The following is a 113,829-nucleotide window of genomic DNA, read 5'->3' on the forward strand; positions in this document are numbered from 1 at the left end:
GCGCCGATCTGGCAGACGATCCGGCGCGCGACCAGCCCGGCGATCTGCACCACGGCCACCTCGTGACCGTCCGGAGTGGACAGTAGGACGGAGTTGCGTTCGTTGTCCTCGCTGGCCTTGTCCAGGTCGGCGGACAGGAACTTGCCCGGCTTGTACTCCACCCGCTCCACCACACCGGACACCGGCAGGCGCTGCACGTGGACGTCGAACACGGACAGGAACACGCTGATCCGCAGCATCTCCCGGTCGCCGAGGCCCAGCTCGGCCGGCGGGGCGGCGAGCACCACGTGCGACACGGTGCCGTCCGCGGCGGCGACCGCGAGGCCGGGCCGGGACGGCGTGACCCGCTTGGGCTCACGGAAGAACCAGGCGATCGCCGCGGTCAACACGGTGCCGACCAGCCCGAGGCGGCGGGAGAGCCGGCGGAGGAGGAACGTGCCGGCGGCGGCGCCCGCGACGAACGGGCGACCAGCCGGGTGCATCGGCGGCACGATGCTGCGGGTCAGGGCGACGAGCCGGGTCAGCGCGCCCGACTCAGGAGGCTCTGTGTGGTCGGTCGTGGGTTCGTTCATCGATGCGGAGATCCCTCGCACGGTGCCTGGTTTGGGTGGATCCGGATACGCACCACGCTACGCCCACTGCGGAAAGTGACGCCCTCACCCTCGCCGCCGCGCTCCGGCCGGCCGTGCATCCCCCGACGACATGCACGTGCCGGCCGGTCGACCGGTACCGCACGGGCAGTGTACGACCGCGCACGGCAGGTGAACAAGGGCGAACCGTGTGTGACCGGATTCAGTGCAGCAGCACCACGTCGACCTGCTCGCCCGCCGGCACCACCGTGACCCCCTCCGGCACCTCGATCAGGCAGTCCGACGCGGCGAACGACGCCAGCAGGTGCGAGCCCGGCCCACCGACCGGCCGGACCGTGTCGCCGTCCAGGTGCCCGCGCCGGTACTGCCGCTTCCCGGCCGGCGACCGCAGCTCCTCGGTGGTCCGCGCGACGGCCCTCGGCCGCCCGGCCTCCCGGTGCCCCATCGCGGCCAGCAGCGCGGGCCGCACGAACAGCTCGAACGACAGCGCCGTGGACACCGGGTTGCCGGGCAGCGTCACCACCGGCAGCGCACCGAACCGGCCGCAGCCCTGCGGCCCGCCCGGCTGGATCGCGACCCGCAGGAACTCCACGCCCTGCCCGGCCAGCGCGTCCTTGACCACCTCGTACGCGCCCGCGCTCACCCCGCCGGAGGTCACCAGCAGATCCGCGTCGGCGGCGTGCGCGGCGACCGCGTCGTGGAACGCGGCCACGTCGTCCGGCACGAACCGCAGCAGCGTCGGCACGGCGCCCAGCTCCCGCGTCGCCGCCGCCAGCAGCGTGCCGTTGGACTCGTAGATCTGCCCGTGCCGCAACGGGTTCCCCGGCGCCACCAGCTCGGTGCCGGTGGACAGCACCAGCACCCGCGCCGGCCGGTGCACCGGCAGCTCCGCACGGCCGACCGCCGCGGCCAGCCCGATCCGCGCCGGCCCGAGCACGCTGCCGGCGGTGAGCACCGTCGCGCCGCCCGCCACGTCCTCGCCAGCGCGCCGGATGTGCGTGCCCGCCGCCACCGCGGCCGACACCACCACCCGCTGCTCGCCCCCGTCGGTGTCCTCGACCTTCACCACCGAGTCCGCGCCGGGGGGCACCGGCGCGCCGGTCATGATCCGGTGCGCGGTGCCGGGCGCCAGTGGCACCACGTCGGTGCGCCCGGCCGGGATGTCCTCGGGCACCGGCAGCGTGACCGGCGTGTCCGGCCCGGCGCCGGCCACGTCCTCGGCGCGCACCGCGTAGCCGTCCATGGCGGAGTTGTCGAACGGGGGCAGCGCGACCGGCGAGACCACGTCCCGCGCGAGCACGAGGCCGAGGCAGTCGGCGAGCGGCAGTTCGACGACCGGGGTCGGCGGCACCAGGGCGGCGACGCGGGCGCGGTAGGCGTCCACGCTGAGCGGGGTCTGTGGCACGTTCCGCATCCTGCCTCCTCGGCCGCCGCGTACGGTAGGCGAGGCGGAGGCGTGACATCACGGAGGTGCAGGTGCAGGTCCGCACTCGGCACACCCCGTCGTCCGGGGTGGCCCGGTTGCTGCTGGCACCCGGTGAGGCGGTGCTGGCCGACTACGCCGCGATGCTCGCCACCAGCTACGGCGTGTCCGTCACCCCGGCGCAGGGCGGGTCCCGGGGCAAGGCGCGGCGCGCGGTGTTCACCGCGCCGGCCGAGGGCGGCTGGGTCGACGTGGCGCCCGCGCTGCCCGGCGACGTCTACACCCTGCAGCTGGACGGCACGGACGGCTGGTGCGTGCAGCGGGGGAGCAGGCTCGCGGTACCGGCGACGGTGCGCACCGACGCGCAGTGGCCGGGGTTCCGGGCACTGTTCGGCGCCGACGTCGGGTTCCTGGAGCACGTCTCCGGCGACGGCGCGGTGGTGCTGGCCTCGTGCGGGTCGCTGGACGTGGTGACGCTGGAGGCGGGTGAGCTGATCACCGTCGAGCCGACGTCGCTGCTGGCCTACGGGGAGAAGACGCAGTGCCGGCTGCGTGCGGTGAGCCCGTCGCTGCCGCAGTCGCTGCGCACCGGGGAGGGGCTGCTGCTGGACTTCGCCGGTCCGGGTCAGCTGCTCGTCCAGACCCGCAACCCGTACGCGATGGCGGCCTGGCTGAACGCCGCGAACGGGGCGCGTTGACACTTGTGCACAACCGGCCGCGCGGCCCGTGCGGCGAACGTTAGGCTCGCTGGCGTCGGGGTGCACGGAATGAATGGATGAGCAGTGGCGGAGGACCTCACCGGGCGTCGCCTGGGGCACTACCGGATCGACGGTGTGCTCGGTAAGGGCGGTATGTCCGTGATGTACCGCGCGACCGACATCCGGCTGGGCAGAAAGGTCGCCCTCAAGGTCATCGCCGAGCACCTGACCGAGGACCCGGAGTTCCGCGAGCGGTTCGTCGACGAGGCCCGCAACACCTCCGCGATCGACCACGCGAACGTGGTGCCGCTGTACGACTTCGGTGAGGTCGACGGCCTGCTCTACATCGCCATGCGGCTGGTCGACGGCTCGGACCTGGCGTCGCTGATCAAGGACGGCCCGCTCAAGCCGGAGCGCGCGCTCGCGCTGCTCGGCCAGGTCGCCGAGGCGCTGGACAACCTGCACGAGCGCGGCCTGGTGCACCTGGACGTCAAGCCGGCCAACGTGCTGGTCACTAGCCGCGAGTCGACCGCCGAGCACATCTACGTCGCCGACTTCGGCCTGACCCGTCGCGGCGCCACCGGCCACCGCACCCGAGGCGGCGACTTCCTCGGCTCACCGACCTACGCCGCGCCCGAGCACCTGCGCGGCGAGCCGGTCGACGCGCGCACCGACGCGTACTCGCTGGCCTGCGTGCTGTTCGCCTGCCTGACCGGCCGCCCGCCGTTCCAGGGGCCGGTGCCCGAGGTGATCCAGGGCCACCTCAACCGGGACGTGCCGGCGCTGACCGAGCACGTGTCGCTGCCGCCCGCGATCGACGAGGTGATCCGGCGCGGCATGGCCAAGAGCCCCACGTCGCGCTACGGGAACTGCCGCGAGCTGATGGCCGCGGCCCGCCAGGCGCTGGCCGGTGTCGGGCAGCAGGCCGGGCAGCAGGCCAGGCGCCCGTCCGCGGTCCCGGTCGGCCCCCGGCCCGCCGGCCCAGCGCAGAACCGACCGCCCGGCCCCGGCGCCTACCCGTCCCGACCGCCCGCCGGTCGTCCGCCGCAGGGCACGCCGCCCGGTGGGTACCAGCGGCCGCAGGTGCCGGCCGGCACCCACTCGTCGTCGGCCGACCCGGTGCGGCTGCGCCCGCCCGTGCCGGCCGGGCCGAGCACCGCGTTCACCTCGGACTCCGGCGGCTCGTCGCGCTGGCTGGTGCCGGTGATCGTCGGTCTGGTGGCGATCGGGCTGATCGTGGGCGCGATCCTCCTGTTCACCTCCGGTGGCGACGACGGTGGCGGCGGGGACCAGCGGGAGCAGGAGCAGAGCTCGAACGCGACGCCGCCATCGATCAAGGTCGGCGACTAGCCCGAAACGGGTGGCTCTGACCTGCGGTTCTTGCACTCTCGTGGTCCGAGTGCTAAACACGGTTCTGGCAGTCGGTAGTTCCGAGTGCCAGAGTTGAGGTCGGGACGGTGAGGCCGGCGGTGCCGGTCGTCCGTCGCGGGCACCGAGCCTGGCCACGCATCGTGAACGTCCAAAACGGAGGACCTACACCGCAATGGCCAAGTTGATCGCGTTCGACGAGGACGCGCGCCGCGGTCTCGAGCGGGGCCTGAACACCCTCGCTGACGCCGTCAAGGTGACGCTCGGCCCCCGTGGCCGCAACGTCGTGCTCGAGAAGAAGTGGGGCGCGCCCACCATCACCAACGATGGTGTCTCCATCGCCAAGGAGATCGAGCTCGAGGACCCGTGGGAGAAGATCGGGGCCGAGCTCGTCAAGGAGGTCGCCAAGAAGACCGACGATGTCGCGGGTGACGGCACCACCACCGCGACCGTGCTCGCCCAGGCGCTCGTGCGCGAGGGCCTGCGCAACGTCGCCGCCGGCGCCGACCCGCTGTCGCTCAAGCGCGGCATCGAGCAGGCCGTCGAGGCGGTGACCGAGCAGCTGCACAAGGCCTCCAAGGAGGTCGAGACCAAGGAGCAGATCGCCGCGACCGCGTCGATCTCCGCCGCTGACACCACGATCGGCGAGCTGATCGCCGAGGCGCTGGACAAGGTCGGCAAGGAAGGCGTCGTCACCGTCGAGGAGAGCAACGCGCTCGGCATGGAGCTGGAGCTCACCGAGGGCATGCGCTTCGACAAGGGCTACCTGGCCGGTTACTTCGTGACCGACCCGGAGCGCCAGGAGGCCGTCCTCGACGACCCGTACATCCTGCTGTTCGGCTCGAAGATCTCGGCCGTCAAGGACATGCTCCCGGTCCTCGAGAAGGTCATGCAGGCCAGCAAGCCGCTGCTGATCATCGCCGAGGACGTCGAGGGCGAGGCCCTGGCGACCCTGGTGGTCAACAAGATCCGCGGCACCTTCAAGTCGGTCGCCGTCAAGGCGCCCGGCTTCGGTGACCGCCGCAAGGCGATCCTGCAGGACATCGCGATCCTCACCGGTGGCCAGGTCATCAGCGAGGACGTGGGTCTCAAGCTGGAGAACGCCGACATCTCGCTGCTGGGCCAGGCCCGCAAGGTCGTCGTCACCAAGGACGAGACGACCATCGTCGAGGGTGCCGGTGACGCCGAGCAGATCCAGGGCCGGGTCAACCAGATCCGCGCCGAGATCGACAAGAGCGACTCCGACTACGACCGCGAGAAGCTGCAGGAGCGGCTGGCCAAGCTGGCCGGCGGCGTCGCGGTGATCAAGGCCGGTGCCGCCACCGAGGTCGAGCTCAAGGAGCGCAAGCACCGCATCGAGGACGCGGTGCGCAACGCCAAGGCCGCCGTCGAGGAGGGCATCGTCGCCGGTGGTGGCGTCGCGCTCCTGCAGGCCGCCGAGCAGGCCTTCGCCGGCCTCAAGCTGACCGGCGACGAGGCCACCGGTGCCAACATCGTCAAGGTGGCGGTCGAGGCTCCGCTCAAGCAGATCGCCGTGAACGCCGGCCACGAGGGCGGCGTCGTGGTGGAGAAGGTCAAGGGCCTCCCGCAGGGCCACGGCCTGAACGCCGCGACCGGTGACTACGAGGACCTGCTCGCCGCCGGCGTGCCGGACCCGACCAAGGTCACCCGCTCCGCGCTGCAGAACGCCGCGTCGATCGCCGCGCTGTTCCTCACCACGGAGGCCGTCGTCGCCGACAAGCCGGAGAAGGCCGCCGCGGCCCCGGCCGGTGGCGACCCGACCGGCGGCATGGACTTCTGATCCACGCCAGCTAGTCAGGCCGTGTGGCCCGGACGCATCCCGCGTCCGGGCCACACGTCTTTCGCCGGGCGGAACCGTGCTCTGGCGAATATGCTCTGCGGGAATCTGCGGAGTATTGGGGAGATGTCATGCCGGGCAGCCACGACGGCATCAGCGAGGACCGGGTCCTGTTCGCCGAGGAGCTGCGCGCGCTGCGCAAGCTGAAGGGCTGGACCGTCGAGGAGTGCGGCGCTGCGATCAACTTCAGCGCGTCCACCATCAAGAGCATCGAGAGCTGCTACCGGGCGCCGACCGCCGAGCAGGCCAGGAAGCTCGACGAGGCGTTCGGCACTCCCGGCACGCTGGCTCGGTGTCAACGCCGGATCCGTGGCATCCCGCTGTCGGCGAACTTCCGCCCGTTCGCCCCGTACGAGGCCGAGGCCACGGTGTTGCGCACGTTCCAGCATGTGCTCGTCCCCGGTTTGTTCCAGACCGCCGATTACGCGCGCGTGCTCATCGCGAGCTACCCGGGCAACTGCCCCGACGAGGTGGCCGAGATCGTCGCGGCGCGGATGGAGCGCCAGGCCATCCTGGACCGCAAGGACCCACCATGGCTGTGGGTCGTGCTCGACGAGCAGGTGCTCCGCCGTGACGTCGGTGGCCCGGAGGTCATGCACGCCCAGCTGACCAGGCTGGTGGAGCTGACCGACCGGCCCAGGATCACCATCCAGCTCATCCCGGCCGACCTGCCGCACCCAGGGCTCGACGGTGCCTTCACCATCGCGGAGACCAAGCAGCCGCCCGCGATCGTGTACCTGGTGGGTCCGGAGGGACAGACCGTGGAGGACGCGGACACCGCCGCGAGGATGACGGTACTGTTCGACACGCTCCGTGCGGTCGCGTTGCCCACCGCCGCGTCCCGCGCGCTCATCGAGGAGGAGGCGCAGCGATGGAAGGAACTGGTCACTACGTGATCACTTGGCGCAAGTCCAGCTTCAGCGAGTCCCACGGCGGTGACTGCGTCGAGGTCGGTGTGGCCTGGCGCAAGTCCAGCTTCAGCGAGCCCAACGGCGGCAACTGCGTCGAGGTCGGCCCGACCGCCGACGCGATCCTGGTGCGCGACACCAAGAACCGCTCCGCCGGAACCCTCACCTTCGCCGCCACCGCGTGGCAGGCCCTCACCGCCACCCTCGCGGACCAGCCCCGCTAGGCGTCGAGCGGGAGGCAGACGCGGCAGAAGTCCTCGCCGAACGGGGTCAGGTGGAGGCTGCGGCGGACGACGCGGGGGGTGCGGCCGGCCTTGGTCATGGCGGCCTGGACGTCGGGTTGGACCTCGATGACCTGGTAGCGGTCTGGGTCCACCTCCTCGGGGGAGAACCAGACCAGGCCGAGGCGGAACAGGTTGTTCAGGTGCGCCTTCGTCCGGTCGAGGCGGCGGACACCGGCCTGGCGGCCCACCATCGACAGGCCGGCCTCGATCAGCTCGGAGCCGATGCCCAGCGGCCGGTTCGTGCGCACGTCGACCATCGGCTGCGGGCCCTCCACGGCGAGGAACCGCAGGATCCTGGCCTCGTCGGGCACCAGGTCGTCGAGGATGCGGGAGTACGCCGGGTGCATGTCCTCGACGTGGTGCACGTCCGCCGACTTGCGCAGCAGCTCGGCGCCCCGCGCCCGCAGGTCCGCCGGTGCGGGCGGGGGCGACGGCTCCGGTGCTGGCATGCCGAGCGCGTCCCTGGCCGCCGCGCGCAGCTCGGCACCCAGCTCGGTCACGATCTTCACCGGCGGCTCACCGGTGGCGAGGTCGCGGACCACCTTCTGTCCGGTGTGGACACCGGCGTTGACCAGCCACTGCGCCGTGCTCAGCCCGGTGTTCGCCGCGATGCGCAGCAGGCCGGTGGCCTCGCGGAACGTTGAAGACATCTCATACTCCGAAGATCGCCAGGTGCACCAAACCGGCACCGATACCGAGCACACCACCGTGCACGAACAGCAGCCACTCGTCCTGCTTGATCGCCGACCGCAGCAGCTCGTTGAACTCGTCCGAGCGCAGCTGGCGCATCTGCCTGGCCACGAACGCCCGGATCTTCGCCGACTGCTTCCGGCCGAACTCCGAGTCGCCGAACGCCGTCGCGAACTCCACCGCCTCGCTCGCCACCGCGTTCCGGATGCGGTCGTACCGCTCGGTGCCCATCCCGACCCGCACGGCCGTCCGGGCGAACCCCACCGCGTTGTCGACGGCCGGCCGCAGCGAGTCCTCCAGCAGCCGCCGCGTCCGGTCCGATCGCGGGCCGAACAGCAGCTCGTCGCCGACGTTGCGCATGTTGATCACGTCGTCGGCGATGATCGCGGCCATCACGTCGCTCACCTCCGGTTGCCGGCGCAGGAACAACCCGTGGAAGGTGAACGGGCCGACCCGCCGGGGGAACACCGGCTCGAAGATCAGCTTGATGCCGATCCAGTTCACCACCCAGCCGATCACCGCCCCACCCAGCGGCAGCACCCACCAGTACGGGAACGCCTCCAGCAGGAACACCAGCCCGATCCCCATCGGGAAGCCGAAGTAGAAGCCGAAGTTCTGCATGAACCGCAGCTCCTTGCGGCCCACCTCGCGGAGCATGTCGTTCATCAGCTCCGGGTGTTGCTCGAAGTGCCGGATCACCAGCAGCTTCGCGTCGATCAGCGCCTCGATGTGCTCGCCGAGCTGGTCGGTCAGCCCGCGGATGATCACCGGCAGCCGTTGCTGGATCCGCGCGTGCACGGCCTCCTTCACCACCGGCGGCAGGTCCTGCCACAGCCGGGGGTGCTCCCGCTCCATGATCCGCTCGACCACCCCGCGGACCTCCCCGCGCGCGGTGGCGGCGATGTGGTCGGCGATCGCGTCCGGTTCGAACTCGCGGTAGAAGTCGCCGATGCTGCCGACCTTCAGCAGCGCCTTGTCCACCGAGATGCTCGCCATCTTGGCCACCCGCGACGGGATGATGCCCTGCCAGCCGAACCGCCCGTCGTGCGTGATCGCCGGGATGACCTGCACCCGCCTCGGCAGGTACGGGTACAGGAACCGCAGGCCGGGCACCCGCACCCCGTGGAACCGCATCGGCTGGAACAGCATGATCACGCCGGTCCAGTTGGTGATGTAGCCGATCACGCCGGTGAACAGCGGCACCGAGATCAGGTGCGTCAGGAAGCGCGGATCACCCCACTCCAGCGCGACGTGCATCCCGACCCCGTTCCTCGACCTGCCCCATGGTCGACCCGGGGACGATCTTTGCGCAAACGGCCCCTAGCCGGCGCCGAGGAGGATGAAGGGGCGGCGCAGGGGATCCGCGGCGGTCGCCTCGGCCAACGCGCGGGCGGGCTGGGTGCCGGAGGCGAGCCGGCGGTGGTAGTCGGTCATGGTCTCGGCCAGGTCCTGGGCGTTGGGGCTGACCAGCCGGCGGTGGTAGTCGGTCATGGTGAGCGCGGCCGAGCGGTGGCCGACCTGGTTCACCGCCGCCACCACGGTCCGCGAGCCGCTCGCCAGCATCGCGCCGGCGAACCCGAGCGGCTCGTCACCGGGCCGGATGTGCGACAGCGCCAGCTCGCACGCGGCCAGCACGATGTGCTCCGGCGGCCGGTGCAGCCGCGCCACCTCGTGCGCCAGCAGCCCGCCGTCCACCAGCTCCAGCCGGGAGAACATCGCGTTCGCCGGCTCGTGCGTGCCGTGCGCGGCGATGTGCACCAGCTTCGCGCCGTCCATCGCGGCCAGTACCGCGCTGGTGGTGGCCCGCTCGCCGTCCAGGACGACCGCGTCCGGGTACACCGTGCGCAGGTGCGTCAGCTCGGACACCGACTCCGGCAGGTCCGGGCCGCTGACCAGCACGACCTTCCCGTCGGTGGCCGGCGCCTCCGCCGCGCTGACCCACGCCGTGGCCGACGGCGCCACCGACACCGCGCGGCCCCGCAGCGTCGGCAGCGACTCCCACGGTACCGAGTACAGCCCGCCGAACGGCACCACGACCAGCTCGCGGCCGTCGATCAGCTCCATCGGGATCCCGTTGTCGCCGAACAGGTACTCGTTCAGCGTCGCGATCCGGTGCAGCGCCGACTGGGACACGGCGCTGACCAGCGGCTCGATCAGGTCGTCCGGGGCGAGGGCGTCCAGGTCGGCGTGCAGCTGCCTGGCCACCTCCAGCGCCTGCTCCCGGCGCCCGAGCCGCACCAGCCGGGTCCGGCCGCCGCTGACCACGACGGCCGCCAGGTCCTCGCCAGGGCCGGCGAAGCTGATCATCGCGCGGTCGCCGAGGTGCTCGATGATCTCCTCCGGGGAGCACACCGGCCGGGGCTTGCCCCAGTGGCTGGTGTGCCAGCCGAGCCGGTTGACCTCGCGCTGCAACGCCGTCGACCGTCGCTCCAGGGGCGCGGTCGGCCTGCGCTCCAGCCTGGCCTGCTGGATCATCCGCAGTACCCCGCGCAGCTCGGTGACGGCCTCGGCCAGGGCCGGGTCGTCGATCGCGGGCTGCGGCTCGTACCGGTACACCTGCGCGCGGGTCTTCTCCTGCCAGGCCAGCACCCGGCGCGCGTCGGCGTCGGTGCTGGCGTCGGAGAGCACCAGGTTCAGCGCGAGCCTGGCCAGCTCCAGGCCGTGCACGGCGGTCCCGCACACCAGGTCCAGCCCGCCCATCCGGTCGCGGGCGGCGCCGAGCTCGTCGAGCCCGGCCCTGGCCTGGGCGAGCGCGCGCCGGGTCTGCCCCCGGGCCAGCGCCACCTCGGCCCGGCACAGCCGCAGCAGCATCCGGTGGTCGATCGGGGACAGCTTGCGCGGCGACGGCACCCGCTCGAGGACGTCCTCCGCGGTGTCGACATCTCCCCGGGCGAGCGCGAGCCGGACGGCGAGCATGCGGGCCATCGCCGACTCGTCGGGCAGGCCGACCTCGGCGAGGCGCTCGGCGAGCCGTTCCGCCTTGGCCGGCGACGACTTGGCCGGCCGGCTGACCAGCGCCGGGTCGGCCTCGGCGCGCATCCGGGTGAGCGCGGCCACCTCGGCCCACGGCTCGTTGCCCCGGCGCAGGAACCGGCGGTGCGCGGTGCCGGCGAGGTGGCGGGCGAGCGCCCGGTCGTCCTGGAGCAGCGCGACGGCGGCCCGGGCGACCTCCGCCTCGGCGAGGTCCTGGGTGCTGCGGTGCTCACGCAGGACGGGCAGCGCCTCGTCGAGGTGGCGGGCGGCGTCGTCGAGCACCCCGGCGGACAGCAGCGCGCGGGCCTCGTCGATCTGGGTGCGGGCCAGCAGCGCGGGCGCGGTGTCGCGGAACGCCGCCTCGGCCTGCTCGTGGTAGGCGAGCGCGCCGGGAACGTCGCCGACGAGTTGGGCGATCTCCCCCAGGTTGCCCAGCGCCTTGCCCTTGATCTGCGGCAGGTCGTGCTCGACGGCGAGTTCCAGGCAGCGCCGCTGGTTCTCCTCGGCGGGTCCGGGGCGGCCGAGCTCGATGTAGGTGAAGCCGCGGTTCATGTAGGCGGTGGCGAGCAGTTCGGGGTTGGCCGCCGGGGTCGACTCCGCGGCCTCCAGGGCGGGGATCGCCAGGTCGAACAGCTCGAGGGCCTCGGCGTTGCGCCTGGCCCGGATGAGGATGACGCCGTGCTGGTGGTTGACCAGCCCGCGCGCCGCCGAGCGCAGCGGACCCTCGGGCAGGCCGTTCACCAGGTCGCTCGCGGTGCCGAGGTGGACCAGGCCGTCGGCGACGGACCCGGTCTCGGCCTCGGCGAACGCGAGCGTCGCCAGCACCTTGGCGCGGATCGTGGTGACCTCGTGGTTGCCGGTGGTCACCGGAAGCGCGCGCAGCGCCTTGCGCAGGAGCTTGACCGCCTCGGCCGGCCGGGCCGCCTGCGCCTCGGCGACCGCCCGCGTACGCAGCTCGACGGCCTGTTCGACAGCCTCTGCGACGGCCATGTCAACGGACGCGTCGACGTCCGGGGCGTCGTCGGACGGTTCCGGACTCACGGTGGACGAGCGGCGCGGACGGGGCACGTACCAATGTCAGCACATCGGACCGCCCGCGCCCTACCCGCCTCGGACTATCAGTTCTTCCGGGCGGGGTCGTCCGCCGCCGCCTGCGGGATGCTGCCGGTGCCGATGTGGCCCTGGGGCGAGCTGCCCGTGCCGATGTGGCCCTCGGGGTTCGGGTTGTCCGGATCGTCCGGGTCCGGCACCACCGGGTCGTCGTTCTCCTTCTTCGGCGTGGTGATCGAGTCGGTCATGACTACTACTCCCCTCAGCAGATCTTCCGGCCACTCACCACTACAAGAGGTGGGTCGGCACGGTGAGATACAGAGGATATCTGCCGAATGGGGGAGATAGGGCTGATCGGGCTACAAGTCGACAGTTGGTGTCAACACGGTGCGTGACTGCTCGGCGTGCATTCGGACCAACAGCTGCGTGGTGCCGCGGGGGACCTCGGTGAGCACGAACCGGCCGCCCTCGTCGGCGGTCGTGGCGGTCGTGGGATGGTCGACGACCCGGACCTCGACGCCGTGCGCGCCGGCCGGCACGAGCCAGCCGTCGATGCGCTGCCGCTCCCCGGTCCGGGTCACGTTGATCATCACGGTCAGGTCGTCCACGAAGAACTTGAGCATGCCCGGGCCGCCGCCGCGCACGCCGGCGAGCGTGCGCTCGGCCCAGCGGGCCACCTCGAACTCGACGTCGTCGAGGTCGCGCAGACCGGTGTCGATGGCCACCGCGAACAGGGCCCGGCCGACCAGCCCCGGCGGGGGTGGATCGAGCTCGTCGACCAGCCGGGCCACCTCGGACATCAACTCGTCGTCAGACTGGTGCGTTCTCATGATCCACTGTCCCCGTGGTACAGGGCGCGCAGCGCGTTGATGCAGCGCCCTCTGGTCGGTCCGATGCTGCCGTGTGGCATGTGAAGCGCCTCGGCGACCGCACGGTACTCCGCGCGGCCGGCGAGGACGGTGAGGCGCAGCAACTCCTGGCAGCGCCGCGTCAGTTGGTGGAAGGCGGCCCACAGCTGCGTGTCCCGCTCGCCGCGCAGCACCTCGTGCTCCGGTGACGGGTCGGTGGTCGGCAGCTGCTCGGCGATCTCGTTGGACAGCTCCACCTGGCCGGAGCCGCGCTGTTGCACGCGGTTGGCCTCGCGGCGGGTGGTGACGATGAGCCAGCCGGCGAGCGCTCTCGGCTCGGTCAGCCGGTTGACGTGCCGCAGCAGCGCCAGCCACACCGTCTGCACCACGTCCTCCGCGCTGGTCCGGTCGAGCCCGTTGCCTCTCGCGACGTGCCAGACCAGCGGTGAGAGCTCGGCGACGAGGACGTCGAACGCCGAACGGTCGCCCGCCTGCACGGCGACCAGGCACGCCGCGTGCCGGTCACGGCCGTCCAGGCCCTCCCACGGCTTGGTCATGCTCGCGGTCTGCAGTTCGGTCACCGCTTCCCACCCCGCTTCGTGGGTTGAGTTCATGATGGCACCAGGTCCATCGGGCCAACCCCCGGAGTCTGCTTTCTTTCCGTGATCGTCTCTACCCCTTCAAGAGCCCCAGCCCATGGTTCAGATACCGGCCATTCGGGTGGTTACCAGCGGGTATCAGGCGATTCTCGAGATCAACAGCAGCAAAGTCGTGATCCCGACGAGGATACCCGCCAGTAGCGTTCCGCACCCGTTGAATACCACGGACCCCACGGTGCGGCCGCGGGCGGCGAGCACGCTCCCGACGACCGCGAAGCCGATCACGACCACGACGAAGCCGACCGCGGCGAGCACGATCGGCCAGGACAGCCCCGGCTGGTCGAGGAGCGCCGGACCGGCCACGAGCGTCCCGACGCAGACCAGCACGGCGGCGCCGACGGCGAGCACGGCGCCGAGCAGTACGAGGGCGCGCGCCGTCCCCACCCGCGAGACCCTGCCCGGTCGTTGCTCCACGGCCGGTCAGGGTAGTCGGCGTCAGTCCCGGGGCATCACGATCCAGCAGATGAGGTAGAGCACGGCGCCCGTGCCGAAGCCGAGCAGCGTGGCGGCGACGAGCGCGATGCGGACGATGGCGGCGTCGATCCCGAAGGTCTTGGCGAGGCCCCCGCAGACCCCGGCGACCATCCGGTCGGTTCGGCTGCGGCGGAGCTTGGTGACGGGTTTGGTGTCGGTGTTCATGACTCCAGCATTCCGCCGGGGCGGCCCGGCGGCATCGGGGATCGTCCCTGGTCGGACCCGGATGCCGGTCCCTGGGTCTAGTCTCGGGGTCGTGGTGGACGTGTCGTGGTCGCCGGTGGAGTCGCCCGACGAGCTGGCCGACTCGCTGGACCGGGTCGGGTACCTGGCCGACGAGGGGGTCGCGACGGCGGCGTTCCTGGCGCTGCGGCTCGGCCGGCCGCTGTTCTGCGAGGGCGAGCCGGGGACGGGCAAGACGTCGCTGGCGGTGGCGCTGGCGGCGGCCCTGGACGTGCCGATGATCAGGTTGCAGTGCCACGAGGGCATCGACTTCACCCAGGCCCTGTACGACTGGGACTTCCCGCGTCAGCTGCTGCACCTGCGCGCGCTGGAGGCGGCGTCGGACATGCTGGACGCGGAGGCCGCGGAGCGCTCGCTGTACTCGCGGCGGTTCCTGCTGGCCCGGCCGCTGCTGCGGGCACTGGAGGAGGCGCCGTGCGTGCTGCTGGTCGACGAGGTGGACCGGGCGGACGACGAGTTCGAGGCGTTCCTGCTGGAGGTACTGGGCGAGAACGCGGTGACGGTGCCGGAGCTTGGCGAGGTGCGGGCCGAGGTGCCGCCGCTGGTGGTGCTGACGTCGAACCGGACACGTGAGGTGCACGACGCGCTGAAGCGCCGGTGCCTGTACCACTGGCTGGAGCACCCGGCGCTGGCGCGCGAGGTGGCGATCCTGCGGCGTCGGTTGCCGGGGTTGTCGGCGGGCCTGGCGGAGCAGGTGGCCTCGGCGGTGCGGAAGCTGCGAACGGTGGAGTTGCTCAAGCCGCCCGGCGTGGCGGAGTCGATCGACTGGGCGTCCGCGCTGCGCGCGTTGGGCCGGTCGGAGCTGGACGCCGAGTCGGCCGCCGCGACCCTGGGCGCGGTCCTGAAGTACCGCGAGGACGCCCAGCGCGTCGTCACCGCCGGCCTGGACACGATCCTGGCCGGCTGACCCAGGCAGGCACGGGGTGGTTGCGTTCGCGAACCCCGCAGGCCGAGCCCATGCGCAAGCCGCCTGGGGGACCCCTCTTTTGATCTTACCCGGCGGCACCGACAGTTCCGGGGGCGGAAATTCGGTCGCCTTCGACGCACGGCGTCGCGCATAGTGGTGCCCGGCGCGCCGAACCGAGGAGGACACCGTGAGCACCGCGATCAGGGGGATCTGGCGGTAGTCCGGTGTCACCGGATGGCGCCGTCGCGGTGGTCGGGCCGGTCGCGGTGCCCCCCGTCGCGGCGGCGACCATCCGGTTCTTCCCGAAGTCCGTTTTCCGGCATCCCGCGCCCGGCTCCGCTACCTGGCCACGGTCGCGGCGGGAAGCCCTGCCTGGCGCCGGCCGCGATCCGGCCGGCGCCAGGATGTGCCCCCGAAAATCGGCCGCTGTGTGTCAGATGACGCAAAGCCCTTCGCCGCCACGTGCCAACCTCGGTGACGTGGAGAAGAGCCGGGAGAGAGGGGGAAGGGAGATGCAGGCCTACTGTCCGGTTTCCTTCGCGCTCAAGCTCGCCGTGTTCTGCCTGGTCCTGGGGGTGGTCGTCGGCGCGTGGCTCAGCGCGGAACTCATGGGGCAGGCGGACTCGCCGCCCTCACTACAACCAACAAACCAGCTCGTCGGACACCAGGAGTGAGTCTCAACCTGGGCAACCGTCACCTCAGGGGAACGTGACGCAAGCCGGCCACAAGTACGTGACCATGCCGAACTCGCCTTCCCAACGGGACCAACTGGGATAAGTCCGGGGAGGCGGACCGTGCCACTGGGGGTGAGGTGGGCCGGCCGGGAAGCCATCCCGGCCGGCCTTCCTCGCGGCGAGTAACAATGACAACGTGCAGACCCTCGACCCGCTGCCCGGCCTGGTCGGGTTCGCCGCCGCCCTCCGCGCGGCCGGGCTGCCGTGCGACGCGCAGCGGGTGGGGGCCTACCTCGGGGCCGTGCGCGAGCTCGACCTCGCCGACCCGACCCAGCTCTACTGGGCCGGCCGGCTGACCCTGTGCGCCGACCCGGACGACCTGCCCCGCTACGACGACGCCTTCGCCGCCTGGTTCTCCTTCTCCGCCCCGCCCCGCCGCCGGCCCACCACGCCGCGACCCCGGCACGCGCCGATGGCCGCGCTCACCACCGACGACGGCACCGGCGACGGCACCGGCGACGGCACCGACGACCTCAAGGTCGCCGCCTCCGACGTCGAGGTGTTGCGGCACCGCGACGTCTCCGCGCTCACCCCCGCCGAACGCGAGCACCTGCGCACCCTGATCGCCACCCTGCGCCTCGACCCGCCGCTGCGCCGCGCCATGCGACACCGCCCGCACCGCACCGGCCGGCTCGACGCCGCGCGCATCCTCCGCGCCATGCGCGCCACCGGTGGCGAACCGGTCCGGCTCGCCAGGAAGGCCAGGCGCACCCGCCCGCGCCGGCTCGTGCTGCTCGTCGACGTCTCCGGCTCGATGACCCCCTACGCCGACGCGCTGCTGCGGTTCGCGCACGCGGTCACCAGGGCCGCACCGGCCAGCACCGAGGTGTTCACCGTCGGCACCCGGCTCACCCGGCTGACCCGCCAGCTCCGCGCCCGCGACCCGGACGAGGCGCTGGCCGCCGCCGCCCGCGCGGTCCCCGACTTCGCCGGCGGCACCCGGCTCGGCGAGACGCTGCGCGCGTTCCTCGACCGGTGGGGCCAGCGCGGGCTCGCCCGGCGCGCGGTCGTCGTGCTGTTCTCCGACGGGTGGGAGCGCGGGGACGCCTCCCTGCTCGGCACCGAGACCGCGCGGCTGCGGCGGCTCGCGCACGCCGTGCTGTGGGTGAACCCGCACGCCGGCCGGGACGGGTACGCGCCGGTGCAGGCCGGGATCGCGGCCGCGCTCCCGCACGTCGACCGGCTGCTCGCCGGGCACAGTCTGGCCACGCTCGAGGAACTGTTGAGGGAGGTGCGCCGTGCGTGACGTGCTGGACGAGCTGACGCGCCGGTACGCGGCGGGAGAGCGGATCGCGCTCGGCACGGTGGTGGCGACGTTCTCGTCGGCGCCGCGCGCGCCGGGAGCCGCGATGCTGGTGGCGGCTGACGGAACCGTGTCGGGCAGCGTGTCCGGCGGGTGCGTCGAGGGCGCGGTGTACGAGCAGGGGCAGGAGGTGCTCGGCTCCGGGACGCCGGTGCTGGCCCGCTACGGCGTCAGCGACGACGACGCGTTCGCGGTCGGCCTGACCTGCGGCGGGATCATCGACATCTACACCGAGCGGGTGTCGGCAGAGGACTTCCCGGAGTTCGGCGACCTGGCGAAGTCGATCCAGGACGAGGAACCGGTGGCGCTGGCGACCGTCGTCGCGCACCCCACGCTGCTCGGCCGGCGGATGGTGGTGTGGCCGGACCGCACGGTCGGCGACCTCGGCACGTCGCGGATCAACGACGCGGTCGCCGACGACGCCCGCGGCATGCTCGCCACCGGCCGCACCGGCACCCTGCACTACGGCGAGTCCGGTGAACGCCGGGGCGAGGGCCTGTCGGTGTTCGTCAGCTCGTTCGAGCCGCCGCCGAGGCTGCTGGTGTTCGGCGCCATCGACTTCGCCGCCGCGATGGCCAGGCTCGGGTCGTTCCTCGGCTACCGCGTCACGGTCTGCGACGCCCGCCCGGTGTTCGCGACGGCGACCAGGTTCCCGGAGGCCGACGAGGTGGTGGTCGACTGGCCGCACCGGTACCTGGCCGCCGAGGTGTCGGCGGGCCGCGTCGACCGCAGAACGGTGGTCGCGGTCCTCACCCACGACCCGAAGTTCGACGTGCCCGTGCTGGAGGTCGCCCTGCGCGCCGACGTCGGCTACGTCGGGGCGATGGGCTCCCGCCGCACCCACGACGACCGGATGGCCAGGCTCCGCGAAGCCGGCCTGACCGAAGCCGAACTCGCCCGCCTGGCCTCCCCGATCGGCCTAGACCTCGGCGCCCGCACCCCGGAGGAGACCGCGATCTCGATCGCCGCGGAGATCATCAGCCTCCGCTGGGGCGGCGAGGGCACCCGCCTCACCGACACCATCGGCCGAATCCACCGCGAGCCGTAGCATCGGAAAGTGATGCTATGATCCGATGCATGGCCAAGCGCACCACTGTGACGTTATCCGACCAGGACGAGCAGACGGTCCGGACTTTCGCGGACCCGGAGCGTCCGGAAGCGGCGGTGCTGGCCGAGGCCGCGGAGAAGTTGGGTATTTCGATCACCCCGGGAGCGTCGGAGGCGACCGTGATTCGTGCCTTGATCGCAGCCGGTGCCGCTACCTTGCGTGAACAGGCCTTGGAGCGGGGGTACCAACAGGTTGCCGACATGTACGACGAGGTGCACGACGCCGATGAGGCGGCCGAGCGGCGGCGCCGCTATGCGGAGCGGGTCGACAGGGTGATGCCTGGATGAGTGTCACCCCCGTGCGGGGGCAGATCTACTGGGCGGATCTCGGCTTCGGTCCCAAACCGTGGCTCATCGTGTCCAACAACCTCCGTAACCGTAAATTGCGCGACGTGCTCGCGGTCCGGATCACCACTACGGACAAGCACGCGGACCTGCCCACGTGGGTCCGGCTCGAGCCGGGCGATCCGCTGGTCGGTCACGTGAACACCGACGACCTTCAGCAGCTTGGCCGGGAGGAACTGGGCGAGTTGGCCGGTTGCCTGAGACCGGCCACCTTGTTGCGCATCAACGAGGCGCTCCGGATCGTGCTCGGACTGCCCTAGGCGGGAGGCGATGGTTCCAGGGCGCGTGGCGTCCTGGAACGGCGCGTGCCGTCGATGGTCAGGATGATCAGGCCCAGCCAGACGATCGCGAAGCCGAGCCAGCGTTCCGGTGGCATCTGCTCGTGGAACACCAGCACGCCGAACGCGAACTGGAGCACCGGCGCCAGGTACTGCAGCAGCCCGATCATCGACAGCGGGATCCGCACCGCCGCCCCCGCGAACGCCAGCAGTGGCACCGTCGTCACCAGCCCGCCGCCGATCAGCAGCAGGGTGTGCCCCACCCCCAGCGAGAAGAACGTTCCGTCCCCGGACACCTCCAGCACGCAGACGAACGTCACCGCCGGCACGAAACTCAGCCCGGCCTCCACCGCCACCGACTCCACCGCCGGCGCGTCGGCCAGCTTCTTCACCAGGCCGTACAGGGAGAAGCTGAACGCGAGCACCAGCGCCACCCACGGCACCTGCCCGTACCCGACCGCCAGCACCGCGACCGCCACCACGCCGAGCCCGACCGCGATCCACTGCGCCACCCGCAGCCGCTCGCCCAGCAGCAGCACCCCGATCAGCACCGACACCAGCGGCCCGGTGAAGTACCCGAGCGCGGTCTCCACCACCCGCCCGTTCGTCACGCCCCAGATGAAGCCGCCCCAGTTGCACCCGATCAGCACCGTCGCCAGCGCGAGCAGCCCGAGCCGGCGGCGGTCGGACACCAGCGCGCGGATCGTCGCGAACCCGGTGCCCCGCCGCCGGCCGAGGAACCACAGCACCACGCCGACCGCGACCAGCGACCACAGCATCCGGTGCGCGAGCGTCTCCAGCGTCCCGGCCTCGTCGAGCAGCGCCCAGTACAGCGGGAACACGCCCCACAGCCCGTACGCGGCGGCCCCGAGCAGCACCCCGCGGCGATGCTCGGGGAACTGTTCGGCGACCGGGGCAACAGCGGGGGAGACCACGTCACCGATCGTATGCTTGCCTAACGATCCTCACGACCTGGTGTAGCGCAGGATCACATGCCCGGTGTCCAACGTCGTCACGTCCGCGCGCTCGAATGCGGTCACGTCGAACTCGCCGGCGATCATCGGCACCCCTCGGCCCAGCATCACCGGGTACAGCTTGAGGATCACCTCGTCGATCTCCCCGTACAGGGCACCGGCGAGCTTCGCGCCGCCGGCCAGGTAGATCCCGAGACCGTCCTCGGCCTTCAGCTCCTTCACCAGGGTCACCGGGTCGGTCACCACGGTCACCGCCGGGTCCGGCGAGGTCGTCGTGGTCGACACCACGTACTGGCGCAGGTGCGCGTACGGGCTGGTCACGCCGAGGTCGAGCCCGGGCTGGTAGGTCCCCCGACCCATCACGACCGTGTCGAACCGACGGTTCGGCGCGTCCGCGATGCCCAGGTGTGGGCGCACGTGCGACGGCATCGTCTCCGGGTACTCGGCGGCCAGGTGGGCCACGTAGGCGTCCGGGGTGGGGTAGACGTCGACCTCGTCGCCCGGCCCGGCGATGTAGCCGTCCATGGACACGGCGACGAAGTAGGTCAGTGTGCGCAACGCTCGTCCTCTCGGTTTTCTCGCTCCGGTCCACTTTCCCACGACAGGACTTGTCCTCTTCGGCCACCGGAGGCAGGCTCAATGGCTGTGAGCCCGCTCACGCGCGTTCCCTTGGAGGCCCCATGCGCATCACCGTCACCGTCGACGGAACCACGTACACCGACGAGGTCGAACCCCGCCAGCTGCTCGTGCACTACCTCCGCGAACGGCTCGGCAAGGTGGGCACCGTCGTGGGCTGCGACACCAGCAACTGCGGCGCCTGCACCGTGCACCTCGACGGGCACAGTGTGAAGTCCTGTTCCGTGCTCGCCGTCCAGGCCGACGGCGGCGAGGTCACCACGATCGAGGGGCTGGCCCGGGACGGCACCCTCCATCCGGTGCAGCAGGCCTTCCACGACAACCACGCCCTGCAGTGCGGCTTCTGCACCCCCGGAATGATCATGCAGTCCATCGACCTCCTCGCCGACAACCCGGACCCGGACGAGCGGGCCGTGCGCGAGGGCCTGGAGGGCAACCTCTGCCGCTGCACCGGCTACCAGAACATCGTCCGCGCGGTCCGCGACGCCGCCGGCCACATGCGCGGCGGCGCCGGGCCGGAGGCCGAGCAGGTGCGTGAGACCAGGAACGTGGTGGGGGGCGGGAACTGATGACCTCGACCATCGAACCGGAGATCGGCCGGGCCAGGCTGCGCAAGGAGGACGCGCGGCTCATCGCCGGACGCACCCGGTGGACCGACAACCTCGCACTCCCCGGCCTGCTGCACATGGCCGTCGCCCGCAGCCCGATGGCGCACGCGCGGATCACCAACATCGACGTCGACGCGGCCCGCCGGATGCCCGGCGTGCTCGCCGTGTTCACCGGCGCCGACCTCGCCGGCGAGCAGGGCAGCCTGCCGTGCGCGTGGCCGATCACCGAGGACATGAAGTCGCCGGACGCGCCGTCGATCGCGGTGGAGGAGGTCAACTTCGCCGGCGAGGCGGTGGCCGTCGTGGTCGCCCGCAGCGCCTACGAGGCGGCCGACGCGCTGGAGGCCGTCGACGTCGACTACGACGAGCTGCCCGTGGTGCTGGACCTGGAGGGCGCGGTCGCCGACGGCGCCGACCTGGTGCACCCCGACCTCGGCACCAACGCCAGCGCCACCTGGGTGTTCGACTCGGCCGAGGCCGGCACCGGCACCGACGTGGAACGGGCCATCGCCGACGCCGAGGTGCTGATCGAGCGCACCTACCGCCAGCAGCGGCTCATCCCGGCGTTCATGGAGCCGCGCTCGGTGGTCGTCGACCCCACCGGTGAGCAGCTCACCATGTGGTCGGCCACCCAGATCCCGCACATCCTGCGGGTGATGCTGGCGATGACGCTGTCCGTGCCGGAGCACAAGGTGCGGGTGATCGCGCCGGACGTCGGCGGCGGGTTCGGCGGCAAGCTCCAGGTCACCCCCGAGGAGATCCTGACGTTCCTGGTCGCCCGCCGGCTCGGCAAGCCGGTGAAGTGGACCGAGACCCGCAGCGAGAGCCTGCTGTCCGCCCACCACGGCCGCGACCAGGTGCAGAAGCTCACCCTCGCCGCCCGCCGGGACGGCACGGTCACCGGGCTCAAGGTCGAGCTGCTCGCCGACATGGGCGCCTACCTGCGGCTGGTCACCCCGGGCGTGCCGATCCTGGGCGCGTTCATGTTCAACGCGATCTACAAGTTCCCGGCCTACCGGTTCGCGTGCACGAACGTGTTCACCAACAAGACCCCCACCGACGCCTACCGCGGCGCCGGCCGCCCGGAGGCCACCTACGCCATCGAACGGCTGATGGACGAGCTGGCCGCCGAGCTGGGTGTCGACCCGATCGAGATCCGCGAGCGGAACTGGATCCGGCACGAGGAGTTCCCGTTCGACACGGTCGCCGGTCTGACCTACGACTCCGGCAACTACGAGGCCGCCACCGCGAAGGCCAAGGAGCTGTTCGGCTACGACGCGCTGCGCGCCGAGCAGCGCGAACGCCGGGAGCGCGGGGACACCGTGCAGCTGGGCATCGGCACGTCGACGTTCACCGAGATGTGCGGGCTCGCGCCGTCGCGGGTGCTCGGCGCCCTGTCCTACGCGGCGGGCGGCTGGGAGCACGCGGCGGTCCGGATGCTGCCGACCGGCAAGGTCGAGGTGGTCACCGGCTCGTCGCCGCACGGCCAGGGGCACGAGACGGCGTGGAGCCAGATCGTCGCCGACCAGCTGGGCGTGCCGTTCGAGGACGTCGAGGTGCTGCACGGCGACACCCAGTCCTCGCACCGCGGCATGGACACCTACGGCTCGCGGTCGCTGACCGTCGGCGCGATGGCCGTGGTGCGGGCCGCGGACAAGGTGAAGGCCAAGGCCGCGAAGGTCGCCGCGCACATGCTGGAGGCCGCCGAGGACGACGTCGAGTTCGCAGGCGGCGCGTTCGGGGTCCGGGGCGCGGGGGCGGAGGCCAAGTCGGTGTCGATCCAGGACGTCGCGCTGGCCGTGTTCGCCGCGCACGACCTGCCGGACGGGGTGGAGCCGAGCCTGGACTCGGAGGCCACGTTCGACCCGGAGAACTTCTCCTTCCCGCACGGCACGCACCTGTGCGCGGCCGAGGTGGACACCGAGACGGGCCGGGTGACGATCCGCTCCTACGTCGCCGTGGACGACGTCGGCAAGGTCGTCAACCCGCTGATCGTCGAGGGCCAGGTGCACGGCGGGCTGGCGCAGGGCATCGCGCAGGCCCTGTACGAGGAGGCCGTGCACGACGAGTCCGGCACGCTCACCACCGGCACCCTGGCCGACTACCTGGTGCCATCGGCGGTGGACCTGCCGGAGTTCACCACCGACCGGACCGAGACGGCGGCGACGTCGAACGCGCTGGGCGTCAAGGGCGTCGGCGAGGCCGGCACGATCGCCTCCACGCCAGCGGTGGTCAACGCCGTGGTGGACGCGGTGCGCCACCTCGGCGTGTCCGACGTCCAGATGCCGTGCACGCCGATGCGGGTGTGGCAGGCGATCCGCACCGGCCGGACCGACGCCGGCGGACTCGGCGGCGAGGCCGGCGGCGGTCTCGGCTCGATCAACCCCGAAGGAGGTGCCCGGTGATCCCGGCAGCGTTCGACTACGTCGCACCGACCACCGTGGACGACGCGGTGCGGGCGCTCGCCGAGGCGGGCGAGGACGCCAAGGTCATCGCCGGCGGGCAGAGCCTGCTGCCGGTGCTGCGGATGCGCCTCGCGGCGCCGTCCATGCTGGTCGACCTCGGGAAGGTGGCCGAGCTGCGCGGCGTGCGCGAGGACGGCGACACGCTCGTCGTCGGCGCCATGACCACGCACTACGACGTGCAGCGCGACCCGCTGGTGCGCGAGCACGCCCGGCTGCTGGCGCTGGCCACGAACGTGGTCGCCGACCCGCAGGTGCGCCACCGAGGCACGTTCGGCGGTTCGCTCGCGCACGCCGACCCGGCCGGCGACCTGCTCGCCCCGGCGCTCGCGCTGGACGCGGAACTGGTGGTGGCCGGCATGGACGGCAGGCGGACGATCCCGGCCGCCGAGTTCTTCGCCGACTTCTTCACCACCTCGATGCGCTCCGGCGAGATCCTGTGCGAGGTGCGGGTGCCGAAGAAGACCGGGTGGAGCGCGCACTACGAGAAGTTCAACCGGGTCGCGCAGGCGTGGTCGATCGTCGCGGTCGCCGCGGCCGTGCTGGTCGACGACGGCACGATCACCGAGGCCAGGGTTGGCCTGACGAACATGGCCGCCACGCCCGTCCGCGCCACCGCCGTCGAGTCCGCCCTGGTCGGCCAACCGGCGACGGCCGAGGCGATCACCGCCGCCGCCCAGCACGCGGCGGAGGGCACCAGCCCGGCGGCCGACGGCAACGCCGACGCCGAGTTCCGCCAACACCTCGCTCGGGTCCTCACCTCACGCGCGGTGTCCGCGGCCGTGGGCGCATAAGATGCCCTGAAGGTGACCTTCGAGGCGCTGAGCGTCCCGAAGGTCACCTTCAGGGCTTTCGAGGGAGGCAGCGTGAAGCTCGAGCACTCGTTCTCGGTGCCGGCCGACGTGGAGACCGTGTGGGCGGCGGTGCTCGACCCGGAGCGGGTGGCGCCGTGCATGCCGGGTGCCACCCTGAGCGAGGTCGACGGGGACACCTTCAAGGGCGCGGTGAAGGTCAAGGTCGGCCCGATCTCGTTGCAGTACAAGGGCTCCGGCGAGTTCCTGGAGAAGGACGACGCGGCGAGGCGGCTGGTGATCAAGGCGTCCGGCAAGGACACCCGCGGCAACGGCACCGCCTCGGCCACGGTCACCGTGACACTGCGCCCCGACGGCGGCGGCACAGCGGGCACGGTCGACACGGACCTCTCGATCACCGGGAAGCCGGCCCAGTTCGGCCGAGGGCTGATCGCCGAGGTCGGCGGCAAGATCCTGGACTCGTTCGCCACCTGCCTGGCGACCAAGCTCGCCCCCGCGGGCGAACCACCGAAGCTGGCCGCCGTCCCCGACACCGTCGTGGACCCCGCCGACCGCGCCGAAGCCGTCGCGACCGGCGCGAAGGCAGGCGCCGCCACGGCGAAGGCCGACCCGACCACCGAGCCCCGACCGCGCCTGGCCGCCGTGACCACCCCACCGGACAAACCGGAGTCCGAGCCGATCGACCTGCTCTCCTACGCCGGCCCGTCGGTGCTCAAGAGGGTGGTGCCGCTGGTCGCCGCCGCGCTCGCCGTCGTGGCCGTCGTGGCCCGGCGCCGCCGCAAGGGTTGAAACCTCGCCCGGGCGACCGCCAGGATGTCGCGGGTGCGCCGGACCAAGGCCGCCCTGTGCGGAGTCGCCCTGCTCGTCGCCGGTTGCTCGGGCGGTTCGGAGGGCAGCCCGCCGGAGCACGTTCCGCCGCTGCCTCCCGGCGAGACCCCGGCCGCGCCGAGCGAGCCGGGGGAGTTCACCGTGCTCGCCACCGGTGACGTGCTGATCCACCCCGCCCTCACCGAGCAGGCGATCGCCGACGGCGGCGGCGACCGCGACTTCACCGACCTGTTCGCCGGCGTCGCCCCGGCCGTCCAGGACGCCGACCTGGCGATCTGCCACCTGGAGGTCCCGCTCGCCGGTCCCGAGGGCCCGTTCGAGGGCTACCCGCTGTTCCACGCGCCGCCGGAGGTCGCGACCGCGCTCGCCGAGACCGGCTACGACACCTGCACCACCGCGTCCAACCACACCTTCGACCACGGCGCCGGCGGCGTGCGCACCACGCTCGACGCCCTCGACGGAGCCGGCATCGGCCACACCGGCTCCGCCCGCACCGAGGCCGAGGCCGCCGAACCGCTGATCACCGAGGTGAACGGCGTTCGGGTCGGCCAGGTGTCGTTCACGTTCGCGTTCAACCAGGGCACCGAGGAGCCAGAGGAGTGGATGTCCAACGAGCTGGACGCCGACGCCGTGCTCGCCGCCGCCCGCGCCACCAAGGAGGCCGGCGCCGACGTGGTCGTCGCGAGCCTGCACTGGGGTGTGGAGGACCAGCACGAACCCACCGCCGAGCAGGAGCGGTTGGCCGACCTGCTGCTCGCCGACCCGGCCGTCGACCTGATCGTCGGCCACCACGCGCACGTGGTGCAGCCGTTCGACAAGGTGCACGGCAAGTGGGTCGCCTACGGCCTTGGCAACCAGGTCGCCCGGCACGAGGAGCCGAGGGGCACCACCGAGGAGGGCGTGATGGCCCGCTTCCGGTTCACCAGGACCGCCGACGGCTGGGCCGTCGAGACGGCCGAGTACCTGCCCACCCTGGTCGACCTGGGCCCGCCGATCCGCCTCACCGACCTCACCGAGCCCAACGACGTCGACCCGGCCCGGGCGACCGAGGCACTGAACCGCACCGACGAGGTGGTCGGCTCCCTGGGCGCGCCCCAGGACGGCCTGACCCGCCCCGGCGGCTGAGATACGCGTGGGTAACGTCAGTGGTATGCGAAGTGTGCGCGCGGTGGCCGACTGGCCGGTGGAGAACGTGGCCGCGGCGGTGGTCGGCGTGGACGGCTCGGTGCTGGCCGCGCACGGGCCGATGGCGCGGGAGTTCAAGCTGGCGTCGGTGACCAAGCCGTTGACCGCGTACGCGACCCTGATCGCGGTCGAGGAGGGTGCCGTCGAGTGGGACCAGCCGGCCGGCCCGAGCGGATCGACGGTGCGGCACCTGATCGCCCACACGTCGGGCCTGGCGTTCGACGAGCACAAGGTGATGGCCGAGCCGGGGACCAGGCGGATGTACTCGAACTCCGGCTTCGAGGTGCTGGCCGACACGGTGCACGAGGCGTCCGGCATCCCGTTCGCCGAGTACCTCACCGAGGCCGTCCTGGAGCCGCTGGGCATGACGTCGTCCCGCCTCGCCGGTACGGCCGGCGCCGGTGCCGTGTCCACCTGCGAGGACCTGGCCCGCTTCGCCGCCGAGTTGCAGGCCCCGACCCTGGTGTCCGAGCAAACCATGGCCGAGGCCACCGCCGTGGCGTTCCCCGGCCTGTCCGGCGTGCTGCCCGGCTACGGCTTCCAGAAGGAGAACGACTGGGGCCTGGGCTTCGAGCTGCGTGACCACAAGAGTCCACACTGGACCGGAAAGCACAGCTCGCCGAGGACGTTCGGCCACTTCGGCCAGTCCGGCACGTTCCTGTGGGTCGACCCCGAGGCCCGCGCCGCGTGCGTGGTCCTCACCGATCGCCCCTTCGGCCAGTGGGCCATCGACACCTGGCCCGGTTTCACCGACGAGGTGCTGTCCGAACTCTGACCGGGCACGATGGGCGTATGCATGTGATGGACCGCGCCGAGTGGCTGGCGTTCGCGAACGAAGGCACCAGGACCGGCAAACTGGCCACGGTCCGTCCCGACGGGTCCCCGCACGTGGCCCCGGTGTGGTTCCTGATCGACGAAGCGGACGACGGTGACGAGGTCGTCTTCACCACGCACGCGGAGACGGTCAAGGGCAGGGCGCTGCGCCGGGACCCGAGGTTCGCGCTGTGCGTGGACCACGAGGAGCCGCCGTACTCGTTCCTCGTCGTGCACGCGGAGGCCCGCCTGTCCGAGGACCTGGCCGAGATGCTGGTGTGGGCCACCCGCCTTGGCGCCCGCTACATGGGCCACGACCGGGCCGAGGAGTACGGCCGCCGCAACGCCGTCCCCGGCGAACTCCTCGTCCGCGCCCGCATCACCAAGGTCGTAGCCCAGGCCGCCCTCGCCGGCTGACCACCGGAGGGCGTCCCGTGCGAGCGCGCGGGATGTGTGGGCGCTCGGTGGCTAGCCGGTGATCTCCGGGAGGGCGGGGCCGAGGAAGTCGTCGGCGTCGCGGATGGTGTAGGCGTAGCCCTGTTCGGCCAGGAAGCGTTGGCGGTGGGCGGCGTAGTCGGAGTCCAGGGTGTCGCGGGACACGACCGAGTAGAAGTGCGCCTGGCGGCCGTCCTCCTTGGGGCGCAACAGCCTGCCCAGGCGCTGGGCCTCCTCCTGCCGTGACCCGAACGTGCCGGACACCTGCACGGCCACCGTCGCCTCCGGCAGGTCGATCGAGAAGTTCGCCACCTTCGACACCACGAGCACCCGCAGGTTCCCGCGCCGGAACTCCTCGAACAGGCGCTCGCGCTCGGCGTTGCGGGTCGAGCCCTGGATCACCGGGGCGTCCAGGGCCTCGCCCAGTTCCTCCAGCTGGTCCAGGTACGCGCCGATCACCAGGGTCGGCTCGTCGGGGTGCTTGGCCAGGATGCTCCGCACCACCGGCAGCTTCGTCTCCGCCGTCGAGCACAGGCGGTACCGCTCTTCCGGCTCGGCCGTCGCGTACGTCAGGCGCTCGCTGTCGGTCATGGTCACGCGGACCTCGACGCACTCCGCGGGTGCGATCCAGCCCTGCGCCTCGATGTCCCGCCACGGCACGTCGTACCGCTTCGGGCCGATCAGGGAGAACACGTCGCCCTCGCGGCCGTCCTCGCGGACCAGGGTCGCGGTCAGGCCCAGGCGCCTGCGGGACTGGAGGTCGGCGGTCATCCGGAACACCGGCGCGGGCAGCAGGTGCACCTCGTCGTAGACGACCAGACCCCAGTCGCGGGAGTCGAACAGGTCCAGGTGCTTGTACTCGCCCTTCGAGCGCCTGGTCATCACCTGGTACGTCGCGATCGTGACCGGGCGGATCTCCTTGCGCTCGCCGGAGTACTCGCCGATCTCGTCCTCGGTCAGCGACGTCCTGGCGACCAGCTCGCGCTTCCACTGGCGGCCGGCGACCGTGTTGGTCACCAGGATCAGGGTGGTGGCCTCGGCCTTCGCCATCGCGGCGGCGCCTACCAGGGTCTTGCCGGCGCCGCAGGGGAGTACGACCACGCCGGATCCGCCGGCCCAGAACGTGTCGGCGGCCTGCCGCTGGTAGTCGCGCAGTGCCCAGCCGTCCTCGTGCAGGGTGATCGGGTGGTGCTCGCCGTCGACGTAGCCGGCCAGGTCCTCCGCCGGCCAGCCCACCTTGAGGAGCAGCTGCTTGAGGCGGCCGCGCTCACTGGGGTGCACGATCACCGTGTCGTCGTCGATCCGTTCGCCCAGCATCGGGGCGATCTTCTTGTGCCGGAGCACCTCCTCCAGCACGGCACGGTCGATGGTGGACATGGTCAGGCCGTGCGCGGGGTGGTTCTGCAGCTGCAGCCGGCCGAACCGGCCCATGGTGTCCACGATGTCGATCAGCAGCGGCTGCGGCACCGGATAGCGGGAGAACCGGGTGAGGGCGTCCACCACCTGCTCGGCGTCGTGCCCGGCGGCGCGTGCGTTCCACAGCGCCAGCGGCGTGACCCGGTAGGTGTGCACGTGTTCCGGCGCGCGCTCGAGCTCGGCGAACGGCGCCACGGCCATCCGGGCGTCGTCCGCGCTGGGGTGGTCGACCTCGAGCAGCAGCGTCTTGTCGGACTGCACGATCAACGGGCCGTCGGTCACGTCTGCCTTTCCTCTCACGCTAGATTGCCGGGCGGCACACCCTGCCTCCGCGGGCAGCAACCACCACCATACGTCCGGCCGTTGTCGACGCGAGGTGCACATGAACACGCCCAACCAGCCGCCACCCGGCCCGTACCGCCCACCGGGGGGCCAACGTCCGCACGGCCCGCCGCCCGGTCACCCCTACGGCCCACCTCCCGGCCACCGCCCCGACGGCCCCGCCCGTCCCGGCCCGGGCGGCTACCCGCCACCGCAGGGCCGACCGCCCCAAGGCCCGCCACCACCAGGCCGACCGCCGCAGGGCCAGCCACCACAGGGCCGACCGCCTCAGGCGCGACCGCCGCAGGGGCAGCCGCCGCAGGGCCGACCGCCCCAGGGTCGACCACCGCAGGGGCAGCCGCCGCAGGGCCGGCCACCCCAGAGCCCGCCGCCCGGGGGTCGACCGCCGCAAGGTCCGCCGCCCCCGACCCCGCCCGGCGGCCACCCCTACGGCACCCCACCACCCGACCGCCGCGGCTACGGCACCCCGCCGCCCCCACCGCCCTCCCGGGCACACCAGGCGACCTCCTTCGCCGAGCCCGTCGACCTCCACCCCGAACCCGGCCGCGACCCGGACGACTACGACAACCCCTACGACCACCCCCACGACGACGGCGACCAACGCCGGGCCGACAACAAGAGCAAGCTCATCAAGGTCGTCTCGCTCGTCGTGGTTCTCCTCGTCGTCGTCGGCGTCGCGCTGTGGCTGCAGGGCTCGTCCCCGTCCTCGGCCGAGGTCGGCGACTGCATCAAGATCAACGACGTGGCCGACGCCGACATCGAGACCGTGGACTGCGCCAGCCCGGACGCGCTCTACAAGGTCGCCGTCACCCAGGAGGACGACGGCGCGCAGTGCCCCAGCCCCTCCTACCTGGCCTACACCGAGTCCGGCCGCAACGAGCTGCTGCTCTGCCTGTCGCTCAACGCCAGGACCGGCGACTGCGTCAAGCTCGCCGAGAACACCTACGAGAAGGTCGACTGCTCCGCGCCGGACGTCACCTTCAAGGTGTCGAAGGTCGTCGAGGGCAAAGAGGCCCCAGAGGAGTGCGGCGACGCCGCCGACAACGCACTGGTCTACCCGGAGCCGCCGACCACCATCTGCCGGGTGCCGCCGGACGCAACGACCTGACGATCACCGGTCTGGGGTGAGGTAGCTTGACCGAGTGATCCGCTGCCTCACCCCGCGTCAGCAGGAGCTCGTCGACCTCGCCGGACGACTCGCCGACTCCTTCGCCGAGCGGGCCGCCGGGCACGACCGGGACAACACGTTCCCGGTGGAGAACTACGACGACCTGCGCGCCGCCGGCTTCCTCCGGCTGACCGTGCCCACCGAACTCGGCGGCCAGGGCGCGTCGCTGGACGAGCTGCTCCCGGTGCTCGACCGGCTCGCCATGGGCGACGGCGCGACCGCGCTCGCCTACGCCATCCACGTCTCGCCGCTCGGCCAGTGGGCGAGCGTCTGGCGGCACACGAGGAACCCCCGCCTGGCCGACCTGCTGCGCCAGGCGGGCGAGGACAAGCTGGTCTGGGCGTCCATCACCAGCGAGCCCGGCATGCGCAACGACCTCACCGACGCGCGCACCACCGCGGTCAAGGTCGACGGCGGCTTCCGGCTCACCGGCCGCAAGGCCTACGCCACCAACTCGTCGGTCGCCACGCACTGCTCGACCAGCGCGCGCTGGGAGGACGCCGAGGGCGGCCCGCGCGTGCTGCTGTGCCGGATCGCGCTGGACGCGCCCGGGGTCACCATTCACCGGACGTGGGACACCATGGGCATGCGCGGCACGCGGAGTGACGACGTGGAGTACGCGGACGTGTTCGTCGCCGACGAGGACGTGGTGCACTCGCTGCCGGTCGGGCACCTGGACGCGCGGGTGCTGGAGACCGTCTGGTCGTGGGCGATGGGCGCGTTCGCCGCCGTCTACACGGGGATCGCGGCCGGCGCGCTCGACTGGACCACCCGCCAGCTCACCGGCCGGGGCAAGGGCGAGGACCCGCTGGTGCAGGACACCGTCGGCGAGTGCGAGATCCTGGTGGAGACGTGCCGGGCGCTCTACCAGCGGCACGCGGCCGAGGTGTCGTCGCGGCGGCTGTTCGACCTCGGCGTGCAGGAGGGCATCGCCCGCTGCGCGCTGGTGAAGTACGTGGCCAGCAACAACGCGCCGCTCGTGCTGCGCAGGCTGGTCGACGTGCTTGGCGGCGCCAGCTACGCCCGCGCGCTCCCGTTCGAACGCATGTGGCGCGACGCCCAGGCGGGCACCTTCATGCCGATGAGCAACCCGGCCGCCCGCAAGATCATCGGCGCGAGCGCGCTCGGGGTGCGCACCGCCCCGGTCATCGACTTCGACGAAACCGGCCACGACTCGAGGGCGAAAGCATGAGCACCGTGCGCGAGAGCGACGAGCACGTGAGGAGGGAAGACGGCGTGTCAGCGACTGAGCGAAGCGAACCGTTCGACACCGTTCGTGACGTCACCAGGGATCTGCTGCGGTCGCTTGGGCTGACCACGATCTTCGGCAACCCCGGCACCACCGAGATCGGGTTCCTGACCGACTTCCCGAACGACTTCCGGTACGTGCTCGGCCTGCAGGAGTCGGTCGCGGTCGCGATGGCCGACGGGTACGCGCACGCCGCCGGCCGCGCCGTGCTGGTCAACCTGCACTCGGCGGGCGGCGTCGGGCACGGGCTCGGGCACGTGTTCACCGCGTACCGCAACAACACGCCGATGATCGTGCTCGCCGGCCAGCAGGTCCGCTCGCTGATGCCGAGCGAGCCGTTCCTCGGCGCCACCGACGCCACCACCTTCCCCCGCCCCTACGTGAAGTGGGCCGTCGAACCGGCGCGCCCGCAGGACGTGCCGGCCGCCATCGCGCACGCGCACCGGGTCGCCACCCAGCCGCCGTACGGGCCGGTGTTCGTCTCCGTCCCGGCCGACGACTGGGACGCGCCGTGCGACCCGCTGCCCGAGCGCCCGGCGATCCCCGGCTTCGGGCCCGATCCGGACGCGCTCGCCGGTCTGGTCGCCGCGCTCGACGCGGCCTCGGCACCCGCGCTGGTCGCCGGGCCGGGCGTGGACGCCGAGGGCGCGATCGACGACCTGGTCGCCCTCGCCGAGCGGACCAGGGCCGCGGTCTGGGCGAGCCCGATGAACTGGCGCAGCTCCTTCCCGGAGGACCACCCGCTGTTCGCCGGGTTCCTGCCGCCGGAGGAGCGCGGCACCGCCGAGACGCTGCGCGCGCACGACCTGGTCGTGGTGCTCGGCGCGCCGGCGTTCCTGTTCCACGTCTTCCGCGGCCACACCGACCTGCCGCTGCCGCCGTTGTACCTGGTCAGCGATGACGAGCAGGTGCTGGCGCGGGCCCGCGAGGGCACCGCCGTCCGGTCCGGGGTGCGGGCCGCGATCCGCGCGGTCACCGCCGCGACCTCCGAGCCGGCGCGCGAGACCCCGGCCGGCCGCGTCCGCAGGCCCCGGCCGCCGGAGACCACGCCGCCACGGGTCGAGTGGGTGTTCTCGATGCTGGCCGACGAGCTCGCCGAGGACACCCTGCTGGTCGAGGAGATCCCCAGCCACCTGCTGGTGCGCCGGGAGTACCTGCCGGTGCGGGCCCGGCGCGCCGGCCTGCTCAGCACCGGCGGGGGCGCGCTCGGCTACGGGCTGCCGGCCGCCGTCGGCGCCGCGATCGGGGCGCCGGACCGCAAGGTCGTCGCGGTGCTCGGCGACGGGTCGAGCATGTACTCGATCCAGGGCCTGTGGACCGCGGCGCGCGAGCAGCTCCCGGTGACGTTCGTGGTGCTGGACAACGGGCTGTACGCGGCCGTGGACATCCTGGCCGGCCCGGAGAACGCCAAGATGCCCGGCGTCGAGCTCGGCGGCATCGACTTCGTCGCGGTGGCCGGGGGCATGGGGCTGCGGACGCACCGGGTCACCTGCCCGGAGGAGCTGAAGCCGGCCCTCACCGCCGCGCTGGCCGACGACCGCCCCACCCTGGTGCACGTCACCGTCGACCCGAACCCGACGGTCCTATACTGAGAACCCGATGAGCCAACCGATCCGGACCGTGTGCCACGGGTGCCGGCAGATGACCCAGTTCCGTGACGACTCCGGATCCATCCGCCCGATGATCCTCCCCGGCAACGGGACGGTCTGGGCCGAGCGAGCGCCCGGCGGCATGGTCGAACAACCCTGCCCCGTCTGCGGGGACAGCGACGACCCCGGCTGGGTCGAGGGCTTCGTACTCCCGGTCTGAAAGCACGAAGGCTCCCTCCACCGTGGTGAAGGGAGCCTTCGTGAGCACTCAACGCTGCTGGAAGCGGTCCTTGGCCTCCTGCGCCATGTCGGTCGCCCGGTCCCGCAGGTCGCCGCTCTGGTTGCCCTCGTCGCCCTGCTGGTCGCCCTGCTCGTCGCGCCGCTGGCCCATCCGCTGCTTGGCCTCGTCGGCGACCTGCTCGGCCTGCTCCTTGGTCTTGTCGAACATGTTCACGGCCGTCTCCTCCCGTGTCGGTTCGGATGAGCGGGGTGGTGCCCCGCCCCTCCGACCGGGAAACCGCCCGGCGCCCGACGCCACTCGAAGGAGTGAAAGCCCAGGTCAGGTCGCCGTCTTCTGGTGCGCCTCCTCGCGCTCGGCGGCCAGGAAGCGCTCCGCGGCCAGCTCGTCGCTCGACGAGGCGGACGCGGCAGCCGGGGCGGGCTCGGCCGGGGCGGGCTGCCGGTCGTGCAGCAGCCGCGCGATCTCGGTGCGCAGCTCGACGAAGGTCGACGAGCCCCGGGTGGAGATCTGGTCGCGGTCGGCCGGCAGGTCGACCTTCAGGTCCGCCACGATCGACGCCGGCGACTTCGACAGCACCAGCACCCGGTCGCCCAGGTACACGCTCTCGTCGATGTCGTGGGTGACCAGCAGCACCGTGCTGCCGTGGTCGCGGCGCACCCGCAGCAGCAGGTCCTCCAGGTCGGCCCTGGTCTGCGCGTCCACCGACGCGAACGGCTCGTCCATCAGCAGCAGCGCGGGCCGGGTGGCCAGCGCGCGGGCGATCGACACCCGCTGCTGCATGCCGCCGGACAGCTGCCACGGGTACTTGTTCGCCGCGTCGGACAGCCCGACCCAGCCCAGTGCCTCCTGCGCCCTGGCGCGCCGCTCCGCCCGGCTCCCGACCCGGGTGCGCAGCGGGAACTCGACGTTGCCGCGCACCGACAGCCACGGGAACAGCGACCGGCTGTAGTCCTGGAACACCACCGCCAGGTCGTCCGGCACGCCGACCACGCGGTCGCCGTGCAGGGACACCTCACCCGCGCTCGGCTTGATCAGGCCGGCGATGCAGCGCAGCAGCGTCGACTTGCCACAGCCGGACGGGCCGACGATGCAGGCCAGCTCGTCCTTGGCGACGGTGAACGCCAGGTCCTCCACCGCCACGTGGGCGTCCGGGCCCGCACCGTAGCGGTGCGCGAGGCCACGGACCTCCAACATGGTCGACATCGATCATCCTCCTGCTTTCGCGGTCTGCTTGGAGTTCGCCGCGCCGGAACGGGTCGGCTGCCAGCGCAGTGCCCGCCGCTCGACGGCGAGCAGCGCGAGGTTGAAGACGTACCCGATGATGCCCAGCAGGACGATCCACGCCCACATGCTGGTCAGGTCGAACTGGCGTTGGGCACTGCGCAGTGCGTGGCCGATGCCGGAGGTGGTACCCACCATCTCGGACACGACCATGAGGATCACCGCGATCGCCAGGCTCAGTCGAAGGCCGGCGAAGATCTTCGGCAGCGCGGCCGGCAGCACCACCATCGTCACCCACTGGGTGCGGGGGATGCGGAACGAGCGCGCCGTGTCGGTCTTCACCGCGTCCACCGAGCGTACGCCGTCGACGGTGTTCATCAGTACCGGCCAGATGCACGCGAACACGATGAGTGCGAGCTTCATCCCGGTCTCGATGCCGAACAGCACGATGAACACCGGCAGCAGCGCGGGGGAGGGCAGCGCCCGGAAGAACGCGAACAGCGGCCCCACGTAGTCCATCGCGGTGCGCGAACGGCCGAGCGCGGTGCCGAGCGCGACGCCGAGCACGACCGACAGCAACCAGCCGCCGACGACCCGTCCCAGGCTGGGCAGGATGTCCTCGGTGACGCTCTCGGCGATGGCGACGTTGCCGTCGCCGTCGGTGAACCACAGCGTCCAGCCCTGCTGCACGATCTGCCACGGCGTCGGGAAGTAGACGTCCTGGGCGGCCGAGGTGATCAGCTGCCAGGCGATCACGACGACGACGAACACCGCCCAGCGCTGCGCGAATCCGGCGACGCGGCTCATGTCAGTGCCTCCGCCCGGGTGGTGTCGCTCCAGCGGAACATCCGGTTGCCGGCCCGTTCGAGGCCCTCGTTGACCAGGTAGCCGACGAAGCCGATGACGACGGTGCCGGCGAGCACCTCGTCCATTCCGCCGATGGCGATGTACTCGTCGATGATGAACGCGCCGACGCCGATCTGGCTGCCGGCCAGGTACTCGGTGGAGACCGTGACGATCAGCGCGATCGCCGCGGACAGCCGCAGGCCGGTGTAGGCGAACGGTGCCACGTGCGGCAGCGCCACGGTGGCGAGCACCCTGGCCCGGCTGTTGCCGAACGACCGCGCGGTGTCCAGCAGCAGCGGGTCGATGTCGTCGAGCGCGTAGATGATGTTGAACAGGATCGGCCACACCGACGCGTAGAACGCCAGCGTGATCTTGGCGTCGGGCCCCGATCCGATGGTGAGGATGATCAGGGGGATCAGCGCCACCGGCGGGATCGGCCGGAGGAACTCGATCAGTACCCGGGTCGACGAGCGCAGCCAGGGCAGGCTGCCGAGCAGCAGACCGGCGGGCACGGCGACCGCGATCGAGATGCCCAGCGCGATGAGCCAGGCCAGCATGGTCGCGATCACGTCGCGGATGAAGGACTCCTGGCCGAGCAGCCCGACCAGCGTCCCGGCCACCTCGGACGGCGGTGGCAGAGAGGTCGGGTCGACCAGGCCGACCCGACCGACTCCCTCCCAGATCAGGAAGAAGCCGGCCAGGCCGATCAGGTTGCGGTAGACAGGGCGCAAGAGGTCAGGACTCCGACTCGAGCGGTGCCGTCGGCACGATCATCGTGGACACGTCCAACTTCTCGTTGATGACGCCGAACTCCAACATCAGGTCCGGCACCCGCTGCAGCCGCGACTCGTCCAGCTTCGACTGGAAGGTCAGCAGCGTCGCCATCTTGGCGGTCTCCTCGTCCACGCCGGCGAACTCCACCAGCAGCGGCTCGACCAGGCCGCGGTCGCTCAGCGCCAGGTCGGTGGCCCGCTGCATCGCGCGCTGGAAGGCGTCGATGGTGTTCGGGTTCTCCTCGACGAACTGGCCGGTCGAGCCGTAGCCCGCGGTCGGCATGTCCGCGGTCGGGCCGACCGCGGTGTCGAAGATCGGCGCGGCGCCGGCGCGCTTCTCGGTGTCCTGGATGAACGGCTCGGTGGCGAACGCCGCGTCCACGGCGCCCGACGAGAGGACCTCGGCCGTCTGCGGGAACGGCGTCTCGATCCACTGGATGCTCTTGATCTGCTCCTCGTTGAAGCCGTTGGACTTCAGCGCGGACTTGACGAGCAGGTCGGAGATGGTGTTCTCGGCGGTGACCGCGACCTTGGCCCCCTCCATGTCCTCGATGCGCTTGACCTTCGAGTTGGATGTCGCCACGACCACGCAGCTGTTCGGTCCGGCGGAGGAGGCGTCCGCGACCAGCTTGATGCCGCCCTTGTCCTGCGCCAACTTCTGGGCTTCCATGAGGAAGAACGGGGTGTAGCTGGAGTAGGCGATGTCGACGTCGCCGCCCATGAGCATGTTCAGCGAGTCCTGGCCGCTCGGCGCGTCGACGGGCGTGACGTTGAGCCCCTCGTCCTCGAAGAAGCCCTCCTGCATCGCCAGGTGGAACGGCGCGAGGTCGGTCGGCTTCATGATCGAGATCGTGAGGTCGGTCGTCTCCAGGTTGCCGTTACCACCCGAGGGTGTCTCGGACTCATCGTCCGAACCGCCGAGCAGACCGCAGCTGGACAGCGTCGTGACCAGCGTCAACGCCGTTGCGACCAAGGGAAGCCGGGAGCGCAGGCCGCGCCCGGGACTGACATTGGGCATTTGGAGCCTCTCCTCTGTGGGTGAGGTGGTGAAAGCTGATTGTGGTGGTGCCCCGTACACCAGGTCGCCACTCTAGAGACCTCTGTCCTCGGGTCACAATCAGTGCCCGGGTTCTCCCGTCCAGGTGATGACCATCGGCGAAACGCGTGGTGACGCCCTTGTTCCCGCTGCGCGGCGTGCCGGTTACTTGCCCACCACGTGCCGACCTGGGGATGGGGCGATGACGCACGGGGAGACCTTCGTCACCCGATCGTGATCTCTGAAGAGCTAAACCGATGAAGAAAAATCGTTGCCTGGGTGTGACTTTTCAGACCCTGATGTGTGACCATCCGTCCGGAGGGCTTACATCGAGAGGTAGACTCCGCTACCTTCTGTGGCCAACAGTGAGGTAGAAGTCCGTCGAAGCGGTGAAGGAGCGCGCCCAGATGTACGTGCGCGTGCTTCCCGGTGGTGGGAGCCGGGGAGTAGAGCAGCAGGGGTGCGCCACCGCTGGGGGCGCGCGATGGGTCGGGGTCTGTCGCACTGGGGTACTTGTCCGTTCGAGCTGGCGGGCTACCGGCTTGACAACCAGGGAGAGTGCTGGGAGTGCCCGACCACACTTCTGACGTCCCACCCCGCTCAGGCAACGCGACCGTCTATGGTGCCGCCGTGCCCGAGCAGAACCCAGACCGGAAACCGGGTGCCGGTCGTCCACCGGCCGGTCCCAAGGCGATGAAGGGCGGCTCCCGCTTCCGCATGCGGAACTGGCGCCTGCGCACCAAGGTCATCGCCGTCATCGTGGTGCCGACCCTGACCGCGCTCGCGCTCGGCGGCCTGCGCGCCGCCGACGACCTGAGTCGTGCCGGCGAGTTCCAGCAGACGGTCAGCCAGGTCGACCTCGCCAGGAACGTGACCAAGGTCGTGCACGAGCTCCAGAAGGAGCGCACCCTCATGGTCGCCTGGGTGGCCGGCGAGGAGGGCGGCCCGCGCACCGAGCTCGACACGCAGATCGACCTGGTGAACGGGGCGGTCGCCGCGTCGCAGCAGACGGCGAGCGACCTGGACATCGACGACGAGACCGCGAAGAACCGGTACAACATCGGTCTGCAGCGGCTGTCCGCGCTCCCGGCCATCCGCACCACCGTCGAGGAGAGCAACTACCCGGCCGCCGCCGCGTTCGTCACCTACACCCAGGTGCTCGACGCGGTCGTCCGCCTCGGCCGGGAGATCAACAGCGCGGTCACCGACCGGGACCTGCTGCGCGACGGCACGGTCGTCCAGGCGGTCTCCGAGGCCAAGGAGAGCATCTCCCAGGAGAACGCGATCCTGCAGATCGCGGCCGCGGACAACCGGTTCACCGGCGACATGCTGCAGCGCCTGCGGGACGCGCAGGCCTCCTACATCGGCTCGCTCGCCGACTTCCGCGCCAACGCCTCGCTCGACCAGCTGCAGCTGTACAACGACACGGTCAGCGGCGCGGAGGTCGACCTCCGCGAGCGGATCAAGGCCGTGGCCATCACCGCCGCCGAGGAGGGGACCGGTCGGGAGAACCCGCCTCCGCTGAACATCGACGGCCCGGACCTGACCAACAACGGCAACGCCACCATCGAGCGGATGCGCACGGTCGAGACCGAGCTGCTCGACCAGCTGCGCTCGGACGCCACCGTGCTGGCCGACGCGGCCACCACCTCGGCGTGGCAGGAGGCGGCGATCGTGCTGGTCGCCCTGCTGCTCGCGATCGGCCTGATGGCGATCGTCACCCGGTCGCTGCTGAACCCGCTGCGGGTGCTGCGCCGCGAGGCGCTCGAGGTCGCCAACCGTAGGCTGCCCGCCTCGGTGCAGCGAATCCTGGCCGACCCGGACCCCGCCGAGGCCGCCAAGCACGCGGTCGAGCCGGTGCCGGTGTTCACCAAGGAGGAGACCGGCCAGCTGGCCCGCTCGTTCGACGCGGTCCAGGAGCAGGCGGTCCTGATGGCGACCGAACAGGCCCTCCTGCGCGACAACATCAACTCGATCTTCGTCAACCTGTCCCGCCGGTCCCAGGCGCTGGTCGAACGCCAGCTGTCCCTGATCGACCGGCTGGAGCAGGACGAGCAGGACCCGGACCAGCTGGCCAGCCTGTTCGAGCTCGACCACCTCGCCACCCGGATGCGGCGGAACTCGGAAAGCCTGCTGGTGCTCTCCGGCACCGGCCTGTCCCGCCAGCTCAACCGGCCGGTCCCGGCGTCCGAGGTCGTCGGCGCCGCGGTGTCCGAGGTCGAGCACTACGCCCGGGTCGAGGTGGCCTCGGCGCCCGACGTCGCGGTCCAGGGCCGTGCGGTCTCCGACCTCGTGCACGTCATCGCCGAGCTGCTGGACAACGCGACCTTCTTCTCCGAGCCGGAGAAGAAGGTCATCGTCCGGATGGCCATGACCCGCAAGCGGGAGCTCGCCGTCCAGATCACCGACCAGGGCGTCGGCATGTCCGAGGACGAGATCGCGGCGGCCAACGCGCGCCTCGCCGACCCGCCGGACCTGGACGTCGCGGTGACCAGGCGAATGGGTCTGTACGTGGTCGCCCGGCTGGCCAAGCGGCACAACATCGTGGTGCGGCTGCGGGACAACGAGGACATCGAGGGCGGCCTGATCGCCCGGATCAACGTCCCGGCCGACCTGGTGCAGCCGGTCGGCGCGGCACCGAGGTCGATGTCGGCCACCTCGACGACGTCCTCGCTGCAGGCCGCGGCCATGGACTCGGCGAACGGCCTCGGGGCGAGCATGCCCAACGTGCCGAACACGCCGGCCCCGGTCCGCAACAGCGGCATCGCCGGCGCGTTCACCGGCGGCATGCCGAGGCTGCGGCCGGACGGCAGCACCGGCGACCCGGCGAGCTCGTTGGGCGCCGAGACCAGCCAGGACCGCACGCCGGAGCAGGTCGCGGGCTACCCCGCCTACTCGCCCGGCTACGGCGCCGACCAGAACGGGTCCGTGCCGGCCAACGGTACCGACCCGCACGGTCACCAGGCCGACCAGGGTGACGACCGGGGTGACGCCGACGAGCAGACCACGACCCTGTTCGGCAACCCGATGCCCGACCCCGGCCCACCTCGGCAGGACGAGGCCGACTACCCGCCACTCGGGGCCGGCCGCGCCGCCGATGAGGTCGACCACAACGTGGACGCGCCGACCGAGCGCCTGCCGATCTACGAGGCCGTGCTGTCCCAGTGGTTCGAGGCGGCGGACACCGGCTCGCACCAGCGGCAGCCGGCCGAGGGGGAGCAGGCCGGGCACGCGGCCACGAACGGGGCGGCCAACGGCAACGGCACCAACGGCACGCACGCCACCCACGCCGCGAACGGCACCGGGGCGAACGGCACCCACGGTTCGACGCCGCCCGCCGAGCCGCAGCACGCCGCCCAGCCGGCGCCCCAGCCGCAGGCCGAGGCGGAGACCACGGCCTGGACCTCGCCCGGTGACGAGGGCTGGCAGGCCGCCCAGGCGCTGCTCGACAAGCCGGCGGAGGAAACGAAGACCACGGCTGGTCTGCCCAAACGGGTGCCCAAGGCGCACCTGGTGCCCGGCTCGGCCCAGCCGCGCCAGACGGCACAGCCCACCGAGGAGCAGTCGGCCCCGCCGCTGCCGCCGCGCACGGCCGACGCCGTCCGTGGTCGAATGTCAAGCTTCCAGCAGGGTGTGCGGCGTGGGCGGCACGCACTCATCGAGGCATACGCTGGTGACCAGTCCGGTCCCGAGGTCAGCCGTCAAGACGAGGAGCAGGAGTGACGACCGCGTCAACAAACCAGCCCGGTAGCTTCGGGTGGCTCATCACAGATTTCGTCCGTCAAGTGCCCGGGGTGGCGCACGCCGTCGTGGTGTCGGCTGACGGGCTGCTGCTCGCCGGCTCCCAGGGCCTGCCCCGCGACCGCGCCGAGCAACTCTCGGCGGTGTCCTCCGGCCTGGTCAGCCTGACCCAGGGCGCCGCGAGGTGCTTCGAGGCGGGTGGGGTGAACCAGACCGTGGTCGAGATGGACCGCGGGTACCTGTTCCTCATGTCGATCTCGGACGGCTCGTGCCTCGCCGTGCTCGCCGCGCCGAACTGCGACATCGGGCTCGTCGCCTACGAGATGACGTTGCTGGTCGAGCGGGTCGGCCAGCAGATGACTCCGGAACTGCGTGCGCAGCTACAGGGCGCACAGCGAAGGTAATCGTGCTCACCGCGATGGCGCGGACTGACAGCGGAGGCTGGGCCCCATGCGACCGACTCGGGGACACCTGCAGCGTCGATTACCGCGCGCCGGAGAGTCAGAGCGGAGGCAGGTAGAGATGCCGGAGAAAGGTTGGGAGGACCTCCCCGAGCATGACGTCGGCGACGCGCCGAACAGGTTCGACGTCGACGGCTTCCGGGCCAGGCTCTTCGGGGGGCCCGGGGCCACGCTGTACGGTGACTCGGGGATTCCGGCGCAGTCCGCGTGGGACAGCAAGGAGATCCCCACCGTCGGCCCCAACGAGGACAGCGGCTACCAGAGTGGTTACCACACCGGTCCGCAGAGCGGGTTCCACAGCGGGGTGTTCAACAGCGGCGCGGACCTGCTCGGCGACTCGGGGCGCGACTCCGGCTCGTTGGTCCGGCCGTACACCAAGACGGGGGGCCGGACGCGGTCCAACTATGATCTTGCCATCGAGGCGCTGGTGTCGACCAGCGAGCGGGGGAAGGCCCCGGACGCGGCCGTGTTACCGGAACACAGGTCGATCTGTGGCCTGTGTCTCGACACCAGGTCGGTCGCGGAGGTGGCCGCACACCTGCGGCTCCCCCTCGGCGTGGCCAAGGTGCTGATCGGAGACATGGCAGGTATGGGGCTGGTCCTGATCCACCAGAGCGGCATGGTCGTTGGCGACCGGCCGTCGATCGAATTCATGGAAAGGGTGCTCAGTGGTCTCCGCAGGCTCTAGTCCCCTCAGCCCGCGTGGCGCGGCACCGCAGCCGACGACCTCGGCAAAGATCGTTGTCGCCGGCGGGTTCGGGGTCGGCAAGACGACCCTCGTCGGCTCGGTGTCGGAAATCGTCCCGCTCACCACGGAAGCGGTGATGACCGAGGCGAGCGTCGACGTCGACGATCTGACGAACACCCCGAACAAGGTCACCACGACGGTGGCGATGGACTTCGGGCGCGTGTCGCTGGACAGCGACCTGATCCTGTACCTGTTCGGTACGCCGGGTCAGCACCGGTTCTGGTTCATGTGGGACGACCTCGTGTACGGCGCCATCGGTGCCGTCGTGCTGGTCGACACCCGCCGGTTGGCGGACGCGTTCGCGTCGATCGACTTCTTCGAGGACCGGCAGCTGCCCTACGTGGTGGCGGTCAACTGCTTCGACCGGGTGCTGCACCACCGCATCGACGACGTGCGGGACGCGCTCACCGTCGACCAGTCGGTCCCGATCGTCACCTGCGACGCGCGCGACCGCGAGTCGACCAAGGAGACGCTGATCACGCTGGTCGAGCACGCGATGCACCAGCGGATGTCGGCCCGCGCGGGCTGAGCACGCTTCGCACGACGCGCCCTCGGCGGTTCAGCCGAGGGCGCGTCGCGCGTAGTAGGCCATCGACGAGGTCGCCTCGTCGGCCGCGGCCACGTCGTCCGCGGCGAGCGCGCGCAGCGCGTCCGCGGCCCGGCACACGCCCATCAGCGCGTCGAGCACCCGCTCGTTGTCGCCAGGCCGTTCGTCCGGTTTCGTACGCAGGTCGAGCCGCGCGAGCAGTTTCCGCACGCCCCCGTCGATGACGTCGGCGCGGTCGAGGAAGTCCGCCCGCATGAGCCGAAGCCGCTCGGGGGTGGCGTGCTCGTCACTGCTCATGGCGAAACGATGCCCCCGCTCCCTCGAGAACCGGTCGCGCGTGCGTCGAACCCATTGACATGTCACGACGGATCAATGAACATGTCAGCGTGAGCTTCCACACGTTGATCCGCTACGGCGGAGACTTCCTCGACGCGGTGATCGAGCGGGCCGACGGGGCGTGGCTGACCACCGTCGACGGCCGCCGGATCCTCGACTTCACCTCGGGTCAGATGTGCGCGACCCTCGGGCACAACCACCCGGCGATCGTGCGGGCCATCGACGAGGCCTGCCGGCGGGTACTGCACCTGCACAGCGGCATGGTCAGCCCGGACGTGCTGGAGCTGGCCGACGAGCTGGTGGCCCTGCTGCCGGAACCGTTGCGGCGGGCCATGTTCGTCAGCACCGGCGGCGAGTCCAACGAGGCGGCGCTGCGACTGGCGAAGCTCACCACCGGCGGGTTCGAGGTGGTGGCGTTCACCGGCTCCTGGCACGGCATGACCGCTGGCGCGTCGTCGAGCACCTACAGCGCGGGCCGGAAGAACTACGGCCCTGCGATGCCGGGGACCGCCGCGCTGCCCACGCCGAACTGCTACCGCTGCCCGATCCAGCACTGCCGCGACCGCTGCGACCTGACGTGCCTGGACGTCGGCATGTCCCTGGTGGACAGCCAGTCCGTGGGCGCCCAGGCCGCGGTGATCGTCGAGCCGATCCTGTCCAGCGGCGGCATCGTGCCGCTGCCCGACGGCTACCTCGCCCGCCTGCGCCAACTGGCCGGCGAGCGCGGCATGCTGCTGGTGATCGACGAGGCGCAGACCGCGTTCGGGCGCACCGGCGCGATGTTCGCCTTCGAGCGGCACGGCGTGGTGCCCGACGTGCTGACCGTCTCCAAGACCCTCGGCGGCGGTCTCCCGCTCGCCGCGACCGTCACCACCGAGGAACTGGAACAGGACGCCTACGAGAAGGGCTACCTGTACTTCACCTCGCACGTGTCCGACCCGCTGCCGGCGGCGGTCGGCCGCGCCGTACTGGCCACGATCGTCGCCGACGGCCTGCTGGAACGCAGCGCCGCCCTCGGCGAGCACCTGCGCGCGGGCCTGCTGGAACTGGCCGACCGGCACGAGGCCATCGGCGACGTACGCGGCGAGGGCCTGATGATCGGCGTCGAGCTGGTGGCCGACCGGGACACCCGCGAGCCCGCCGACAAGCTCGGCGTCGCGGTCACCACCCGCTGCCTGGAACTGGGGCTGAACGTCAACATCGTGAAGTTCCCGGGCCTCGGCAGCGTCCTCCGCATGGCGCCCCCGATGACCGCCACCACCGCCGAGCTGGACACCGGTCTGGAGATCCTGGACCGCGCCCTGACCGAGTGCACCGGACGGTAGCCGTGGCCGACCTGCCACTCGGCGAGCACGCCTACCGGACGCTGCGCGGCCTGATCGTGAGCCTGCGGCTGCCGCCCGGGACTTCGGTGTCCGAGCAGGGCCTGACCTCGGCGTACGGGCTGTCGAAGGCCCCGGTCCGCGCCGCCCTGGTCCGGCTGCGCGCCGAAGGCCTGGTGACCTCGGTACCCAGGCGCGGGCACGTGGTCTCGGTACTCACCCTGCGCGACGTCGACGAGGTGTTCCGGCTGCGGCTGCTGCTGGAGCCCGAGGCCGCCGCACTGGCCGCCGGCAACGTCGACCCGGCCGAGGTGGCCGACCTGTCCCACGACCTGGACCAGGCCAGGCGGTCGGTTCCGGACTCGTTCGCCGCCTTCGTCGCCGCGAACCGGCGGGTGCACGTCCGGGTCGCCGAGGCCAGCGGCAACACCCGCCTGGCCAGGACGATCACCGGCCTGCTGGACGAGGCCGAACGCGCGATCCACCTGGCCCTGGCCGCCGGCGCGGGCGAACGCGGCCTCCGCGTCCACCACGAACACGCCGAACTGCTGGCCGCCCTCACCGCCCCCGACCCCGAAGCCGCCCGCCGCCACATGACCGACGCCCTCTCCCGCTTCCACCACGAGCTGGTGACCGTCCTGCGGACCCGCCCCGCCGTCCTCGACGCGGCGCTCTAGCTCCGGGAGATCAGCGACGCCGAGGTGATCCGGTGCAGGGGGTACTGGCGGACGGTGTCGTTGGTGTCGTCGCGGCCCTCGAGGACGCCGCCGCCGACGCGGAACGGGGTGACCACGCGCTGGGTCGCCACGCCGCGGGAGTCCACGAAGTCGATCAGTACGTGGCCCTGCTGCTCGATCGCCTCGCGGAGCAGGGCCAGGGTCGCGGCCGTGTCGGCCGCGCCGCCGCCCGCGGCCAGCGACACCGTGCGGCCCCGGCGGGTCGCGGCGGCCGTGTCGCCGGCACGCAGCTGGGCGACGATGTCGCGCAGCCGCTCGTCGCTCGGCGGGTTCGGGGTGCCCACCCGCCGGGTGCGGGCGGTCGCGGGCAGCCGGTGGCCCTTCGGCCGCAGGTCGACGACCTGACCGTCGGCGCCCTCGGCGGCCGGGGCGAACCCGGCCTTGCGCAGGTCCTCCAGCACGTCGGCCAGCGGCAGCGGGCTGACCAGGACCGTCGGCGCGATCCGGCGCAGTTCCAGGGACGCCGCCGTCGGGTGCGCGGCGACCTCGGCCAGCAGCACCGGGTCGTCGCAGCGCAGGAACGACGCCGCCACCCCGCCACGGAGCCTGCCGTGCCGGCGGGCGACGTCGTCGATCAGGTAGCTCAGCCCCTGCGGGACCGGCGTACGCGAGCGGGTGCGGAACAGTTCGTGCAGGTCCTCGGCGGTGCGGCCGGCGTCCAGCGCGCGCCGCACCGACGCCTCGGTCACCCGGTACACGGTCGCGCTGCCGGCCGACTCGACGTCCGCGACCAGCCCGACGTCCACGGCCAGCGTCGGTTCCAGCGGGCCGGGCGCGACGACGGTCAGGTCGGCCTGCACCAGCACGTGGTCGATCGGCTCCGGCATCGACTCGGCCATCGCCTTGGCCGCCTGCGCCGGGCCGTCGGCGAGCAGCGCCCGGCCGGCGGCGGTGATCGCGCCGAGTGCGACCAGGCCGAGCGCGGTGGCCTCGGCGAGCGTCCAGCGGACGATCTCGTCCCGCAGCCGCCCGCCGCGGCGGGGTGCGCGCCAGGCCAGCACGTCGGCCAACTCGTCCGGCGACGCCACCCCGGTGCCGGACGGCAGGTCGGCCAGCGCGCCGAGCACCCGGCGGCGCTCGGCCGGGGCGGGCGGACGGCGCAGGTCGTCGGACAGCGGGGCGAGCACCTTGTCCTTGGCGTCCCGCATGCCGGCGAGGCCGGGCAGGCGGGGCAGGTCGAGCCAGGCGGCGGCGAGCGTCGCCCACTGGTGCTGCGGGGTGGCCACCAACCACGGGTCGACGGCCGAGGTCGGCATCCACTCCGGGCTGGTGGCGGTGGCGCTGTCGGCGACCAGGCCGGCACCGAACAGCAGCTCGGCGAGCAGCGCCGCGCCCCGGTCGTCGGTGTCCAGCTCACGGGCGAGCCGCCGCACGTCCCGCACGCCGAGCCCGCCCGCCTTGAGCACCGCGGCCGGTTCGACCGACCACAGCTCCACGAGCTTCTCCGCGCGCCGCAACAACTCCAGCGCCTCACCGGCACCGGTCGCGTCCACAGTGGAGTGTTGACGCAGCTGCATCGGCGGCTCATCCAGCCGAACCGTCCCCAGTGGACTCTCCCCGCGCAGCACCAGCCCGACCTGACGCGGCAGCTCCACCGTCTCGGCGTCCCGGCGCAGCAACAGGCCCCGGGCGAGCAGCCGCTGCACCGGCGTCTCCGCCCGCTCCAGCGGCACCACCACGGCGGCGTCCCTGGTGCGGCCGACCGGGGAGCCGTGCGCGAGCGTGCCCAGCAGCCTGCGGTCCGCGTCCGGCAGCTCGGCCAGCACCGCGGCGATGTCCACCCCGTCCAGCGCGGGGGAGGGCTGCCCCAGCCCCGCCGGGTACAGGCCACCGGCCTCGCGCGCGGCGGGCGCCACCGACAGCGACTCCGGCTCGCCCCAGGCCAGGGCGAGCCCGACCAGCCGGTCGACCGCGGCTCGCACCCGGCTCGCGGGCACCTCGGGTCCGACCAGCGCGGCGACCTCGTCGAGCGGCACCGGCGCCCGGTCGGCGTCGGCGACCACCAGCGCGTCCAGCACGGCGAGGGTGAAGGTGTCGAGGCCCTCCGCGGCCCTGGTCACCGAGGCCCGGCTGCCGGCCCGCGCGGCCAGCACCGCGACGTCGGCCGGCGGCGGCGCGGCCAGGTCGGGTCGCGCGCGCAGCAGGTCGGCCAGCTGCCGGTCGTCCTGACCGCGCAGCCATTCGGTGAGCGGAGCGGCGGGCACCCGACCACGGTATACGCGTGACACCCTTCCGGTAGCCTCAAGGCCCCGACACCGAAGGACAGGGAGGGCATCCGTGGCCGCCGATCGCCGCAAGGGCCAGCGCTCGCACCGCATCGACCCGACGTGGCCGGACGTCGAGCACCCGGTGACCGAGATCGCCGCGGACCGACAGGGCGCGCTGTCGCCCTACGGTGACGTCACCTTCCCGCTCCCGGCCGACGAGGTGGGCTACGTCCACCCCGAGACCGAGATCAACAAGTAGCCATGCCCGTCCCCGGTCCCGGTTACTCCATCACCGTCCGTGTCGAGGCGCCGCCGTCGGCCAGCGCCGCCGGCGACCTGGCCGCCGCGGTCGGCCACGCCGGCGGGGTGATCACGGCGTTCGACGTCGTCGAGTCGCACGCCGACCGCATCGTCGTCGACCTCACCGCCAACACCTACTCCGACGCGCACGCCCGCGACATCACCGCCGCGCTCGAGGACCTGCCCGGCGTCGCGGTGCGCAAGGTGTCCGACCGGACGTTCCTGATCCACCTCGGCGGCAAGATCGGCATCAGCCCCAAGGTCCAGCTCCGCAACCGCGACGACCTGTCCCGCGCCTACACGCCCGGCGTCGCCCGGATCTGCCAGGCGATCGCCGACAACCCCTACGACGCGCGCCGGCTGACCATCAAGCGCAACACCGTCGCCGTGGTCACCGACGGCTCGGCCGTGCTCGGCCTGGGCAACCTCGGCCCGGCCGCCGCGCTGCCGGTGATGGAGGGCAAGGCCGCGCTGTTCAAGAAGTTCGCCGGCGTCGACGCGTGGCCGGTGTGCCTGGACACCCAGGACACCGACGAGATCATCCGCGCGGTGGAGCTGATCGCCCCGGTCTACGGCGGCATCAACCTGGAGGACATCGCCGCGCCGCGCTGCTTCGAGATCGAGGCGCGGCTGCGCGACAAGCTCGACATCCCGGTGTTCCACGACGACCAGCACGGCACCGCGATCGTGGTGGTCGGCGCGCTGCGCAACGCCCTGCGGGTGGTCGGCAAGCAGCTGAGCGACTGCAAGGTCGTGGTCTGCGGCGCCGGCGCGGCGGGGTCGGCGATCATCCGGCTGCTGCTGCGCAAGAAGCCGGGCGACGTGCTGGCCGTGGACGTCGAGGGCATCGTGCACCCGGACCGGGAGGGCATGGACCCGAACCTGGCCTGGATCGCCGAGCACACCAACAGCGACCGGGTCACCGGCTCGCTGACCGACGCCCTGGTCGGCGCGGACGTGTTCATCGGCGTGTCCGCGCCCAACCTGTTCGGTGCCGACGCGGTCGCCACGATGGCCGACGACGCGGTGGTGTTCGCCCTGGCCAACCCGGACCCGGAGATCGACCCGCTGGAGGCCCAGCGGCACGCGGCGGTGGTGGCGACCGGGCGCAGCGACTACCCGAACCAGATCAACAACGTGCTGGCGTTCCCCGGCGTGTTCCGCGGCCTGCTCGACGCGCAGGCCCACCGCATCACCGACGAGATGCTGCTGGCCGCCGCCGACGCCATCGCCGACGTGGTGGACGGCGACCGGCTGAACGCGTCGTTCATCGTGCCGAGCGTGTTCGACAACGCCGTGTCCCCGGCCGTCGCCGAGGCCGTGGCGAAGGCGGCCGCCCCGACCGGGGGCCGACCGGCCTAGGCTCGGGCCATGGGTGAGCTGACTCATGTGAACGAGTCTGGGGCGGCGCGGATGGTGGACGTCTCCGGCAAGGAGGCGTCCGCGCGGGTCGCGGTGGCCACCGGGACGGTGCGGACCACCGCCGAGGTCGTGTCGCTGCTGCGGTCGAACGGGCTGAAGAAGGGCGACGCGCTCGCCACCGCGCGGATCGCCGGGATCATGGGCGCCAAGCGCACCCCGGACCTGGTGCCGCTGTGCCACCCGATCGCCATCTCCGGCGTCACCGTGGAGTTCGCGCTCGGCGATGACCGGGTCGACATCACCGCGACCACGAAGACCACCGACCGCACCGGCGTCGAGATGGAGGCGCTGACCGCGGTCGCGGTCGCCGGGCTCACCCTGCACGACATGATCAAGGCCGTCGACCCGGCCGCGGTGCTGGACGCCGTGCGGCTGGAGCGCAAGGACGGCGGCAAGACCGGCACCTGGACCCGACCGGAGGGCAGATGACCCGCACCGCGCGTGTCGTGACCGCGTCCAACCGCGCGGCCGCCGGGGTCTACGCGGACCGGACCGGGCCGCTGATCGTCGACTGGCTGCTCGGCCGCGGCTACGAGGTGCCGGCGCCGGTCGTGGTGCCGGACGGTGAGCCGGTGCTGGCCGCGCTGCGGGCGGCGGTCGCGGACGGCGTGGACGTCGTGATCACCACCGGGGGCACCGGGATCAGCCCGACCGACCGCACCCCGGAGGTGACCGCCCAGGTGCTGGACCACGAGGTCCCCGGCCTGGCCGACGCGATCCGCGCGGCGGGCCTGCCGGCGGTGCCGACGGCCGTGCTGTCCAGGGGCCGGGCCGGGGTGGCTGGCCGGACGCTGGTGGTGAACCTGCCCGGCTCGACCGGCGGGGTGCGCGACGGGCTCGGCGTGCTCGACGGCGTCCTGGACCACGCGGTGGAGCAACTGCACGGCGGCGACCACCCGCGGGCGGAGATCGTGCCGGCCAGGGTGTTGCGCGCGGCCGTCGTCGACGCGGACCTGTCGGTCGACGAGCACGCGACGCTGGTCGGCGAGGCCGCGGCGGGCGCAGTGGTGACGTTCGCCGGCGTGGTCCGCGACCACGACGGCGGCCGAGGGGTGCGGGACCTGGACTACGAGGGTCACCCGAGCGCGGAGGCGGTCATCGGGGAGGTGGCGACGGCGGTGGCGGCCCGGCACGCGGGGGTGCGGGCGCTGGCGGTCAGCCACCGGATCGGATCGCTGGCGATCGGGGACGTGGCCCTGGCGTGCGCCGTGTCGGCGGAGCACCGGGCGGAGGCGTTCGCGGCCTGCGCGGAACTCGTCGACGAGGTGAAGCGCCGCCTGCCGATCTGGAAGCACCAGACCTTCACCGACGGGACCGACGAGTGGGTCAACTGCCCCTGACCCCTTCATCGCGCTGAACCACGGAGAAGGGCTCCACCGCCGGGGGATCGCGGTGGAGCCCTTCTCGTGAGCGCGGTCAGCTCACTTGGTGGCGATCTTCTGACCCACGAGGATCAGGTCGGGGTCGCCGATGAACTGCTTGTTCTTGTCGAACAGCGCCTGCCAGCCGCCCTTGACCTTGTGCTCCTTCGCGATCTTGGACAGCGTGTCGCCGGCCTTGACCGTGTAGTCGCCATTGGGGTTCGACTTCGCCAGGATCGGCTCGGCCGGGGCGTAGGTCTCCTGCTGCGGCTCCGGCTGCGGTTCGGCCGGCGCCTCCTGGTAGGAGGACGACGACTCCTCCGAGCGGCCCTCGTACTCGTTGCTCGGCGCGCTGGCGCCGGAGTAGCCGCGGGAGCCGCACACCGGCCACGCGCCGATGCCCTGCGAGTCGAGGGTGTTCTCCGCGACCCGGATCTGCTCGGCCTTGGAGGCGTTGGCCGGGTTGCCGGACCCGCCGTTGGCCTCCCAGGTGCTCTGGGAGAACTGCAGGCCGCCGTAGTACCCGTTGCCGGTGTTGATGCCCCAGTCGCCGCCGCTCTCACACTCGGCGATGGCGTCCCAGTTCACCGACGAGTCGGCCTGGGCGGGGGCGGTGGCAAACGCCAGCGGAACACCTGCGGCGGCGCCTGCGACGACGACGCGGGCGATGTTACGCATGGCGGCGGACTGCTTGCGGTGCTTGCCGTGGTAAGCCATTTCAATCTCTCCCTCAACGCCTGCTGGTTTGTCCCCATCCCGTCCGGAGGTTCTCTTTCAGTCGGGGGATATCTCCCGAGTGCCCGCCGGACGGGTTTGGCGTTTCGGGCACTCGGGTCTTGCCTGGTTGGTCGGGGCCAACCTGAAGCGACGGTACGTAACCGAAAGCGAGATCGGTAATTGAGCGCCACGTGGCGTGGGTCACAGTAACGAGTCAGAAGCTCAAACGATTGGACTGTTTCCGCAGGTCGAGCCCATGAACGAAGTCGTTATAGGCGCGTTAACGTACCGAGATAGTTCACGCAAACTGAGTCCTGTGTCACGTCTAAAGAGCCGGATATCGGCTACTGCAAAACGGCCGGGGCTGCAGTGTGAAAACGAGTGGCTACCCGCCGCGAACCCGCCTCTATTCGATCGGGGTATGCCGATCGAAGTCGATCTTTGCTTTCAGCCCCCGGCGAACGGCGGAAGGACGTCGACGCCCGATCCGTCGACAAGAGTGATGCCGTGATCGCGGACACTGATCCCGTCGAGCAGAAAGCTGCACGCGGTGAGCACGCGGGTGAGTCCGTCACCGTGCCGCGAGCCGAGTTCGGCGACGAGGTCGCGCACGGTGGCACCGGCGGCGAGCCGGATGGTTTCCTCGGGGATGCCCGCCGCGGCGCGTGCTCCGGCGAAGTAGCGCACACGCACCGTAGCGTCGGCTGGAGCGGTGGTCACCCCGACAGGTTAGCGTTTCGGCATGGCCTGGACTTATCTCATGGACATGGACGGGGTCCTGGTGCACGAGGAACACCTCGTGCCGGGCGCGGACAAGCTGATCGCCGAACTGCGCGAACGGGACCAGCGGTTCCTGGTCCTGACGAACAACTCCATCTACACCCCCCGCGACCTGCGAGCACGCCTGCGCCGCACGGGCCTGGACGTGCCGGAGTCGGCCATCTGGACCTCCGCGCTGGCGACCGCGACGTTCCTGGAGGCGCAGCGCCCGGAGGGCTCGGCGTACGTGATCGGCGAGTCGGGCCTGACCACGGCCCTGCACGAGATCGGGTACATCCTGACCGACCGCGACCCCGACTACGTCGTCCTGGGCGAGACCAGGACCTACAGCTTCACCGCTATCACCACCGCGATCCGCCTGGTCGAGGGCGGTGCCCGGTTCATCGCCACCAATCCCGACGCGACCGGCCCGTCCCGCGAGGGCTCGTTGCCGGCGACCGGGTCGGTGGCCGCCCTGATCCAACAGGCGACCGGCCACGCCCCCTACTTCGTGGGCAAACCGAACCCCCTGATGATGCGTAGCGCCCTCCGCGCGCTGGGAGCCCACTCCGAGTCGACCCTGATGATCGGCGACCGGATGGACACCGATGTCCGTTCAGGCCTGGAAGCCGGCCTGCGGACGATCCTGGTCATGACCGGCATCTCGACCCCCGAAACGGCCGAACGCTTCCCCTACCGCCCCAGCCTCGTCATCGACTCCGTAGCCGACCTCGTGGGCCGAGCCCACGACCCCTTCGGCGACGGCCCTTGCGAGGAGAACTGAAGTTAGGCTAACCTTAGCTCGTCGCTTCGTGGTGGGAGCGGCAGTCAGTTCGGGAACACACGAGACCCCGGTCCGGTAGGCGGCACTACCGAACCGGGGTCTCGTGCTTCCCGGCTACGCGGCGTCCGCGCGTTCCAGTTCCGGTGCCGGGCGCGGCTCGACCCGGCGGCGTACCCACCGCCTCGGCCGGACCCGCGGCCGCATCCGTACCCCGCCGCGCCGGGCGAGTACGAACCCGCACACCACCGCCGCCAGTACGGCCACCGCGCCACCGGCCACGAACGGCGAGCGACCGCCGAACTCGGCAGCCAGCCAGCCCGTCATCGGCGCCCCGACCGGGTTCCCGCCGACGAACACCAGCATGTACAGCGCCATCACGCGCCCGCGCATCTCCGGCGCCGTCGCCAGCTGCACCGTGTTGTTCGCCGTGTTCATGAACGTGATCATCGCGACGCCGACCGGCACCAGCGCCAGCCCGAACGCCAGGTACGTCGGCATCAGCCCGGCGACCACCTCCAGCACGCCGAACGTGAACGCCGACCCCACCAGTAGCCGCATCCCGGGCCGCCGGCGCGTGCTCCGCCGCACCGCCAGCAGCGCCCCGCCGAGCGTCCCGACCGCCAGCAGCGTCGACAACAACCCGTACCCGTCAGCGTCCCGGCCGAACACGTTCGCCGCCGCGATCGCCAGGCTGGTGAAGAACGTGAACGCGAACGTGCTCACGAAGAACACCATCACCAGCACCGTCAGGATGTCCGGCCGCCCGCGCACGTACCGCAGCGCCTCGCGCAGCTGCCCGCGCCGCGACGCCGGCCTCGGCTGGCGGTGCAGCTCGCCGGCGTTCATCCGCGCCAGGTTGACGATCACGGCGACCGTCGTGACCGCGTTGATCAGGAAGACCCAGCCGGTGCCGGTCCAGACGATCATCATGCCGGCGAGCGCCGGGCCGACCACGCGCGCGAGGTTGAACATCGTCGAGTTCAGCGCCACCGCGTTGGTCAGGCGGTCGCGGCCGACCATCTCACCGACGAACGCCTGGCGCACCGGCGGATCGGCCGCGGTGAACATGCCGAACACGAAGCACAGCAGGTACACGTGCCACAGCGCCACCAGGCCGGAGACGTCCAGCACGCCCAGCACCAGCGCGCACAGCGCCATCCCGGTCTGCAACACCATCAGCATCCGGCGCTTGTCGTGCCGGTCGGCCAGCACACCCGCCCACAACGTGAACAGCAGCGTCGGCAGGAACTGCAGCGCCGCGGCCACGCCCAGCGCGACCGGGTCGTAGCCGGAGAGCTCCAGCACCAGCCAGTCCTGCGCGACCCGCTGCATCCACGTGCCGACGTTGGAGATCACCTGCCCGGACGCGAACAACCGGTAGTTGCGCACCCGCAGGGATCCGAACATGCCTCGATCGTCCCCATCGGTCTTCGACGCGTCGGCGAGCGCGGCTCGAGGCGGACCGCTCGCACTGGTCGGGTCACACGTTCTTCTGCTGTCTGTCACTAATCCTGTTGGCTCGCCAACCGGTCGATGATCTCCGCCGCCTGGGACAGCACGTCCCGGTCGGCGGGACTCAGCTCGGCGAGCCGCTTGTCCAACCAGGCTTCGCGCGCGGAGATGTCGGCCAGGATGAGCGCGCTCCCCTCCTCGGTGATCTCGACGATGGCCTGCCGGCCGTCACTGGGATGTGGTCGACGGCTGACGAAACCGAACTCCTCGAGCGCGGCGATCACCCTGGTCATGGACGGGGGTTGGACTACCTCCTTGGCCGCGAGCTCACCAGGGGTGAGCGGGCCGCACTTGTGCAGGCAGAACAGCGCGGAAAGTTGGGTGAGCGTCACCGAGGAGCTGGTCCGCTGGGCCCGAAGCCTGCGGTTGAGCCGCACGGTCGCCACGCGCAGACGGCTGGCGAGCGAGCGTTCGGCTACGTCCGGCTCACTGTTCGACACATAGTTAGCATACCTCACGACCTGGCGGAAGTCAGGCGAGGGCTGTCTGGATTGGGCCGATCGCGAAGTACACCACGAACAGCGCGGCGATGACCCACAGTAGCGGGTGCGTGCCGCGCGCCCGGCCGGTGACCGCGCGCAGCACCACGTAGCTGACGAACCCGGCCCCGATGCCGTTGGCGATCGAGTAGGTGAACGGCATCACCACGATCGTCAGGAACGCCGGCAGCGCGACGGTGAAGTCGTCGAAGTCGATCTCCCGGATCTGCGCCATCATCAGCACGCCGACGATCACCAGCGCGGGCGCGGCCGCCTCCACCGGCACCGCCTCGTACAGCGGCGTGAAGAACATCGCGGCGAGGAACAGCAGGCCGGTGACCACGTTCGCGAGCCCGGTGCGGGCGCCCTCGGCGATCCCGGACGCCGACTCGACGTAGACGGTGTTGGAACTCGACGACGCCGCGCCGCCCGCGACCGCGCCGAGCCCGTCCACGAACAGCGCCCGGCCGACCCCGGGCAGCTTCCCGTCCCGGCCGATCAGCCCGGCCTCCTTGCCCAGCCCGGTCATGGTGCCGATGGTGTCGAAGAAGTCGGTCAGCACCAGGCTGAACACCAGCAGCACCGCGGTGATCACCGGCACCTGGACCCAGGCGTCCAGGTTGACCTGGCCGACCAGCGACAGGTCCGGCGTGCTCACCACGTCGTCCGGGACGGCCGGGTAGCCGAGGTTCCAGCCGGTCGGGTCGGTCCCGCCGGACCGGCCGGCGCCCACGACGGCCTCGACGACGATCGCGATCACCGTCGAGCCGAGCACCCCGATCAGGATGGCGCCCTTGACCCGCTTGGCGACCAGGATCCCGGTCAGCAGCAGCCCGACGACGAACACGGCCGTCGGCCAGGACGCGATCGAGCCGTCGATGCCGAGCCCGACCGGGACCGTCGTGTTCGCCGCGTCCGGCACCCGGCGCACGAACCCGGCGTCGACCAGGCCGATGAGCGTGATGAACAACCCGATCCCGACCGCGATCGCGGCCTTCAGCGACGCCGGGACCGCGTTGAACACCATCGTGCGCACCCCGGTGACCACCAGGATCAGCACCACGACCCCGTTGACCAGCACCAGGCCCATCGCGGCCGGCCAGCTCATCTGCGGCGCGATGGTGACCGCGACGAACGCGTTGATCCCGAGCCCGGTGGCCATCGCGAACGGGTAGTTGGCGACGAGTCCGAACAGGATCGTCATCACCCCGGCGACCAGCGCGGTGACCGCGGCCACCTGCCCGGCCGGCAGGATCGCGCCGAACGCGTCGTCGTGCGTGGTCGGACTGTCCGGGTCGGCGGAGAAACTACCGATGATCAGCGGGTTCAGCACGACGATGTAGGCCATCGTGACGAAGGTGACCAGGCCGCCGCGGACCTCCCGGCCCGGGGTCGAGCCGCGTTCGGAGATCCGGAAGAAACGGTCCAGCGCCGTCCTGGTGCTCATGGGACGGTAGCCTCGCAAACGTGCCTGGTGAAGCGGAACCCGACGCGCGGAAGATCCCCCCACCGCCGTTGCCGCCACGGCTGCTCGCCCTGGCGCCGATCGTCTACGTCGGCACGACCCTGTGGTTCCTCGCGCTCGCCGTCCTCGCCGTCGGCCACTACGCCTTCGACGTGTTCCCGCCCATCTGGATGTGGACCGCCCTCGCCGGCTCCGTCCTCGGCCTGATCGGCATCCCGATCATGCTCTGGCAACGCAACGCCTCCCGCCGCGGCGCCAGAGGCGCCCAGAAGATCCGCTGACCCCGCGAGTCGTACCTTCCCGTCGCGCGAGTCGTACGTTCCGGTCGCGCGAGTCGTACGTTCCGGTCGCGCGAGTCGTACGTTCCGGTCGCGCGAGTCGTACGTTCCGGTCGCGCGAGTCGTACGTTCCGGGAGCGTACGACTCGCCGGACGGGAGCGTACGACTCGCCGGACGGGAGCGTACGACTCGCGAGGTCAGGGGAGCAGGGTGTCGGGGTCGTCGAGGAGGGCGGCGAAGGTGTGGCGGGCGGGCCAGTGGGCGGTGGCCCAGGCCAGGGCGCGGGCCAGGCCGGCGGTGGTGTCGGTGCAGTGCACGACGCCGCCGTCCACCCACCAGGGGACCTCGTGGTCGATCAGGCCGATGCGGACGGTCAGGCGCTCGTGCACGATCGGTCCGCCGGGTGGGACCGGGACGCCGACCAGGTCGCACGCGTCGACCACCGCGCCGAGGTCGGTCCAGGCGACCGGCTCCGCGCGCTCACGGACCACGCCGACGACCACCTCGGTGGCCAGGGGCAGGTCGAGCAGGTCGGCCAGGGGCTCGGCTAGGTCGAAGTCGAGGCCGACGGTCACCGCGCGCTCGGGAGCCAGGACACCCAGCACCCATGGCGCGTCGAGCACCACACCCTCGGCGGCCGGCAGCACGGCGCCGGTGAGCGTGCGGACCGCGATCGGGGCCTCGACCTCGTCGGCGGCGACGTCGCCGTCGCGTACGGCCCTGGCCAGGGCGGCGTGGGCGCGCATCGTCGCCCCGGCACCGACCGGGCGGTCCGCGTCGGCCAGGCGGTCGAGCAGGTCCTCCGCGTCGGCCGGGTCGGTGACGTCGAGGTGGTCGCGGACGCCGACGGCACGCAGCACGGACGGCGCCAGGTCCGGCGGGGCCGCGTCGTACAGGCCGGCCAGGGCGTCGGCGTCCGGCATCCGCAGCGTGCGCGGCGGCTGCCCGTCGAGCAGGGCGTGCCGGCCGATCCACCAGCCGGTGTAGCCGTGCGGCTCGTGCAGGGCCTGCCAGGTCTCCGGACTCGCCGCCAGCAGCGCCAGCACGGCCGGCCAGGCGTCGTCGGCGACCAGGTCGAGGTCGCGCACCGCGGTCATCCGGGTCGGCGGCTCGGGCAGCGACTCCCACCAGTCCTGCTCGTCGGCGAGGTCGTGGTCCGGCCCGGCCGGTGACTCGTCGACGACGACGGCGAACGTGTCGAGCACGCCGACCGCGGTGAGCACGTCCCTGGGCCAGGCGCGCGCGGTGTCGTCGGCCAGGACGCCGAGCGGGGTGTCCTCGTCGAGCAGGTCGAGCAGGGGAGAGTCGGGCAGGGCCAGTTCGTCGGCGCGGCGCCAGTCGCCCGCGCTGTCGCGGAGGGCGAGGGCCGCGAGCCAGGGGCGTTCGCCGGGGCGGGCGCCGGTCGCGTCGACGAGCGCCCGGACCGATTCGTGCAGGTCCGTGAGGTCCATGCCGGACTCGGCGTCGTCGACGCTGCGTTCCACGTCGTCGCGCAGGGAGTCGAGCAGGTCGTGCGCACCGCCGCGGCGGGCACCGAGGCGTTCGAGCAGCGGGTGCGCGGCGTCGGGATGCACCGCGTCACCGATGGCGACGGCACCGAGGTCGGCGTCGATCAGCAGGGCGCCGCGCGGGCCGGGGATCGTGCGGCCGTCGACCATCGGCACCGGGAGCGCGCCGAGGGCCTCCCGCGCGTCGGCGTCGACCTCGGCGAGCGGGGCCAGGGCGTCGTAGAGCCGGTGCCACCAGGCCGGGTCGCGGTCGATCCCGGTGACGGCGGCGACGAGGTCGGCGGCGTGCAGGCGCCTGGTGTCGAGCGCGGCGAGGGCGGCGGCGTGCTCGGGCGCGGCGAACTCGGCGGTGACCAGGCCGGGGACGACGTCGGCGAGCAGGTCGGCCAGGGCCGGGCTGTCGACGGGCAGCAGGGCGGCCGCGGCGGGGGAGACGGGGTCGCCGGTCGGGCGGGGGAGCCAGGGGGTGGCGCGGAGCGCGCCGAGGACGCCCTGGCGGAGCTTGTCGTCCACTTCGGACAGTGGGAAATCGGGGAGCGGTACCAGGTTCGTGCGCGCGGCGGGTTCGAGGTGGTCGAGCAGGCGGGGGTAGGCGCGGATCGCGGCGTCGAGCACGAGGTCGGTGGCGGGGCCGGGGGCGACGCGGCGGCGGGTGGTCTCGACCGGGAGGGTGGCTATCAGCCTGGCGGGCAGGGAGAGCCGCTCGTCGGTCGGCGTCGGCGCGTGCAGGACCGGGTGCTCGGCGCGGTCCGTGCTGTACGCCCAGCAGATTGTCCACTGTGGACGCTGTTCGGTGGCGGCGACCAGGTTCGCGGGCAGTTCGCCGGAGTCGCGGACGGTGACCCAGCGGGTGACGCCGTCCGGCGCGTGCAGTTCGTCGCCGTCCCGGTGCCAGACGCGGTCGCCGATCTCGACCCGGGTGAGGCCGTCGAGGGACAGCAGCAGGTCGACGGCCTGGTCGGCGAACTCGTCGAGCAGGGCGGCGGGGTCGACGTCGTCCCGCAGCGGCAGCCGGACCTCGGTGTCGAAGCCGTCCGGCGGGGGCTCGTCGGTCGGCCAGGGGAGCCGGAGGACGGGGACGCGGCCGGTGACGTCCGCGGCCTCCCGGGTGCGCTCGGCGGAGAACGCGACGCCGCCGGTCCGGGACACCACGCGGGGCGCGTCGGTCACGGTGAGCACCGCGGCGAACCCGACGCCGAACCGCCCGACGCCGTCACGTTTGGCGGACGCGCGCAGGGAGGCGAGCGAGGCGACCCCGTCGCGGTCCAGCGGTGTGCCGGTGTTGGCGACCCGCAGCTCCCGGTCCACCACGGACACCCGGAGCCGGGCGTCCTGCCCGGCGGCGTCGGCGGCGTTCTGGGCGAGCTCGACGAGCAGGCGGTCGCGGTAGCCGCCGAGGTAGAGATCCTCCTCGGCGTTGGCGTCCTCGCGGAACCGGGTGGGCGAGGACGCCCAGGAGGAGAGCACGGCGTGCCGCAGCCGCGCGGTGTCGAAGGGGTCGTTCACCCGTCCGCCGGCCGTTGCCCGGTGCTGTCCTCCGGCCCGTCGGTCTCCCGCACGTCGGTCTCGGTGGTGACGAGGGGTTCGAGCGGCGCCGCGGGCTCGGCCTCCGGCGGAGGCTCCGGGGAGGATGCGGACGCGAGCGCCCCCTCGGACGCAGGCTCGGCCTCTGGCTCGGGCGCGGCCTTGGACGCGGCCTTGGACGCGGACTCCGACGCGGACTCCGACGCGGACTCGACCTCGGATGCGGACTCGGACGCGGGCTCGGACGCGGACGAGGACGAGGACGAGGGCCTCGGCGAAAGCTCGGCCTCCGGCGAAAGCTCGGCCTCCGGCGAGGACGTGGGGTCGGCCTCGGACGCGGGCTCCGGTGCGGGCGCGGCCTCGGGTGCGGCCTTCGGTGAAGGCGAGGGCGAGGGCTCGGTCTCCGGGGAGGATGTCGGCGCGGCCTCGGACGCGGATTCCGGTGCGGGCGCGGCCTCGGGTGCGGCCTTCGGTGAAGGCGAGGGCGAGGGCTCGGCCTCCGGGGAGGATGTCGGCGCGGCCCCGGACGCGGATTCCGGTGCGGGCGCGGCCTCGGGTGCGGCCTTCGGTGAAGGCGAGGGCGAGGGCTCGGCCTCCGGGGAGGATGTCGGCGCGGCCTCGGACGCGGGCTCCGGCGTGGGCAGGGGCTCCACGTCCAGTTGGGCGTCGTCGTAGATGAGGTTGGCTACGAGGACGGGGGAGACCTGCTCTACCTCTGCTTCGGAGTGGGCGCCGCAGCCGTACTCGACGTGTACCACGTGTGCGTCGGCCGGGGACATCTCGTTGCCGCAGGTGCCGAAGGCCGCCCGGAGCGAACCCGCCAGTGGCAGGTAGAAGCCGCACGTCCCGCACTGGCCGGGCGCCGAGCGGGCCATGTCCGACCGCGGGCCGAACTCGCCGTTGCGCCACCGCGACGCGGCGTCCTCGCGCGCCGGTCGCGCCATCACCCTGGTCCGGCCGAGGCCGACCTCACGGGCGACCTCCTCCACCGCGGGATCGTCGGAGGCCAGGTACGCGGGCACCAGCCGAGGATCGTCCGGCGCCGCCGGCAGCAGGTCGCCGACCCCGAGGTCGCCGGCCTGGACCCGGCGCTCCCACGGCACCCAGTCCGGCGCGACCAGCGCGTCCGGGCCGGGCAGCAGGACGACCTCGCTGACCGTCGCGTCCGTGTCCGGGCCCGCGCTCGCGACCGTCGCCGCCCAGCGCCAGCCCCGGTAGCCGGGCTTGTGCGCCTCGAACAGGTGGGTGACGGCCGAATCGCCGTCGATCTGCGCGCCGACGTGCGCGCCGACCTCCTCGTCGCCCGCCTCCTGCTGGGCGGCGGCGCGCGCGAGGTCGACCTCCGCGACCAGCGCGGGGTCGTTCAGCTCGTCGGTCTGCGGCACACTCATCACAGACGATTGTGCCGTACGCATGTGAGGCTGGTTCCCGTGAGGGCTCCGTTGACGCTCGTCGCCCTGTTGCTGGTCACCTCGTGCGCCGCCACCCCGCGCGCCGAGACGCCGCCGCCCGCCGCCGCCGACACCCTGCGCCCCGAGGTGATCGAGGTCCGCCCGCACGACCCGACCGCGTTCACCCAGGGCCTCGAACTCGCCGACGGCGTCCTCTACGAGGGCACCGGGCTGGAGGGCCGCTCGGCCATCCGCGCACTCGACCCGGAGACCGGCGAGGTGCGGCGGGCGGAGGCGCTGCCGGGCGACGTCTTCGGCGAGGGCATCACCGTCGTCGGCGACACGATCTGGCAGCTGACCTGGCGGGACGGCATCGCGTTCCGGCGCGACCGGGCGACCCTCGCCGAGCGGGACCGCGTCTCCTACGAGGGCGAGGGCTGGGGCCTCTGCCACGACGACACCCGGCTGGTGATGAGCGACGGCACCGCCGAGCTGACCTTCCGCGACCCGGACACCTTCGCCGAGACCGGCAGCGTCGAGGTCCGGGACGAGGCCGGGAACCCGGTCCAGCGGCTCAACGAACTCGAGTGCGTGGACGGCGCCGTCTACGCGAACGTCTGGCAGACCGACCGGATCGTGCGGATCGACCCGGCCACCGGCGACGTCACCGCGACCGTCGACCTCACCGGCCTGCTGCCCGAAGAGGACAGCGCCGGCGCCGACGTGCTCAACGGGATCGCCGCCGTCCCGGGCACCGACCGGTTCCTGGTGACCGGGAAGCTGTGGCCGAAGATGTTCCTGGTGAGGTTCGTCACCGGTGACGACGGGTGAAATCCCCAGCACGAGGGCCTGGTTCCGGCTCCGGAACCGGTCGAAGTACGGCAGGATGGACGGCGTGATTCGTTCCGGTTCGGGTGAGGAGGAGTCGGAGGGCCGCCGTGGCCGCTCCCGCTCCGGCCGGAAGCGCCGCCGCTGGACCGACCAGCCGCAGCCGTCGATCCAGAACCCACCTCCGCCCCCGCCGCCGTCCCCGAAGCCGCCGACCGCGCGCTACCAGGCACCCCCGCCGCCGCCCCGGGACGAGCCGCGCGAGGAGCCGCTGACCAACGCGATCCCGCTGCCGCCGCGCGAGGAACCGCTCACCAACGCCATCCCGACGGCGAGCCCCTACCCGCCGGACCAGCACCGCACCCGCCCGGTCCACCACGAGCCGCCCCAGCCCGCTCCGCAGTGGGCACCGCCCCAGCCGACGCAGCGGCGCAACTGGCGTGACGTGCCCCCGCCGCGCCGCCACCTGCCGCCGCATCCCCAGCCGACCCGGCGCGAGGAGTTCCCCGAGACCTACGGCCCGGACGGCTACGCCCGTCAGCCCGGCCAGGAGCACGAGCCCCCGCCGGAGCACCCGGCCGCCGCGCCGCAGTACCCCAAGAAGCTCACCGTCACCCGTGTCGCCGCGCTGCGCGGCCGGGAGCTGACCGGCAAGGCCGTGTCCGCGTTCCGCCGCGCCGCGAACGCCGACGGCGCCGACAAGTCCGGCCTCACCTCGCTCACCTACGCCACGATGCTCAACTACGCCAGCGACGCGGCGATGGCCGTGGCACTGGCGAACACGCTGTTCTTCTCCGCGGCCAGCGCCGACTCCAGCCGCGGCAAGGTCGCCCTGTACCTGCTGATCACGGTGGCGCCGTTCGCGCTGGTGGCGCCGGTCATCGGCCCCGCGCTCGACCGGATCCAGCGCGGCCGCCGGCTCGCGATGTGCGCGACGTCGGCCGGGCAGGCGCTGATGTGCGTGGTCATGGCGCTGAACTTCGACTCCTGGCTGCTCTACCCCGCTGCGCTGGGCAAGATGGTGATGTCCAAGTCGTTCACGGTGCTCAAGGCGGCGGTCACGCCGAGGGTGGTGCCGCCGGACATCACGCTGGCCAAGACCAACGCCAGGCTGACCGTGTTCGGCCTGGCCGGCGGGGCCGCGTTCGGCGCGGTCGCGACGCTGGTGCTGCAGCTGTTCGGCTCGCCGGGCGCGCTCTGGTTCACCGCCGCGATCTGCGTGTTCGGCGCGTTCCAGGCGATGCGCATCCCGGCCTGGGTCGAGGTCACCGAGGGCGAGGTGCCGGCGTCGCTGTCGGCCAACCCGCAGCAGCCGAAACGACAACCCATGGGCCGACATGTGGTCGTCGCGTTGTCCGGCAACGCGACGATCCGGATCCTCACCGGGTTCCTGATGATGTTCGCCGCGTTCGCGGTGCGCGCGCAGACCGAGGGCGACCCGTTCATGCAGCTGCTGCTGCTCGGCGTGATCGCCGGCGCGGCGGGGGCGGGCAGCTTCATCGGCAACGGGATCGGCGCGCGGATGCACCTGGGGCACCCCGAGCAGGTGGTGCTGGGGTGCATCGCGGGCTGTCTGGCGTCGACGGTGGTCGCGCTGCTGATGGAGGGGATCGGGACCGCGGCGATCGTCGGGCTCGTCGGTGCCACGGCCAGCGCGCTGGCCAAGAACAGCCTGGACGCGGTGATCCAGGACGACCTGCCGGAGGAGTCCCGAGCGTCGGCGTTCGGCCGGTCGGAGACGGTGCTGCAGCTGGCGTGGGTGTTCGGCGGGGCGGTCGGCGTGCTGCTGCCGCCGACGTTCTGGATCGGGTTCCTGGTGGTGTCGGTCCTGCTCGCGCTCGGGCTGGCCCAGACCATGCTGACCAGGAAGGGCGCGTCGCTGCTGCCGTGGTTCGGCGGCAACCGCACGGTCCGGCCGCCCCGGACGCCGACCGCGCCGGGAACGCCGGCCGCCGCGTTCCAGGAGGGGCCGCCGAGCGGGTCGGAGGAGCGCACGTAGTCTCGCTGTCGTGCGTCTCGTCGTTCTTGTGGTGGCCGGGTTGCTGCTGGTCGGGTGCGGGCAGTCGGAGCCGCCGCCGGAGGACCCGGAGGTCGCCTTCACCGTCGGCGACACCGAGGTCAGCGCGAAGCCGTACCTGTACTGCGACGTGCAGGTGCAGGACTGCAAGCGGGACAACACCGCGCAGGTCAGTCTGGAGGTCGCGCCCGGGACGCCGGTGCTGGTGACCGTGCCGGACGAGGTCGCCAAGACCCCGTGGTCGGTGGTCATCCAGTACAAGACCGGAGCCGGCGAGCAGAAGGCCCCCGAGACCGTGGCCACGTTCGCCCCCGGCAAGGCGACCACCTTCGAGGCCCTGCCGCCCGGCGCGGGCGCCCAGCTGCAGACCGTCGAGGTCAAGCAGGCGGGCGCCAAGCTCGTCCGCGACGACAAGGGCGAACCGGCCGCCGTGTCCCGTGGCGTCTGGTCCGCCCAGATCGAGGCTCCGGCGAAGCCCTGAAGGTGGCCTTCGGGACGCTCGGCGTCTCGAAGGCCACCTTCAGGACATTACGGGTCCAGCTCCCGGGCGACGGCCCGGACGACCTCGGCGATGCGCTTGGTGGCCTTCCGGTCGGGGTAGCGGCCGCGGCGCAGGTCGGGTTGGACCTTCGCCTCCAGGAGCTTGATCATGTCCTCGACCAGCCCGTGCAACTCCTCCGCCGGCCGCCGCCGGGCCTCCGCCACGGACGGCGGCGGGTCGAGCAGCCGGACCGACAGGGCCTGCGGCCCCCGGCGCCCGTCGGCCACCCCGAACTCGATGCGCTGGCCGGCTTTCAGCCCCGGCACCCCGGCCGGCAGGGCTGACGACCGGACGTAGACGTCCTCGCCGCCATCCTGTGTGACGAACCCGAAGCCCTTCTCCGAGTCGTACCACTTGACCTTTCCGGTCGGCACAACGACTCACCTCCACACAGACGAACGCGCCCCAGGGCGTACCCAGGACGCGTCCGTCCAGCCTATGCCAACCAGTCTGCCAGGGGGTAGCCGGTTTGTCCGCCAGCGGCTGCGCGCGAACGCCACGAGGCGGCCAGGTCGTTGCGGAGTGGGTCACCAGCCCGCGCTTTCGTGCACAGCGTCGCGACCCGTCGGAGGTCAGGCGTGCCGGGCGGCGGCGATGTCCTGGAGGCCGAGCAGTTCGACCGACACCTGCCGCATCTCGACCTTGCGGATCTTGCCGGTGATCGTCATCGGGAACTCGTCCACGACGTGCACGTACCTCGGGATCTTGTAGTGCGCCAGCCGCCCGGCGCAGAACTCGCGCACCGCCTCGGGTGTCAGCGGTGAGACGCCTTCCCGCATCCGCAGCCAGACCATCAGCTCCTCGCCGTACCGCTCGTCCGGAACGCCGATCACCTGCGCGTCCAGTACGTCCGGGTGCGTGTACAGGAACTCCTCGATCTCCCTCGGATACACGTTCTCCCCGCCCCGGATCACCATGTCCTTAATCCGCCCGGTGATGTTCAGGTACCCGTCCTCGTCCATCACCGCGAGGTCGCCGGTGTGCATCCAGCGGGCGGCGTCGATGGCCTCGGCGGTCTTCGCCGGTTCCTCCCAGTAGCCGAGCATCACCGAGTACCCGCGCGTGCAGAACTCGCCCGGCTCGCCGCGCGGCACGGTGCGGCCGGTTTCCGGGTCGACGACCTTGACCTCCAGGTGCGGGTGCACCCGCCCGACCGTCGACACCCGCCGCTCCACCGAGTCGTCCGCGCGGGTCTGGGTCGACACCGGCGACGTCTCGGTCATCCCGTAGCAGATGGTGACCTCGGTCATCCCCATCCGCTCGATGACCTGCTTCATCACCTCCACCGGGCACGGCGACCCGGCCATGATCCCGGTCCGCAGCGACGACAGGTCGTGCTCGCCGAACGACGGATCGGCCAGCTCGGCGATGAACATCGTCGGCACCCCGTACAGCGACGTGCACCGCTCCTCGGCCACCGCCGCCAGCGTCGCCGCGGGGTCGAAGCCGGGCGCGGGGATCACCATGCACGCGCCGTGCGAGGTGGCCGCGAGGTTGCCCATCACCATGCCGAAGCAGTGGTAGAAGGGCACCGGGATGCAGATCCGGTCCGCCTCGGTGTACCCGCACAGCTCGCCGACGAAGTATCCGTTGTTCAGGATGTTGTGGTGCGACAGCGTCGCGCCCTTGGGGAAGCCGGTGGTGCCCGAGGTGTACTGGATGTTGATCGGGTCGTCGGCCGACAGCCCGGCCTGGATCTCGGCCAGGTGCGCCGCCGACCCGCCGCGCCCGATCGCGACCAGGCCGTGCCAGTCGGCCTCGCCGATCAGCAGCACGTCGGTCAGCGCCGGGCACTCCGGCCGGACCTCGTCGATCATGGCCGCGTAGTCGGAGCCCTTGAACGACGGCGCCGCGACGAGCGTGCGGATCCCGGCCTGCTGGAGCACGTACTTCAGCTCGTGCGTCCGGTACGCGGGGTTGATGTTGACCAGGATCGCCCCGATCTTGGCCGTCGCGTACTGCGTGAACGTCCACTCGGAACAGTTCGGCGCCCAGATCCCGACCCGGTCGCCGGCCTCCACCCCGAGGTCGACCAGGCCCAGCGCGACCGCGTTCACCTCGTCGGCGAGCTGCCGGTACGTCCACCGCCGCCCGGACGTCCGGTCCACGAGCGCGTCCCGGTCCCCGAACGTCGCGACCGCCCGGTCGAGGTTGTCCCCGATGGTGTCACCGAGCAGCGGCTTGTCCGAGGTCCCGGACACGTAGCTTGGCCTGGTCGTCATCGCGCACCTCCCTGTGCTCGACCCCATCATGCCGCTCGGGGTCAACCGCCGAGGCCGGTCACCAGGTCCGCCGGCGCCACGGTGGCCGGGCGGTCGCTGACCTGCCCGTCGCCCAGCTCGACCACCCGCCACCGGCCGTCCTCCCGGCGCGCCAGGTCGACGGTCGCGAACGGCAGCCCGAGGCCGGCGACCAGCGGCTCGACCCGCCGACAGGTCCAGGTCGGCCGGCGGCGGGTCGTGCGGGGTGTCCGGGTGCGGACCCACCACGCGGCAGCGGCCGCCGACCTACCAGGTGCGCGCCTCGGCCCCGGTGAACGGCTCGTACTCGCGCAGCACGAACCCGCGGGCGAAGTCGTCGCCGCGCAGTTCGCGGAGCCGGGACGCCATCCGCCAGGCGTGCTCGCCGTCGGCGAGATCGGGTACGTACGCGGCCTCGTCCCAGTGGTGTTTCGCCGACTTGCGGTAGTCGCGCAGCACGGCCGGGCCGCCGCCCAGCTCGGCCCTGGCCCGGTCGAAGGCGTCCCGGCCGTCACCGACCGTCCACACCGACCTCGGCGTGACCGGCGCGAGGGCGGCGTACCAGCCGGGCAGCTCGTGCGCCCGCCGGTGGGCCTCCGCGCCGGTACGCGGGACCACACCCCGCTCGGCCAGCGCGGCGACGAAGCCGGCGTACCGGTCGGCGCCGACCATCCAGCCTCGGTACACGGCATCCTGACCAGCGGGAACCTTGGCCACGCCGGCATCGCCGTCGCCACGGGCGAGGGCGCAGGACGTCGCCGGGCACGAGGAGCATCACGAAGGTTTCTCGTCCTCGGCGGGTTTCGGGTTCCAGGGGAGTGGCACGACCAGGCAGGGGCCGCCGACGAAGACGCCGCCGTCGACGCCGAGGGCCCGGCCGTCCGCGTACTCGTAGGGGCCGTCGACCAGGGCGGGCGCGATGCCGAGCTGGTCGGCGATGACGCTGTGGCCGTGCACCACCCGCTCGCCGCCCAGCACGGTCAGCAGCTGGCCGGCGGTCTCGGCGCCGTGCGGGCCGCGGAAGGCGTGCCGGGTGGTGAGTCTGCGCCACACCTCCCACCAGTCGACCAGGTCGTCGGAGCGCAGCACGGCCCGGATGCCCTCGTTGATCTCGTCGATGTCGCCGCCCCAGACCAGGTACTCGACGGTGTCCGAGTGCATCAGCAGGTGCTCGCCGACCAGCGCCACCGCCGGCCGCTCGGTCAGCCACTCGACGTGCTCGTCGGTGATCGCGTCCTGGTCGGTGGGCTGCCCGCCGTTCATCTCCCAGCTGCGGGCGAAGCTGCGCGGGCCGAAGTCGGACGGGACGTCGGTGTCGCCGAACCGGTGCATGCCGAGCAGCAGGATCTCGTGGTTGCCGAGCAGCGCCTCGACCCGGCCACCCGCCTCCTCGGCCTCGCCGGCCAGGCGCATGACCAGGTCGATCACGCCGATGCCGTCCGGGCCGCGGTCGACGAAGTCGCCGAGGAACCAGAGGTGCGTGTCACCGCCGGACCAGGTCGTCTCCTCGTCGACCAGCCCGGCGTCGGCCAGCGCGGCGAGCAACTCGTCCAGGTGCCCGTGCACGTCGCCGACCACGAAAGTGGAGCGCGCGTCTTCCTGCACAACGCGACAATATGCCAGGTGGGCAACGGCCGCCGGGTCCCTACGGTACCGGCCAGGTGTGCACCGGCTGGTTGGACGCCGCCAGCTCGACGTACCGGCGCAGCATCCCGACCAGCGCGGCGTCCCGGTCCAGGCCCCGGTCCTCCAGGCCGGCCACGGTCTCCCGCTGCCAGGTCGACCCGGTCCGCTGGGCCAGGCAGCGCTGCTCGATCACCCCGAGGTACCGCTCGCGGGCCTCGTCGGAGACCTTGCAGTCGCGCAGGCCCTCGTGCGCCATCGGCAGCAGCCGGCGCAGTACCAGCTCGTCCGGCGGCACCCAGCCGATGCCCGGCCAGTACAGCTGCGCGCCGAACGCGTGCCGGGCGCCGGCGTACAGGTTCTCCTCGGCGGCCTGGAACGACATCTGTGTCCACAGTGGACGATCCTCGGCGGCGAGCGCGCGCTGGGCGCCGTAGAAGAACGCGGCGTTGGCGATCATGTCGAGGACGGTCGGGCCGGCCGGCAGCACCCGGTTCTCCACCCGCAGGTGCGGCACGCCGCCGACCACGTCGTACACCGGGCGGTTCCACCGCCAGATCGTGCCGTTGTGCATCCGCAGCTCGGCGAGTTTCGGCGCGGTGCCCGAGTCGAGCGCCTCGATCGGGTCCTCGTCGTCGATCTCCGGCAGCAGACCGGGGAAGTAGCGGACGTTCTCCTCGAACAGGTCGAAGATCGAGGTGATCCACCGCTCGCCGAACCACACCCTCGGCCGCACGCCCTGGTTCTTCAGTTCCTGCGGACGGGTGTCGGTGGCCTGCTGGAACAGCGGGATCCTGGTCTCGTGCCACAGCGCCTTGCGCAGCAGGAACGGCGAGTTCGCGGCCATCGCGACCTGCACGCCGGCCAGGCACTGCGCGGCGTTCCAGTTCGGCGCGAACTCCTCCGGCGGGACCTGCAGGTGCAGCTGCGCGGACGTGCACGCGGCCTCCGGCAGGATCGAGTCGGCGCTGCTGCGCAGCCGCTCGCCGCGCTGGCCGGGGATCGCCGCGCCCTCCATGTGCAGGACCATGTCCTCACCGCGGGCGGCGAAGATCGTCTCGTTGAGCTGCGTGTAGCGGGGGTTGCCGGACAGCCACCTCGCCTTGAAGTGCTCCTCGCGCAACGTCGGCAGCATGCCGATCATCACCAGCGACGCGCCGGCGTCCCGGGCCTTGTCGTTGGCGTCGTCGAGGGAGGCGCGCACCTCCCGCTCCAGCTCGCTCGCCTCGTCGCCGGCGAGCGGGCGGGGCCGCACGTTCAGCTCCAGGTTGTGCTGGCCCAGCTCGGTGGTGAACGACGGGTCGTCGAGCTTCTCCAGTACGACGCTGTTGGCCATCGCCGGGCGCAGCGCGTCGTCCACCAGGTTCAGCTCGACCTCGAGGCCGATCTGTGGGGGTGAGGTGGAGAACCCGCCCTCGGTGAGCATCCTCGCCAAGGCGTCAAGGCACCGCTGCACCTTCGTCCGGTAGCGCTGGCGGTCCGAGCGGTCGAACACGCCGGTCGCCACATCCTGTCCCATGGTCGGACCTCCCCTCGCCGGACGGGGGAAGTCCGGCGTGTGCGCGGGAGTACCAACGGTTACATACCCGTGAACCCTCAAGCTAGGGGCCAAAAAGGTGCACTACGACACGTCGGTTGTTACGCACTGCTAAACATGCGCTGGTGCGACGTAACAAGCCGGCGGGTATGTCCGGGCGGCTCCCGCACTGTGGGACCATGCGCCGTGTGATCGAGGTGCGGGACCCGGACGACGAGCGACTGGACGACTTCCGCGCCCTCACCACCGCCGACCGCCGGCCCGACCGCCCGGGCGGGCGCGGGTTCGTGATCGCCGAGGGCGTGGTCGTGGTGCGGCGTCTGCTCGCCTCCCGCTACCCGCTGCGCGCGGTGCTCGGCGTGCCGCGCCGGATCGAGGAGCTCGCCGGCGACCTGGCGCCGCACACCGCGCCGGTGTACGCGACGTCGGCGGAGGTGATGGCCGAGGTCGTCGGGTTCCACCTGAACCGGGGCGTGCTGGCGGTCGCCGACCGGCCGGTGCCGTGGACCGCCGAGGATGTGGTGGCCGACGCGCGGCGGCTGCTGGTGCTGGAGGGCGTCGGCGACCACGAGAACCTGGGCTCGCTGTTCCGCAACGCGGCCGCGCTCGGCGTCGACGGCGTGCTGCTCGGGCCTGGCTGCTCGGACCCGCTGTACCGGCGCAGTGTGCGGGTGTCGATGGGGAACGTGCTCGCGGTGCCGTTCGCGCCGTTGGAGCCGTGGCCGGTCGGACTGAAGTGGTTGCGGGACAAGGGTTTCACCGTACTGGCGATGACCCCGGCGGCGGGCGCGGTGCCGGTCGGGGAGTTCGCCGGCGCCGCGCGGGTGGCGTTGCTGCTCGGGTCGGAGGGGCCCGGGCTGACCGCCGACGCGGTGGAGGCGGCGGACGCGGCGGTGCGGATCCCGATGGCGGACGGGGTCGACTCGCTGAACGTGGCCACCGCGGGGGCGGTCGCCTGCTACGCGCTCGGCGGTGCGGATGGCTGACGGGGTGCTGTTGCGGATCGAGGGGGAGCGGGCGGTGCTGGTCGGTCGCGACGGCACGGCCGAGCGCGCGGTCGACCCGCGCCGGCTGCCGTTGGGCGCGGAGCTGACCGAGGCACTGCACGAGTGGGCACGGGTGGCGACCGCGGTCGGCCGGGGCGAGCAGGAGGCTGGTGCGGCCGCCGGGGCGGTGGTCACCCGCCGGGGACTGCAGCTCGCGGGCCGGGTGGCGGCGACGATGGGGGTGCCGGTCGGCTACCAGGACCCGCTGACCGGCGAGCAGCACACGGTCGAGCCACGGCCGGAACCGGCGCGGCCGGTTCGTTCGGCGGAGCCGACGCCGTGGCTGACCGGGCTCACGGTGTCGGCGGTGAGCCTGGTGCTGGTGCTGATCACGGTGGTCACCCTGGCCGCGACCCTCGCCGAGACGCACGCGCTGCTGGCGGTGGCGTCGAACGTCGTGGTCACGGCGGGGCTGCTGCCGTCACTGTGGCTGGTGCGCCGGCAACCGGTGTGGCGCTGGGTCGCCTACGGCGTGGCCGCCGCGATCGCCATGGCCTGGCTCGCGCTCCCGTTCATCCTGGTGTGAAGGCGTCGCCCTGGCGAGCGGTCATGGCCGGCGTGGTCCTCGGCGCGACCCTGCTGATCGGCGCCGTCGCGGGCCCGTACCCGGCGATGCGCGCCGCCCGCCTGTCCCGCACCGAGGCCTTCGCCCCGTCCGGCTGAGGTGCGCCGCACTCACCACGGGTGTCGGGGTTGCCAGGCAGCCGGCGGCGGCATGGGGCGGGCCCGGGCCGCCCGCTTGACCGCGAGTCCCCGGGACACCCCGGGCAGGCACCACAGCACCATCAGCGCGAGGAACGGGACGAGGAACACCAGCCCCCACATGGTGTTCGAACCGCCCTCGAGCGCGCCGTGCACCACCACGCCCATCGGCCCGAGCATCAGGAGCACGCAGAGCACCCGGGGCCACTGCCGCCCGGTCGCGGTGAGCAGCGCGCACACGCCGAGCAGGGCGATCGCCGCCACGGTGACGTACATGACGATGATCAGGGTCTCGTTGTACGCGATGGCCTCCGCGCCGCCCTTGAGTCCCTTGCCGTCGCCGGACGCGCGGCTCGCCACGCCGTCGTACCGCTCCAGGAGCTTCACGTTGTCGTGCATCTGGACGACCCGGAGCGTGGCGACCGCGGTCAGCAACACCGACACGACGACGGTGATCCACTTGGTGGTCGTCAGCATGCGGGTCGACGGCGGTGCCGGCGGCGCGTGGTGGTACATGAATCCCTCCCGGTTCCCGGCGAGCCTAGGGACGCCGGGACCGGGAGGGGGTCAGGTGAACACCCGACAGCGCGGGTTCAGTTCGCGCTGCAGGAGACCGTCGGCCAGTTCCAGTTGCCGTTGTGCTGGATGGTGACGCCCCAGTTGTTGCCGTTGCCGTTGGGTCTGGCGACGAGCTGTTGCGCGCTCGGCCAGTTCGCGTCGATGTTCCAGGTCGCGATGATCGTCGCCGGCGAGGGCACGTTCATCGTCACGGTCCAGTTGTTGGCGCCGGAGACCGCGACGTTGAGGTTGTACCGGTCGCTCCACCGGTCACCGGCCGACAGCGACGCCGTGCAGTCACCGCCGCCCGGGTCACCGCCGCCGGGGGTGCCGCCGACGGTGATGTTGGAGCTCCCGCTGCTCTGGTAGCCCTCGGTGGCCATGATCATGTAGTCGTGGTTGCCCAGGTTCATGCCGTGCCTGGCCCACGCGTCGAAGTGGTTGCCGGAGGTGATGGAACCGCCGGTTCGCTTGGCCTGGCGCACGCTCCAGTACTGCGGGAACGTCCGGATGCCGTCGATGGACGGGGCGTCGTAGCGCATCGTGCGGTAGATGTCGTAGGTGCCGCCGTCGCTGGTGACGGTGCCCTGGTACTCGCCGGTCGGCCGGTAGGTGCCCCAGTTGTCGACGATGTAGTACTCGACGAGCGGGTTCCTGGTCCACCCGTAGAGGGTCAGGTACGAGTTGCCGGACGGGTTGAAGCTGCCCGAGTAGTTCACCGTCCGGCGCCCGCCGGTGCTCCAGCCCTTGCCGGCGACGAAGTTCCCGGTGTTGCGCCACGAGGTGCTGTAGTTCCCGCCGGAACCCAGTTCCATCGAGACGGTGCCCTGGCTGTCGGTCCAGAACGAGTAGAAGTAGCCGCCGTGGTTGCCGGTCTGGTTCTCGGTGACGGCGGCGTGGGCGATGCCGGGGGACACGGCGAGGCCCGCGGCCAGCGCCACGACGCCGAGTCTGGTGAGGAGCCGTCTGGCACGGTTCATACGTGTTTCCTCCTCGTCGAGGAACGCGGTGGGGGTGCCAGTCAGTGTTGGTTCGGTCGCGCCGAGTTGTCAAAGATTTTCAGAAACGTTGCGGTAGCCAATCGCGTCTTCTGGCGCGTCTTGCCTGCTCAACCAGGCCCGGCGTGGGACGCAGGGCCTGGCTCGTCGAGCTGTTTCGAGCGCTGATTTCCGGTACTTTTCGGCCTACGCCAGTGACTCCAGCCAGGTCCGGTGCAGGGCGGCGAACCGGCCGCCGGACGGGTGTGCGATCAGCTCCTCCGGGGAGCCGTCCTCCACCACCCGGCCGCCCTCCACCACCAGCACGCGGTCGGCGATCAGCACCGTCGACAGGCGGTGCGCGATGATCAGCGCCGTCCGGTCGGCCAGCACCGACTCCAGCGCGCGCTGCACCGCCCGCTCGGTCGGCACGTCCAGGCTGGACGTCGCCTCGTCCAGCACCAGCACCGCCGGGTCGGCCAGGAACGCCCTGGCGAACGCCACCATCTGCCGCTGCCCCGCGGACAGCCGGCCGCCGCGCTTGCGCACGTCGGTGTCGTACCCGTCGGGCAGCGCGCGGATGAACTCGTCCGCACCGACCGCCCGCGCCGCCGCCTCGATCTCCGCCCGGCTCGCGGACGGGCGGCCGAGACCGATGTTGTCCGCGACCGAGCCGGCGAACAGGAAGTTCTCCTGCGTCACCGTGACCACCGCGCGCCGCAGCTCCGCGTCGGCCACCGCCCGCAGGTCGACGCCGTCCAGCGCGACCGTGCCGACCGGCGGGTCGTAGAACCGGGCCACCAGCTTCGCCAGCGTCGACTTGCCCGCGCCGGTCGCCCCGACCAGCGCCACCGTCTGGCCGGCCGGGATCGTCAGGTCGAACTCCGGCAGCACCACCGGCCCGGCCGGCGAGTACCGGAACTCCACGCCGGCGAACGTCACCGCGCGCCCGGTGCCGGCGGCCGGCAGCGCGACCGGGGACTCCGGGTCGACCACGGTCGGCCGCTCCTCCAGCACGCCGGAGATCTTCTCCAGCGCCGCGATCGCCGAGGTGTAGGAGTTCGCGAACATCGCCAGCTCGTCCAGCGGGTCGTAGAACCGCCGCAGGTACAGCATGAACGCGGTCAGCACGCCCAGCTCAAGGCCGCCGTTCACCACCCGCACCGCGCCGATCACCAGCACCAGCGCGAGCGACAGGTTCCCGACCAGCCGCACGGTCATGGTGAACGTGGCCATCACGTCCAGCGCGGTCTTGTTCGCGCGCCGGAACTCGTCGTTCAGCCCGGCCAGGATCCGCTCGTTGCGCGGCTCCCGGCGGAACGCCTGCACCGCACGCATCCCGTTCATCGTCTCCACGAACTGGACGATGATCTTCGCGATGGCGCCTCGGGTGCCGCGGTAGGCGTGCCGCGAACGCAGGTAGAACCAGCGCGTCACCCACAGCACCGGGATCAGCCCGGCCAGCACCAGCAGACCGAGCGGCGGGTCGAGCACGAGCAGCACGACCGCGATGCCGAACACCGACAGCACCGCGGTCAGCAGCCCGTCGAGGCCGTCCTCGAGCAGGTCGTGCAGCGAGTCGATGTCGCTGGTCAGCCGCGAGATGACCTTGCCGGAGGTGTACTTCTCGTGGAACGACAGCGACAGCCGCTGCGCGTGGTCGAACACCCGCCGGCGCAGGTCGAGCAGCACGTCCTGGCCGAACCGGCCGGACACCTTCAGGAACGCGAACCGCAGCGCGGCGGCGCCGAGCCCGGAGCCGAGGTAGCCGCCGACGCACCAGGCGAGCGCGGCGGTGTCGCCGTCCAGCGCGTTCGGGATGCCGGTGTCGATGGCGACCGCGATCAGCACCGGCCCGGCGAGCGTCAGCGCGTTCTCGGCGATCACCAGCAGCAGGGCGAACAGACCGGTGCCAAGCCGGGGGCGCACCAGCGAGCCGAGCAGCACGCGGGAGCGCCTCTGCAGCCGGGCGCCGACGATCGCGTCGAGTTCCTCGACGTCCTCGGCGGCGACCCCGCGCCACTGCTCCTCGTCGGTCGTGCTCACGCGACCACCTCGCTGCGTTCGTCGTCCAGTGTGGACAGCAGGGCGCGGTACTCCGGGTTGGTGGCGAGCAGTTCCGAGTGGGTGCCGACGGCGGCGATCCGCCCCCCGGACAGCAGCGCGACCCGGTCGGCGAGCTGCACGGTGCTCGGCCGGTGCGCGACGACCAGCGCGGTCACGTCCCGCAGCACGCTGCGCAGGGCCTGCTCGACCTCGGCCTCGGTGTGCACGTCCAGCGCGGACAGCGGGTCGTCGAGCACCAGCACCGACGGCCGGCCGACCACCGCGCGGGCGAGCGCGAGCCGTTGCCGCTGCCCGCCGGACAGCGACAGCCCCTGCTCGCCGATGCGGGTGTCCAGGCCCCACGGCAGGTTCTCGACGAACTCCGTCGCCGACGCGACCCGCAGCGCCTGCCGCACGTCGTCCTCGGTGACGTCGGCGCCGCCGCCGAGCGCGATGTTCTCCCGCACGCTCGCGGAGAACAGCACCGGCTCCTCGAAGGCGGTGGCCACGACCTCACGCAGCCGGGCCAGTTCCAGGTCGCGCACGTCGACCCCGTCGATGGTGACCCGGCCCGAGGTGACGTCGGCGAGCCGCCCGACCAGCGCGGTCAGCGTCGTCTTGCCGGACCCGGTGGCACCGACCAGCGCGACCGTCTCACCGGGACGGACGTCGAGCGTGACCCCGCGCAGGGTCTCGCCGTCGGAGCCCGGGTAGGCGAAGTGCACGTGGTCGAACCGCAGGTGCCCGGTGGCGCTGGGCAGCCGGCGCGGCCGGTCCGGGTCGGTGATCGTGACCGGCGCGTCCCGGACCTCCCAGTAGCGGATGGCGGCGGTCGCGGCCTGGTTCGACTCGGCCAGCAGCCAGCCGATGGAGTCGGTCGGCCAGCGCAGGTAGGTGGCGACGGCGACCGCGGCGACCATGGTGCCGAGCGTCATGGTGCCGTCGGTGATGGCGAAGGCGCCGTAGAGCAGGTGACCGCCGATCGCGATCTCCGGCAGCATGATGATCGCCGCCCAGAGCAGGCCGATGACGTGCACCTTCCGCAGTTCCGTCCGCCGGAGTTCCCGCGCCTGCGCGGCGAACGTCCCCGCGAGGTGCGGCCCGCGCCCGAACGCCTTGAGCACCCGGATGCCCAGCACGGACTCCTCGACGGTCGTGGCGAGGTCGCCGTTCTGGTCCTGCGCGCGGCGGGCGAGGACGGCGTACTTCGACTCGTACAACGTCGAGATGAGCACGAGCGGCAGGGAGCACAGTGTGGAGATCGTCCCCAGCACCGGATCCAGCACGAACAGCACCACGAGGCCCAGCACGAGCGTCAGGCTGTTCACGATCAGGAAGATGAACGCGAACGCGATGAACCGCCGCAGGGTGGAGAGGTCGGACACCGCACGCGAGAGCAGCTGTCCGGACTGCCACCGGTCGTGGAAGCTGATCGGCAGCCGCTGCAGGTGCCGGTACAGATCGTCCCGCAGCTCGGCTTCGATGCGCGTGCTCGGTCCGGAGATGAGCCGCCGCCGGATGAAGAAGAACAGCGCCTCGCCCGCGCCGAGCGCCCCGACCGCCGCGATCAGCCAGCCGAGCCCGCTCGTGTCGCCGTCGGCGACGGGCCCGTCCAGAATCCGCTGGACGACCAGCGGAATCGTGAGCCCGCAGACCATCGAGGCGAGCACGGCCGTGCCCGAGCCGATCATGCGGGCGCGGACGGGTCGGAGGTAGGGGGCGAGCCGGCGCAGCGCGGCGATGTTCTGGCCGCGATCCTTAGTGTTGGTCATGATCTCCCCATCAGTGCCCGTCGACGGTAGGCGAACGGGCCGGGCGCGGGCATCTGGTTTTCGAGCCTGCGACCTCGAGTGCGGTGGAGGTCAAGGACGCGGGATCATTCCCACATGACGCGACCGGAGCCGGTGCGTTTCCTGCGCACCGAGTCATCGATGGCCTTCCCCGACGGCCGCCTCCTGGCCCTCCGCGACGGCCAGCTACACGTCCTGGCCCCGGACGGCTGGACCCGACTGCGATCCACCCGCCCACCCGGCACCACCTGGCTGACCCGAGAAGAAGCCGAAGACTGGTGCGACCGCGAAGGCTGGAACCTCCACCTACTGGACGAGGTCCCCACCACCCGCACCGTCTGACCCGCGAGTCCTACGTCCCCATCGCGCGAGTCGTACGTTCTCGTCGCGCGAGTCGTACGTTCTCGTCGCGCGAGTCGTACGTTCTCGTCGCGCGAGTCGTACGTTCCGGGTGCGCGAGTCGTAGATTCCGGGTGCGCGAGTCGTAGATTCCGGGTGCGCGAGTCGTAGATTCCGGGTGCGCGAGTCGTACGTTCCGGAGCGTTGGACTCGCCGGACGGGAACCTGGGCTCGCCGGACGGGAGCGTACGACTCGCCGGACGGGAGCGTACGACTCGCCGGACGGGAGCGTACGACTCGCCGGACGGGAGCGTACGACTCGCCGGACGGGAGCGTACGACTCGCCGGGCGGGAGCGTACGACTCGCGAGCCTTGTGGCGTTGGTGGTGCTCGCGCGGGGGTGGGTCAGCGGTTGGAGCGGGTGCCCAGGAGGACGTCCTCCCACGAGGGGACGATCGGGCGGCTCTTCTTGCCCTTCTTGGCCCGGGCGGCCGGTTGGGGAGCGGGCTTCGGCTCCTCCTTGGCGGCCGGGGCGGGCTCGGGCTCCGGTTCCGGGGCCGGCTCGGGCTCGGGGGCGGGGGCGGGCTTGGCCGTCGCGGGCTGGGGAGGCGGGGTGGCGGCTGCGGGCTCCTCGCGGGCCGGGTGGTCGGTCGCGGGTTCCGGGCGGGTGGAGCGGTCGGCTCGCTGGTCGGCCGGGGGGTCCGGGTGGGTCGAGCGGTCGGGTGCCGGTTGGCGAGGTGCGGCCGACGGGGGCTCGGGGATGCGTGTGGCGCGGGCGGTGGGCCTGGACGCCGGAGGCTCGACAACCGGCTCGGCGGCGGGCTCCGGCTCAGGTTCCGACCTCGAATCCGCCTCCGCCGGGGAGGGAGCGGGGGCCGGGACCGGGCGGGCTGTGGGCGGCTCGGGGGCTGGGCGCTCCTCACGGGTGGGCTCGGGGCGTGTGGCGGCGGGCTTGCGGGGGTGCGGGCTCGGCTTGCGGGGCTCGGGCTCGGTGAGGGCTATCGGGAGCTCCGGCTCGTCGGTCAGCTCGATGTCCTGGACGAACTCCTGCTCGCTGCGTGGCTCGGGTTCGTCGGCCGGCTCGCGGTGGGGCGGCTCGTCGCCGCCGACGACCTGGCGGCGTTCGACCGGCTCCAGCGGGGGGCGCTCGGCCTGGAGGGCCTGCGCGGCCAGTTCGGTGACCGGGCGGACCGTGCGCAGCTGGCGGTTCGGGTTCGGGTCGAGCAGGTCGACGGCGTGGTCGTCGAGCGGGCTGACGGTGCCGCCGTGCGCGCCGGGGTGGAACGACCAGTGCGCGCGGTTGTGCGAACGGCCGGCGGTCCAGGTGAGCTGGATCACCCACTTGCCGTCCTCGCCCTTCCAGGAGTCCCAGGTCGCGGCGCTGTAGTCCTGGCCGCGGGCGGTGAACACCTGCGCCACCACCTCGCCGAGCTCCTGCACGTCGGGGCCGTCCTCGCGGATCGGGTGCGCGCGCTGGGCCAGCTCGGCGGTGCGGGAACGCTCCAGCAGCACCGGGTAGGCGAACCGCTCCACGCGGTTCGCCGGTACGCCGGCCGCGGCCGCGACCTGCTCTACTGACTCTCCCGCACGGATGCGGGACTGGATCTCACGAGGACGCATCTGGCTCTCCAGCTCGATGGCGATCTGGCCGAGTCGGGTGACGTCTCCTCGGGCCGCAGCACGCAGCCGCTCGTCCGCGGGAATCTGGAAACGCTCGCCGCGCGCCGGGTCCTCGACGATGACGACCTTGCCGTCATCCCCGAGTCCGACGACCCGGAGCGAACGCATCGCGGCCTCCCTCGAACAGACTTCACCTCGCCAGTTGCCACGCTAGTTCGGCGGGTCGCCTTGACGAGCTAGGCGCGCCGAGTACCGTGCCGTCGGTCCGAAAACCGATCCTGCCCGACTCCGGCCTACGCGCGCCAGCCCAAACCGGTGATCTTCTCGTAGGCGTCGACGTAGCGTGCCCTGGTGGCGGCGACCACGTCGGCGGGTAACTCGGGCGCGGGCGGCTGCTTGTTCCAGCCGGTGCCGGCGGCCCAGTCACGCACGAACTGCTTGTCGTAGGCGTGCTGCGGACGCCCCGGCACCCAATCGTCAGCCGGCCAGAACCGGGACGAATCGGGCGTGAGTACCTCGTCGGCGAGGGTGACCACGCCGTCCTCGGTGAGGCCGAACTCCAGCTTGGTGTCCGCGACGATGATGCCGCCCTCGGCCGCCCGCTCGGCGCCGCGCCGGTACACCTCGAGCGTGAGGTCACGCAGCCGGACCGCCAGCTCGGTGCCCACCACCTCGGCGACCTCGGTGAACGTGGCCGGCGCGTCGTGCCCGCCGTCGGACACCTTGGTGGTCGGGGTGAAGATCGGCTCCGGCAGCCGGCTGCCCTCGACCAGGCCCGGCGGCAGCGCGACGCCGGAGACCGCGCCGGTGGCCTGGTACTCCTTGAGGCCGGAGCCGGCGAGGTAGCCGCGGGCGATGCATTCGAACGGCACCATCGCCAGCTTCCGGCAGCGGATCGCCCGGCCGGCGAACTCGGCCGGTACGTCGGTGGCCGAGACCAGGTGGTTGGGCACGATGTCGGTGAGCTGCCCGAACCACCACACGGACAGCCGGGTCAGCAGCTCACCCTTGTCCGGGATCGGGGTCGGCAGTACGACGTCGTACACCGACACCCGGTCCGAGGCCACCAGCAGCAGGTCCGCGCCGTCGGAGTAGATCTCGCGGACCTTGCCGCTGTAGACGTGCTGCATGGTCACACGCGCTCGACCAACCAGTCGACGCACCGAGTGAGCGCGGTGACGTCGTCGGGATCGACCGCCGGGAACATCGCGACGCGCAGCTGGTTGCGGCCGAGCTTGCGGTAGGGCTCGACGTCGACGATGCCGTTGGCGCGCAGCACCTTGGCGATGGTGGCGGCGTCGACGTCGTCGGCGAAGTCGACCGTGCCGACGACGTTCGACCGGCTGGCCGGGTCGGCGACGTACGGGGTGGCGTAGTCGCTGCGCTCGGCCCACTCGTACAGGCGGGTGGCGGAGTCCTCGGTGCGCGCGGTGGTCCAGGCCAGGCCGCCGTTGCCGAGCATCCAGTCGATCTGCTCGGCGAGCAGGTAGAGCGTGGCGACGGCCGGGGTGTTGTAGGTCTGGTCCTTGCGCGAGTTGTCCAGCGCGGTGGTGAGTGACAGGAACTCGGGCACCCAGCGCCCGTTCGTGCCCAGCTCGGCGACCCGCTCCAGCGCGACCGGGCTCATCAGCGCGAGCCACAGCCCACCGTCGGAGGCGAAGGACTTCTGCGGCGCGAAGTAGTAGACGTCGAAGTCGCGGGCGTCGACCGGCAGTCCGGCCGCGCCGGAGGTGCCGTCGATGGCGATGAGCGCGGCCTCGGACCCGGCGGGCCGGGTGACCGGCACGGCGACGCCGGTGGAGGTCTCGTTGTGCGCCCAGCCGACGAGGTCGCAGCCCTCGGCGTACTCGATGGCCGGTGCGGTGCCCGGGTCGGACTTGACGACGACCGGGTCGGCCAGGAACGGCGCGCCCTCGGTGACCTTGGCGAACTTCGAGGAGAACTCGCCGTAGGTGAAGTGCTGGGCGCGCTCGCGGACCAGACCGAAGGCGGCGGCGTCCCAGAAGGCGGTGGTGCCGCCGTTGCCCAGTACGACCTCGTAGCCCTCGGGCAGGGAGAAGAGGTCGCGCAGACCCGCACGCACGCGTCCGACCAGGGACTTCACCGGCTTCTGGCGGTGCGAGGTGCCCATCAGCGCGGAACCGTCGGAGGCCAGCCGGGCGAGCTGCTCCGGACGGACCTTGGACGGACCGGAGCCGAACCGCCCGTCGGACGGCTTGAGGTCGGCGGGCAGCACCAGTGAGGTCGGGTCGGTCGTGGTCGGTGACTGCGTCATGTTGACGGCGCCTCTCGGCAGTACGGGCTTGGGTCACGGCGACGTTGCCGAGGCCAGTCTCCCTCATCGCGCCGGTGCGTGCCTCGACCCCCCAGGCCGGAAGCCCGAGTTGTCCACAACCCACCCGGTTGTCCACATGTCGATCACCAGGGCTTGACAGCCGCCGATTCGCCCAGTTGAGAGGCGTTGATCAGTGGATGGGCCAGGTGCCGAGGTCGAGACCGCCGGGGATGGGGGCGGCCGGGTCGTACGGGGTGCGGGTGAACACGAACGTCGCCAGGTCGAGGTGGCTGGGGGCGCCGTCGGCGTGGTGGTGCAGGCGCAGCGTCTCGCCCGCGTAGTAGCCGTCCAGGCCCACCCAGGTCCCGGCGCCGGTCGGGCGGAACCGGGACGCGCGCCCGCCGCCCGCCGTCGGCCGCAGGTCCAGCCACCCGTCCGGCAGCAGGCGCAGCACGAACGGCGTCGGACCCCAGAACCACTCGCCGGTCAGGGCCAGCAGCCCCGGATCGACGGACTCCTGCGGCAGCCATTCGGCGGGCAGCGCCGGCTCGTAGTCGTCGACCAGTTTCAGCAGGTCGACGCCAAGGGTGGACACGCCGACGCCGGCCGTGCTGTTGGTCAGGACGACCGAGCCGGTGGTGGTCGCCGGGTCCACGACCACGCTCGCCAGGAACCCGGGCATCGACCCGCCGTGGCCGGTCAGGCGGCGGCCGGAGTCGCGGAAGGTCTGCAGGCCGAGGCCGTAACCGGAGGTCCACGCGTCGCCGTCCTCGACGGCGGCCGGGGCGCGCATCTCGGCGACCGTGTCCGGGTGCAGCACGTCGCCGGTGTCGCCGGCCAGGAAGCGCAGCCAGCGGGCCAGGTCGGTGATCGTGGACCAGAGCTGTCCGGCGGGGGCCATCGCGCCGGCGTGCGGGGCCGGTTCGGGCAGCAGCACGTCGGCGTAGGGGTGCACGGCCCAGCCCTGCGCGTGCGGGGCGACCGGGTGCGGGTCGGTGCGGGTCATCCCGAGCGGCGCGAGCACCTCCTCGCCCAGCGCGGACTGCCAGTCGGCGCCGCGCAGCTCGGCGATCAGCTGGCCGAGCGCGCCGTAGCCGACGTTGGAGTAGTGGAACCGCTCGCCCGCGCGGTGCAGCGCCTGCTCGCCGGACATGCTGTCCTTCAGCGCCGCCCAGTCGTCACCGGGCGCGCGCTCCCACCAGGCGCCGGGGGACTCCGAGGTCAGGCCGCCGGTGTGGGACAGCAGCTGCGCCACCGTCAGGTGTCCGAACGACGTGCCGCCGACGTGCTTGTCCAGCGCGTCGTTGAGGTCCAGCCTGCCCTCGTCGCGCAGGCGCATCACCAGCACGGCGATGAACGTCTTGGTGATCGAGCCGATCCGGTACTGGGTGTCGACGGTCGGCGTGGCCCCGTCGACGGCGCCGCGCGCCCCGGTCCAGAGCAGGTCCTGGCCCCGGACGACGCCGGCGACCAGCGACGGAGCCCTGCGCTCCGCCTGTTCGACGGCGACCCGGCGGAGCAACGCGAACTCGGTGGTCTGCAGCATGGCCCGCATTCTCACCCATGCTCCCGCGCGGGCTTAATCGGTCATGGGTCGTTACCAGTTACCGCAGCAGGCCCTGGGCCATCGCGGTCGTCACGGCGGCGGTGCGGTCGGACACGTCGAGTTTGCCGAACGCGCGCAGCAGGTGGGTCTTCACGGTCGCCTCGGTGATGTGCAGCGCGCGGCCGATCTCGGCGTTCGTCAGGCCCTTCGCGACCAGTTCCAGCACCTCGACCTCGCGGCCGGACAGGGTCTGCCGCTCGGGCCTGCGCACCCGGTTGACCAGGCGGCCGGCGACCGACGGGGCGAGCACGGTCTCGCCGCGGGCGGCCGCGCGGATCGCGTTCGCCAGGTCGGCGCGGGAGGCGTCCTTGAGCAGGTAGCCGGACGCGCCCGCCTCGACCGCGCGCAGGATGTCCGCGTCGGTCTCGTAGGTGGTCAGCACCACGACGCGGGCCGGGGAGAACGCCAGGATCCGCTCGGTGGCGGCGACGCCGTCGAGGCCGCGCATCCGCAGGTCCATCAGGATCACGTCCGGCTCGACCGCCCTGGTCCGGGCGACCGCCTCGTCGCCGGAGCCCGCCTCGCCGACCACGGCCAGGTCGGGTTCGGCGTCGAGCATCCCGCGCAGGCCCTCCCGCACCACCGGGTGATCGTCGACCAGCAGTACGCGGATCAACGCGGGACCTCCATCTCGATCGTCGTCCCCGACGCTCCACTGTGCACGGTCAGCTTGCCGCCGACCTGGGCGGCCCGCGAACGCATGCCGCGCAGGCCGTAGGCGGTGTCGAACACGTGGGTCGGGTCGAAACCGGTGCCGTCGTCGGTCACGGTCAGCGTGGTCGTGGTCTCGCCCGCGTTCAGGCGGACGGTGACCTCGCCGGCTCCGGAGTGCCGGCGCACGTTGGTCAGCGCTTCCTGCACGGCCCGCAGCAGTACCACCTCGATCACGGTCGGTAGCTCGCCGAGCTCGCCGTCCACCCGATAGGTGGCTCGAATGGGTGTTTCCTCGGCGAGCCGTTCGAGCTGGCGGTGGATCGCCTGGTCGAGCGACCCGGTGCCGAGCGCCGACGGCATCAGCCCGGCCACCAGCGCCCGCGCCTCACCCAGGTTCTCCCTGGCGGTCCTGGCCGCGAGCGCGAGGTGCCGGCGGGCCTTGTCGGTGTTCCGGTCCAGCTCCGACTCCGCGGCCTGGACCAGGGTGACCAGGCTGGTGAAGCCCTGCGCGAGCGTGTCGTGGATCTCCGCGGCGATCCGGGACCGCTCCGCGGTGACGCCGGCCTCGCGGGAGAGCCGGGTGATCTCCTCCCGGCTCTCCTCGAGCTCCCGGATCAGCAGGGCGCGGTCCTCGCTCTCGGCGATGATCCGGTGGATCCAGACCCCGACCGCGAGGGCGAACGCGGTGGTGAACAGCGTGCCGGGGCCGAGTACGGCGAGCGTCGTCGACATGCCGTCGCGGATCATCGTCGACACCGGCGGCAGCAGGTTGACGCCGATGATCACCGGCACCGCTTCCCGCAGCGTCAGGGTCATGAACACCAGCGGGCAGGCGGCGAACAGCGCGAACGACGCGTTGCCGTCGAACATGACCGCGATCACCAGCAGCAGCACCACCCCGCCGGCGAAGATCCGCCCCTGCCGGATGGTGGCCGGCACCTTCTCGGTGATCATCGGCCGGCCGAAGAACGTGTACCACGCCGCCATCGCGGCCAGGACGGAGACGGCGCCGATCTTCGCCGTGGTGCTCGCGTCGGACAGCACCATGAGCAGGCTGACCGCGCAGAAGCCGACCACGAAGTAGACGTCCCACAGCCAGAACCAGCGCACCCACTCGTGGCTGGGTTTCAGCTCCTGCGGTTCGTCCACCGGAACGTCGCCAGGCACAGCACCAGGCCGATCACGCACCACGCGCCCAGCATCAGCGCCGTCGTCCCGAGTTCCCATGAGCCAGCAGCCTCCTGAGCCATCATGCTGTCCGGTAGGAAGACCGAGCGAAAGCCCTGGGCCGCCCACTTGATCGGGAAGAGCGACCCGACCTGCAGCATCCAGTCCGGGAGCCCAGCGATGGGGATGTAGACCCCGGACATGAACAGCAGCGCGATGAAGGGCAGCTGGGTGACCGCGCCCGCGCTCTGCGCGCTCCTGGCGATCCCGCTGATCGCGATGCCGAGCAGGGCGCAGCTGATCACGGAGAGTACGAACACCCACGCGAAGGTGAACCAGCGAGCGGCTTCGGTCGGCAGCGACAGGTCGTAGAGCGCCATGCCGACGGCGAGCAGCAGTACCACCTCGGCCAGACTCGCGACCGCGACCAGCACGATCTTCCCGACGAAGTACGCGGTCGGCGGCATGGGGGTGCCGCGCAGCCGTTTCAGCGTGCCGTCCTCCCGGTCCAGCGCGACGCCGGTGCCGAGGTTGACGAAGGAGGTGGAGACGATGCCGGCGCCGATCATGCTGGCCGCGAAGACCTGGCCGACCGAGACGCCACCCGGGTAGACGTCGTCGAAGATCGAGCCGAGCAGGACGAGCAGGAACGCCGGCAGGGTGAAGGTGAAGATCACCTGGTCCTTCTGGCGGAAGAACTGCCTGAGCTCGACGGCGCCGCGGGCGAGGCCGATTCCGGCGGTGGTGGGGAGGGCCGCGGTGGTCATGGTGGTCACGCCGGCTCTCCGATCAGTTCGAGGTAGGCGTCCTCCAGGCTGGGTCTGGTCACGGTCAGCTCGGCGAGCTCGCCGTCCCGGGAGAGCTCGGCGATCAGGGCCGTCGGGGTGTCGGTGAGCGTCGACCGAGGACCGTCGGCCGTCATCCAGGAGACGGTCGCCTTGGCGGTGGACCGGCCACCCAGCGTGGCCGGCGTCCCCTCGGCGACGATGCGCCCGCCGGCGATCACCGCGACCCGGTTGGCGAGGGCCTCGGCCTCGTCGAGGTAGTGGGTGGTGAGCAGGATCGTGGTGCCGGTGCGGGCGAGGTTGCGGATCAGCTCCCAGAACTGTCGTCGGGCTTCGGGGTCGAAGCCGGTGGTCGGCTCGTCGAGAAAGACGAGCTCGGGGCGGCCGATGATCCCGAGCGCGACGTCGAGGCGCCTGCGCTGGCCGCCGGAGAGGCTCTTGACCCGCGCGCCTGCCTTGGCGGTGAGCCCGACCTGCTCGATGACGTCGTCGACGGGGGCGGGGTCGGCGTAGTAGCCGGCGTAGTGCCGGACGCTCTCCCGGACGGTCAACTCGGCGGCGTCGTTGGCGGTCTGCAGGACGATCCCGATCCGGCCGCGCCAGGCACGGTTGGCGGTGCCGGGATCGCTGCCGAGCACGGAGACGTCACCGGCGTCGCGGGAGCGGTGGCCCTCGAGGATCTCGACGGTGGTGGTCTTGCCGGCTCCGTTCGGACCGAGGAGGGCGAACACTTCCCCGGCCCGGATGTCCAGGTCGACACCGTCCACGGCGGGTACGTCGTGGTAGGACTTGCGCAGTCCCCGAACCTGTATGGCGGTCATACCCCGAATCGTGTCGCCACGACGCCGCTCGCCGGGACGCCCACAGGACTGAACCCCGCTGTCAACCGTTCGACGGACACCCGTGCCCCCGGACCCGACAACCGCCCAAGCCGCCCCCATCCTCGCGCGCACACGCACGAAGACAACCCCCACCCGATCCCGGGGGCGTCCCGCCTTGCCAGTCTATCGGCTCTGGGTCACGGGACGAGGTACCTAGATCAACATGTGGACAACCGGGCGGGTTGTGGACAACTCAGCCCTGGTGGACGGTGTCCCAGCCCTCGACCTCACGGGGATCCCTCGGCTCCGGGCCGACGTACCGCGCCGACGGGCGTACCAACCGACCCGTGCGCTTCTGCTCCAGGATGTGCGCGCACCACCCGGCCGTCCGCGCACACGTGAACATCGCCGGCATCATGTGCGTTGGCACCTCCGCGAAGTCCAGGATCACGGCCGCCCAGAACTCCACGTTGGTCTCGATCGCGCGGTCCGGGCGGCGTTCCCTCAGCTCGGTGAGCGCGGCCTGCTCGAGCTCCGCGGCCACCTCGTACCGCTCCGCGCCCAGTTCCTGGCACGTGCGCCGCAGCACGCGGGCCCGCGGGTCCTCGGCCCGGTACACCCGGTGCCCGAAGCCCATCAGTCGCTCGCCGCGGTCGAGGATGCCGGCGACGACCTTCCGCGCGTCGCCGACGTTCTCCACCTCGGCGATCATCGGCAGCACCCTCGCCGGCGCACCGCCGTGCAGCGGGCCCGACATGGCACCGATCGCGCCGGACAGGGACGCGGCGACGTCCGCGCCGGTCGAGGCGATCACCCGGGCGGTGAACGTCGACGCGTTCAGACCGTGCTCCGCGGCCGACACCCAGTACGCGTCGATCGCCTTCACGTGGGCCGGGTTCGGCTCGCCGTGCCAGCGGGTCATGAAGCGCTCGGTGATCGTGGCGCACTCGTCGATCCGCCGCTGCGGCACCGCGGGCCGGCCGATGCCGCGCGCGGACTGGGCGACATACGACAACGCCATCACCGACGCCCGCGCCAGCTGCTCGCGCGCCTCGACGTCGGACACGTCCAGCAGCGGCTGGTAACCCCAGATCGGCGCCAGCATCGCCAGTGCCGCCTGCACGTCGACCCGCACGTCACCGGTGTGCACGGGAATCGGGAACGGCTCCGCGGGCGGCAGGCCCTTGCCGAACCGGCCGTCCACCAGCAGCGCCCACACGTCGCCGAAGGTGACCTTGCCGGCGAGGTCCTCGATGTTCACACCCCGGTACCGCAGCGCCCCGCCGTTCCGGTCGGGCTCGGCGATCTCGGTACGGAAGGCGACCACGCCCTCCAGCCCGGGCCGGTAGCCGTCGTCGGCGTCCGCCACCGACGTCGTCGCGTTCTCGTCGACCTGCCGCACCGCGCCGTGCATCGTCTCAGCCTCTCCGCCGTTCCCCGAAATTCCCCAACGTGCGGCGCGCACACTCGACCCGCATCGGGGCGCACCGCGCGGTTAGGCCACCTTCCTCCTGTCCGGTGCCCCGAGGCAATTGCCCGGACCGGTGGTTTCGGTCACGATTCAGGAGAACGATTCAGAAACCTGGGGTTACAGGTCTCCGCGCAAGCGTTTGCGGCCGGGCTCAGTCCCAATACTTCAGCTCGGCCAGCCGGCTGACGTCGACGGTGACAGTGGCCGGCTCGACCAGCTTCACGATTCCGGTGGACTCGACGACGGGCTCGTAGGCCCCGTCGACCAGCGTGTGGGCGGTGCGGGTCGCCGGTTCCTCCAGGTCGATCGTCCAGTAGTGGGGGATGCCCAGCTCCGCGTACTCGCCCGGTTTGACCATCCGGTCGATCCGCCGGCTGCCCGGCGACAGAACGTCGACGGCGACGAGCACATCGCCGGCATCGACCCTGGGCGGATTCTCCCGATAGCGGTTCGCGCTTGTGATCGCCACGTCGGGTGCCCGGACAGTGGGCGGGAACCCGGCCTGGATGACGACCTCGACCTCGGGCAGCGCCGCGAGCGTGGGCGGCAGCTGACGGTTGAGCGCCACCGCGAGGTTCGCCACGGCGATCTGGTGTTTCGGGGCCGGCCGCGGGGCCACGATGAGGACTCCCTCAGCTAGTTCGAAATGCCGCGAGGTGTCCTCTGGTAAGGCGTCCCACTCCTCGAGGGAGAGAGAAGGTGATCGGGCCGCGGCTGTGCGGTCACGTGCTCGATTCTATGGCTTCCGGTGTGGTCGGACTATTCGGAGCGCCTCAGCAGTTCGAGGTGGTCGGGCGGTCGGCGAAGCGGTCGCCGAGCCAGGTCAGGGCGGCGGGGCCGCCGACACTGACGCCGAGGATGTGCTCCGCCAGCGGGATCGGCTGCCAGCGGACCTCGGCGCCCCGCGCGCACCACGCCGACCGCAGCTCCTCGCCCACCGCGAACGGGACCACCTCGTCCAGCGTGCCGTGGTACAGGTACACCGGCGCCGCCGGGACGCGGGTGCCGGCGCTGTTCTCCGCCAGCCGCGCCACCCAGCGCGGGTCGGGCAGCGGGTCCGGCACCGTGACGAAGTCGGCGATGCGGCCGAACGGGGCGATCGTTGCCAGCTCGACCGTGCACGCCTCCCGGACCCGCGACACCGCCGCCCGGCCACGCTCGTCGAGGATCTCCTCGAACGGGACGTCCGCGTACGCCGCGTCGTGGCCGGCCGCGGCGGCGAGCACGAGCGAGAAGCCGGCGTTGCCGTCGTTGAACCTCGCCACCTCCGCCAGGTCCGCCGGGACGCCGCCGGTGGCCACGCCGACGATGTTCAGCTCCGGCGCGTACGACGGCGCAAGTTCGGCGGCGAACGCCGTCGCCTGCCCGCCCTGCGAGTAGCCGAACAACCCCACCGGCGCCGTCGGGGACACGCCCGCGCCGGGGATCCGGGCCGCGGCGCGGACGGCGTCGAGCACGGCATGGCCCTCGGACCGGCCGACCGCGTAGGTGTGCCGGCCCGGTGTCCCGAGGCCCTCGTAGTCGGTCAGCACGACGGCCCAGCCGGCCAGCAGCGCCCGGCCGATCAGCGCGATCTCGTTCTCCGTGCCGGTGCGCAGCCGATACGACGGCGCGCACTCGTCGCCGAGGCCGTGGGTGCCGACCGCGTAGCCGACCAGCGGCCGGGGACCGCCCGACCACGGTGTTCTCGGCACCAGCAGGGTTCCGGAGACGGCGTTCGGCGCGCCCGTCGCGGACGTCGAGCGATAAATGAGCTGCCAGGCGTCCACCGGCATCGGGAACAGAGCGAGCGGGTCGGCGAAGACTTTTACCGCGCGGTGCCGAATGACGTTTCCGGGGACCCCCGACGACTGCTCGATCGGGTGGGTGTAAAACGGGTCCCCCAATGGTGCGGGAACTCCCACCGGGACGGCGGTGGCCTGACCCGGCACGGTGAACAACGTCGTGACCAGGATCAGCAAACCAACCGACACGCGACCGAACGACCGTGGGAAGATTCGCATCGTCGACGACCTCCGCATGGATTCCATTGTTGTGAAAATTGAAATTTTCAGAAAGTTGGATTCCCAGCCGTGAGAGCTGAGGGAGAAGGTCCTATGGGGCAGGGCCCGCACAGCCGCATGTACCGGGGCGTGGACACCGAGCAGCGGCGTGCCGAGCGGCGGGAGCGGCTGCTCGAGGCAGCCCTGGACGAGTTCACCACGCGGGGATATCACAAGACGAAGATCGCGGACCTGTGCGCGCGTGCCGGCGTGTCGACGCGCAACTTCTACGAGAAGTTCGCGAGCAAGGAGGCGTTGCTGCTCGAATTGCACGCGCACATCAACACGGTGGCGATGAAGCGAATGCTGCCGGTGCTCGAGTCGCTCGCCGACGCCGACGCGCTGACCAGGATCACCACGCTGCTCGACGCGTTCGTGGCGGCGGTGACCTCCGACCCTCGGTACCCGAGGCTGAACTACGTCGAGGCGCCGGGGATCAGCCAGGCGATGGAGCGCCAGCACCGGGACTGGTTCACCCGGTACACCGACTTCATCGAGGCCGAGTGCGACCGCGCGGCGGCGGCCGGCCTCGCGCCGAAGCGCGACTACCACCTCACCGCGATCGCGCTCGTCGGCGCGATGACCGGGATCCTGCGCGAGTGGCAGGCGCACGACCCGCCGCTGCCCGCGGGTGCCGTCGCGACGGAGATCCGCGAGGTGTTCATCGCGGCCATCACCCGTCCGGCGTAAAGCGGCGGCTGCACAACGCTTCCGCATCGATTCGGGTGGGGGCCATCACCCGTCGTGTGGTTTCCGCGCGCGCGAAATCCCCGTAACGTCGTGGTGTACGGGCTTTCCGGCAACCGGCGGGAGGCCTTCGTGCTTTCGGTGGTCCCCCCTACACGACGAGGAGATCGGGCATGGCGGAGGCGAGGATCGCGACCAGCGACGTCACGGTGGACCTGCCCAAGATGCGGGTCTCCTACGAGGTGGGCACGCTGAGCGAGGTGGAACTCGCCGACACCTGGCACGACCAGCTCCAACAGTGGCTCGACGACGCCATCCGCGCCGCCGCCCCGGAGCCGAACGCGATGGTGCTCGCGACCGCGAACGCCGACGGCATCCCGGCGTCCCGCACGGTGCTCGCCAAGGGCCTCGACGAGCGCGGCGTCGTGTTCTTCACCAACTACACGTCCGCGAAGAGCCACGACCTGATGGCCACGCGCTTCGCGTCGGCGACGTTCCCGTGGTACGCGCTGCACCGCCAGGCGACCGTGCGCGGCACCGTGGAGAAGGTGAGCTACGCGGAGACGGCGACCTACTGGGCGAGCCGGCCCAGGGGTTCGCAGCTCGGCGCGTGGGCGTCCCCGCAGTCGATCGTGGTGAGCGGCCGGAACGCGCTGGAGTCCGCGCTGGCGAACGTGCAACGCCAGTTCGCCGACGTGGAGGAGGTCCCGGTACCCCCGCACTGGGGCGGCTGGCGGATCCGCCCGGAGGTCGTCGAGTTCTGGCAGGGCCGCCGCGACCGCATGCACGACCGCCTCCAGTTCAAGCTCACCCGCGACGGCTGGAAGGTCGAGCGCCTCGGCCCGTAACCGCCGAGTCGTCCACAACCGGCCCGGTCGTGAGCTCGGTCACCCGGGGTGATCGGGTTCACGGTCGGGTCAGTCGTTAGCTGGGCTAAGCTCTTGGCCTCGTGGGGAAGGCCGCTGGTAGTCGGGTACGTCGGATCGCGATCGACACTCGGCCGTTGCGGATTCCGGCCTTCCGGCGGCTCTGGGTGTCCACCGCGATCACCGCCGTCGGCAGTCAGCTGACCACCGTCGCGGTGCCGAAGCAGGTCTTCGACATCACCGGGTCCTCCGGGTACGTCGGGCTCACCGGGGCCTTCGGGCTCGTTCCGCTGCTCGTCTTCGGGCTCTGGGGTGGCGCCATCGCGGACGCCGTGGACCGGCGGACCGTGATGATCGTCAGCAACGCCGGGATCGCGGTCACCTCGGTGCTGTTCTGGGGGCAGGCGGCGCTCGGGATGCGGAACGTCTGGCTCGTCCTGGTGCTGCTCGCGGTGCAGCAGGCGTTCGTCGCGGTGAACATCCCTACGCGGACCGCCGCGGTCGCGCGGCTGGTGCCGATCGAGCTGCTTCCGGCGGCCACCGCGCTGGCCTCGACGGTCGGCTCGTTCGGGATGGTGTTCGGGCCGCTCGCGGCGGGGGCGCTGATGCCGCTGGCGGGGTTGCCGGTGCTCTACGCGATCGACGCGGTCGCGCTGGTCGGCGCCACCCTGATGATCGTTCCGTTGCCGGCGCTGGCACCGCTGGACGGGGTTCGGCGGCGGGCCGGGATCAGGGACATCGTCGACGGGTTCCGGTATCTCGCGGCGAAGCACGTGCTGCTCGCGTCCTTCCTCCTCGACATCATCGCGATGGTCGCGGGGATGCCGCGCGCGCTGTTCCCGGAGATGGCGGAGCGGACCTTCGGCGATCCGCCGGGCGGCGGGCTCGCGCTGGGCTGGCTGTACGCGGCCATTCCGATCGGGGCGCTGCTGTTCGGGCTCGTCTCCGGGTGGCTGGGACGCATCCGGCGGCACGGGGTCGGCGTGACGGCCGCCGTGTGCGTGTGGGGGCTCGCGGTCATCGGGTTCGGGTTCGCGGACGCGCTCTGGCTCGCGGTCGCCTTCCTCGTGCTCGGCGGCGCCGCCGACATGGTCAGCATGATCTACCGCAGCGCCATGCTCCAGACCGCCGCCACCGACGAGATGCGGGGACGCATGCAGGGCGTGTTCACCGTCGTCGTCGCGGGTGGGCCCCGGGTCGCCGACATCGTGCACGGCTGGGGGGCCGCGGGGGCGGGCACCGCCGCCGCGGCCAGTGGTGGCGGCGTCCTGGTGATCGTGGCGACGGTGGTCGCGGTCTGCTGTCTCCCGGCATTCTGGAAGTACCGGGCGCCGAGCGGAACGTGACCGGCCGGTGACTCTGGTGATCGTCACCATGATCGGGCATGCTCTGGTTCATGGTGACCGAGAACACAGCTCAGACCGGGGAGAACCAGCCGGCGCTCAAGCGGGTCATGGGGCCGAGACTGCTGTTCTTCTTCGTCATCGGTGACATCCTTGGCACCGGCATCTACGCGCTGACCGGCAGTGTCGCCGGCAGAGTCGGCGGCGCGCTCTGGCTGCCCTTCCTGATCGCGTTCCTCGTCGCGTTCCTCACCGCGTTCGCCTACCTCGAACTGGTCGGCAAGTACCCGCGCGCGGCCGGCGCCGCCCTCTACACCAACCGCGCGTTCCGCAAACCGTTCCTGACCTTCATCGTCGCGTTCGCGGTGATGTGCTCCGGCATCACCTCCGCCTCCGCGGCGGCGCGCGCGTTCGGCGCCACCTACCTCCCGGAGGCGTTCGACATCGAGGTCTCCGGCACCGTCATCGCGATCGTGGCCGTGCTGTTCGTGCTGCTCCTGGCCGGGATCAACTTCATCGGCGTCGCCCACTCGGTGAAGACCAACGTCGTGCTCACCTGCGTCGAGCTCGCCGGGCTCGCGATCATCATCGGCGTCGGGATCTACGCGGTCGCCGGCGGGCAGGGCGAACCCGGCCGACTCGTCGAGATCAACACCGCGGACACCAACTGGCTGCTCGCGGTCACCGCCGCCTCCTCGCTCGCGTTCTTCGCGATGGTCGGGTTCGAGGACTCGGTGAACATGGCCGAGGAGACCAGGGACCCGAACCGCACGTTCCCCAAGGCGCTGCTGTCCGGCATGGCGGTCGCGGCGCTGATCTACGTGCTGGTCGCGCTCACCTCGTCGCTGCTGATCGCCGCCGACGACCTGGCCGCCGCCGAGTCCGGCGCGCTGCTCGAGGTGATCGGCGTCGGCGCGCCCGACTTCCCCCGGTGGATCTTCGAGTGGATCGGCATGTTCGCCGTGGTCAACTCGGCGCTGATCAACATGCTGATGGCCAGCCGCCTGCTCTACGGCATGGCCAACGAGCGGATCCTGCCCAAGGTGTTCGGCACCGTGCACCCGTTCCGCCGCACGCCGTGGGTGTCGATCCTGGTCACCAGCGCCATCGCCGCCGTGCTGGTCGCCACCGCGGGCGAGGACGGGGTGAGCAAGCTCGGTGGCACCACCGCGCTGCTGCTGCTGTGCGTGTTCCTCGTGGTCAACATCTCGGTGCTGGTGCTGCGCCGGGAGAGCGTCGAGCACCCGCACTTCCGCGCGCCCACCTGGGCGCCGATCACCGCGGGAATCCTGTGCGGGTACCTGGCGGTCCCGTGGCTGTCCGGGCGGCCGGCGAGCGACTACTACATCGCGCTGGTCCTGATCGCGCTCGGCATGCTGCTGTGGGTGGTCAACTGGCTCTACCTGCGCGGTCGTGGCGAGCGGGTCACCGAGTTCGACCCGCAGGCGCTCAACGACTGAGGCGCGCCAATAGGGTCTGCGCATGGGACCTACCGGACAGCAACTGGAGATCGGGCACGGCGACGCGCGGGCCGTCGTCACGACGGTCGGCGCGGCGCTGCGTGCCCTCACCGTGGCGGGCGTGCCGTACGCGGAGACCTACGGGGCCGACGAGACGCCGCCGCTCGGGGCCGGCGCGGTGCTCGTGCCGTGGCCGAACCGGGTCGGCGGCGGCACCTGGTCGCACGCCGGGGTCACCCAGCAGTTGGAGGTCACCGAGCCGGCCAGGGGCAACGCGATCCACGGGCTGGTGCGGCGCGAGGAGTGGACGGTCGTCCGGCACGGGGAGTCGGCCGTCACCCTGGAGGTGGAGATCGACCCTCGGCAGGGCTGGCCGTTCCCGTTCCGCACGGGGATCGGCTACGCGCTCGACGAGCGCGGCCTGACCGTCACCCACACGATGCACAACCTGGGCGACCAGGAACTGCCGTTCGGCGTCGGCACCCACCCCTACCCCCGGCCGGGTGACACCGACGTGGACGACTGCGAGCTGACGCTCGCCGCGTCGACCGTGCTGCCGGTGGACGCCGAGACGATGGTGCCGGTCGGCAAGCCGCTGTCGGTCGAGGGGACCGACCTGGACTTCCGCTCCGGCCGCCCGCTGCGCGAGGTGGAGCTGGACACCGCGTTCGGCGGCTGCGAGCCGGGCGAGGACGGGCTCGTGCACCACACGGTCACCCGGGACGGCCGCGGCGTCGAGGTGTGGGCCGAGCCGGTGTTCTCCTGGGTACAGGTGTTCACCCCGGCCGAGTTCCCCGGCAAGGGCGCCCGCGCGGTCGCCGTCGAGCCGATGACCTGCCCGCCGGACGCGCTGAACTCCGGCACCGACCTGATCGTGCTAGCGCCGGGGGAGACCTGGAGCGGCCGGTGGGGGATCCGCCCGCTCGTCGGGTAGTAGGTTGCGTGGTCGTGAGTACAGCTGTCACTGGTGGATATGTCGTTCCGGTCGACGGGGACCCGATCGAGGGCGGGACCGTGCTGATCGACGGCGGGCGGATCGTCGCGGTCGGCGCCGAGGCCGATGTGGACGTTCCGGACGACGCGGAGATCGTGGACGCGTCGGGCACGTGGGTGCTGCCCGGGTTGGTCGAGTCGCACGGACACGTCGGCGTGGCCGAGGAGGGCGACGGCTGGGCGGGCATCGACGTCAACGAGATGACCGACCCGAACGGTGCCCGCCTGCGCGCGCTCGACGGCATCAACCCCGACGACGAGGGCTTCCGCGACGCGCTGTCCGGCGGGGTGACGACCGTCGTGGTCAAGCCGGGCTCGGGCAACCCGATCGGCGGTCGGACCGTCGCGGTCAAGTCGTGGGGCCGGACCGTCGAGGACATGCTGGTGCGCGAGCCGACCAGTGTGAAGAGCGCGCTGGGGGAGAACCCCAAGCGGATCTACGGCGACCAGAAGAAGCTGCCGTCGACCCGTCTCGGGGTGGCCGCGGTGATCCGCGACGCGTTCACCAAGGCGCAGGACTACCGCGAGGCGCGGGAGTGGGCGATTCGCGAGGGCAAGCCGTTCGAGCGGGACAACACGTCCGAGATCCTGGTGCGCGTGCTCGACGGCGAGGTGCCGTGGTGCCAGCACAGCCACCGCGCCGACGACATCGCGACCGCGATCCGGCTGGCCGATGAGTTCGGGTACCGGCTGATCGTCAACCACGGCACCGACGGGCACCTGCTCGCGGACACATTGGCGGACAAGGACATCCCGGTGATCATCGGACCGCTGATCATCGGCCGGTCCAAGGTGGAGGTTCGCCGCCGGTCGATGCGGAACCCGGGGATCCTGGCCAGGGCGGGCGTGCGGATCGCCCTGACCACGGATCACCCGGTGGTGCCGATCGACTATCTGGTGCACCAGGCCACGTTCGCGGTCAAGGAGGGCCTCGACTCGGACACGGCGCTGCGGTCGATCACGGTGAACCCGGCCCGGATCATGGGGCTGGACGACCGGGTGGGCGCGCTGAAGCCGGGCCTGGACGCCGACATCGTGCTGTGGTCGGGCGATCCGCTGGACGTGATGAGCCGCGCGGTGCGGGTGTTCGTCGACGGCCGCGAGGTCTACCACTTCGACGAGACCACCGGCCTCGGCGTCACCGCGAACCCGTTCTACCGGGAGTAGGCACCCGCCAGCACGTCGCCCAGCGCCGTCGGCGCGCGCCCGGTCAGGTCGGCGACCGTCGAGGTGACCCGCGCGGCGAACCCGCCGCGGATGGCCGCGCCGAACGACGTGACGACGTCCGCGGCCTCCGCCGGGAGTCCGGCGCCGAGCAGGCCGGCGCGGAACGTGTCGTCGTCGACCGGTTCGACATCGACGCCTTCCGCGCCGGCGAGGGCCGCGAGGTCGGCGGCGGTCAGTGCCGCCGGGCCGGTGACGTCGTAGGCGACGTTCTCGTGCCCGTCCTGGGTCAGCACGGCGGCGGCCACCGCGGCGCAGTCCTCGCGGGTGACGTAGGCGGCGGCGCCGGAGCCGGCGTTGGTGACCAGCCGGCCGGCCGCGGCGGCCTGCTCGATGGTGGACACCTGCATGTGCGCGTACAGGTTGTTGCGCAGCATGGTCCAGCGGAGGCCGCTGTCGCGCAGCGCCTGCTCGGTGCCGGCGTGGTCGGGCACCACCAGTGCGGGGTTGGCCGGGACCGGCTCGGGGACCGAGGTGTAGGCGACATGCCGGACTCCGGCGCCGGCGGCCGCCGCGACGGCCGCGCGCTGCTGGTCCAGGCGCGCGCCGACGGCGTCGGTGGAGACCAGCAGCAGCCGCTCGACCCCGGCGAACGCGGTGCGCAGCGTGCTCGGATCGCCGAAGTCCGCGCGGCGCACGTCGGCGCCGAGGGCGGCGAGATCGGCGAGCGCGTCCGGGGTGCGGGTGGTGAGCACGACCTCGCGCGGGTCGACGGCCCGCAGCACGAGCTCGGCAGTGGCCCGGCCGAGAGCACCGGAGGCCCCGGTGATGGCGACGGTCATCGCCGCTCCTAACTGTAGTCATCGTGGTTACGAACTAGCGCAATCGTAGCCACGGCGGTTGCGATATGACAACCTGGACGCATGGCGCGATCGAGCAACACCCAGTTCGCGGTCGCCGTGCACGTGCTGACCTACCTCGCTGGCGCGGCTGCGGGCCGGGCCGCCAGCTCCGACGAGCTGTCCGAGAGCGCGAACGTCAATCCCGTGTACGTGCGCCGGGTGCTCGCCCCACTGCGCGAGGCCGGCCTGGTGCGGTCGCGTTCCGGCGCGCACGGCGGGTGGGAGCTGGCGGCCGGCGCCGAGGACGTCACGCTCGCCCGCGTGTGGCGGCTGCTCCAGGGCACCGACCCGGTACTCGGCCTGCACGGGCCCGATCCGGCCTGCCCGGTCGGCCGCGACATCCAGAGCGCGCTGACCGCACTCGACCACGCCGTCGCCGACGCCGTCGCCACCGAACTCGGCCGGTTCACCGTGCACGACGTGTTGACCGGTCGCGTCCCCGCCGCCGAGCCGCGACGGGGACCGTGACCTGGGGCGCCAGGGCCGGGCGATGGCCGGGAACGCCCTCGTTCACCTCGGTGGCGCGGGGCGGAATCCCCGCTTCCACCTCGGGCGGCGGGGACCGTGACCGGGGTCAGGACCTGCGGAGTTCCCGCGCGATGAGCATGCGCTGGATCTGGTTCGTGCCCTCGAAGATCTGCGGCACCTTGGCCTCCCGCAGGTACCGCTCCACCGGGAAGTCACGGGTGTACCCCGCCCCGCCCAGGACCTGCACCGCGTCGGTGGTGACCTTCATCGCGGCGTCGGTGGCGACCAGCTTCGCGATCGACGCCTGGCGGGTGAACGGCAGGCCCCGGTCCCGCCGCCGCGCGGCCTCCAGGTACGTCGCGCGCGCCGACTCGACGGCCGCGGCCATGTCGGCCAGCAGGAACTCCATGCCCTGGAACTCGATGATCGGCCGGCCGAACTGCGAGCGCTCCTTCGCGTACGCCACCGCCTCGTCCAGCGCGGCCTGGGCCAACCCCACCGAGCAGGCGGCGATGCCGAGCCGGCCGGAGCTGAGCGCGGTCAGGGCGATCCGCAGGCCGTCACCCTCGGCGCCGAGGAGGCGGTCGGCCGGCACCCGCGCGTCGTCGAAGATCATCTGGGTGGTGGGGGAGCCGGTGAGGCCCATCTTGTGCTCCGGCGGCGCCGCGGACAAACCGGGGGTCGCCGCGTCCACGAGCAGGCAGCTGACGCCTCGGCCACCATCGGGTGACGTTCGCACCATCGTGGTGTAGAAGTCGGCGTGGCCACCGTGGGTGATCCAGGCCTTGACACCGTTCACCACGTACGTCGAGTCCGTCAGCACCGCGCGGGTGGTCAGGGCCGCCGCGTCCGAACCCGCCTGGGGCTCGGACAGGGCATACGCCCCCAGCAGCTCGCCGCCCAGCATGTCGGGAAGCCACCGCGCCCGCTGCTCGTCGGTGCCGTACTCGGCCAGCGCGAAGCACGACATCACGTGCACCGACAGGCCGACGCCCATCGACATCCACGCCGTCGCGACCTCCTCCAGGACCTGGAGGTACACCTCGTAGGACAATCCACCCCCGCCCCAGGCCTCGGGGTACGGCAGCCCGAGCAGCCCGGAACGGCCGAGCAGGCGGAACTGCTCGCGCGGGAACCGTTCCTCCTCCTCGTACCGGGCGGCGATCGGGGCCAGCTCGTCCCTGGCGATCTCCCTGGTCAGCTTGACGAGGTCCTCCGCGTCCCGGTCGGGAAGCAGGCGCTCGGCGGGCATTACACATTCCTCCGCAGGTCAATGCGTTGGCCATGGGCGCCCATTAGTATGACGACCTACTGTCGGGTAGTGGTCGAGAACGGGATGGTGACGCGTGATCTGTGTCGGTGGCGAGGCCCTGGTCGATCTCGTACCGGCATCCTCGGCCAGACCGGGTGAGCTCGGCCCACTGCTCCCGCTGCCCGGCGGCGGGCCCTACAACACCGCGATCGCGCTCGGCCGGCTCGGCGGGCCGGTCGCCTTCCTCTCCCGCCTGTCCACCGACACGTTCGGGGACGCGCTCCTCGGCCGGCTGCACGCGTCCGGTGTGGACACGGCCCTGGTCCAGCGCGGCGACGAGCCGACCACGCTCGCGGTCGCCGGGATCGGGCCGGACGGGTCGGCCCGCTACTCGTTCCACGTCGAGGGGACCGCCGACCGGGTGGTGGCCGACCCGGGTGAGTTGCCGGCGGACGTGACGACGGTCTCACTCGGCACCCTCGGGATGGTGCTCGAACCGGGCGCGACGACCTACGAAACCGTGCTGCGCCGGCATTCCGCGCGCGGCGGGCTGGTCGTCCTCGACCCGAACATCCGGGCCGCGATGATCACCGACCCGGACGCCTACCGCGCGCGGTTCGACTCCTGGCTGCCGGACGTCGGGCTGCTCAAACTGTCCCTTGAGGACGCCGAGTGGCTGGCGGGCGGGATGGCCACCGAGGCCGCCGTGCGGGGCTGGCTGGACCGGGGTCCGGCGGCCGCGGTGTTGACCCGGGGTGCCGCCGGGCTGCTCGCGCTGACGGCGGACGGTGACCGGATCGAGGTGCCGACCGTCCCGGTCGCGGTCGTCGACACCATCGGCGCGGGGGACACCGTGCACGGCGCGTTGCTGTTCTGGTTGAACGAGGCGGGAATCACCGGCCCGGCCGGGGTACGGGAGATCGACGCCGACGGCTGGCGGGCGGCACTCGAATTCGCCTCCCGGGCCGCGTCGGTCACCGTTTCCCGCGCGGGCGCCGAGCCGCCGTACGCGACTGAGCTGGGAATTCACCCGTAAAGTGCGGTTGCCCACACCTCGCGGACTGTCCGGCCGGCCCCGAGCGCACTAGCGTTGGCGAAACAAGACACGTTTGTTGAGAGGGACTACGCATGCCTGACGCGAGGACCGTTCCCGCCGGTACTGGCAACAACAGTGCCGACAGTTCGGGAGCACAGAATGGCGCGCCGGAATCCGTCGCGCTGCGTTATCCGGGCGGCGACCACGAGATGTCCGTCACGCATGCCAGCGAGGGTTCGCACGGGATCAACGTCAGCAAGTTGCTGTCGACAACGGGGCTCGTCACGCTCGACCCTGGCTTCGTGAACACCGCCGCGTGCTCGTCGGAGATCTGCTTCATCGACGGCGAGGCCGGCATCCTGCGCTACCGCGGCTACCCGATCGAGCAGCTGGCCGAGCGCTCCACCTTCATCGAGGTCAGCTACCTGCTCATCTACGGCGAGCTGCCGAACCAGGCCCAGCTCGACGAGTTCGCGTCGAAGATCAGCCGGCACACCCTGCTGCACGAGGACCTCAAGCGCTTCTTCGACGGCTTCCCGCGCGACGCGCACCCGATGCCGGTGCTGTCCTCCGCGGTGTCCGCACTGTCCACCTTCTACCAGGACAGCCTGTGGCCGTTCGACCAGGACCAGGTGGAGATCTCCACCATCCGGCTGCTGGCCAAGCTGCCGACGATCGCCGCGTACGCCTACAAGAAGTCCGTCGGCCAGCCGTTCCTGTACCCGGACAACTCGCTCGGGCTGGTGGAGAACTTCCTGCGGATGACGTTCGGCTTCCCGGCCGAGCCCTACGAGGTCGACCCCGACCTGGCCCGCGCGCTCGACCTGCTGTTCATCCTGCACGCCGACCACGAGCAGAACTGCTCCACCTCGACCGTTCGGCTCGTCGGCTCCTCGGAGGCGAACCTGTTCGCCAGCATCTCGGCCGGCATCAACGCCCTGTTCGGCCCGCTGCACGGCGGCGCGAACAGCGCGGTGCTGAACATGCTCGAGGGCATCCGGGACTCCGGCGGCGACGTCGGATCGTTCGTCAACCGGGTGAAGAACCGCGAGGAGGGCGTGAAGCTGATGGGCTTCGGCCACCGCGTGTACAAGAACTACGACCCGCGCGCGGCGATCATCAAGAAGACCGCGGACGACATCCTCGGCCGGCTCGGCGGCGACGACAGCCTGCTGCACATCGCCAAGGAGCTGGAGGCGCACGCGCTCGCCGACGACTACTTCGTCGAGCGCAAGCTGTACCCGAACGTCGACTTCTACACCGGACTGATCTACCGGGCGATGGGCTTCCCGACGAAGTTCTTCACCGTCCTGTTCGCGCTCGGCCGGCTCCCCGGCTGGATCGCGCACTGGCGCGAGATGATGAACGACCCGGCCACCAAGATCGGCCGCCCCCGCCAGGTCTACACCGGCCACACCGAACGCGAGTACGTCCCGGTCGCCGACCGCTAGGCCCCGACGCCGTCCTTCACCGCAGGGCGTCCCGGAGGCGCAGGCGGGGGCCCGGGTGGAGGACGGCGTTGCGGTAGACCGGGCCGGCGAGGCGAGCCAGCAGCACGATCGACACCACGGTGAGCACGAGCGCGACGCCGACCTGCCACAGCGGTACCGCGGCGAGCGCGATCCGGCCCGGCACCAGGATCGGGGACAGCGGCGGCAGCAGGGACAGCACCGTCGCCGCCGTGCCGTCGGGGTTCAGGGACAGCACGGCGAACCCGACCACGAACGCGACCACGAGCGCCGCGGTGACCGGCATCAGCACCGCCTGCACGTCCTCCTGCCGCGACACCAGCGCGCCGACCGCCGCGAACACCACGGCGTAGAGCAGGTAGCCGAGCACGTACCAGAGCAGGCCCCAGGCGAGCGCGCCCGCCGCCGGGCCGGCGATGGTGAGCACCCCGGTCAGCGCCGCCAGCAACAGCCCGACCCCGCCGACCGCGGCCAGCTGGACCAGCCCCACCAGCCCCAGCCCGACCACCTTGCCGGACAGCAGCTGCCCCGGCCGGATCGTGGCCAGCAGCCGCTCCGCCACCCGGCTGGACTTCTCCTCCACCACGCCCTGGGCCACCAGCGACCCGTACAGCAGCAGCGCCAGGTACAGCAGCGCCACCACGACCAGCGCGACCGAGAGCCGCTGGTCGTGCCCCGGGTCGGCCGGTTCGAGCGCGCGCACCTGGACGCCGGCGTCCGCGATGGTGCCCAGTACCTCGCCAGCGTCCAGCTCCTCGACCGACGCGATCAGCCCGGACAGCACCTGGCGCTGCACGATCCCGTTCAGCACGTTGTGCAGGTCCGGGTCGAGGTCGCCGCGGACCAGCACGTGCAGGGCCGCCGGGGCGCCGCTGACCAGCGCGTCCAGGGTGCCGTCGGCCACCTGTTCGCGGGCCGCGGCCAGGTCGGTGACCTCGGTGGTGCGCACCTCGAGGTCGAGCGCGGCCGCGCCGTCGGCGAGCGGCTCGGCGACCGCGATCGACTGCCCGTTGAGCCCGACCGTGCTGACCCGCCGGTCGTCGAACACCGTGCTGTGCGCCAGTACGAACACCACGAGCACGACCATCGACCCGACCGTGCTGACCACAAAGGACCGAGTGCGCAACCGGGCGTTGAGCTCCCGGCGCGCGACCAGGAGGACCGGCTGCGCCGACCTGGGCCCGATCACGTGACCTCCTCGCCGGCCGGGATTACGTTTGAAAATTCTTCGCCAGACTACGACCTTCGGCGGCAGACGACCGCGTAGGTTCCGACGAGGATGCACGTGATGATCCACCACGGACCATTGGAGTGGCGAGGGAATGGACCAGGGCATCGACCCGGAGAAGTGGTTCGCACAGTACGACGAGAAGCTGCGGGACGCCGCGGCGCAGGCGGAGAAGGCCGAGAAGGCGCTGAAGACCGTCGGCGGCTCGGCCACGTCGCAGGACGGTGAGGTCACCGTCCGGGTCAACGCGAGCGGTGCGACGACCGACCTGGTGCTGCGGGCCGGGGTACGCGACTTCGACCACGAGCACCTGGCGCGGGTGATCCTGCAGACCACCCGGCAGGCGCAGCGGGACGTCGGACAGCAGGTCGTCGACGTGATGACCAAGTTCGTCGGCGAGGGCGCCGCGCTGGAGGCGGTCAAGGAGCACCTCCCGGAGGGCTTCGCCGGCGACGGCACCGACGAGGTGTTCAACCTCGAGGCGCACCGCGACAAGCGTCCGGACGACGAGTACTTCGACAACCCCCCAGAAGTGATCAAGTAAGTCCACCAGACGAAATCGGGGATCCCCATGGGCAGTGGTTTCAACGTCAGCGTCGGGGAGGTGCGGGCGCACGCCACCACGGTCACCACCGTGGCGACGATGGTCCGCTCGGCCTCGGCGAACGCGCAGGACTCGGTGAGCGGCGGCGCGTTCGGCCAGGTCGGCCAGTTCTTCGCCTCGGCGATCACCCAGGCGGCCGCCGAGCTGCGGGACGACATCAACCGCGCTAGCCAGACCGTCGACCAGGTCCAGTCGGGCCTGAGCCAGGTCGCGGACTCCTACCAGTCGGTCGACGAGCGGCACATGTCGCTGTTCGACGCGGCGGTGCCGGAGCCGACGACCGCACCCAACCCGGCTCGGACGACGGAGGTGAACGGACGGTGACGACCACGACCGACAACTCCGCGCAGGACCTGTTCGAGAACATCCGCACCACCGCGAACGCGATCGAGGAGGGCGACTGGCTCGACGCCGGCGTCGGGGTCGCCAAGGTCGCGATGGACATCATCGGCCTGGAGGGCGACCCGCTCGGCGCGATCGCCTCCTCCGGCGTCAGCTGGGTGCTCGGCGCGGTCTCGTTCCTGCGCGAGCCGTTCGACATCCTCAAGGGCGACCCGGGTGCGATCAGCTCGTCCGCGTCGTCGTGGAACGGCGCCTGCGGCAACCTGCACGAGACCGCGGACCGCTACCGGCAGGCGTCGGTCGACCAGACCAGCCTGTGGCAGGGCACCGCCGCCGACCGCTACCGCGCGGCGAGCAACAACCAGGCCGACGGGCTGTCGGCGCTGAGCCAGGCCAGCCGCGGCGTGTCGCAGGCCATGCAGCAGGGCGGTTCGCTGCTCGCGTCGGTCCGCAAGCAGGTGCTGGACCTGATCAGCCAGGCGGTGCAGCAGATCATCCAGATCTGCATCGACGCGCTGTCGAAGTCCTGGATGTCGTTCGGGGCCAGTGTGGCGCTGGGGATCTCCCGCTCGGTGCAGAAGGCCGTGCAGACCGGCCAGAAGCTGATGCAGGCGATCCAGAAGCTGGTGCAGGGCCTGCAGAAGATCATCAAGGTCGTGCAGCAGATCATGAAGGTCGCGCAGAGCGTCAAGCAGCTCCTGGAGACCATCGGCGGCAAGGCGAGCGGCGAGCAGCCGCAGGCGCTGTCGGGCTACCAGGTGACCACCAGCGGCGCCATGGGCTCGGTCCAGCACGCGGTGGACACCGGCCGGGCGCCGACGCTGATGAACGCGATCGCCCCCGGCTACCAGTGGGAGGCCCCGCCGATGGCCGGCGGCGGCGTCCAGCTGGCGCAGGCGACCGTGCAGCAGCAGGGCGGCCCGGTGTCGCAGAACGGCTGGCCGGTGAACCCGCCGCGCGGGAACCGCACCATCCCCGGCACCGACGTCCAGCTGAACGTCGCCGACGGGCCGGCGGGCGACGTGCTGATGTACGTCGCGGAGCAGGTGCACAACCGGGTCGAGGACGTCACGCTGGACGACCCGGTGGATGGCGAGGAGGACGACTGGGGCTACGCCTACCGCAACGTGCGCGGTGGTGAGGCGGTCTCCAACCACGCCAGCGCGACGGCGATCGACCTGAACGCGACCCGGCACCCGCTCGGCGTCCGGGACACCTTCACCGAGACCCAGGTCAACGAGATCCACCGCATCCTGGAGGAGGTGGACGGCGTCGTGCGCTGGGGCGGGGACTACCAGAACCGCGCCGACGACATGCACTTCGAGATCAACGCCTCGCTGGCCGAGGTCACCGCGGTGGCCGACCGGCTCCGCGCGGCCCAGGCTCAGCCCGCGCAGTAGGCACCGCCCTGAAGGTGACCTTCGAGACACTGGACGTCTCGAAGGTCACCTTCAGGGCTTTTCGGCCAGCAGGGCCTCGTCGACCAGGGCGGTCACCGCGGCGCGGGCGGACTCCAGGCGGGTTGGCACCAGGCCGATCCTGGTGCGCCGGTGCAGCACGTCGTCGGCGGACAGCGCGCCCTCGTGCCGGACGGCCCACCGGATCTCGCCCTCGGTGATCTCGCCGGCCACGGGGTCGGGGTGCTCGGCGACCAGTCGCGCCTCGGTTCCGTACGACGCGACCAGCCGTGCCGGAGCGTCCAGAGTGGACAATTCGGGGCGAGAAGCCGCGCCCACCAAGGGAAGTCGGGCGGTCGGGGAGGGCCGGGAGGTCAGGCCGGTGGCGTCCACGGCGTCCTGGGCCATCTTCCGGTACGTGGTGAGCTTGCCGCCGACGACCGTCAGCACCCCGTTCGGCGCGGTGAGCACGGCGTGTTTGCGGGACAGGTCGGCGCTGCGGCCCGGCGCGTCCAGCAGCGGGCGCAGGCCGGCGTAGCTGCCCAGCACGTCCGACCGGGTCAGCGGCCGCTCCAGCACCGACGACGCCACCGCCAGCAGGAAGTCCACATCGGACTCCGGGGCGGTCGGCTCGTCCGGTACCTCGGCGTCGAACAGCTCGTCGGTCAGTCCGATGTAGACGAGCCCGTTCCGTTGCGGCAGCACGATGACGAACCGGTTCCGCTCGCCGGGCACGGGCACCGTGAGCGCGGTGCCGGCACCGCCGAGCGCGGTCCCGTCGACCACCACGTGCGAGCCGAGCGACGGGCGCAGCCGCACCGAGTCCACCAGCGAGCCCGCCCACACGCCGGCCGCGTTCACCACCTTCCGCGCCCGCAGCGTGACCTCCGCGCCGGTGAGCCCGTCGGTGGCCGCGACCCCGTCCCCGTCGACGGCGGTGACCCGCAGCCTGGTCAGCACCCGGGCTCCGTACCCGGCGGCGGTCCTGGCCAGCGCGACCACCAGCCGCGCGTCGTCGGTGAGCTGCCCGTCGAAGGACAGCAGCCCACCGCGCAATCCGGCCGGCCGCAGTCCGGGAGCCAGCGCGAGCGCCTCCTGCCCGGACACCCGCCGCGGCGGTGGCAGCAGGGCCGACGGCGTTCGCGCGGCCCGCCGCAGCGCGTCCCCGGCGTGCAGGCCGGCCCGCACGACGGCGGCCCCGCCGCGGGAGACCTGCTCGTGCAGCGGGAGCAGCTGGGGCAGCGGCCGGGACAGGTGCGGGGCCGTCCTGGTCATCAGGATGCCGCGCTCCACCGCGCTCTCGTGCGCGAGCCGAACGTCGCCGTGCGCCAGGTACCGCAGGCCGCCGTGTACCAGCTTGCTCGACCACCGCGAGGTGCCGAACGCCAGGTCGTGCGCCTCAACCAGCGCCACCGACAGACCCCGCGCGGCCGCGTCGAGCGCGATCCCGGCACCGGTCACCCCGCCGCCGACGACCAGCAGGTCCACCACCTCGCCGGCGGCCAGGGCGGCCAGCTCCCCGGCGCGCCGGGCCGCGTTGAGGGATGTCCTCATGGGCGCAGGACCACGTCGAGCACGTGCGCGAGCTCGGTCAGCAGGGCGTCCAGCGGCAGGTCGGAGGTGGACGGGCGGATCGCGAACACGTAGGGCTGGAGCAGCAGGAAGATCGACCGCGCCTGCACCGCCGGGTCGCCGTCGCGGATCGAGCCGTCGCGGCGGCCGGCGGCGAGCTGGGCGCGCACGAACTCCTCGGTCATCCGCTGGCTGGTGCCGATCCGCTCCATGATGTACGGCAGCAGCATCTCCGCGTCGCGCTCGATCACGGCGTGCATCAGGGGGTTGTCGGCGAGCGCCCGGATCGTGTGCACCGAGGCGACGACCAGCTGCCCGCGCGCGGTCGGCTCCTGGGCGGCGGCCCGGTTGGCCTCGGCGAGGATCTTGCCGAACTCGCGGGTGATCAGCGCGGACAGCATGCCGCGCACGTCGGGGAAGCGGCGGTAGAGCGTCATCCGGCTCACCGACGCCGTGCGGGCCACGTCGCTCAACGTGGTCCGCCGGACGCCGACGGACAGGACGCACTCCATGGCCGCGTCCAGCAGCACGTCGTCGGCGACACGGTTGGGTGACGGCGTGTGACGGATGGACGTCATATGTAACACTATACCGGTGACCGAAACGCGTGACCACACCGTCCGCCGGAGCTGGACTCCTGATGGTGGTCAGGACGTCATCCTGCCTGATCATGCCGCACGTTGGCTATATTCGAAAACCGGCCTTACCGAAATGAGTACGCCGGCCGCGCCGGACTCCGCGCTCGTGGCGGGCGAGTCCGCGCTGCCCGACGCGGCTCGGTCGGCCGTGGCGGCGGTCGTCGGGCCCGAGCACGTGCTGCTCGGCCGGGAGGACCGGCTCGGCCGCGCGGGCGGGCTGTCCTATGTGGACCTGTTGCGGCACAGGGGAACCGGTGACCTGCCGGTGCCGGACGCGGTGGTGCTGCCGGCCGACCCGGAGCAGGTGGCGGCGGTCGTCGCGGTGTGCGCGGAACACGGCGTCGGGCTCGTGCCGTTCGGCGGCGGCACGTCGGTGGTCGGCGGGGTGGCGGCGTTGCGGGCGGAGCACGCGGCCGTGGTGGTGCTCGACCTGTGCCGGCTCGACCGGCTGGTCTCGGTCGACCCGGTGTCCCGGCTGGCGGTGCTGCAGGCCGGCGTGGTCGCCCCCGAGGCCGAACGGATGCTGGCCGAGCACGGATTCACGCTCGGTCACGTCCCTCAGTCGTTCGAGCGCGCCACGATCGGGGGGTTCGCGGCCACCCGATCGTCCGGCCAGGCGTCGGCGGGCTACGGGCGGTTCGAGGACATGGTCGAGGGCGTTCGGGTCGCCACCCCGCGCGGCGAGTGGCGGCTCGGCGTCGCGCCCGCCTCGGCCGCCGGGCCGGACCTGCGCCAGCTCGTCGTGGGCAGCGAGGGCGCGTTCGGCGTGATCACCGAGGTCACCGTGCGGGTCCGGGCCCGGCCGGCCGTGCACCGCTACGAGGGGTTCGTGCTCGACGGCTGGACCAGGGGCGCCGAGGCGGTGCGCGCGCTGGCCCAGTCCCGGGTGCTCGCCGACGTCACCCGGCTGTCGGACCCGCAGGAGACCGAGGTCGCGTTCACCATGTCCGGCGGCTGGAAGACCAGGCTGGTGCGCGGGTACCTGCGTGCCCGCGGGGTCGCCGAGCCGTGCCTGCTGGTGCTGGGCTGGGAGGGCGCGTCCACCGCGGAGATCGCCGCGCGCCGGCGGGCGGCGCTGCGCGTGCTGCGGGGCTCGCGCCCGGTGTCCCTCGGCACCGCGGCGGGGGAGGCCTGGCGGCACGGCCGGTTCGCCGGGCCGAGGCAGCGGGACGCCCTGCTCGACCGGGGCGTGTGCGTGGAGACCCTGGAGACCGCGACCTACTGGTCCACAGTGGACGACCTGCGGGCCGCGGTGCGCGGCGCCCTGGCGGACGCGCTGACCGAGGACGGCCGGCGCCCGGTGATCGCCTGCCACATCTCGCACGCCTACGAGACCGGCGCGTCGCTGTACTTCACCACGCTCGTCCCGCGTGACCCGGACGACCCGATCGGCCAGTGGAAGCGCGCGAAAGCCGCCGCCTGCCAGGCAATCGCGGGCACTGAACGTCCACTTGGGACGATCACGCACCACCACGCGGTCGGCGTCGACCACAGGCCGTACCTGCCCGGCGAGATCGGCGAGCTCGGGGTGGACGTGCTGGCCGCGGTGAAGCGCGAGCTGGACCCGTCAGGTGTGCTCAACCCGGGCAAGCTCACCGGCTGACGGCTCCCGCCGCACGACGCCGAGCCACCCGAACCCGACCATGCCGGCGAAGAACAGCGGCCAGGAGAACAGCAGCCGGGTGCCGATCGCGTCCTGGCAGGTGCCGACGTAGGTGGCGAGCACGGCGGGGTCCGAACTGCCGAGGCCGTCGGCGAGCAGCGGCGTCTCCACCCCGCCGATGGTGTTGCCGCAGCTCACCGACCCGGCCTGGTCGCGGTCGAGGCTGGCGACGTGCACCGGGACGAGCGCGAGCACCAGCCCGAGCAGCATCCCGGCGACCGCCAGCACGCCGGCGAACCGGCGCGGGGTGAGGGTGATCTTGGCGAGCGGGTCGACCGGCTCGGGCTGCTCACCCAGCCGCCCGGCCGGCGGCGGTAACCGGTACGTCGGCTCGTCGGCCGGCGGCGCGGCGGTCTCCTGGTCCGGGTTCATGCCCACAGCCTGCCCGCTCCGGCTCAGGGTGTGAAGTAGGCGCTTCCCTCGACGTGCCCGGCACCGCAGACGGACCCGAAGTCGTGGGACACCACGAACGCCTGGGTGTCGTCCGGCGGGATCACCCGGATCCCGGCCGACGGGGGCTGGCAACGGCCGGTGGCCGGCTCGTCGCCGGTGGGCACCACGCCCCAGTGCAGTTTCTTCGCCGCCGACTCGCCGGGGGCGAGGGTGACCAGGCTTGGCCCGGGGTTGGGCGTGCGCACCAGGTCGGTCGGGTTGGCGTTGCCGTCGGCGTCGACGAACTCCAGGCCGCCGTAGCCGTACAGGGTGCATTCCCGCTGGCTCTTGTTGGTCACCACGAGGTTCGCGTACCGGTTCCCGGCACCCGCGTCCGCGTTCGCGATCTCGCCCTCGAGTTCCATCGCCACGCACTTGGTGTCGGCCGCCTCCGGTGGCGCGCTCTCGGTGCCGCCGTCGGGTGCCGTGGTGGTGGACGGCGACGGTGTGACCGTGACGGTCTCGGTGGCCGTCCGGGTCGGACCGTCTCCTGTGGACGCCTGATCCTCTGTCCCGCAGGCACTCATCAGCAGGACGAGGCCGGCGAGCACACACATGCGGCGGACCACGCGATCACCTCCCGTTTTCGCTTACTGGTCCTACCAGAAGAGACGCCCGGGCGCCGGTCAGGTTGTCCCCCAGTGGGTGGTGAGCGGCGACATTCCGTCGAACGGGTCGATCCAGACATATGCCCACGCGACCGTGTCGTCGTCCAGCGTCACCCGGGTACGCCGGTACTCCCGGCCCTCGTAGGTGTCCAGTATGGACAGTGCGGCGGCCGGCGCGGTCAGCTCCACCACCCACCCGGCCACCCCCGGTCCGCCGAGCCGCAGCGCCGGGTAGCCCAGCCCGGTGTCGAACAGCGTCCCCGCCAGCTCCGCCCGCCGGGGCACGCCCGCCGCGTACGGGGCCAGCATCGGCCAGTGCGACGCGTCCGGCCGCAGCGTGCCGTAGACGAACACCCGCCCGGGGTGGTCCTCGGGCACCGGCTCGCCGTCGACCGCCAGCACCGCGAGCCCGTCCCCGGCGGCCGGCTCGCCGACCAGCGCCGCCGCGGCCGCCTGCGGCACGTCCGCGCAACGCACCGGCCGCCCGTCCACCAGCAGCGGGTACCTGTTGTGCCGGGGCTGGGTGGCCCTCGCGGCCACGTACGCCAGCGGTTCCACCAGCGCCCCGCCGGCCAGCCGGACCTCGCCGGTGACGACCCGCACCAGCCGGTACCGGTCGCCGCGTCCCTCGCAGCGGTCCAGCACCCGCACCTGCTCGGGCGTGGCGAACCACACCGCGTGCGGCTCGGTGGCCTCCGGCATCGCCGTCAGCGTCGCCGGGCGCTGGTCGTCGACGACCCGCAGCCCGGCGGCCCACACCGCGGCCAGGCCCGTGCACCGCGCGCGGGCCAGCACGGCCGGTCCGACGAGCCCGAGCGTGCCGCGCAGCCAGGTCAGCTTCGACGGGCAGGCGTTCGAGCCGTAGCAGAGCACCGGCACCCGCCCGGCCAGCGGCGCGGCCCCGCGCGCGGCGAGCCAGTCGTCCAGGTCCTCGCCGCTCGCCAGGCGCCAGCCGGACAGCGCCGCCCGGTCCGGCCGCAGCGGCCACCCGGTGCCGTCGTCGTGCACGAACGAGCGGTCCGGCCGGGCGCCCGGGTAGGGCAGCGCCGGGTAGTCGGTGTCCGGGAACATCGCCTCCCGACGCTACAGCGGCAGCCGCTTCCCCGGCGGCGCGATGATGTAGGCGATGCCGCCCGAGCCGCTGGACACGCCGCCGGAGTCGTTGTGCCGCTTGGTGCGCAGCCAGATCGTCTCGAACTGCTCCCGCTGGTAGACGTTGCGCACGGCCTCGTTGCTGCTCGACGCCGGGTCGTTGGCGATCACGTCACCGTTCTCGGTGAACCCGACGATCACCATGATGTGCCCGGCCGTGCCGTAGCCCGCGCCGTCGAGTTCCTCCGCCAGGAACGACTGCGACGTGATCACCGGCACCCCGGCCAGGATGAACCGCTCCACGTCGGCCAGCGAAGACAGCCGGGTGATGTACCCGTGCAGGCCGAACGTGGCCGCGTAGGCGGTGTTGAACGGCCAGTTCCCGGTGCCGTCGTAGTCCTTGTCGTAGGTGAACCGGGCCGCGTGGTCCACGCTCGGGTCGGCGTACGACGGGTCGACCCAGGCCAGGTCCTCCTCGGTCGGGCCGCGGCCCCAGTACTCGACGACCATCTCGGTCGAGGTCGGGCTGCACCACGCCTCGCCGCCCCCGCCGTACTCCGGGTACTCGCCGGCGTGGATGTTCTGCGAGTACCGGGGCACCGGCAGCTCCCGGCCCCACGCGCCGGCGGACGGGCTGGTCGGCACCGTGAACCGGTCGGGGATCGCGGAGGTCATCGCGCCGACCATGGCCAGCCGGGGCGTCGCCCGCGTGCCGGCCTCCCGGTACAGCGTCACCCGCAGCTGGTAGGAGCGCAGGGTGACCCCGTCGGCGGCGACGAACGTGTCGACGTTGACGTAGCCGCTGGCGTCGGACTGGTCCGGCACGGTGGTGCGCAGGATGTCCCGGTCGCCGGAGGCCCAGCGGCCCATGGTGAACCACGGCGTGGTGTCCCCGGCGTCGGTGCCGGCCCGCATCTCGACCTTCAGCCACGTGTCGGCGGGCGTGGTCGCGTTCCACGACGCCACCAGCTCGGTCGCGCCGAACCCCGGCCGGTAGGACGGCGAGGTCCAGGTGCCGTACTCGTAGCTGCGGGTGGTGCCAAGGTCGGGCTCGGTGTGCTCGACGGTGCCGGCGGGCCGGCCGATGACCAGGGTGCCGCGCGGGCCGGGGCGGACCCCGTCGGCCTGGCCGGTCTGGAACCCGCTGGGCGAGCGCCACTCGTGGAAGTCGACGGGGGCGTCCTCGCTGAGGGGGGCGGCGGACGCGGGCACGGAGACAGACCCGGAGGCGGCGGTGGCCAGCAGGGCGACGGCGACGAGCAGGGGGAACGCCTTCATGGTGCTGATTTTCGCGCGTGGTCTTGGTTATGTAAACAGCTTACGACTGCTCGTCCTCCAGCTCGCGGAGGAACTCGGCCCAGAACTCCTCGACGCAGCGTTCGTAGCGCAGGCCGAGCTCGAGCGTCTTGAGCTGCCACCGGTCGGCGATCGGGGCGAGTTCGTCGCGGCGCGCGCTGTAGTCGTCCGCGCGGCGCCGGTGCGCGAGATGCTGGTCGCGCGCGAGCCGCAGCAGGTCGGACCGGTTGCCGAAGTTGGCGAAGAACAGCTTGAGCAGGCCCGGGTCACGCACCTCGGCCTGCTCGTCGGTGTGCTCGGCGAGCCACTCCCGGAGCGCCTCACGGCCGGCCGGCAGGATCTCGTAGGTCCGCCGCCGCCGGCCGGTGTCCTCGACGGTCTCGGCGACCAGCCCGTCGGCGACCAGCCGGGCCGGCTCGTCGTAGAGCTGCGAGTGCGCGAACGTCCAGAAGCTCCCGACGGTGTCGCGCACCCACAGCTTGAGGTCGTAGCTGGTCGCGGGCGCGTAGCTGAGCATGCCGAGCACCACGTACGACGTGGCGTTCAGCTTGCGCCGTCTGTTCCCGTGTTCCGGCACCCCACTGACCCTAACGGGTCGATTTGCATTAGTTCACAGTGCATATCCGTTCGCCGTGCTCCCAGCAGGCGGACGCTCCGTCGCTCCGCTCACAGCACCGCCTGGGTCTGGGTGACCCGGGCGACGAGGCGCCCGTCGTCGTCGGTGATGTCGGTCTCGACGACCACGAACCGGCGGCCGACGTGCAGGGGCCGGGACACCGCGGTGGCGTGCCCGGCGCGGACGGCGCGCAGGAAGTTCGTCTTCGACTCCACCGTCGACGTGCCGGCCGAACCCTCCGGCAGGTTCTGGAACGCGCACAGCGCGCCGGTGTTGTCGGCCAGGCCCATCAGCACCCCGCCGTTGAGCGCGCCGCCGAGGGTGGTGCCGGCCTCGCTCCACGCGACCCGGGCCCGCACCTCCTCGGCCGAGCTCGCCAGCACCTCGATGCCCAGCGTCTCCGCGTACGGCACCATGCCGTGCAGGGCCTTCGTGGCCTCCTCGTCGATGCCCGTCATGCCAGGTGGGAGATGTCGAGCCGGCCGTTCGCGGCCGCCGCGCGCAGGACCTTCTTGTCGAACTTGCCGACGCTGGTCTTCGGCACCTCGTCGACGAACGTCCAGTTCTCCGGCAGCTGCCACTTCGCGACCTTGTCGGTCAGGAACTCACGCAGCTCGTCCGGCGTCGCGGTCTTCCCCTCGGCCAGCACCACGGCCACCAGCGGGCGCTCGTCCCACTTCTCGTCCGGCACGCCGATCACCGCGGCCTCGGCCACCGCCGGGTGCGCCATCACCGCGTTCTCCAGGTCCACCGAGGAGATCCACTCGCCGCCGGACTTGATGATGTCCTTCGACCGGTCGGTGAGCCGCAGGTACCCGTCCGGGGTGATCGCGCCGACGTCGCCGGTGCGCAGCCAGCCGTCGTGGAACTTCTCCGAGCCCTCCTCGCCCGCGCCGACCCGGTAGTACGACGCCGCCACCCACGGCCCCGCCACCTCCAGCTCGCCGACCGCCTCGTTGTCCCAGGGCAGCTCGTTGCCGTCGTCGTCGACCAGCCTGGGCCGCACCGACGCCGGGAAGCGGCCCTGCAGGATCCGGTAGTT

At 72.1% G+C, this 113,829-nt stretch carries 112 protein-coding genes and 1 pseudogene (2 of these 113 only partly in view); 53 read left to right on the forward strand and 60 right to left on the reverse strand.

The annotated features are described in order from the left end of the window. Positions 1–572, reverse strand: the 5' portion of a protein-coding gene (locus JT362_RS05945) for a phosphatidylserine decarboxylase (RefSeq protein ID WP_260189994.1). Its footprint begins 154 nt before the window's first position; only the first 572 of its 726 coding nucleotides appear in the window; the start codon lies at positions 570–572; the stop codon falls past the left edge of the window. A 220-nt stretch (positions 573–792) separates the two neighbouring features. Further along, positions 793–2,004 carry a molybdopterin molybdotransferase MoeA gene (gene moeA / locus JT362_RS05950; RefSeq protein WP_260189995.1) on the reverse strand — a complete coding sequence of 404 codons (1,212 nt, stop codon included), beginning with the start codon at positions 2,002–2,004 and terminating at the stop codon, positions 793–795. A 62-nt stretch (positions 2,005–2,066) separates the two neighbouring features. Between moeA and JT362_RS05955 the strand changes: the two genes are divergently transcribed. The 5 genes from JT362_RS05955 to JT362_RS05975 all read left to right on the forward strand — a co-directional run bounded on the left by JT362_RS05955 (position 2,067) and on the right by JT362_RS05975 (position 7,069). Then, entirely contained in the window at positions 2,067–2,711 is a 645-nt protein-coding gene (locus JT362_RS05955) for an AIM24 family protein (protein ID WP_260189996.1), read from the forward strand. 84 nt (positions 2,712–2,795) lie between these two features. Next, on the forward strand, positions 2,796–4,061 hold the full coding sequence (locus tag JT362_RS05960) for a serine/threonine-protein kinase (RefSeq protein ID WP_260189997.1): 1,266 nt from the start codon (positions 2,796–2,798) through the stop codon (positions 4,059–4,061). Between the two features lie 193 nt (positions 4,062–4,254). Continuing rightward, positions 4,255–5,880, forward strand: a complete 1,626-nt coding sequence (gene groL, locus JT362_RS05965; protein ID WP_260189998.1) for a chaperonin GroEL — start codon at positions 4,255–4,257, stop codon at positions 5,878–5,880. A 128-nt stretch (positions 5,881–6,008) separates the two neighbouring features. After that, a complete protein-coding gene (locus tag JT362_RS05970) occupies positions 6,009–6,833 on the forward strand; it encodes a helix-turn-helix domain-containing protein (RefSeq protein WP_260189999.1) in 825 nt (274 codons plus the stop codon). Then, positions 6,809–7,069 (forward strand): DUF397 domain-containing protein, encoded by a 261-nt coding sequence (locus JT362_RS05975; RefSeq protein ID WP_260190000.1) that lies wholly within the window; start codon positions 6,809–6,811, stop codon positions 7,067–7,069. The genes JT362_RS05970 and JT362_RS05975 overlap by 25 nt, the downstream gene beginning before the upstream one ends. Here the strand turns inward: JT362_RS05975 and JT362_RS05980 are convergent. From JT362_RS05980 to JT362_RS06015, 8 genes are all read right to left on the reverse strand, one after another. After that, a complete protein-coding gene (locus tag JT362_RS05980; protein ID WP_260190001.1) occupies positions 7,066–7,779 on the reverse strand; it encodes an Abi-alpha family protein in 714 nt (237 codons plus the stop codon). The genes JT362_RS05975 and JT362_RS05980 overlap by 4 nt on opposite strands. A gap of 1 nt (position 7,780) precedes the next feature. Further along, entirely contained in the window at positions 7,781–9,076 is a 1,296-nt protein-coding gene (locus JT362_RS05985; RefSeq protein ID WP_260190002.1) for a DUF445 domain-containing protein, read from the reverse strand. Between the two features lie 63 nt (positions 9,077–9,139). Continuing rightward, positions 9,140–11,782: a CHAT domain-containing protein gene (locus tag JT362_RS05990; protein ID WP_260190003.1), complete on the reverse strand. Its 2,643-nt coding sequence runs from the start codon at positions 11,780–11,782 to the stop codon at positions 9,140–9,142. A gap of 128 nt (positions 11,783–11,910) precedes the next feature. After that, positions 11,911–12,090 carry a hypothetical protein gene (locus JT362_RS05995; RefSeq protein ID WP_260190004.1) on the reverse strand — a complete coding sequence of 60 codons (180 nt, stop codon included), beginning with the start codon at positions 12,088–12,090 and terminating at the stop codon, positions 11,911–11,913. Positions 12,091–12,201: 111 nt separating this feature from the next. Then, positions 12,202–12,672, reverse strand: coding sequence for a carboxypeptidase regulatory-like domain-containing protein (locus JT362_RS06000; protein ID WP_260190005.1), 471 nt, complete (start codon positions 12,670–12,672; stop codon positions 12,202–12,204). Then, on the reverse strand, positions 12,669–13,271 hold the full coding sequence (locus JT362_RS06005; RefSeq protein ID WP_260190006.1) for an RNA polymerase sigma factor: 603 nt from the start codon (positions 13,269–13,271) through the stop codon (positions 12,669–12,671). Before JT362_RS06005 ends, JT362_RS06000 begins: the two co-directional genes overlap by 4 nt. Positions 13,272–13,427: 156 nt before the next feature. Continuing rightward, the gene (locus tag JT362_RS06010) at positions 13,428–13,763 is read right to left on the reverse strand and encodes a hypothetical protein (protein ID WP_260190007.1); all 336 of its coding nucleotides are present in this window, start codon (positions 13,761–13,763) and stop codon (positions 13,428–13,430) included. A 21-nt stretch (positions 13,764–13,784) separates the two neighbouring features. Next, complete coding sequence (locus JT362_RS06015; RefSeq protein WP_260190008.1) at positions 13,785–13,988, reverse strand: PspC domain-containing protein; 204 nt, start codon at positions 13,986–13,988, stop codon at positions 13,785–13,787. A gap of 61 nt (positions 13,989–14,049) precedes the next feature. On the opposite strand from JT362_RS06015, the gene JT362_RS06020 reads away from it, so the two are divergent. The 6 genes from JT362_RS06020 (at position 14,050) to JT362_RS06045 (ending at position 18,722) form a co-directional block, all read left to right on the forward strand. Further along, complete coding sequence (locus JT362_RS06020) at positions 14,050–14,973, forward strand: AAA family ATPase (protein WP_375546448.1); 924 nt, start codon at positions 14,050–14,052, stop codon at positions 14,971–14,973. Between the two features lie 512 nt (positions 14,974–15,485). Beyond that, complete coding sequence (locus JT362_RS06025) at positions 15,486–15,647, forward strand: hypothetical protein (RefSeq protein ID WP_260190010.1); 162 nt, start codon at positions 15,486–15,488, stop codon at positions 15,645–15,647. A 196-nt stretch (positions 15,648–15,843) separates the two neighbouring features. Continuing rightward, positions 15,844–16,953 carry a vWA domain-containing protein gene (locus tag JT362_RS06030; protein WP_260190011.1) on the forward strand — a complete coding sequence of 370 codons (1,110 nt, stop codon included), beginning with the start codon at positions 15,844–15,846 and terminating at the stop codon, positions 16,951–16,953. Next, positions 16,946–18,058 carry an XdhC family protein gene (locus JT362_RS06035; RefSeq protein WP_260190012.1) on the forward strand — a complete coding sequence of 371 codons (1,113 nt, stop codon included), beginning with the start codon at positions 16,946–16,948 and terminating at the stop codon, positions 18,056–18,058. The genes JT362_RS06030 and JT362_RS06035 overlap by 8 nt, the downstream gene beginning before the upstream one ends. Before the next feature lie 29 nt (positions 18,059–18,087). Further along, positions 18,088–18,405: a hypothetical protein gene (locus JT362_RS06040; protein WP_260190013.1), complete on the forward strand. Its 318-nt coding sequence runs from the start codon at positions 18,088–18,090 to the stop codon at positions 18,403–18,405. Further along, positions 18,402–18,722 (forward strand): type II toxin-antitoxin system PemK/MazF family toxin, encoded by a 321-nt coding sequence (locus JT362_RS06045; RefSeq protein WP_260190014.1) that lies wholly within the window; start codon positions 18,402–18,404, stop codon positions 18,720–18,722. Before JT362_RS06040 ends, JT362_RS06045 begins: the two co-directional genes overlap by 4 nt. Here JT362_RS06045 and rarD read toward each other — a convergent pair. Both rarD and JT362_RS06055 read right to left on the reverse strand, forming a co-directional pair. Beyond that, positions 18,719–19,675 (reverse strand): EamA family transporter RarD, encoded by a 957-nt coding sequence (rarD, locus tag JT362_RS06050; protein ID WP_260190015.1) that lies wholly within the window; start codon positions 19,673–19,675, stop codon positions 18,719–18,721. The genes JT362_RS06045 and rarD overlap by 4 nt on opposite strands. 30 nt (positions 19,676–19,705) lie before the next feature. Then, on the reverse strand, positions 19,706–20,272 hold the full coding sequence (locus JT362_RS06055; RefSeq protein WP_260190016.1) for a dihydrofolate reductase family protein: 567 nt from the start codon (positions 20,270–20,272) through the stop codon (positions 19,706–19,708). Positions 20,273–20,394: 122 nt separating this feature from the next. Here JT362_RS06055 and JT362_RS06060 point away from each other — a divergent pair, with 122 nt between their 5' ends. From JT362_RS06060 to JT362_RS06090, 7 genes are all read left to right on the forward strand, one after another. Then, on the forward strand, positions 20,395–20,919 hold the full coding sequence (locus tag JT362_RS06060; RefSeq protein ID WP_260190017.1) for a (2Fe-2S)-binding protein: 525 nt from the start codon (positions 20,395–20,397) through the stop codon (positions 20,917–20,919). After that, positions 20,919–23,363, forward strand: coding sequence for a xanthine dehydrogenase family protein molybdopterin-binding subunit (locus tag JT362_RS06065; RefSeq protein WP_260190018.1), 2,445 nt, complete (start codon positions 20,919–20,921; stop codon positions 23,361–23,363). The genes JT362_RS06060 and JT362_RS06065 overlap by 1 nt, the downstream gene beginning before the upstream one ends. Then, positions 23,360–24,214 carry an FAD binding domain-containing protein gene (locus JT362_RS06070; protein ID WP_260190019.1) on the forward strand — a complete coding sequence of 285 codons (855 nt, stop codon included), beginning with the start codon at positions 23,360–23,362 and terminating at the stop codon, positions 24,212–24,214. The genes JT362_RS06065 and JT362_RS06070 overlap by 4 nt, the downstream gene beginning before the upstream one ends. A 72-nt stretch (positions 24,215–24,286) precedes the next feature. After that, positions 24,287–25,021, forward strand: a complete 735-nt coding sequence (locus JT362_RS06075) for an SRPBCC family protein (RefSeq protein WP_260190020.1) — start codon at positions 24,287–24,289, stop codon at positions 25,019–25,021. A gap of 24 nt (positions 25,022–25,045) precedes the next feature. Beyond that, a complete protein-coding gene (locus JT362_RS06080; protein WP_260190021.1) occupies positions 25,046–26,185 on the forward strand; it encodes a CapA family protein in 1,140 nt (379 codons plus the stop codon). A 25-nt stretch (positions 26,186–26,210) separates the two neighbouring features. Then, positions 26,211–27,020 (forward strand): serine hydrolase domain-containing protein, encoded by an 810-nt coding sequence (locus JT362_RS06085; RefSeq protein WP_260190022.1) that lies wholly within the window; start codon positions 26,211–26,213, stop codon positions 27,018–27,020. 17 nt (positions 27,021–27,037) lie between these two features. After that, positions 27,038–27,475: a PPOX class F420-dependent oxidoreductase gene (locus tag JT362_RS06090; protein WP_260190023.1), complete on the forward strand. Its 438-nt coding sequence runs from the start codon at positions 27,038–27,040 to the stop codon at positions 27,473–27,475. Between the two features lie 51 nt (positions 27,476–27,526). Here JT362_RS06090 and JT362_RS06095 read toward each other — a convergent pair whose 3' ends face one another. Then, positions 27,527–29,191, reverse strand: a complete 1,665-nt coding sequence (locus tag JT362_RS06095; protein WP_260190024.1) for a DNA repair helicase XPB — start codon at positions 29,189–29,191, stop codon at positions 27,527–27,529. Positions 29,192–29,291: 100 nt separating this feature from the next. Between JT362_RS06095 and JT362_RS06100 the strand changes: the two genes are divergently transcribed. Genes JT362_RS06100 through JT362_RS06115 form a run of 4 tightly spaced genes read left to right on the forward strand, consistent with a single transcriptional unit; the run spans position 29,292 to position 33,477 of the window. Continuing rightward, positions 29,292–30,359: an LppU/SCO3897 family protein gene (locus JT362_RS06100; RefSeq protein WP_260190025.1), complete on the forward strand. Its 1,068-nt coding sequence runs from the start codon at positions 29,292–29,294 to the stop codon at positions 30,357–30,359. A gap of 34 nt (positions 30,360–30,393) precedes the next feature. Continuing rightward, entirely contained in the window at positions 30,394–31,611 is a 1,218-nt protein-coding gene (locus JT362_RS06105) for an acyl-CoA dehydrogenase family protein (protein ID WP_260190026.1), read from the forward strand. Between the two features lie 44 nt (positions 31,612–31,655). Beyond that, a complete protein-coding gene (mdlC, locus tag JT362_RS06110) occupies positions 31,656–33,260 on the forward strand; it encodes a benzoylformate decarboxylase (RefSeq protein WP_260190027.1) in 1,605 nt (534 codons plus the stop codon). Positions 33,261–33,309: 49 nt separating this feature from the next. Next, the gene (locus JT362_RS06115; protein ID WP_260190028.1) at positions 33,310–33,477 is read left to right on the forward strand and encodes a hypothetical protein; all 168 of its coding nucleotides are present in this window, start codon (positions 33,310–33,312) and stop codon (positions 33,475–33,477) included. Between the two features lie 48 nt (positions 33,478–33,525). Here JT362_RS06115 and JT362_RS06120 read toward each other — a convergent pair whose 3' ends face one another. From JT362_RS06120 to JT362_RS06140, 5 genes are all read right to left on the reverse strand, one after another. After that, positions 33,526–33,711 carry a hypothetical protein gene (locus JT362_RS06120; protein ID WP_260190029.1) on the reverse strand — a complete coding sequence of 62 codons (186 nt, stop codon included), beginning with the start codon at positions 33,709–33,711 and terminating at the stop codon, positions 33,526–33,528. 105 nt (positions 33,712–33,816) lie between these two features. Beyond that, positions 33,817–34,701, reverse strand: coding sequence for an ABC transporter ATP-binding protein (locus JT362_RS06125; RefSeq protein ID WP_260190030.1), 885 nt, complete (start codon positions 34,699–34,701; stop codon positions 33,817–33,819). A 3-nt stretch (positions 34,702–34,704) separates the two neighbouring features. Beyond that, on the reverse strand, positions 34,705–35,526 hold the full coding sequence (locus JT362_RS06130; protein WP_260190031.1) for an ABC transporter permease: 822 nt from the start codon (positions 35,524–35,526) through the stop codon (positions 34,705–34,707). Next, positions 35,523–36,296: an ABC transporter permease gene (locus JT362_RS06135; RefSeq protein WP_260190032.1), complete on the reverse strand. Its 774-nt coding sequence runs from the start codon at positions 36,294–36,296 to the stop codon at positions 35,523–35,525. The genes JT362_RS06130 and JT362_RS06135 overlap by 4 nt, the downstream gene beginning before the upstream one ends. A 4-nt stretch (positions 36,297–36,300) precedes the next feature. Continuing rightward, positions 36,301–37,356 carry an ABC transporter substrate-binding protein gene (locus JT362_RS06140; RefSeq protein ID WP_260190033.1) on the reverse strand — a complete coding sequence of 352 codons (1,056 nt, stop codon included), beginning with the start codon at positions 37,354–37,356 and terminating at the stop codon, positions 36,301–36,303. Positions 37,357–38,004: 648 nt separating this feature from the next. On the opposite strand from JT362_RS06140, the gene JT362_RS06145 reads away from it, so the two are divergent. The 4 genes from JT362_RS06145 (at position 38,005) to JT362_RS06160 (ending at position 42,853) form a co-directional block, all read left to right on the forward strand. Beyond that, entirely contained in the window at positions 38,005–41,097 is a 3,093-nt protein-coding gene (locus JT362_RS06145) for a sensor histidine kinase (protein ID WP_260190034.1), read from the forward strand. Continuing rightward, a complete protein-coding gene (locus JT362_RS06150) occupies positions 41,094–41,519 on the forward strand; it encodes a roadblock/LC7 domain-containing protein (protein ID WP_260190035.1) in 426 nt (141 codons plus the stop codon). The genes JT362_RS06145 and JT362_RS06150 overlap by 4 nt, the downstream gene beginning before the upstream one ends. A gap of 118 nt (positions 41,520–41,637) precedes the next feature. Continuing rightward, positions 41,638–42,264 (forward strand): DUF742 domain-containing protein, encoded by a 627-nt coding sequence (locus JT362_RS06155; protein WP_260190036.1) that lies wholly within the window; start codon positions 41,638–41,640, stop codon positions 42,262–42,264. Beyond that, positions 42,245–42,853, forward strand: coding sequence for a GTP-binding protein (locus JT362_RS06160; RefSeq protein WP_260190037.1), 609 nt, complete (start codon positions 42,245–42,247; stop codon positions 42,851–42,853). The genes JT362_RS06155 and JT362_RS06160 overlap by 20 nt, the downstream gene beginning before the upstream one ends. Before the next feature lie 30 nt (positions 42,854–42,883). Here the strand turns inward: JT362_RS06160 and JT362_RS06165 are convergent, their stop codons facing one another. Continuing rightward, the gene (locus JT362_RS06165; protein ID WP_260190038.1) at positions 42,884–43,168 is read right to left on the reverse strand and encodes a hypothetical protein; all 285 of its coding nucleotides are present in this window, start codon (positions 43,166–43,168) and stop codon (positions 42,884–42,886) included. An 89-nt stretch (positions 43,169–43,257) separates the two neighbouring features. On the opposite strand from JT362_RS06165, the gene JT362_RS06170 reads away from it, so the two are divergent. Together JT362_RS06170 and JT362_RS06175 are read left to right on the forward strand one after the other, a co-directional pair. Beyond that, positions 43,258–44,532 (forward strand): aspartate aminotransferase family protein, encoded by a 1,275-nt coding sequence (locus JT362_RS06170; protein WP_260190039.1) that lies wholly within the window; start codon positions 43,258–43,260, stop codon positions 44,530–44,532. A 2-nt stretch (positions 44,533–44,534) separates the two neighbouring features. After that, positions 44,535–45,206, forward strand: a complete 672-nt coding sequence (locus tag JT362_RS06175; protein WP_260190040.1) for a GntR family transcriptional regulator — start codon at positions 44,535–44,537, stop codon at positions 45,204–45,206. Here JT362_RS06175 and JT362_RS06180 read toward each other — a convergent pair. Next, positions 45,203–47,470 carry a helicase-associated domain-containing protein gene (locus tag JT362_RS06180; RefSeq protein WP_260190041.1) on the reverse strand — a complete coding sequence of 756 codons (2,268 nt, stop codon included), beginning with the start codon at positions 47,468–47,470 and terminating at the stop codon, positions 45,203–45,205. The two genes, JT362_RS06175 and JT362_RS06180, sit on opposite strands and share 4 nt — an antisense overlap. A 73-nt stretch (positions 47,471–47,543) precedes the next feature. On the opposite strand from JT362_RS06180, the gene JT362_RS06185 reads away from it, so the two are divergent. The 4 genes from JT362_RS06185 to JT362_RS06200 are packed head-to-tail and all read left to right on the forward strand — an operon-like array spanning position 47,544 to position 50,535. Beyond that, the gene (locus JT362_RS06185; protein WP_260190042.1) at positions 47,544–47,732 is read left to right on the forward strand and encodes a hypothetical protein; all 189 of its coding nucleotides are present in this window, start codon (positions 47,544–47,546) and stop codon (positions 47,730–47,732) included. 2 nt (positions 47,733–47,734) lie between these two features. Continuing rightward, the gene (locus JT362_RS06190; protein WP_260190043.1) at positions 47,735–49,135 is read left to right on the forward strand and encodes an NAD-dependent malic enzyme; all 1,401 of its coding nucleotides are present in this window, start codon (positions 47,735–47,737) and stop codon (positions 49,133–49,135) included. 9 nt (positions 49,136–49,144) lie between these two features. Continuing rightward, positions 49,145–49,624 (forward strand): cyclic pyranopterin monophosphate synthase MoaC, encoded by a 480-nt coding sequence (gene moaC / locus JT362_RS06195; protein WP_260190044.1) that lies wholly within the window; start codon positions 49,145–49,147, stop codon positions 49,622–49,624. Beyond that, complete coding sequence (locus tag JT362_RS06200; protein WP_260190045.1) at positions 49,621–50,535, forward strand: molybdenum cofactor biosynthesis protein MoaE; 915 nt, start codon at positions 49,621–49,623, stop codon at positions 50,533–50,535. The genes moaC and JT362_RS06200 overlap by 4 nt, the downstream gene beginning before the upstream one ends. A gap of 81 nt (positions 50,536–50,616) precedes the next feature. Here the strand turns inward: JT362_RS06200 and JT362_RS06205 are convergent, their stop codons facing one another. Together JT362_RS06205 and JT362_RS06210 are read right to left on the reverse strand one after the other, a co-directional pair. After that, complete coding sequence (locus JT362_RS06205) at positions 50,617–51,273, reverse strand: transglycosylase family protein (RefSeq protein ID WP_260190046.1); 657 nt, start codon at positions 51,271–51,273, stop codon at positions 50,617–50,619. A 447-nt stretch (positions 51,274–51,720) separates the two neighbouring features. After that, positions 51,721–51,993 (reverse strand): MoaD/ThiS family protein, encoded by a 273-nt coding sequence (locus tag JT362_RS06210; protein ID WP_260190047.1) that lies wholly within the window; start codon positions 51,991–51,993, stop codon positions 51,721–51,723. A 22-nt stretch (positions 51,994–52,015) separates the two neighbouring features. Here JT362_RS06210 and JT362_RS06215 point away from each other — a divergent pair, with 22 nt between their 5' ends. Then, complete coding sequence (locus tag JT362_RS06215; RefSeq protein WP_260190048.1) at positions 52,016–52,816, forward strand: HAD-IIA family hydrolase; 801 nt, start codon at positions 52,016–52,018, stop codon at positions 52,814–52,816. A gap of 114 nt (positions 52,817–52,930) precedes the next feature. Here the strand turns inward: JT362_RS06215 and JT362_RS06220 are convergent, their stop codons facing one another. The 3 genes from JT362_RS06220 to JT362_RS06230 all read right to left on the reverse strand — a co-directional run bounded on the left by JT362_RS06220 (position 52,931) and on the right by JT362_RS06230 (position 56,254). Next, a complete protein-coding gene (locus JT362_RS06220) occupies positions 52,931–54,223 on the reverse strand; it encodes an MFS transporter (RefSeq protein WP_260190049.1) in 1,293 nt (430 codons plus the stop codon). A gap of 98 nt (positions 54,224–54,321) precedes the next feature. Beyond that, positions 54,322–54,768, reverse strand: a complete 447-nt coding sequence (locus tag JT362_RS06225; protein WP_260190050.1) for a MarR family winged helix-turn-helix transcriptional regulator — start codon at positions 54,766–54,768, stop codon at positions 54,322–54,324. Positions 54,769–54,799: 31 nt separating this feature from the next. Next, the gene (locus JT362_RS06230; protein WP_260190051.1) at positions 54,800–56,254 is read right to left on the reverse strand and encodes an NCS2 family permease; all 1,455 of its coding nucleotides are present in this window, start codon (positions 56,252–56,254) and stop codon (positions 54,800–54,802) included. A gap of 20 nt (positions 56,255–56,274) precedes the next feature. Between JT362_RS06230 and JT362_RS06235 the strand changes: the two genes are divergently transcribed. Further along, positions 56,275–56,553, forward strand: a complete 279-nt coding sequence (locus JT362_RS06235; RefSeq protein WP_260190052.1) for a DUF2530 domain-containing protein — start codon at positions 56,275–56,277, stop codon at positions 56,551–56,553. 195 nt (positions 56,554–56,748) lie between these two features. Here JT362_RS06235 and JT362_RS06240 read toward each other — a convergent pair whose 3' ends face one another. Both JT362_RS06240 and JT362_RS06245 read right to left on the reverse strand, forming a co-directional pair. Further along, positions 56,749–59,565, reverse strand: a complete 2,817-nt coding sequence (locus tag JT362_RS06240) for a sacsin N-terminal ATP-binding-like domain-containing protein (protein WP_260190053.1) — start codon at positions 59,563–59,565, stop codon at positions 56,749–56,751. After that, entirely contained in the window at positions 59,562–60,974 is a 1,413-nt protein-coding gene (locus JT362_RS06245; RefSeq protein WP_260190054.1) for a DUF3027 domain-containing protein, read from the reverse strand. Before JT362_RS06245 ends, JT362_RS06240 begins: the two co-directional genes overlap by 4 nt. A gap of 39 nt (positions 60,975–61,013) precedes the next feature. Here JT362_RS06245 and JT362_RS06250 point away from each other — a divergent pair, with 39 nt between their 5' ends. Genes JT362_RS06250 through JT362_RS06260 form a run of 3 tightly spaced genes read left to right on the forward strand, consistent with a single transcriptional unit; the run spans position 61,014 to position 64,300 of the window. Then, a complete protein-coding gene (locus JT362_RS06250; protein WP_260190055.1) occupies positions 61,014–61,805 on the forward strand; it encodes a glutaminyl-peptide cyclotransferase in 792 nt (263 codons plus the stop codon). A gap of 55 nt (positions 61,806–61,860) precedes the next feature. Then, on the forward strand, positions 61,861–63,801 hold the full coding sequence (locus JT362_RS06255) for an MFS transporter (protein WP_260190396.1): 1,941 nt from the start codon (positions 61,861–61,863) through the stop codon (positions 63,799–63,801). Between the two features lie 10 nt (positions 63,802–63,811). Then, the gene (locus tag JT362_RS06260) at positions 63,812–64,300 is read left to right on the forward strand and encodes a DUF2771 family protein (protein WP_260190056.1); all 489 of its coding nucleotides are present in this window, start codon (positions 63,812–63,814) and stop codon (positions 64,298–64,300) included. Between the two features lie 47 nt (positions 64,301–64,347). On the opposite strand, the gene JT362_RS06265 is transcribed toward JT362_RS06260, so the two are convergent. The 6 genes from JT362_RS06265 to JT362_RS06290 form a co-directional block, all read right to left on the reverse strand. Next, positions 64,348–64,734 (reverse strand): cold-shock protein, encoded by a 387-nt coding sequence (locus JT362_RS06265; RefSeq protein ID WP_260190057.1) that lies wholly within the window; start codon positions 64,732–64,734, stop codon positions 64,348–64,350. Between the two features lie 198 nt (positions 64,735–64,932). After that, a complete protein-coding gene (locus JT362_RS06270; RefSeq protein ID WP_260190058.1) occupies positions 64,933–66,582 on the reverse strand; it encodes an AMP-binding protein in 1,650 nt (549 codons plus the stop codon). Between the two features lie 41 nt (positions 66,583–66,623). Then, positions 66,624–66,776 (reverse strand): ATP-grasp domain-containing protein, encoded by a 153-nt coding sequence (locus tag JT362_RS06275; protein ID WP_260190397.1) that lies wholly within the window; start codon positions 66,774–66,776, stop codon positions 66,624–66,626. A 91-nt stretch (positions 66,777–66,867) separates the two neighbouring features. Next, positions 66,868–67,317 (reverse strand): ATP-grasp domain-containing protein, encoded by a 450-nt coding sequence (locus tag JT362_RS06280; protein ID WP_260190059.1) that lies wholly within the window; start codon positions 67,315–67,317, stop codon positions 66,868–66,870. Positions 67,318–67,374: 57 nt separating this feature from the next. Beyond that, positions 67,375–68,205, reverse strand: a complete 831-nt coding sequence (locus JT362_RS06285; protein WP_260190060.1) for a metallophosphoesterase — start codon at positions 68,203–68,205, stop codon at positions 67,375–67,377. Positions 68,206–68,245: 40 nt separating this feature from the next. Beyond that, positions 68,246–69,742, reverse strand: coding sequence for a glutamate-cysteine ligase family protein (locus tag JT362_RS06290; protein ID WP_260190061.1), 1,497 nt, complete (start codon positions 69,740–69,742; stop codon positions 68,246–68,248). A 197-nt stretch (positions 69,743–69,939) separates the two neighbouring features. Between JT362_RS06290 and JT362_RS06295 the strand changes: the two genes are divergently transcribed. Both JT362_RS06295 and JT362_RS06300 read left to right on the forward strand, forming a co-directional pair. Beyond that, positions 69,940–70,746 (forward strand): TrmH family RNA methyltransferase, encoded by an 807-nt coding sequence (locus JT362_RS06295; RefSeq protein WP_260190062.1) that lies wholly within the window; start codon positions 69,940–69,942, stop codon positions 70,744–70,746. After that, positions 70,739–71,332, forward strand: a complete 594-nt coding sequence (locus JT362_RS06300) for a DUF2537 domain-containing protein (RefSeq protein WP_375546449.1) — start codon at positions 70,739–70,741, stop codon at positions 71,330–71,332. Before JT362_RS06295 ends, JT362_RS06300 begins: the two co-directional genes overlap by 8 nt. 149 nt (positions 71,333–71,481) lie before the next feature. Here JT362_RS06300 and JT362_RS06305 read toward each other — a convergent pair whose 3' ends face one another. From JT362_RS06305 to JT362_RS06320, 4 genes are all read right to left on the reverse strand, one after another. Beyond that, on the reverse strand, positions 71,482–72,024 hold the full coding sequence (locus JT362_RS06305) for a hypothetical protein (RefSeq protein ID WP_260190063.1): 543 nt from the start codon (positions 72,022–72,024) through the stop codon (positions 71,482–71,484). A gap of 77 nt (positions 72,025–72,101) precedes the next feature. After that, positions 72,102–73,046 (reverse strand): endo-1,4-beta-xylanase XynA, encoded by a 945-nt coding sequence (gene xynA, locus JT362_RS06310; protein ID WP_311202665.1) that lies wholly within the window; start codon positions 73,044–73,046, stop codon positions 72,102–72,104. 204 nt (positions 73,047–73,250) lie between these two features. Beyond that, complete coding sequence (locus JT362_RS06315; RefSeq protein ID WP_260190064.1) at positions 73,251–75,089, reverse strand: ABC transporter ATP-binding protein; 1,839 nt, start codon at positions 75,087–75,089, stop codon at positions 73,251–73,253. Further along, entirely contained in the window at positions 75,086–76,861 is a 1,776-nt protein-coding gene (locus JT362_RS06320) for an ABC transporter ATP-binding protein (RefSeq protein ID WP_260190065.1), read from the reverse strand. The genes JT362_RS06315 and JT362_RS06320 overlap by 4 nt, the downstream gene beginning before the upstream one ends. Before the next feature lie 114 nt (positions 76,862–76,975). Here JT362_RS06320 and JT362_RS06325 point away from each other — a divergent pair, with 114 nt between their 5' ends. Then, entirely contained in the window at positions 76,976–77,221 is a 246-nt protein-coding gene (locus tag JT362_RS06325; RefSeq protein ID WP_260190066.1) for a hypothetical protein, read from the forward strand. A 402-nt stretch (positions 77,222–77,623) separates the two neighbouring features. On the opposite strand, the gene sepH is transcribed toward JT362_RS06325, so the two are convergent. The 11 genes and pseudogenes from sepH to JT362_RS06380 all read right to left on the reverse strand — a co-directional run bounded on the left by sepH (position 77,624) and on the right by JT362_RS06380 (position 89,620). Then, complete coding sequence (gene sepH / locus JT362_RS06330; protein ID WP_260190067.1) at positions 77,624–79,006, reverse strand: septation protein SepH; 1,383 nt, start codon at positions 79,004–79,006, stop codon at positions 77,624–77,626. A gap of 125 nt (positions 79,007–79,131) precedes the next feature. Further along, positions 79,132–79,968, reverse strand: a complete 837-nt coding sequence (locus JT362_RS06335; protein ID WP_260190399.1) for a phosphoribosylaminoimidazolesuccinocarboxamide synthase — start codon at positions 79,966–79,968, stop codon at positions 79,132–79,134. 2 nt (positions 79,969–79,970) lie between these two features. Then, complete coding sequence (serC, locus tag JT362_RS06340; protein WP_260190068.1) at positions 79,971–81,113, reverse strand: phosphoserine transaminase; 1,143 nt, start codon at positions 81,111–81,113, stop codon at positions 79,971–79,973. 190 nt (positions 81,114–81,303) lie between these two features. Then, positions 81,304–82,659, reverse strand: a complete 1,356-nt coding sequence (locus JT362_RS06345; RefSeq protein ID WP_260190069.1) for a serine hydrolase domain-containing protein — start codon at positions 82,657–82,659, stop codon at positions 81,304–81,306. A gap of 58 nt (positions 82,660–82,717) precedes the next feature. Further along, positions 82,718–83,335, reverse strand: coding sequence for a response regulator (locus JT362_RS06350; RefSeq protein ID WP_260190070.1), 618 nt, complete (start codon positions 83,333–83,335; stop codon positions 82,718–82,720). Further along, complete coding sequence (locus JT362_RS06355) at positions 83,332–84,522, reverse strand: sensor histidine kinase (protein ID WP_260190071.1); 1,191 nt, start codon at positions 84,520–84,522, stop codon at positions 83,332–83,334. Before JT362_RS06355 ends, JT362_RS06350 begins: the two co-directional genes overlap by 4 nt. Then, positions 84,501–85,307, reverse strand: coding sequence for an ABC transporter permease (locus tag JT362_RS06360; protein WP_260190400.1), 807 nt, complete (start codon positions 85,305–85,307; stop codon positions 84,501–84,503). Before JT362_RS06360 ends, JT362_RS06355 begins: the two co-directional genes overlap by 22 nt. A 5-nt stretch (positions 85,308–85,312) precedes the next feature. Continuing rightward, positions 85,313–86,146, reverse strand: coding sequence for an ABC transporter ATP-binding protein (locus JT362_RS06365; protein ID WP_260190072.1), 834 nt, complete (start codon positions 86,144–86,146; stop codon positions 85,313–85,315). A 253-nt stretch (positions 86,147–86,399) separates the two neighbouring features. Then, positions 86,400–87,560: a citrate synthase 2 gene (locus JT362_RS06370; RefSeq protein WP_260190073.1), complete on the reverse strand. Its 1,161-nt coding sequence runs from the start codon at positions 87,558–87,560 to the stop codon at positions 86,400–86,402. A 208-nt stretch (positions 87,561–87,768) separates the two neighbouring features. Then, positions 87,769–88,290: pseudogene (locus JT362_RS06375) on the reverse strand (Uma2 family endonuclease); the annotation flags it as partial. Between the two features lie 100 nt (positions 88,291–88,390). Further along, the gene (locus tag JT362_RS06380) at positions 88,391–89,620 is read right to left on the reverse strand and encodes a lipase family protein (protein WP_260190074.1); all 1,230 of its coding nucleotides are present in this window, start codon (positions 89,618–89,620) and stop codon (positions 88,391–88,393) included. Between the two features lie 93 nt (positions 89,621–89,713). Between JT362_RS06380 and JT362_RS06385 the strand changes: the two genes are divergently transcribed. From JT362_RS06385 to JT362_RS06410, 6 genes are all read left to right on the forward strand, one after another. Then, positions 89,714–90,349, forward strand: a complete 636-nt coding sequence (locus JT362_RS06385; RefSeq protein WP_260190075.1) for a TetR/AcrR family transcriptional regulator — start codon at positions 89,714–89,716, stop codon at positions 90,347–90,349. Positions 90,350–90,519: 170 nt separating this feature from the next. Next, the gene (gene pdxH, locus JT362_RS06390; protein WP_260190076.1) at positions 90,520–91,194 is read left to right on the forward strand and encodes a pyridoxamine 5'-phosphate oxidase; all 675 of its coding nucleotides are present in this window, start codon (positions 90,520–90,522) and stop codon (positions 91,192–91,194) included. A gap of 155 nt (positions 91,195–91,349) precedes the next feature. Continuing rightward, positions 91,350–92,558 (forward strand): MFS transporter, encoded by a 1,209-nt coding sequence (locus tag JT362_RS06395; protein ID WP_375546450.1) that lies wholly within the window; start codon positions 91,350–91,352, stop codon positions 92,556–92,558. Positions 92,559–92,596: 38 nt separating this feature from the next. Continuing rightward, positions 92,597–94,015 (forward strand): APC family permease, encoded by a 1,419-nt coding sequence (locus JT362_RS06400; protein ID WP_260190077.1) that lies wholly within the window; start codon positions 92,597–92,599, stop codon positions 94,013–94,015. 22 nt (positions 94,016–94,037) lie between these two features. After that, complete coding sequence (locus JT362_RS06405; protein WP_260190078.1) at positions 94,038–94,949, forward strand: aldose 1-epimerase family protein; 912 nt, start codon at positions 94,038–94,040, stop codon at positions 94,947–94,949. A gap of 14 nt (positions 94,950–94,963) precedes the next feature. Beyond that, positions 94,964–96,175, forward strand: coding sequence for an amidohydrolase (locus JT362_RS06410; protein WP_260190079.1), 1,212 nt, complete (start codon positions 94,964–94,966; stop codon positions 96,173–96,175). On the opposite strand, the gene JT362_RS06415 is transcribed toward JT362_RS06410, so the two are convergent. Next, positions 96,163–97,014, reverse strand: a complete 852-nt coding sequence (locus tag JT362_RS06415; RefSeq protein ID WP_260190080.1) for an NAD(P)H-binding protein — start codon at positions 97,012–97,014, stop codon at positions 96,163–96,165. The two genes, JT362_RS06410 and JT362_RS06415, sit on opposite strands and share 13 nt — an antisense overlap. 81 nt (positions 97,015–97,095) lie before the next feature. On the opposite strand from JT362_RS06415, the gene JT362_RS06420 reads away from it, so the two are divergent. Next, entirely contained in the window at positions 97,096–97,542 is a 447-nt protein-coding gene (locus tag JT362_RS06420; protein WP_260190081.1) for an Rrf2 family transcriptional regulator, read from the forward strand. Between the two features lie 106 nt (positions 97,543–97,648). On the opposite strand, the gene JT362_RS06425 is transcribed toward JT362_RS06420, so the two are convergent. Continuing rightward, complete coding sequence (locus JT362_RS06425) at positions 97,649–98,794, reverse strand: acyl-CoA dehydrogenase family protein (protein WP_260190082.1); 1,146 nt, start codon at positions 98,792–98,794, stop codon at positions 97,649–97,651. Between the two features lie 94 nt (positions 98,795–98,888). On the opposite strand from JT362_RS06425, the gene JT362_RS06430 reads away from it, so the two are divergent. Together JT362_RS06430 and JT362_RS06435 are read left to right on the forward strand one after the other, a co-directional pair. Then, the gene (locus JT362_RS06430) at positions 98,889–99,830 is read left to right on the forward strand and encodes a carbohydrate kinase family protein (RefSeq protein ID WP_260190083.1); all 942 of its coding nucleotides are present in this window, start codon (positions 98,889–98,891) and stop codon (positions 99,828–99,830) included. Between the two features lie 92 nt (positions 99,831–99,922). Next, the gene (locus JT362_RS06435; protein WP_260190084.1) at positions 99,923–101,281 is read left to right on the forward strand and encodes a citrate synthase; all 1,359 of its coding nucleotides are present in this window, start codon (positions 99,923–99,925) and stop codon (positions 101,279–101,281) included. 16 nt (positions 101,282–101,297) lie between these two features. Here the strand turns inward: JT362_RS06435 and JT362_RS06440 are convergent, their stop codons facing one another. Continuing rightward, positions 101,298–102,488, reverse strand: coding sequence for an ABC transporter permease (locus JT362_RS06440; RefSeq protein WP_260190085.1), 1,191 nt, complete (start codon positions 102,486–102,488; stop codon positions 101,298–101,300). Between the two features lie 133 nt (positions 102,489–102,621). On the opposite strand from JT362_RS06440, the gene JT362_RS06445 reads away from it, so the two are divergent. The 3 genes from JT362_RS06445 to JT362_RS06455 are packed head-to-tail and all read left to right on the forward strand — an operon-like array spanning position 102,622 to position 104,873. Beyond that, positions 102,622–103,071, forward strand: coding sequence for a YbaB/EbfC family nucleoid-associated protein (locus JT362_RS06445; RefSeq protein WP_260190086.1), 450 nt, complete (start codon positions 102,622–102,624; stop codon positions 103,069–103,071). 27 nt (positions 103,072–103,098) lie between these two features. Then, a complete protein-coding gene (locus JT362_RS06450; RefSeq protein WP_260190087.1) occupies positions 103,099–103,455 on the forward strand; it encodes a type VII secretion target in 357 nt (118 codons plus the stop codon). After that, entirely contained in the window at positions 103,452–104,873 is a 1,422-nt protein-coding gene (locus JT362_RS06455; protein WP_260190088.1) for a M15 family metallopeptidase, read from the forward strand. Before JT362_RS06450 ends, JT362_RS06455 begins: the two co-directional genes overlap by 4 nt. A 51-nt stretch (positions 104,874–104,924) precedes the next feature. Here the strand turns inward: JT362_RS06455 and JT362_RS06460 are convergent, their stop codons facing one another. Continuing rightward, the gene (locus JT362_RS06460; RefSeq protein WP_260190089.1) at positions 104,925–106,424 is read right to left on the reverse strand and encodes a glycerol-3-phosphate dehydrogenase/oxidase; all 1,500 of its coding nucleotides are present in this window, start codon (positions 106,422–106,424) and stop codon (positions 104,925–104,927) included. After that, a complete protein-coding gene (locus JT362_RS06465) occupies positions 106,421–107,020 on the reverse strand; it encodes a TetR/AcrR family transcriptional regulator (protein ID WP_260190090.1) in 600 nt (199 codons plus the stop codon). The genes JT362_RS06460 and JT362_RS06465 overlap by 4 nt, the downstream gene beginning before the upstream one ends. 16 nt (positions 107,021–107,036) lie before the next feature. On the opposite strand from JT362_RS06465, the gene JT362_RS06470 reads away from it, so the two are divergent. After that, positions 107,037–108,683 carry an FAD-binding oxidoreductase gene (locus JT362_RS06470; protein WP_260190091.1) on the forward strand — a complete coding sequence of 549 codons (1,647 nt, stop codon included), beginning with the start codon at positions 107,037–107,039 and terminating at the stop codon, positions 108,681–108,683. Here the strand turns inward: JT362_RS06470 and JT362_RS06475 are convergent. From JT362_RS06475 to JT362_RS06505, 7 genes are all read right to left on the reverse strand, one after another. Then, positions 108,648–109,115: a hypothetical protein gene (locus JT362_RS06475; protein WP_260190092.1), complete on the reverse strand. Its 468-nt coding sequence runs from the start codon at positions 109,113–109,115 to the stop codon at positions 108,648–108,650. The two genes, JT362_RS06470 and JT362_RS06475, sit on opposite strands and share 36 nt — an antisense overlap. A 23-nt stretch (positions 109,116–109,138) precedes the next feature. Continuing rightward, a complete protein-coding gene (locus JT362_RS06480) occupies positions 109,139–109,744 on the reverse strand; it encodes a DUF4232 domain-containing protein (RefSeq protein WP_260190093.1) in 606 nt (201 codons plus the stop codon). Between the two features lie 57 nt (positions 109,745–109,801). Next, positions 109,802–110,854, reverse strand: coding sequence for a gamma-glutamylcyclotransferase (locus JT362_RS06485; protein WP_260190094.1), 1,053 nt, complete (start codon positions 110,852–110,854; stop codon positions 109,802–109,804). Between the two features lie 12 nt (positions 110,855–110,866). Then, positions 110,867–112,153 carry a C39 family peptidase gene (locus tag JT362_RS06490; protein WP_260190095.1) on the reverse strand — a complete coding sequence of 429 codons (1,287 nt, stop codon included), beginning with the start codon at positions 112,151–112,153 and terminating at the stop codon, positions 110,867–110,869. Positions 112,154–112,193: 40 nt separating this feature from the next. Next, positions 112,194–112,748 (reverse strand): PadR family transcriptional regulator, encoded by a 555-nt coding sequence (locus tag JT362_RS06495; RefSeq protein WP_260190096.1) that lies wholly within the window; start codon positions 112,746–112,748, stop codon positions 112,194–112,196. Positions 112,749–112,837: 89 nt separating this feature from the next. Next, entirely contained in the window at positions 112,838–113,245 is a 408-nt protein-coding gene (locus tag JT362_RS06500; RefSeq protein ID WP_260190097.1) for a PaaI family thioesterase, read from the reverse strand. Next, positions 113,242–113,829, reverse strand: the final stretch of a protein-coding gene (locus JT362_RS06505) for a long-chain fatty acid--CoA ligase (RefSeq protein WP_260190098.1). The gene runs 1,047 nt beyond the window's last position; the window shows 588 of its 1,635 coding nt (coding positions 1,048–1,635); its start codon lies beyond the right edge, outside the window — the gene reads right to left on this strand; its stop codon occupies positions 113,242–113,244. Before JT362_RS06505 ends, JT362_RS06500 begins: the two co-directional genes overlap by 4 nt.

The sequence above is a fragment of the Actinophytocola gossypii genome, from assembly GCF_025165815.1.
In the GTDB taxonomy this organism is placed as follows: domain Bacteria; phylum Actinomycetota; class Actinomycetes; order Mycobacteriales; family Pseudonocardiaceae; genus Actinophytocola; species Actinophytocola gossypii.

Bases quoted from the DNA above. Each gene is read 5' to 3' on its own strand.
- JT362_RS06500 (WP_260190097.1), bottom strand. From the start codon at position 113,245: ATGACGGGCATCGACGAGGAGGCCACGAAGGCCCTGCACGGCATGGTG.
- JT362_RS06320 (WP_260190065.1), bottom strand. From the start codon at position 76,861: ATGACCAACACTAAGGATCGCGGCCAGAACATCGCCGCGCTGCGCCGG.
- JT362_RS06165 (WP_260190038.1), bottom strand. From the start codon at position 43,168: ATGAGCAGTGACGAGCACGCCACCCCCGAGCGGCTTCGGCTCATGCGG.
- JT362_RS06200 (WP_260190045.1), top strand. From the start codon at position 49,621: ATGACCCGCACCGCGCGTGTCGTGACCGCGTCCAACCGCGCGGCCGCC.
- groL (WP_260189998.1), top strand. From the start codon at position 4,255: ATGGCCAAGTTGATCGCGTTCGACGAGGACGCGCGCCGCGGTCTCGAG.
- JT362_RS06290 (WP_260190061.1), bottom strand. From the start codon at position 69,742: ATGGGACAGGATGTGGCGACCGGCGTGTTCGACCGCTCGGACCGCCAG.
- JT362_RS06140 (WP_260190033.1), bottom strand. From the start codon at position 37,356: ATGCCCAATGTCAGTCCCGGGCGCGGCCTGCGCTCCCGGCTTCCCTTG.
- JT362_RS06115 (WP_260190028.1), top strand. From the start codon at position 33,310: ATGACCCAGTTCCGTGACGACTCCGGATCCATCCGCCCGATGATCCTC.
- JT362_RS06475 (WP_260190092.1), bottom strand. From the start codon at position 109,115: ATGAACCCGGACCAGGAGACCGCCGCGCCGCCGGCCGACGAGCCGACG.
- JT362_RS06365 (WP_260190072.1), bottom strand. From the start codon at position 86,146: ATGACCGCCATACAGGTTCGGGGACTGCGCAAGTCCTACCACGACGTA.
- JT362_RS06450 (WP_260190087.1), top strand. From the start codon at position 103,099: ATGGGCAGTGGTTTCAACGTCAGCGTCGGGGAGGTGCGGGCGCACGCC.
- JT362_RS06380 (WP_260190074.1), bottom strand. From the start codon at position 89,620: ATGCGAATCTTCCCACGGTCGTTCGGTCGCGTGTCGGTTGGTTTGCTG.
- JT362_RS06080 (WP_260190021.1), top strand. From the start codon at position 25,046: ATGTCGCGGGTGCGCCGGACCAAGGCCGCCCTGTGCGGAGTCGCCCTG.
- JT362_RS06415 (WP_260190080.1), bottom strand. From the start codon at position 97,014: ATGACCGTCGCCATCACCGGGGCCTCCGGTGCTCTCGGCCGGGCCACT.
- JT362_RS06370 (WP_260190073.1), bottom strand. From the start codon at position 87,560: ATGCACGGCGCGGTGCGGCAGGTCGACGAGAACGCGACGACGTCGGTG.
- JT362_RS06270 (WP_260190058.1), bottom strand. From the start codon at position 66,582: ATGACGACCAGGCCAAGCTACGTGTCCGGGACCTCGGACAAGCCGCTG.
- JT362_RS06385 (WP_260190075.1), top strand. From the start codon at position 89,714: ATGGGGCAGGGCCCGCACAGCCGCATGTACCGGGGCGTGGACACCGAG.
- JT362_RS06420 (WP_260190081.1), top strand. From the start codon at position 97,096: ATGGCGCGATCGAGCAACACCCAGTTCGCGGTCGCCGTGCACGTGCTG.
- JT362_RS06215 (WP_260190048.1), top strand. From the start codon at position 52,016: ATGGCCTGGACTTATCTCATGGACATGGACGGGGTCCTGGTGCACGAG.
- JT362_RS05995 (WP_260190004.1), bottom strand. From the start codon at position 12,090: ATGACCGACTCGATCACCACGCCGAAGAAGGAGAACGACGACCCGGTG.
- JT362_RS06060 (WP_260190017.1), top strand. From the start codon at position 20,395: ATGCGCATCACCGTCACCGTCGACGGAACCACGTACACCGACGAGGTC.
- JT362_RS06255 (WP_260190396.1), top strand. From the start codon at position 61,861: ATGGACGGCGTGATTCGTTCCGGTTCGGGTGAGGAGGAGTCGGAGGGC.
- JT362_RS06300 (WP_375546449.1), top strand. From the start codon at position 70,739: ATGGCTGACGGGGTGCTGTTGCGGATCGAGGGGGAGCGGGCGGTGCTG.
- JT362_RS05990 (WP_260190003.1), bottom strand. From the start codon at position 11,782: ATGGCCGTCGCAGAGGCTGTCGAACAGGCCGTCGAGCTGCGTACGCGG.
- JT362_RS06435 (WP_260190084.1), top strand. From the start codon at position 99,923: ATGCCTGACGCGAGGACCGTTCCCGCCGGTACTGGCAACAACAGTGCC.
- JT362_RS06360 (WP_260190400.1), bottom strand. From the start codon at position 85,307: ATGACCACCGCGGCCCTCCCCACCACCGCCGGAATCGGCCTCGCCCGC.
- JT362_RS06425 (WP_260190082.1), bottom strand. From the start codon at position 98,794: ATGCCCGCCGAGCGCCTGCTTCCCGACCGGGACGCGGAGGACCTCGTC.
- JT362_RS05985 (WP_260190002.1), bottom strand. From the start codon at position 9,076: ATGCACGTCGCGCTGGAGTGGGGTGATCCGCGCTTCCTGACGCACCTG.
- JT362_RS06125 (WP_260190030.1), bottom strand. From the start codon at position 34,701: ATGTCGACCATGTTGGAGGTCCGTGGCCTCGCGCACCGCTACGGTGCG.
- JT362_RS06065 (WP_260190018.1), top strand. From the start codon at position 20,919: ATGACCTCGACCATCGAACCGGAGATCGGCCGGGCCAGGCTGCGCAAG.
- JT362_RS06465 (WP_260190090.1), bottom strand. From the start codon at position 107,020: ATGACGTCCATCCGTCACACGCCGTCACCCAACCGTGTCGCCGACGAC.
- JT362_RS06345 (WP_260190069.1), bottom strand. From the start codon at position 82,659: ATGCTGCAGACCACCGAGTTCGCGTTGCTCCGCCGGGTCGCCGTCGAA.
- JT362_RS06205 (WP_260190046.1), bottom strand. From the start codon at position 51,273: ATGGCTTACCACGGCAAGCACCGCAAGCAGTCCGCCGCCATGCGTAAC.
- JT362_RS06295 (WP_260190062.1), top strand. From the start codon at position 69,940: ATGCGCCGTGTGATCGAGGTGCGGGACCCGGACGACGAGCGACTGGAC.
- JT362_RS06090 (WP_260190023.1), top strand. From the start codon at position 27,038: ATGCATGTGATGGACCGCGCCGAGTGGCTGGCGTTCGCGAACGAAGGC.
- JT362_RS06190 (WP_260190043.1), top strand. From the start codon at position 47,735: ATGCCCGTCCCCGGTCCCGGTTACTCCATCACCGTCCGTGTCGAGGCG.
- JT362_RS06335 (WP_260190399.1), bottom strand. From the start codon at position 79,968: ATGCAGCACGTCTACAGCGGCAAGGTCCGCGAGATCTACTCCGACGGC.
- JT362_RS06100 (WP_260190025.1), top strand. From the start codon at position 29,292: ATGAACACGCCCAACCAGCCGCCACCCGGCCCGTACCGCCCACCGGGG.
- serC (WP_260190068.1), bottom strand. From the start codon at position 81,113: ATGACGCAGTCACCGACCACGACCGACCCGACCTCACTGGTGCTGCCC.
- JT362_RS06130 (WP_260190031.1), bottom strand. From the start codon at position 35,526: ATGAGCCGCGTCGCCGGATTCGCGCAGCGCTGGGCGGTGTTCGTCGTC.
- JT362_RS06045 (WP_260190014.1), top strand. From the start codon at position 18,402: ATGAGTGTCACCCCCGTGCGGGGGCAGATCTACTGGGCGGATCTCGGC.
- JT362_RS05970 (WP_260189999.1), top strand. From the start codon at position 6,009: ATGCCGGGCAGCCACGACGGCATCAGCGAGGACCGGGTCCTGTTCGCC.
- JT362_RS06445 (WP_260190086.1), top strand. From the start codon at position 102,622: ATGGACCAGGGCATCGACCCGGAGAAGTGGTTCGCACAGTACGACGAG.
- JT362_RS06245 (WP_260190054.1), bottom strand. From the start codon at position 60,974: ATGAGTGTGCCGCAGACCGACGAGCTGAACGACCCCGCGCTGGTCGCG.
- JT362_RS06085 (WP_260190022.1), top strand. From the start codon at position 26,211: ATGCGAAGTGTGCGCGCGGTGGCCGACTGGCCGGTGGAGAACGTGGCC.
- JT362_RS06020 (WP_375546448.1), top strand. From the start codon at position 14,050: ATGCCGGTCCCTGGGTCTAGTCTCGGGGTCGTGGTGGACGTGTCGTGG.
- JT362_RS06325 (WP_260190066.1), top strand. From the start codon at position 76,976: ATGACGCGACCGGAGCCGGTGCGTTTCCTGCGCACCGAGTCATCGATG.
- JT362_RS06155 (WP_260190036.1), top strand. From the start codon at position 41,638: ATGCCGGAGAAAGGTTGGGAGGACCTCCCCGAGCATGACGTCGGCGAC.
- JT362_RS06025 (WP_260190010.1), top strand. From the start codon at position 15,486: ATGCAGGCCTACTGTCCGGTTTCCTTCGCGCTCAAGCTCGCCGTGTTC.
- pdxH (WP_260190076.1), top strand. From the start codon at position 90,520: ATGGCGGAGGCGAGGATCGCGACCAGCGACGTCACGGTGGACCTGCCC.
- JT362_RS06400 (WP_260190077.1), top strand. From the start codon at position 92,597: ATGCTCTGGTTCATGGTGACCGAGAACACAGCTCAGACCGGGGAGAAC.
- JT362_RS05980 (WP_260190001.1), bottom strand. From the start codon at position 7,779: ATGTCTTCAACGTTCCGCGAGGCCACCGGCCTGCTGCGCATCGCGGCG.
- JT362_RS06230 (WP_260190051.1), bottom strand. From the start codon at position 56,254: ATGAGCACCAGGACGGCGCTGGACCGTTTCTTCCGGATCTCCGAACGC.
- JT362_RS06000 (WP_260190005.1), bottom strand. From the start codon at position 12,672: ATGAGAACGCACCAGTCTGACGACGAGTTGATGTCCGAGGTGGCCCGG.
- JT362_RS06490 (WP_260190095.1), bottom strand. From the start codon at position 112,153: ATGAAGGCGTTCCCCCTGCTCGTCGCCGTCGCCCTGCTGGCCACCGCC.
- JT362_RS06405 (WP_260190078.1), top strand. From the start codon at position 94,038: ATGGGACCTACCGGACAGCAACTGGAGATCGGGCACGGCGACGCGCGG.
- JT362_RS06460 (WP_260190089.1), bottom strand. From the start codon at position 106,424: ATGAGGACATCCCTCAACGCGGCCCGGCGCGCCGGGGAGCTGGCCGCC.
- moeA (WP_260189995.1), bottom strand. From the start codon at position 2,004: ATGCGGAACGTGCCACAGACCCCGCTCAGCGTGGACGCCTACCGCGCC.
- JT362_RS05975 (WP_260190000.1), top strand. From the start codon at position 6,809: ATGGAAGGAACTGGTCACTACGTGATCACTTGGCGCAAGTCCAGCTTC.
- xynA (WP_311202665.1), bottom strand. From the start codon at position 73,046: ATGAACCGTGCCAGACGGCTCCTCACCAGACTCGGCGTCGTGGCGCTG.
- JT362_RS06220 (WP_260190049.1), bottom strand. From the start codon at position 54,223: ATGTTCGGATCCCTGCGGGTGCGCAACTACCGGTTGTTCGCGTCCGGG.
- JT362_RS06015 (WP_260190008.1), bottom strand. From the start codon at position 13,988: ATGAACACCGACACCAAACCCGTCACCAAGCTCCGCCGCAGCCGAACC.
- sepH (WP_260190067.1), bottom strand. From the start codon at position 79,006: ATGCGTTCGCTCCGGGTCGTCGGACTCGGGGATGACGGCAAGGTCGTC.
- JT362_RS06040 (WP_260190013.1), top strand. From the start codon at position 18,088: ATGGCCAAGCGCACCACTGTGACGTTATCCGACCAGGACGAGCAGACG.
- JT362_RS06305 (WP_260190063.1), bottom strand. From the start codon at position 72,024: ATGTACCACCACGCGCCGCCGGCACCGCCGTCGACCCGCATGCTGACG.
- moaC (WP_260190044.1), top strand. From the start codon at position 49,145: ATGGGTGAGCTGACTCATGTGAACGAGTCTGGGGCGGCGCGGATGGTG.
- JT362_RS06485 (WP_260190094.1), bottom strand. From the start codon at position 110,854: ATGTTCCCGGACACCGACTACCCGGCGCTGCCCTACCCGGGCGCCCGG.